Origin of the sequence: Deinococcus sp. Leaf326 (genome assembly GCF_001424185.1) — a bacterium.
Taxonomy (GTDB): Bacteria; Deinococcota; Deinococci; order Deinococcales; family Deinococcaceae; genus Deinococcus.
Window position 1 is genome coordinate 112,377 of sequence record NZ_LMOM01000001.1, and the last position, 106,801, is coordinate 219,177.

Consider the following 106,801-nt stretch of genomic DNA (forward strand, 5'->3'; position numbering starts at 1 on the left):
TCCAGCCAGCCGAGCCCGCAGGACTGGCTCGCCGCGTTCGGGGAAGCCGCCGAGCGCTCGGGCAGCCGGGACATCCTGGCCGTGACCATCAGCTCGGGCCTGAGCGGCAGCCGCAACGCCGCCGAACAGGCCGCCGCGATGGCCCCGCACCTGCGCGTGACCCTGCACGACTCGCTGACCCTCAGCGCCGCGCAGGCCTTTCAGGTGCACGCCGCCCAGACCGCGGCCGAGGCGGGCGAGAGCATGGCGACCGCCCTGGCGTGGACGAAGGCCGTCTCGGACGAAACCGAGCTGTACTTCACCATCGAGACGCTGGAATACCTGCGCCGCGGCGGGCGCATCGGCCGGGTCGCGGCGACGCTGGGCGGGCTGCTGAACCTCAAGCCGGTGGTCACGGTGGACAAGGCGAACGGGGGCACCTATACCAATGTGGGCCGCGCACGCAGCTATTCGGGCGGTATTGAGGCGCTGGTCAAGCAGATCGACCGCAAATTCGGCGAGGGCACGCCGCTGCGGGCCGGGCTGCTGTACGGCAATATCCACGACGACGCCCCCGCCGCCCTGAAGCTCCTGCAGGCCCACCATCCCATCCTCTGGTCGGGCGAGGCGGGCGTGAACCCGGTCCTCAACATCCACACCGGACCGCGCGCGCTGGGCGTGGCCGCCGCGCCGGGCCCGTGGCCCTGGGAACGCTGAGCCTCGGCCGGGGAGGGGGTGGCCGGCGCCGGGACAGCCCGCCTTCTCCGGCCCGCTATCCTGCCTGGCGATGAGTCTAGACGTGACCCAGCCCGTGCTGGCCCAGGCCTTGGCGGCCCCCACGCTGACCGTGGCGTTTCTGGCGGGGCTGGTGTCGTTTCTCAGTCCCTGCGTGCTGCCGCTGGTGCCCAGCTACCTGGGGGTGATCGGCGGGGCGCGGGCGCCACTGCTGCGCGCGCTCGGGTTCATCCTGGGCTTCGGGCTGGTGTTCATGGCGCTGGGGGCGACCGCCAGCACGCTGGGCGCGGCCCTCGCGCCGCACAAGGCGCTGCTGGCGCAACTGGCCGGCGTGCTGATCCTGTTTTTTGGTCTGGTGATGCTGGGGGCGCTGCGGCTGCCCTTCCTCATGCGCGATACCCGTCAGCTTGCCGACGCCGGGGGTTACGGGCCGGTGGCGCTGGGCGCGGCCTTCGCCTTCGGGTGGAGCCCCTGCCTGGGGCCGGCGCTGGGCAGCATCCTGGGACTGGCGGCGAGCACCGCCAGTCTGCAGACCGGGGTGGGACTGCTCGCGGCCTACACGGCGGGACTGGCCGTGCCCTTTCTGCTCGCCGCGCTGCTGTGGGACCGCCTGAAACTGCGCCGTCTGAACCGCTACGCGGGCGTGTTCGAGAAGGTCGGCGGCGCGCTGCTGGTCGCGGTCGGGGTGCTCATGCTCACGGGGCAGTTCACGCGCCTGGCGTCCTTTTTCTACAGCGTCATGCCGGCGTGGCTGATCTCCTGAGCGCGCCCGTCCACCCGGCCCCCGCCCCGCACGCCCTGCAACTGCGCGGCGTGTGGCTGCGCCTGGGCCGCGAGGTCATCCTGCGCGGTGTGGATCTCGACGTGGCGCGCGGCGAGGGGGTCACGCTGCTGGGCGAAAACGGCGCGGGCAAGACCACGCTGCTGCGGCTGCTGGCCTCGGCGCTGCGGCCCACGCGCGGAGAGGGCCGGGTCATGGACTTCGACCTGCGCGACTCGCGGGCGGTGCGCGATCAGGTGCACCTCATGCCGGTAGACGCGGGCCTGTACCCCGACCTGAGCTGCGCCGAGAACCTCGACTTCGCCCTCCAGATGCACCGCGTGGCGGGCGACGTGCCGGGGGCCCTGCGCCGCGTGAATCTGGAGGCGGCAGCGGCGCGGCGCGTGCGTTTCCTGTCGGCGGGGATGCGCAAGCGGCTGGCCCTGGCCCGCGCGCACCTGCTCGCCCGTCCCCTGACCCTGGTGGATGAACCCTTCGCCAATCTCGACGACGCGGGCCGCGCCCTGACCATCGAGCTGCTGGGTGAGTTGCGCGCGCGTGGCGTCACCCTGATCGTGGCCGCCCACGAACCCGACCTCGCCCGGCAGGTGGCCCCCCGCACGCTGCGGCTGGCCGCCGGGCAGCTTGGAGAGGTTGGCGTGCAGGAGGGGCGCGGGATCTCATCCCACCGCGCGGAGTCGCCATGAGAACGGCCCTGACCCTGGCCCTCAAGGACCTGCGGGTGGCTGGGCGCACCCGCGACACGCTGCTGGCGACGGGCTTTTTTGCGGGGCTGGTGCTGCTGGTCCTCGGTCTGGCGCTGGGTGGGCAGGTGGGGCTGCCCCCCGAGCAGGCGGCGGCGACGGCGGCGGGCGCGGTCTGGACTGCCCTGGCCCTCGCGGCGGCGGTGGGCGCGCAGCGGGCCTTCGCGCAGGAGCAGGAGGCGGGCGCGCTCGAACAGCTCCTGCTGTACCCCGGCTCGCACGGCGCGCTGTACCTGGGCAAGCTGCTGGGCGTGCTGGGGCCACTGCTCCTGGTCGCGGCCTTCACGGTGCCTGCCGGGCTGGTGCTGTTCGGGGCGGCCGGGGCGGGCAACGCGGTGCCGTGGGCGGCCCTGATCCTGACCACGGTGCTGGGCATCCTGGGGCTCTCGGCGGGCACGACCTTCTACGGCAGCATCACCGTGAATCTGCGTGCGCGCGAGGCGCTGCTGCCCGCGCTGGCCTTTCCCATCCTCGTGCCGGTGGTGATCGCTTCGGTCAAGGCGACCTCGCTGCTGCTCGCCGAGGGCTGGTCGCCCGAGGTCGCCACCTGGCTCGGGTTCCTGACGGCCTTCGACCTGGGGACCGTCATCCTGGCGACCCTACTGTTTCCCTACGCGGCCGAGGGCTGAGCCACAGTCCGGAAAATTCCGGTAAAGCCCCGTGGGCGACGACTCTGGTCAGGTTGGCCCCTACTCTGGTCCCGGACGAATCCGCCAGAAGGCCTGCCTCCGCCTCCACCCAAAGGCGGATGAACGGCGGCCTGCGCCCAGCCCAGACTGAATCTCATGAACTCCTGGGTCCTGGCCGCGTTCGCTGCTCTGAGTGTCTCGACCGCCTCGGCGGCGTGCCAGCCGGGCGCGGCCGAGTTCTCGCAGGCTGGGGGCCGGCTGGACGAGGCCCTGCAGACCCTCGCGCGCCGCACCGGCTGCCCGGTCGAGGTGGCCCCACAACTGCTGAGCGGCCGGCTGGCGGCGCCGGCCCAGGGCACCCTGACGCCGTCCGGCGCCCTGGCCGAACTGCTGCGCGGCACCGGGCTGGAGGGCCGTGAGAGCCGGGGCGGCCTGACGGTGGACCGCCGGGACCAGGAGGCGGTGCTGGCCCGCGCCGACCGCCTCCTGGAGCGGCTGGAGCAGGCGGTGGCCGAGCGCCGGCTCTCGCAGGCCCGGGCCAACCGCTGGCGCAGCGCGCTGCACACCGTGCGCCGGGGGGTCCAGCAGGACGCGCGGCGCCGGGGTTTTGTCGGCTCAGCCGAGCTGGCCGGCTACGGCCGCACCCTGGCCGGAGTCGAGCAGGAGCTCGGCGGACTGCCCCCGAACCGCTGACGATCGTCCGGAGCTCCGGGTTTATGGGCTGTCCTCCACAGTCACCGAGTTGGGCTGCCGGAATCCCAGGCCACAACCCTTGCTCAAGATGACCTTCAGGGGCTGGTCAGATTTGGCCCCTAAGCTGGCGTATGCCCTTTTCCCGTTTGGCGTTTCCTGCCCTGCTCCTGCTGGGCGCCGGTCTGCTGGCCGGTTGCTCCATGACCGGCCCCACCAATCTCCGGGTCCACGAGGTCAGCCTGACCGGCGGCGCGCAGGAGCGCCTCGCGTGGGTGTACGGCACGCTGGGCCAGGGCCAGTCGAGCGCCAGCCTGAAGATCGGCGGGCAGGCCGTGACCCTGCGCGTCCAGGTGCAGGACGACCTCTCGCTGCCCGGCACCCTCAGCGTGGACGGCAAGTCCACCTACCGCCAGCCCCTCGCCGCGACCACCCAGAAGGTCTCGGTGACGCGAGACACAGCCGGTCTGTTCACGGTCGCTCCCCAGAACGGCGCTTCGCTGGCGGCCGTCTACTACACCGACGGCACGAACTGGGTGCGCCTGAGCGGCGTTCAGGGACGTGTGAGCGCGGCACCCTCCGCTGGTCTGAGCGGTGCGGGTCAGCTGACCGACGAGGAAGGTGCGGCGCTGGGGCGGGCTCTGGCCTCCGCCGGCCGCACGCAGGGTGGGCTGGCCGTGGCCGTCCTGAACGATCCCCAGTCCCCCCTGAGCATCGAGCCGGCCGCCACCGAGACGCGCCGCACCGCCCTGTACGTCCTGCCGGGCGTGACGACCGTTCCGGCGGGCAACAACGGCGGCGTGCCCTTCCCAGGCAATGGACAGACCACCACGCCGCCCGTGGTGGCCGGAGGCAACGTGAATTTCACCGAGGTCGCCAGCGGCAGCAATGCCAACATGGCCGAGGCTGGCGTGCAGGTCGCGAGCACCGCCGCCGCCGCGCGGGCCCTGCTGAGCGTCGCCTACGGCAACCAGACCGGCACGCCCACCGTTCCGGCCCTGAGCAGCACCGACACCCTCGTCGGCGTATTCCTGGGCCAGCGGGCCACCGGGGGGTACGGGGTGCGCGTGGTCTCGGCCAACGCCCAGAGCGGCGTCCTGACCCTCACGGTCGCCGTGCAGGCACCGGGTGCGGGCACTTTCACCACCCAGGCGATCACCAGCCCCTGGACGCTTGTGCGTGTGAACGGCAAGTTCAGCCAGATCAACGTGGTGGACCAGAACGGCCAACCCCTGCGCTGAACCCGGTCGTGGAAGGCGCGGGCGAGATTGCCCGCGCCTTGTTGCAGCCAGGGAGACCCGTTCCGGCGCCCAGGCTGCCGGCCCCGGCCCTAGTCCAGCGCCGCTTCGAGGTCGCCCAGCAGGTCGCCGATGTCCTCGATTCCCACCGACAGCCGCAGCAGTTCGGGCGTGATGCCCAGGCGGCGGCGTTCGCCTTCCGGCAGGGGACGGTGCGAGGTGCCCCAGGGCCATGACAGTGTGGTCATCACGTCGGCCAGCGAGGGTGCCAGCGGAATGCGGCCGGCCAGCGCGCGTACGAAGCCGGGCGCGTCCTCAATCTCGGCGGCGAGCATTCCCCCAAAGCCCGCAGGAAAAAGGTCCATCGCGCGGTGGAACTGCGGATGGTCCGACAGGCCGGGGTGGTACACGGCCCGGACGCGCGGGTGGTTGACGAGCACGTCGGCGACCGCCTGTGCGTTGCCGCTGTGGGCGCGCATCCTCAGGCCCAGGGTCTTGAGACCCTGAAGGGTCATCCACGCGTCGAAGGCCGAGATGGTGCCGCCCAGGCGCGTGAGTCGGGTACGCGCCAGAGCGATGAGGTCCGCGCGCCCGCAGACCACGCCGCCCAGCGCCGCGCTGTGTCCGCTGAGGTACTTGCTCACCGAATGGGTTACGAGGTCGGCTCCGTGCTCGGCTGGCCGGAAGACGGCGGGGCTGGCGAAGGTGTTGTCCACGCTGAGGAGCGCGCCGCGCCCGTGCGCGAGCTCCGCCAGGGCGGGCACGTCCGGCACCGTCATGAGCGGATTGGTGAGGCTCTCGACGTGCAGGATACGGGTGTTGTCGCGTAGCGCAGCCTCTACTTCGGCCGGGTCACAGGCGTCCACGAAACTCACCTCAATGCCCAGGCGGGGTAGCTCCTCGGCCAGCAGGGCGTAGGTCACGCCGTACACACGGGCGTCGGCCACCACATGGTCGCCGGTCTTCAGGACGCCCAGCAGCGCCGCGCTGATGGCTGCCATGCCGCTTGCGGCCACCAGCGCGGCCTCGGTGCTCTCCAGCCCGGCCAATGCGCGCTCCAGCGTCGCGGCGTTGGGGGTGCCGTTGCGGTAGTAGAAGCTCGCGGGCTCCTCGCCGCTCATGGCGCGGTCCAGTGTCTCCAGGTCCGGGAAGGCGTAGACGGTGCTCTGGTAGATCGGCTCGACCAGGGGGGTGCTGCCGGCTGGGCGGGCCTCCTCGCCGGCGCGGGCGGCGCGGGTGGTCAGGTCGTAGGGGGTCATGGGGGCAGGCTAGAGCATTCGGCCAGGGAATGTTTTCCGGTCGCCGGGGCGCCGTGAGACCCTGCCCGGACGGAACACCGAAGGGCAGGGCCGGCACTCTTCCTCTCGGCCCCGCCCTTCAAGGAACATGCCCTGCCTGCGCCTCAACCCCGCAGAATCCGCGCCTCGTGGGGGCGCAGGGCCGCGCCGCGCTCCGGGCGGTCGCCCAGGCTGCTCAGCAGGGTATCGCCGCCGGCCACTTCGGCCACGTCCTGCGTCTCGCCGCCGAAGTTCAGCAGGACTACCAAACGCTCGCCGCCCCCGTGTTCGGGCGTGCGCTCGTAGGCGAACACGTCGGCAACGGGGGTTTCCAAGCTGCGGTAGGCGCCGCCCACCAGGGCAGGATGCTCGGCGCGCAGCCGGGTCAGGGCCCGGAAGTAGTTCAGGTCGCTGGCCGGGTCGCCGTCCTGGGCGGCCACGTTCACGGCGGCGTAGTCGTCGGCCAGCGGCAGCCAGGGCGTAGCTCCCCCGGGCGCGAAGCCCGCGTTGGCGGTGGCGTCCCACTGCATTGGCGTGCGCTCGGGGTCGCGGCCGGCCTCGGGGCTGTCGGGCTGTTGGAGGGCGGCCGGGTCCACAACCCTGTCGGCGGGCACGTCCACGTCGGTCATGCCGATCTCGTCGCCGTAGTACACGGTCGGCGTACCGCGCAGCGTCAGGAGTAGCGTCTGCGCCACGCGGTACTGGTCCGCGCCCAGACGGGACTTGAAACGGTGCTGGTCGTGGTTGCCCAGCACCCAGTTGGGCCAGCTGCGACCCAGGCGGCACGCGGCGTCGTAGCTGTCGGCAAAGCCCCGCACGAGTTCTGCCGTCCAGCCCTGGAGGATCAGGTGGAAGTTGAAGGGCAGATGCACCATCGGTGCCTCGGGCGTGCCGGCGTAGGGCAGCAGCTTGGCGACCGGCAGGTAGATCTCGCCCACCATCATGCGGTCGTCGAACTCGTCGAGCACGCGGCGCATCTCGCGGATGTACTCGTGCGTCTCGGGCTGGTCCTGGGTGTGGATATGGTCGAGGCTGGCGTGTTCCACATCGCCGGGCTTCCAGTCGGGGTTGGCCGGCTCGTCGCGCATGGCCTCGTCCTCGGCCAGCAGCCAGATCACGTCCACCCGGAAGCCGTCCACGCCCCGGCGCATCCAGAAGCGCAGCACGTCGAACATGGCCGCCCGCACCGCCGGGTTGCGCCAGTTCAGGTCTGGCTGGGTGGGCAGAAACTGGTGCAGGTAGTACTGCCCGCTCGCCTTGTCCAGCGTCCACGCGGGGCCGCCGAAGAAGGACTTCCAGTTGTTGGGCACCCTGCCGTCTGCCGCCGGATCGCGCCAGACGTACCAGTCGCGCTTCTCGCTACCTCTGCCCGCCAGCGCCTCCTGAAACCACGCATGGTCGGAACTCGTGTGGTTGGGCACGTAGTCGAGCATCACCTTCAGGCCCAGGCGGTGCGCCTCGGCGACCAGGGCGTCAAAATCCTCCAGGGTGCCGAACAGCGGGTCGATGCCGCAGTAGTCGGCCACGTCGTAGCCGAAGTCGCGCATGGGGCTGGTGAAGATGGGCGAGAGCCACACTGCCCCCACGCCCAGGCTCGCCACGTAGGGGAGCCGCGCCGTGACGCCGCGCAGGTCGCCCACGCCGTCCTCACCGCTGTCCTGAAAGGAACGCGGGTAGATCTGGTAGATGACGGAGCTCTGCCACCACTTGAGTTCACCGTTCAGCGGGCCGGTCTGGGTCATGGCTGCCAGCGTACCAGAAAACTGGGTTCAACTGAAACGATTCAGTTCAGGCACGATCCGGTCCTCACTGCGGCGGATGTGCTCTCTTTGCGCCATGAACGACCCAGCCCCGGCCCAGCCCACCCTCTACGACGTGTTCGCGCCGCGCGGGACCGGTGGGGGCAAGCGGGTGGCGGTGTTCGGGGACGCGGCCGGCGACCTGCAGCGCCGCGCGGCGGCGGCCGGCGCCCCCCTGAGCGTGTTCGTCGAAGACTGCAGCCTGGAGGGCGCAGCCCTGCGCGTCTTTACCCCCGAGCGCGAAAAGGGCGAGAGCGACTCGGCGAGCGTGGCGGCCCTGACCTACCTCCAGGGCCAGGGCGTGCTGAGCGATGTTCTGGACGTGCTGGGCGGCCCGCAGCCGGTGCCCGCGCAACTGTGCGGCGGCGAGTGGCTGCTCTCGCAGGGGGTGGTCGAGGTCACGGCCGCCGCGCTGCCTGCCGGGAACCCTTCGGGCCTGCCGGCCCCCGGCGCCCTGCACCTGGCCTCGGCGGGGAGGCCGAACCTGTGTGTGGAGGTCGCCTCGCTGGCCGAACTGGACGCCTGGGCGCCCGCGCCGGAGGCCGTGGAGGCCCTGGGACACGCGACCGGTACGACTGGCCTGATCGTCTACGCCCTGGAGGCCCCTGCCGAGGGTCCGCAGCGCCGCGCCGACGTGAGCTTCCGGGCCTTCGGGCCGCTGCGGGGCTTTGCCGAGGACGCCGCGAGCAGCAACATGTTCGCCTGCCTGGTGGCGGTGCTGGGCGCGGGGGGGCGCCTGCCACCGGGCGCGAGCGTGGTGCGCGGGGCGCAGCGGCGGCCGGGGCAGCCGGCCCTGCTCACGGCGCAGTTCTCGCAGGCGGGCGAGCCGGTGTGGGTGGGCGGCCCGGCAGTCGGCGTGCCCACCGAAACCGGGGGGGCGTAAACCTCCGCATAAGCTCGCCTCATCCTCTCATGAGAACTGGGGGCTAGAGTCCATTTTATGTTCGAACGCGAAGAAAACCACTTTCCTGTCAAGCGCCTGCTGGTCCTGGGTGCCCTGATCGGCGCCGCCGCGTACTACTTCAGCCGTGAGCAGAACCGCAAGGCGCTCGATGCCAAGCTCTCCGAACTGGGTCTCAAGGACGCCGCGCACGACGTGGGCGAGAGCGTCGCCAAGAGCTGGGAGAAGACCAAGGACGCCGCCCAGAACGCCGGAGCCGTCATCGCCGACAAGGCCGAGGACGTCAAGGGCGCCGTGTCGGGCGGCGGAGTGCAGGCAGGCGTGGACAAGGTCAAGGAAGTCGCGGCCGACGTGAAGGACGCCGTGAGCGGCGCGGCAGCCCAGGCTAAGGACGCGGCCGGCGACGTGGCCGACAAGGCCAAGGACAAGGCGCAGGACGTGGCCCCCAAGGTGCAGGACGCCGCCCAGGACGCCAAGACTGCGGCCCAGGATAAGGCCAACGACCTGAAGGAAGGCGCGAAGGACGCGGCCCAGGATGCCAAGAACGCGGCCAACGACCTGAGGAACCAGACCAAGGACGCGGCGAACAATGCCAAGAACGACGCCAAGGACGCCGTGCAGGACGCGAAGGACGCGGCCCGCGACGCGCAGCGCAAGTTCTGACCTGAGTCCGGCTCATGGCGCCCGCCCCTTCCCACCGGAGGGGGCGGTTTTTCCTGCCCTGCGCCGCGCCGTGTAGCCTGTAGCCCCAAGGAGTACGCATGACCCTGACCCCCCAAGAACTGCAGACCTACCTGTTGGCGCTCGTGCGCGGACACCTGAACATCGCCACCATGATCTGGGGGCCGCCCGGCGTGGGCAAGAGCAGCGTGGTCGCGCAGATCGCCCGCGCGCAGGGCCTCGACTTCGTGGACGTGCGGCTCTCGCAGCTCGCGCCCACCGACCTGCGCGGCCTGCCGGTGCCCGAGGCCGACGGCCAGGGCGGCGGCGTGAGCCGCTGGTACCCGCCTGAGTTCCTGCCGCGCGGCGGCTCGGGCATCCTCTTTCTGGACGAGGTGAACATGGCCCCGCCCACCATGCAGGGCATGGCCCAGCAGCTCATCCTCGACCGCAAGGTGGGCAGCTACGAGTTGCCGGACGGCTGGTTCGTCTGGGCGGCCGGCAACCGCAAGGAGGACCGCGCCAGCGTGTTCGACATGCCGGCGCCGCTCGCCAACCGCTTCCTGCACCTCACGGTGCGGCCCGACTTCGACTCATGGCGCTCGTACGCGCTGGGGCGGGGGCTGCACGAGCACGTCATCGCCTTCCTGACCTTCCGGCCTGAGTTGCTGCACCGCCTGGACCCCCAGCAGCCCGCGTGGCCCAGTCCGCGCGCCTGGGAGATGGCCGCGCAGCTGCACCGCGCCGGGCTGGACGTGTCGCCCGCCATCGGGGAGGCGGCGGGGGCCGAGTTCACGGCCTTCGTGCGGCTCTTCGAGCAGCTGCCCGACCTGGGCCTGGTCCTGACCGGCGGCGGCACGGGCCTGAAGCTGCCGGCCGAGCCGAGCGTGCGCTACGCGGCTGTGGTGGGTCTCGCCGCCCGCGCCCAGAACGCCGAGGGGGCCTACCACGCCTTCACCTGGCTGGCCGACGCCGCCGGGCCCGAGTGGCTGCAGCTGTACGTCGCCACGCTCGTCAGCAAGTTCCAGGCCATCGGGCAGCTCGGGGACCTCGCCGCGCTACTGGGCCGCGACGAGCGCCTGGGCGCCCTGGTGCAGGAGACCCTGGCGCTGGCGGAAGGATGAGGGGGCAGGCGGGCGGGCGCGGGTCTACCCCCTGTGCCCCGTACCGGAGGCGTGCGTGACCACCCCCGAGTTCGGGCGCCTCATCTCGGGGGCGCGCGTGCGGCTGCGGGGGCGCTCGGCCTTCTTCGCCACCCTGCTGCTGCACGCCGAATTCGTGCCGTCGCGCGAGGTCGCCAGTGCCAGCACCGACGGCGAACGGGTCTACGTCAACCCGGAAGTGGCCGCCAGCTTGCCGTCCGACGTGCTCGACAGCTTGCTCCTGCACGAGGTGCTGCACGCCGCGCTCTCGCACGTGCCCCGGCGCGGGCCGCGCGAGAAGAAACGCTGGAACCGCGCCGCCGACCTCATCGTGAACGGCATGGTGGCGGCGGCCGGGCTGCCCACACCGCCCGGCTTCACCCGCGACGAGCATCTGGAGCGCCTGAGCGCCGAGGAGGTCTATACCTCCCTTGAAGGCCAGGCCGAGCCGGACGACGGCGAGGGCGACGACCTGCTCGACGGCCCCCCCGGCGACGCGCCGCCCAAGGAGGGGCAACCGGGCCGGAGTGCGGCGCGCGAGTGGGCGCAGGCACTGGCCCAGGCCCGCAGCGTCGAGGCCATAAGCGGCGAGCACGGCCACGACCCGCTCGGCGCACACCGTGAGCTCGCGCGGCTGGCCCCAGCCCGGCTGGACTGGCGCGCGCAGCTCTGGCGCTTCCTGGCGCGCACGCCGGTGGATTTTGGGGGCTTCGACCGGCGCTTCATCGGGCGGGGCCTGTACCTGGAAGCGCTCGACGACGAGTCGCTGCGGGCGCTCATTGCCGTCGACACCTCCGGCAGCGTGGACGACGCGGCGGTGCGCGCCCTGGTGAGTGAGGTGCAGGGGGTGCTGGGCGCGTATCCGCACGTGCGCGCGACGCTGTACTACGCCGACACTGAGGCTTACGGTCCCTACGACCTGCGCCCCGGTGATGACGTGCCCGCGCCGCAGGGGGGCGGCGGGACCGACTTCCGGCCCATCTTCGCGCTGCTGGACGACCAGGAGCCCGACGTGTTGATCTATCTCACCGACGGCTACGGCGACTTTCCGGCGCACGCCCCGCGCGTGCCGACGCTGTGGGTGGTACCGCCGGGCGGCCTGGACGACGAGGGTTTTCCCTTCGGCGACGTGCTGCGGCTGGAGGAAGGGCCGGGCTGAATCTGCCTCAGCGCGCCAGCCCCACTGTCAGGTGGGCCGTGTCCCTGGCCGAGGCGCTGCCGGTGATGGCCGGCGTCTGAGTCCCCGCGCCGTCGCTGAACACGTGGTCGCGCGCCAGCTAGGTGCGGTTCAGGTTGCCCGCGCTGGCCGAGTAGCCCGCGTCCGCGTACGCCTCGCGGCAGCTCGCCCTGCCTGGGGCGACCTGCGAGGTCTGGACCTTGCTGCTCGCCGAGGTAGCGACCGCCAGCGACGGGTACGCTCCGAAGTGGATGTGCGGCCACCGCCCCGCGGAGCAGCTTCTGGAAGGTGACTGTGCTGGGGCTGTAGAGCGAGTAGTTCCCGTCGGCGGTGCAGTGCCACAGGTACACGGCGTAACCAGCGAGCGCCGCGCAACCTGCGTTGGTGTTCACCAGCTTGAGCGTCAGGGTCAGCGGCACGCCGGTCGCCGTATGACCGGTGCCCAGGCTGGTGCGCAGGTCGCGCCGCATGATGCCCGAGCGCGTCAGCACGTTAACCGACTGGCCCCCGAGGCCACCGAGCCGTCGGCGGGGTAGGGCCCGGTCGTCTCCTGCGGGTCGGCGGCCGGGCAGCCCCCGGTATCCGTGCCCGTGCCGGCCCCATGGCCCGTGTCGCTGCTCACCTTGGTCGCCCCACGCCGCAGCCCACGAGCAGTCCGGTGCGCAGCAGGCCTATCGTCAGCACGCAGCGGCGGTCCAGGCTGGGCCGGCCCAGCATCTCCAGGGTGGCGCTCAGGCCCAGGTCGCTGAACTCGTCTTGGCGGTCGTGGTCATCGGCGGGGTAGGGGATAAGGGGCTGGACAGTGGGGCGACCGGTCATACGGTGGTTTCCTCCTGAGAGTCCCGGCGCAAGTGGCGTGGGGACCTGCTCAGGAGTGTCGAGGCGCCGGATTTAGTAACCGTGCATGTTCTTTGCAGGCCGCGTGGCTCAGGGGTTAGATGTTCCCGGGCTCGGCCAGTTCACGCAGGCGCTCGATCAGGGGCCGCAGGCGTTCGCGGCGCAGCTTGAGGGCGGCCCGGTTCACGATGAAGCGGGCGCTGGAGTGGAACAGCACGTCCACCTCCTCGAGGTTGTTGGCGCGCAGGGTGCTGCCGGTCTGCACGAGGTCCACGACGGCGTCGGCCAGTCCGGTCAGGGCCGCGAGCTCGATGTTGCCGCTGAGCTTGACTGTCTCGGCCGGAATGCCGCGCGCGTCTAGGTACTCACGGGCCACCCGTGGGTATTTGGTGCCCACGCGCCGCACCGGCCCGGTGGCTCCCACCTCCCGGATGAGCGAGAGCCGGCACGCCGCAAAGCCCAGGTCCACGGGTTCGTATACCGACCGGCCCGATTCGAGCAGCACGTCCTTGCCCACGATGCCCGCGTCGGCCACGCCGAGGTCCACATACACCGGCACGTCCTGGTTGCGCAGTTCCAGCACGGTCACGCCGGGAAACTCGTGGCGCAGGGCGCGCGAGCCCTCCGGCACGCTTAGGGGAAGCCCGGCGCGCGACAGCAGCGCCGTGGCCTCCTGCATGATGCGGCCCTTGGGCAGCGCGAGGGTCAGGTGGCCGGGGGCGCGCACAGGAGCCGGAGTCACGCCGTCACCTCCCAGGCGACGCCCATCTCCGCGCCGCGCAGCGCCCACCGGATGCCGCGCGCCGCGCAGTAGGCGCGTAGTTCGGCCTCGTCGCCGGTCCAGGCGAGTTCGGCCCGCAGGCCACCGCGCCGCGCCGCGCCCGCCGCCGCGAGGTCCAGCGCCAGCACCGTCTCGGGTTCGGGGGGCACGCCCGGCGGCAGGGCGCGCACCAGCCGCTCCAGGCCCACTGCGAAGCCCGCGCCGGGCAGTCCGCCCTCCAGCGCGTAGCGCCCGCCGCCCAGCAGCGGCTGGTTGATGCCGTCCACGTAGGCCCGGAAGGTCAGGCCGGTGTAGTAGTCGTAGCGGCGGCTGACCCCCAGGTCGTAGAGCAGCGGCCCGCCGAAATGCGCCGCGACCTCGCGCAGGTGCGCGACCGCCGCGCGCGCCCGCGTGCCCTGGGCCATGCCGGCGGCGGTCTCCAGGACCTCGGGGCCGCCGTACAGGTCGGTCAGGGCATGCAGCGTGCGGGTCACGTCGCTGCCCAGGCCGCGCTGCCGGGCCAGCAGGTCCAGGTCGGCGCCGCTCTTGCGGTCGATGGCGCCGTGCAGGGCCTCGCGCGCCTCGCCGTGAACCCCCGCGTCCTCCAGAACCGCGTCCACGAAGCCGGGAAAGCCGACCTCCAGCAGGGCAGACACGCCCACGGCCTCCAGCGCGGCCTGGGCCAGTGCGAGAAGCTCGGCGTCGGCCTGCGCGGTCGCCACGCCGATCAGCTCCGCGCCGACCTGGGTGAACTCGCGCAGGCGGCCCAGTTCGCTTGTCTGGGCGCGCAGCCACAGCCGCCCACCATATTGCAGCCGCAGCGGAAACGGCCCCTGCGGGTAGTGCGCGCGGGCCAGCCGACCCAGCGCGGTCGTGAATTCGCTGCGCAGGGCCAGTACCTGTCCGCCCGAGTCGATGAGCTTGAAAGCCCGGTCGCCCAGCGGGTGCCCGTGCGCGGCGTATTCCAGCGCCGGCAGTTCGACGCCCTGGTAGCCCCAGCCCAGCAGCAGGGCCGAGAGCTGCGCGCGCAGATGCTCGCGCCGGGCCCACTCGGCCGGCAGCACATCGCGCGTGCCCTCGGGCACCGGGGCGAAGCGGCCGGGGACGGAGGCGGGAAGCGGGGAAGGAGCGGGGGCGGGCGAACTCACGCCGGGCATTGTAAGGGGTGGGCCGGAAACCCTGACGAACACCGGGCGTGAGGGGTTCAGGGTCAGCGGTTCAGGGCTGATACAGCGTGATGTGGTAGCCGTCCGGGTCCCGCACCGTGAACATCTGCCCGAAGGGTCCCGGCTGCGGCGGCGTCAGGGCCTCGCCGCCTCCCGCCAGCACCCGCGTGTGCGCAGCGCCGATGTCCTCGACGGCGAACCACAGGCTGACCCCGACCCCCAAGGCCTGCGCGGGGTCCGTCTGGGGCAGCAGGGTGCGCAGGGCGAAGGTCGCGCCGCGCGTGTCACGGAACACGGCCGCGCCGGGCGGCGAGTGCTCCACCAGCTCGAAGCCCAGGGCGCGGGTGTAGAACTCGCGCGAAACGTCCAGATTTCGAACCTGCACCGACATGAATTCCAACCGAGTCTGCATAGGAAGTTCCTCCTCGGGCAGTCTCGCGGGGGGCTGTGACAACGTCCTGTCAGCAGCGTTCTGTCTGTGGGATTCAGGCATAGCGCTGCGCCAGTCGCCGCCCCTCGTCCCGCAGGTGCTCCCGCAGCGGCGCGGGCGAGAGCACCTGCGCGTCCGCGCCCCACGACAGCAGCCAGGGCAGGACCTCCTGCACGGTCCGGGCGCGCAGGGTCACGACGAAGCCCTCCGGCGTCTCCTGCGTGCCGGTGGTGTAGAAGGGCAGTCGTTCGCGCACCTCGCGCCGCCGGTCTGCGGCGAACAGTACCCGCACGGCCAGGGGCCGGTCCCTGCGCGCCTCCTCGCGGGCCAGCCGGAAGCCGGGCTGGCGGCTGAACACGTCTCCCAGCAGCTCCAGGTCCTCCATGCGGTCCACCCGGAAGCTGCGGAGCGCCCGCCGCTCCTGGTCGAAGGCCGCCATCAGCCACACGTCGCCCAGCAGGTACAGGCCGTGCGGCTCGGCCTGGCGCGTCTGCGCGGCGCTTCCCGGCTTGTGGTAGCTGAACCGCGTGACGCGCCGCCGCGTGACCGCCTCGCGCAGCTGCCGCAGCTTGTCACGGGTCGCCTGCGCCTCCTCGCCGCCGCCCTGCCTCACCAGACGGAGGTTGTCCAGCAAAAAGGCGACTTCGTCGCGCATGGCCGGGTCCAGCACCGCCCCGATCTTGCGCGAGGCCTGCCGCGCCGCCTCGGCCGGGCCGCCCCCGAACAGCTGCGCCGTCACGTCGCTGCCCAGCAGCAGCATGACCGCCTCCTCCGCGCTGAACTGCAGGGGGGGCAGAAAATAGCCGGGCATCAGGGAATAGCCCTGGCCCGGCACACTGACCACGGGCACCCCCGCCTCGTTCAGGGCCAGAACGTCTCGGTAGATGGTGCGTTTGGAGACCCCCAGGTGCCGGGCGAGGTCCTCGGCGCGCACCCGGTCGCGGCCCTGAAGCTCCAGCACGATGGTCAGCAGGCGGTCCGTGCGGTTCATGCCCGGCCAACTTAGAGCATTGGTCCTGGAGAGAGCCTCTGCATGGCCGAGGGGACGGGTACGGCCCGCAGAGATCGAGTCAATTTAGACGCGCAGGACGGAGAATGGAGCCACCGGAAGTCTCTTGCTCAGGTGCCTCCATTCGGAGAACCGCTCTGGAGCAGCGTCCGGCAGGTGGGGGCGAACCTGCGGGCCACGCGGCGCGCCCCCGGTATACTCCTGCCCATGCGCCTTTCCCCGCGCCCTGTCTTCCGCCCCAGCGCGGCGCCTCTGCTTGTTCTGCTCGCGCTGGGCCTGGGCGGCTGCGCGCGCCCGACCGACACCTTCACGCCGCGGATCGTCATCGGCGGGCCCGGGGGCAGCGCGGTCAGTCAGAGCCGCACGCCCACTGTGCGCGGCTACGCCCTGGACGACGTGGGGGTCACGCACGTCACCGTGGACGGCAAGGCCATTCCCCTTCAGGCAGGCAGCCGCAAGATTGCCGTGTTCAGTTTTCAGCCGGCCATCCAGGGCGACCGGGGCCAGTACACCGTGCGCGCCTACGACGCGGCGGGCCACGTCGGTGAGTTGAGCGGCTCGGTTCGCGTGGACGCTCAGAAACCCCAGATTCAGGTCACGTCGCTGGAGCGCAGTGGCCGCCAGATCCGCGTCAACGGCGTCGCTGTCGACGCGGGCGGCGTCACGGCCGTCAGTGTGGACGGCCAAGCGCTGAGCATCCAGCCGGGCTCACGCGTGGCCTTCAGCGGCCAGACGAGCGGCGTCTATGCCGACATCACCGTGCGGGACGCGGCCGGCAATACGGCGACGCTGCGCGCCCGCTAGGCGGGGCAACTTTCGTCGGTCAGCAGGTTGTCGACTCTCCAGAGTCTGCCTGCCAAGCGGCGTGGGAAGCGTCGGGAACTCCCCGCTTCCCACACCCTCCTCAGTTCGACTCGGCCCAGAAGGCGTACAGGGCGGCCCGAACTTCGGGCAGCTTCTCGAACTGCGGGAGGCCGTCGGTGCCCGGAATCCGGATGACCCGCGTGTTCGCCTTCTGGGCGAAGAGCGGCAGGCGGTCGAAGGACACGAAACCGTCCTGGTCATACAACACGAGGGTGGGAATGTTCAGCTTGCTGTAGAACGCGCCGTAGGCGTCGGCGTCGAACAGGCGCCCGCTGATGAAATAGAGGGGCGCGTACTTGGCCCCCGGCTGGCGGGTGGTGTCGTAGGCGTAATCGATCACGTCCTGCGGCACCGGTCCCCGGAAGCTGCGGCTCAGGAAATACTGGATGCTCGGCCGCGTGCGCAGGGTGCTGTACAGCAGGTCTCCGACGCTGTTCAGGCGGTTGTAGAGCTTCACGCCCCCGTCGTCCTCGGAGGCCCGCTGGGTGCCGTTCCGGGGCTGCCCGAATCCGCTGGGGCTCAGGAGCGCTAGGGTCCGGACCCGGCTGTCCTGCAGCGCGGCGCGTGCGACGAACTCGCTGCCCAGGCTGAGCGACACCACGTCCACGTCCCCGCCCAGGGTGTCCACGAGGGCCCGCAGCGCCGAGGCCATCAGTTCGGGCGTATAGGTCACGTCGGGGCGCGCGGAACTGCCGAACCCCGGCCACTCCAGGGCGTAGACCGGGCGCGTGCCCGCGTAGCTGTCCCACAGGGGCTTCATCTCGTAGGCGCTGCCCCCGGCATTGATCGAGTGGGTCAGGATCAGCGGGCGCCCGGTGCCGCGCGGGTCGGCGTAGTAGTTCACCGGCCCAAATCCCGGCAGGTTCAGGGTGCGCCGCTCACCACTCAGGGCGGGGCGAAGGGTCACGGCGCCGTCCGGCCGCGCCATCTGGGCAGGGGCGCAGGCGCTCAGGGCCAGGGCGCCCGCAAGGACGGCAGCGACGAGGATCAGACGTTTATTTCGCATGGGAAGACCTCCTGGGTCGGAGCCGGAATCGTGCTCGACATCAGTATAGTCAATACTGACTAATCTAAAATGAGCGCATGCCCACAGAAGCCTTGACCTCCCCACCCCCGGACGACGAGCGCACCCTGCTGCTGCTGGGACTGCTGACCGCGCAGGACCGCCACGGCTACGAGATCAACGACTTCATCGAGCGGACGCTGCACCACGTCATCTCGCTCAAGAAGGCGACGGCCTACCAGCTCCTGGAGCGGCTGGAGAGTCACGGCCTGATCGGAAGCCGCGTCGAGCAGCACGGCCAGCGCCCGAACCGCCGGGTCTACCAGATCACGGGCGCCGGACGGGCGCGTTTCGGGGAGATGCTGCGCGATCAGCTCGCGCGGGAAGAGGCCCTGATCCTGACCGGAAACGTGCCGGTCATGTTCGCGGAGAACCTGACCCCCGGCGAGACGTTGGAGGCGCTGCGCCGCCGCCTGGAGGGAGTCGAGGCCCGGCTGCGCCTCTACGACACCTACAACCTGCCCTGTACGGTAGGGGTGGGGCTGGCGATGGAGCGCATCCGCGTCCTCACCCAGGCCGACCGCGACTGGCTGGCCCGAACCATCGCGCGGCTGGAGCGTTCGGCCGCTCAGGTGCCCGCAGGCGAAGCTGCCGGAGGCTGAGCCCCGTGGGTGGGTCCGGCTGGCCGACCTCTCCACCTTTCGGCGCACGCCCGCTCCCGGCACGGACCGTTAAGCTGGGCGCCTATGGAGCAGTTCACCCATGCCATTCTCAGCGCCTCCTACCTGGGCATCTTTCTGGTCGTCTTCGCCGAGACGGGGTTGTTGCTGGGCGCGGCCCTGCCCGGTGACAGCCTGCTCATCCTCGCGGGGATTGCGGCGGCCTCGGGTCAACTCAGCCTGGGGGGCGTGATCGGCGTGGTCATTGCTGGGGCGATTCTGGGCAGCCTCGTGGGCTACCTGCTGGGGCGGCGGTTCGGCCCCGCGATCTTCAGCCGGCAGAATTCGCGTCTCTTCAAGCCCGAGTACCGGGAACGCGCCGAAGAATTCTTTGCGCGACAGGGGCCGGCCTCGGTGATGCTGGCGCGCTTCATGCCCTTCGTGCGCGCGGTGGTGCCCACGGTGGCGGGCGTGAGCAACATGCCGTTCGGGCTCTACGCGGTCTACAGCGTGCTGGGCGCGGTGCTGTGGGGCGCGGGGCTGCCCGCCCTGGCGTACTTTTTCGGTCAGCGCATTCCGGGCCTGGACCACTACGTCCTGCTGATCGTGGCGGCCGTGCTCGTCCTGAGCGTGCTGCCGCTGCTCGTCAAGGCGGTGCAGGCGCGGCGCTGAGACAGGCCGGGGAAGGTCGGGCCTTCCCCAGCCGTGCCGGATCTATTCCGGCGCTTCTTCCGGAGCGGCCCTGGGGGCCAGCGCGGCGGCGAGGCGCTCCAGTCCCCCTGCGAGCAGCGCGCGGCTGGTGGCGAAGTTCACGCGCACGAACCCCTGATACTGCGGTTTGAGGGCCTCCGGCGCGAAGACCGGGCCGTTGTGGACGGCGAGCCCCGCCTCTTCCAGCAGGACCTTCTGGATCTCGCCCGCGCGCGGATGCGCCCGCAGGTCGATCCAGGCGAGGTAGGTCGCTTCGGGCGAGAACACATGCGCCCAGGGCAGCTGCTCACGCACGAACTCCACCAGGAAGTCGCGGTTGCCGCGCAGGTACGCGACCGTGTCCCTGAGCCAGGGCCCGCCTTCCTCCAGCGCCGCGCGCCACATGGTGATGCTCAGGGCCGAGGGATGACCCATCAGGCCCGTCGTGGGGGCCATGACGCGCGTCACGAGCTCGGGCGAGTGCCCCACGAGCACGCCGATGCCCAGACCCGCCGTGTTGAAGGCCTTGCACGGCCCGGTGACGGTCACCGTGCGGTCCCGGACCGCCGGGTCGGCCGCGAAGGATTCGAAGGGCGCGTCCGTGAAGCGCAGGTCGGCGTGCAGCTCGTCGGACACCACGAACAGGTCGTGGCGCAGCGCGAACTCGCGCAGCAGCCGCAGCTCCGCGGCGTCCCACACCCGGCCGCTGGGGTTGTGGGGATGGCACAGCATCATCAGCCGCGCGCCCTGGGTGGCCGCCAGCTCCATCGCGTTCCAGTCGATCTCGTCACGCTCCGTCCCCGCCTGAAGCGGCGCGGCGGCCACCACGCGCCCCAGGTCCGTGATCGCCAGGTGAAAGGGATGGTAGACGGGCGTCATGGTGATGACGGCCTCGCCCGGCGCGCTCAGGGCGTTCACGGCGGCGTACAGGCCCGGCACCACGCCCGGCAGGAACTTGAAGCCCTCGGCGGGCAGGTCCGTCAGCCCGTTCGCGGCGAGGCGTTCCTGAAGCCCCCGGACGAGCCGGGTGTCGCCCATGAGCTGCGGGTAGCCCAGGCCCGCATGGAGCCGCTCGTGCAGCGCGCGTAGGATGGGCGGCGCGACCGGATAGTCCATGTCGGCGACCCACATCGGCAGGGTGCCTTCGGGGAAGGCGGTCCACTTCAGGCTGTCGGGATGGCGCAGGGCCGCCGGGTCGAGATCGTCGTAGTTGACCGCGTCGGGGTTGACCGGTTTGGGGCTGGCCGCGTCGGGAGGCGTCATGCCCGGCAGGATACCCCCGCGCACGGCGTATGCTGCCGGGCAGATGTTGGCGATTATCGGCGCGATGGACGAAGAGATCGAGTTGTTGCTCGAAGAGCTGCGGGACCGCGAGGACCTGACCTTTCCCGGCGCGACGCTGCACCGGGGCGTGCTGGACGGCGTGCCGGTCCTGCTCACGCGCGGCGGTATCGGCAAGGTGAACGCTGCCATGACGACCGCGTGGCTGCTCTCGCAGGGGGCCAGCCGGGTCATCTTTACCGGTGTGGCGGGCGGCGTGCACCCGGAACTGCGGGTCGGGGACATCGTGGTGAGCACCGACCTCGTGCAGCACGACGTGGACGTGACGGCCCTGGGCTACGAGCGGGGCACCGTGCCCGGCGAACCGGCCGCCTGGGTGGCCGACCAAGGGCTGCGCGCCCTGGCGAGCGCCGCCGCCGCCGAGGTGGAGGGTGTGCGCGTCACCGAGGGCCGCGTCGCCAGCGGCGACCAGTTCATCGCCTCCGTGGGCGAGGTGGGACGGCTGTGGAAGGAGTTCGGGGCCGCCTGCGCCGAGATGGAGGGCGCGGCGGTCGCGCAGGTGTGCGCCAAGGCGGGGGTGCCCTTCGTGGTCATCCGTAGCGTGAGCGACACCGCTGATCACGACGCCAAGGTGGACTACCGCACCTTCATGCCGCTCGTGGCCCGCCACGCCAAACAGGTCGTGCGTGGGATGCTCGCCCGCCTCGCCGCGCAGGCCTAGGCCGGGGCGCCCGGCCCATGACCGGTTCCTGGTCCACCCAGGCCCTGCCGCCGGCGCTGCGGTTTGTCCTGGGGCTGGGTCTGCTACTCGCCTTCGCCGCGCTCGGGCAGGCGCTGGCGACCGGGCTGGGGCTGCCGCTGCCAGGGTCGGTGCTGGGCATGGCGCTGCTGTGGGGAGCGCTGGGGGCCGGGGCCGTGCGCCTGCACTGGGTCGCCCCCGCCGCCGACGGCCTGCTGGGAGTGCTGGGCCTGCTGTTCGTGCCCGCGACCGCCGGGGTGGTGGACTACCTCTCGGCCGGCGCGCAGTGGGGGCTGTGGCTGCTGGTGATGGCCTCGGGGCTGCTGTTGGGCGCGGGCGTGGCGGGGCTGGTCGCCGCGCGACTGGTGCGCCCAGAGCCGTCCTCCCAGGACGGGGCGCCGTGACCTGGCTGGCGCTGACGCTGCTGGCCTTTGTGGCCGGGGTGGCGGTGCAGCGGCACACGGGCGCGGTCCTCGCCAACCCGACCCTCCTCGCCACGGTGGCTGTGGGCGCGGCGCTGCTGGTCTCGCGCACGCCGTACGCCACCTACGCCGGCGAGGTCCGCCCCCTCTCGGCGTTGCTGACCCCGGCGGTCGTGGCATTGGCGGTGCCGCTGTACCGTCAGCGCGCCCTGCTCGCGCGGCAGTGGCGCCCACTCGTGCTCGGCGGCTTGGCCGGCACCCTGACCGCTGTGGCGGCCGACGCGCTGCTGCCCCGACTCCTGCGGCTGTCGCCCGAGGCCCAGACGGCCCTGGTGACCGTGCCCGCCACCAGCCCGGTCGCGGTGCAGCTCGCGGCCCTCACGCACGCGCCGCCCGCCCTGGCCGCTACGCTGGCAGTGCTCTCAGGGCTGGTCGGCGCGCTGATTCTGCCCCCCGTGCTCGACCGGCTGGGGGTGCGTCACCCGCTGGCGCGCGGCGTGGCGCTGGGCAGCGTGGCTCACGGCATCGGCACGGCCCGTGCCCGCGAGGAAAGCGAAGACGCAGGCGCGGCGAGCAGCATCGGCATGGGACTGGCCGCCTTGGCGGTGACGCTGGTGGTAGCGGTGCTGAGCGGGTAGAGGCGGCGGGGTACAGGTCGGCAGAACGCCGTCTGCGACCCGCCGACCCGGCCGTGATTGTTTCTTACGTCGGCTGGAGGTGCCCCTGTGCGCGTCGAGAGCCCCTCCGGCCGGCCAAGTTCACCAGCCCGCGCGTCCGTAGGGCAGCGGCAGTTCCGGGGCCAGCCCCAGGGCGCTCGCGGCGCGGTGCGGCCAGTGGGGATCACGCAGGAAGGCGCGTCCGAGCGCGATCAGGTCGGCGTCGCCGTTCTGGAGGATGCCCTCGGCCTGCTGGGCCGTGTCGATCAGGCCCACCGTCATGACCTGGAGGTCGGGCACCTCGCGGCGGATGTGCGCGGCCAGGGGCGTCTGGTAGCCGGGCCCGGCCGTGATCTGCTGCTGGGCCGTCAGGCCGCCGCTGCTCACGTCCAGTACGTCCACGCCCTCGAAGCGCAGCAGTTTGGCGAGGTTCGTCGTCTGCTCCAGGTCCCAGCCCCCCTCGGCCCAGTCGGTGGCGCTCACGCGCACGAACAGCGGCAGGTGCATCGGCCAGACCTTACGGACCGCGCGCACGACCTCCAGGGTCAGGCGCACGCGGTTCTCGAAGCTGCCGCCGTACTCGTCGCTACGGGCGTTGGCGAGCGGCGAGAGGAACTCGTGCAGCAGGTAGCCGTGTGCGGCGTGGATCTCGACCACGTCGCAGCCGGCCATCTGGGCGCGCTTGGCCGCGTCGGCGAAGGCCTGCACGACCTGCGCGATGTCGGTGGTCGTCATGGCCTGGGGCTGCGGGTAGGTGTCGCTGTAGGCGTTCGCGTCCGGCCCCAGCACCTGCCACCCGCCTGCGGAGACGGGCACGGCGCCGCGGCTGCTGTTCCCCGGTCCGTAGGTACTCGCCTTGCGTCCCGCGTGCGCGAGCTGCACGCCGATGTGCCCGCCGTAGCGGTGGACGAAGTCCACGATGTGCCCAAGCTGCACCATCTGCTTGTCGTCCCACAGGCCCAGATCCTCGGGGGTGATACGGCCCTCGGGAACCACGGCGGCCGCCTCGGTCAGGATCAGTCCCGCGCCGCCCAGGGCGTACTGGCCCAGGTGGGTCAGGTGAAATTCGTTGGGCATGCCGTTCTGCGACGAGTACATGCACATGGGAGAGACGACCGTCCGGTTCGGCAGGGTCAGTCCAGCGATCTTGAGGGGAGTGAAGAGCAGGGGAGCTTCGCCAGTCATGCTGCCGAATCTAGGTCAATCTGCTGAAGCTCGCCAATGTGCCGGTGCTTGGGCAGGCCTTGACCTTCAGACTGCGGCATGGACCTCCGCACGACCTCCGACGGAATCACGCCCGCGCAACTCGGCGGTTTTTTTGAGGGCTGGCCGAACCCGCCCACGCCTCAGACGCTGCACCGCCTGCTGACAGGGGCGCCATATCTCGCGCTGGCGGTCGAGGACGGCGAGGTGATCGGCTTCGTGTACGCGGTCAGCGACGGCGTGCTGTGCGCCTACATTCCGCTGCTGGAGGTGCGGGCCGAGTGGCGGGGCCGGGGGATCGCCTCAGCCCTGATGGACCTGCTGATGGAGCAGCTCGGCGGTCTGTATATGGTGGACACCGCCTGTGACGACGCCCTCGTGCCGTTCTACGAGCGCTTCGGGTTGCGGCGGGCCACGGCAATGGTCCGCCGCGACTATGCCCGGCAGTCGGGGCGCCTGGACTGAGACAGGAGAATGCCCGCTTTACCCCTCGCCTGGCCTCCTCGTCCTTCCCGGTGGGGTCTGTCCTTGTTCGGCGCACACCCACCTCCCAGCTGTCCAGGGCAGTGTTCACCCGGTCACATCCCCAGCCCTCCGGCCGCTATCTTTCGTTTCACCCATGCCCTCTGCCCCCCAACTGACGGCCCAAGGCTTCAGGCGCCTCCAGCAGACGCTCGGGCGTGAAGAGCGCCGGCTCGAAGAAGCCCGCGACTACGTGCGCGATCAGCTCGAGTCCAACGAAGCCGAGAGCCTCAACCTCGCCGAAGCCCAGCAGCAGCTGGCAGCTCTCGAGGAACGCGTCGAGGAGTTGCGGGAGTTGCTCGACGCGGCGCAGGTCATCGAGTCGCCCGCCGGAGCCCACGCCACCGTGGGTCTGGGCGACGTCGTGGTGCTGACCGACCTCGGCTCGGGCCAGACGCAGCGGGTCCAGCTCGTGAGCCCGGCGGAGGTGTCGGGCCCTCTGGGGACGGTCGTCCAGATCAGTTCGGACAGCCCGGTCGGCTCCGGACTGGCTGGCCGCCGGGTGGGGGACCGCTTCACCGTGAGCCTGAAGCGGCGCGAGGTCCACTACGAGGTCACACGGATCGGAGAAGATTTGTCCTGAGTTGGGGAGGTTGCCTCTCCGAACGTTTCCTCTCCGGGCCAGCCCCCTCCCGGCCCCCGCCTTTCTTCGCGTCCACGATCAGCGACACGAAGCCCAGGTGCCCGCCCCGGTTGCGGTGGTCGAGGCGCAGCGAGCGGTAGATCGGCCCGCTGTCCAGGTCCCAGTCCCCGGCATGAAACTGCCCCGCATCGTCGCAATATTCGAGGAGTCGCACCTCAAAGCCCGCAGAGGCGAATACGTCCGCGAGCAGGCGGTGGTCATACACGATCCGGTGGTCGGCGGCCGGATGGTCGGCCGGGCCGGGGCCGCCGACCTGCACCGTGCGCTGGTAGTCGGGGTCGGCAAAGTGGGCGTCGGGAACCGCGCAGCGCAACCAGCCACCGGGTTTCAGGTAGGCGTGGCACAGACGCGCGGCCGCGCGTCCCTCGGTCTCGGTGAGGTGCTCCCAGACGTGCTCGCACAAGAAGGCGTCGGCCCGGCGCGCCCCGAACCAGCGGGCAAAACTCGCGGGATCGCGCAGGTCGAGGTCCTCCTGCTGGGTCGGAATCCAGCCGGGCCAGCGTTGCTCGCCGGCCCCGAGGATGACCTTTAGGGGCGTGGGGTCGGTCATCGCCCCAGTGTGCCGCAGAGGCCCCGACTCATCCGCGCCGCGCCTGCCATTCGGCCCGGCGCGCGGCGGCCACCTCGCCTGCCTGCGCCCAGAAGGCGCCCTCGAGGGCGGCGAGCGGTTCCGGCGCGGCCGGGTGCGTCTTCCGGCGGTAGTCGGTGATCTCCAGTCGGGCCAGCAGCGAGGTCGTCCCCCCGGCGTGGCGGCGCGCGGCGGCCAAGACGTCCTCCTCGCGGGCAGGCGTCGCCGCCGACACCAGGGCGGCGTAGGCGCGCGACAGTCCCTGCAACGCCGCCACGTCGGGCACGTACACCCAGGGCCCGTACTCGCCCAGCAGGGCCAGCAGGCCGGTCCATTCCTGCGCCATCACGCGGCCCAGCAGGTCACGGCGCGGCGTGTCCGGGGCCAGCCAGGGCCGCGCCGCGAGCAGGTCGGGCGCCAGGTGGAGCTCGCCGCTGTACTCGCCGCCGATCCTCTCGGCGTCGGACGGGTAGAACACGTCGCGCAGGTCGGCCAGATGCGCCAGGCGGGTGCGCGCCGCCGGACTCAGGCGCACGCTGCGGGGCCGGGGCTGGCCCAGGGCGGCCCAGGCGTCGGCGTCGGGCGCGCTCAACTGCTCGCGCTCGTGTAGCTCGCCACGGCCTTTTTCCAGAACAGCCGCGTGAGTACGAACAGGGCGGCCGCCACCAGCGGCGAGGTCAGGGCCAGTCCCAGGCTCAGGCCGCCGGTCATGGCCTGCGCGGGCACGGTCGTGATGAAGGCGATGGGCACCACGAAGGTCAGGAAGGCGCGCACCGGAACCGGAAAGGCCGTGACCGGAAAACGCCCGGCCCCGAACAGCCCGCTGAACAGCTCGGAGGCGTTCTGGGTCTTGACGAACCAGAACGCGGTCGTCGAGAGCGCCAGCCAGATGCAGTACACGATGACGGTGGCCGAGAGGTACAGCACCGCCGCCCCCAGCACCCCGCCAGGTGTGACCGCCAGTCCCGAGGCCGCGTAGGTCAGCAGCCCCAGTCCGATCAATACGTCGGGCAGCCGCAGCAGGTTGAGGTTGCGGGTACTCACCCCGAACTGCGCGTCGATGGGTTTGAGGAGGGTGAAATCCATCGTGCCGGTGCGCACCGCCTCAGCGATTTTGGACATGTTCGGCTGGATCAGCACGCTGATCACGCCCTCGGTGAGCATGAAAAAGCCCGTCACCAGCAGCGCCTCGCGGAAGCTCCAGCCGCCCACGGTGCTCACCTCCGGCTGCCCGAACACGACCGCCAGCCCCAGCAGGGCCACCCCGACCTCGCCCAGGCTCGCCAGCACCGCGCCCACGAAGTTGGCCCGGTATTCGAGCTGCGCGCTCAGGGTCGCCCCCGTGAAGATCCGGATGAGCCGCCAGTAGCGCCTCACGCCCCGACCGCCCCATACCGGCGCAGGCCCAGGCGCCACACCGTCAGGCGCACGGCCCACAGCACGGCCAGCCAGCCCAGGAGCACCAGTGCGCCTTGCCCTGCCTGCGCCAGTGTGGCCTTGCCGGCCAGCAGCTGTGCGGGCAGGCCCAGCATGTACGGAAAGGGCGTCCAGACCGCCACGTCCTGCACCCACTGCGGGTAGAAGGCCAGCGGTGCGAACATGCCGCCGAGCGCGGCGTAGAACAGCCACATCAGCTCCTGAAAGGACGTGCTGCTCTCGGTCCAGAAGGCGAGCAGGCCCAAGGTGTATTCCCACAGGAACCGGCAGCAGAACCCCAGCGCGGCCAGCCCCAGCCCCGAGGCCCACACGACCGGATCGGCCGAGAAGCGCGCCCCCGCCGCCCACGCCATGAACCCCACGATGACGAGCATGGGCACGAGACGGATGACCCGTTCGGAGACGTGCCCCATAAAGTGCACCCACAGGGGGTCCAGCGGCCGCAGCAGCTTGGGCGACAGGGTGCCCATGCGGATGTCCAGGTCTAGTTCCCAGGCCACCCACACGACCATGAGCTGACTGACCAGCCATGTCGCGATGAAGTAGGATGCGAACTCGGCCGGCGCGTAGCCCTGAATCTGCCCGTTCGGTGCCGAGGCCGCCTGCGACATCCAGACGAGCATCATGACGATGAAGCGTGCGTAAGCGGTGAAAAAACACGGGTTACTTCGGGACGACGGCCAGCTTGAACCCCAGCTCGTCGAGGATCGTCGCGACGTGCGCGGTGGGGATGCTGCGGCGGCCGCTTACGAATTGCGCCACGGAGGGCTGTGCGATGCCCAGGCGCTCAGCCAAAGCGACCTGATAGCCACGCGGCTGTGCCTTCATCTGCGCCCGAATGAATTCCTCCAACTGGTCCCAGTCCATGCCGTCCACGGTATCACGCATGATAGGCACTTGACTATTTATAGTCATTCTGCTATTATCAGGCATCAGAGAAGGGCGCGACCGAACGACCAAGAACGAATGCGCCCCACCTGAAATCCCCCAATCAGAGGACCACCGTGAACGATACCAAACCCCAACCCCGCGCGATCACCCGCACCTGGGACACCGTCACCCACGACCGCATGGACGGCGCCGTTGTTCAGGTCCGGCACCACACCGTCACCCTCAGCTGCGCCGACGGCGTCCTGACGGCCGAGATCGACGGGCAGCCCGCCGATGAGCGCGACGCCCGCCACATCCTGCGCGGCGCGACCTTCCGCGCCGTGACCGCCGAGGTCCTGGAACCCGAAGTGATCGGCAAGCCCGCCGCCTGGGAGCTGCACCGCGCCCTGGGTCGCGCGGGCATCCCCAGCAAGGAACACTACGGCTATGCCTCGGCAGCCCTCGACCGCCCGGTTTACAGCCTCGCGCTGCTGACCGCCGACGAGAGCGAGTCCGTGCTGCTGTTCCTCGCGTTCACCCACGGCATCGTCGCGCGCGCGGAGGTGGCGGCGTGAGCGCGGCCGCTGTCGCCCCCGCTGGGGCCGAGAGGGAATGCCAGAAGTGCGGTCGCCTGCTGGACGAAGTCGGCCGCTGCTGGGTCTGCGCCCCGGCCGCGCCCGCCGTCCCCCTGAACCTCAGCATGACCAACGTGCAGGACGCGACGTGCGAGTGCATTCGCGCGACCGACGCGCTTGCCCACTGCGCCCAGACCGAGGCTGAGGCCCGCAGCACCCTCGACCTGGCCGAAGCCGAGGCCCTGATCCTCGGAGTGGACGGCCGCAACGAAGCCGAGCGCAAGGCCGCTTTACGCCTGCGTCTGCGCGACGAATATGCGAGCCTGGACGCGGCCACCGCTGCGGTCCGGCAGGCCCGGCGCGACCTCGACGTCGCCCGACTCTGGATCGACGGCCTGCGCTACCAGCTCCGGCTGCTCGAAGTCCACCGCGCCCCCCGCATTGGAGGTGAATGATGTTAGTCCGCACCCTGAATGCCCTGCCCCTCAGCACCGTGCCTACGCCCGTGCGGGACCAGTTCGCGACCCTCGCCCTGACCGTCGCGGGCCGGGCGCAGATGGCCCGCTTCGCCGCCCGCGTGCAAGACCTGGCCCCCTCCGATGATGCTGAGGAGCTCGCGATGCATTTCTCGGAGGCCTTCGAGGAGCACTCGGCTCAGAAAGCCTTCGACGTCGGGAAGCAGCTCCGGCGCTATCTGGGCGAGCGCATAGACGCTGGCCTGATCCCGCAGGAGATCAAGGTCCGCTACGAATTCGACCGCGACACCGAACTCCGCAACGCGCGGATCGAGGAACTCTGCCGCCGTCTGCTGGAGGCGGTGGCCTGATGCCGCGCCCCGATCTGGAGGCCGCGCGCGCCCTCGCGCTGACGGTCCTGGGCCGGGGTGCGCACAGCACCCTGGACAAACTGGAGGCCGCCGGGCTGGTCATCGTGAAGCAGACCGATCTGCCGCGCGTCGACGGCCGCATCGAAGATTTGGAGAACGTGCGCGCGACGATCCCGGCCAACTGGTCGGAGCCGTGGCCGGTCACGGTGGTTACGGCCGAGGGCGAGCGCCTGACGCTGTACGCCCTGCACGCCCGGCATGAGTACATCGGCGAGGCGCTGCACCTGCACGCCGTGATGGGGATGCGCCTGGACCTGACGGTCAACCGGGCCGAGGAGCTGGTGCTCGACGCCTCGGCGGTGCAGCAGTGACCGCCGAGGTCACGAACGGGACGGCCACCTACAACCTCGACGACAACACGATCCGCTGGGTTCCAGCGGAACGACTCGGCCCGGCCGAGTACGCGGAGACGCGGTCGGTAGGGTTCAAGTGGTGGCGCAGCTTGCAGGCCTGGGTCGCCGCGTGGACCCCGGAGCGCGAGGACCTGGTGCTGCAGCACGTCGAGGCCATCGAGCACGAAGCGGACCCCGGGGACCCGCAGGCCCGTATCGTGCGTTTCGCCAGTCGGGCGGCGGCGGCAGATGTCCGGGCCGATCAGCGCGTGCGGTCGGCCATGGAAGGCCTGCCCCCCGGTGGGGAACCAATCAAGGTGGACCACCACTCGGCCCGGCGCCATCGCCGCGCGCTGGAGCGCAGTGACACCAACATGCGCGCAGCCGTCGAGGAGGGCAAGAAAGCCCAATACTGGCGCGACCGTGCTGCCGGCAGCGCAGCCCGCGCCCGGCAGCAGTCGGACCCCGGCGTCGTGCGCCGTCGGATCGAGAAGCTGGAGGCCGAGCTGCGCCGGTTTCAGCGGTCGCTCGACGAGCTGGCCGCCGTGGAGGTCACGCCGCAGACGGAGGCTCGCCACGAGCGCAATGTCCGGCACTGGAGTCGCTGGTCGGAGCACCACGAGTTGCGCCTGGCCTTCGAGCGCGGCCGTCTTGACAACCTGACTCCGGCGCCCTTCGCTCCAGCAGTTGCGTACAAGACGGGCGACCGGGTAGAGGTCAAGAAGTGGGGCCTGTGCGAGGTTGTCGGACCTGGCCGGAAGGATGCCAAGAATATCCGAGTCAAGATCATCTCTGGAGGTGCGCGGGGTATGAGCTTCCTGGTATCGGTCGCCGATGTGCAGGCCGTAAAGGTGGAACAGTGAAACTGCTCTATACTGTGTCTGGGACGTAGAGAATCACCAGTTTTCGATGTACCCCCCGGTGCTGTAGCGCCGGGGGTTTTTTCTGTTCCAGCCGCGCCAGCTCGCGCCATAAAGAAGCGTCCCGACCCCCCCGAGGGGAGCCGGGACGGAGGTCCGGGGCGTTCAGACGGCCGCAGCCTGCCACTGCGCCTTCGCCTTGTTCCGCGCACCGACTACGCGGTCACGCGCGTCATCAGCGGCCTGGCCCTCGAGGAGCGTCAGGTCAATCTCGGCGCCGCTGAGCTTCAGGTTGCCCCCTTCGGCGTCCACGACCGCGACGCTCCAGAACTGCTCTCCGGCCTTGTCCTGGGCCAGGAAGGCGATGTGGCCCACTGCGCCGGTCCTCCGGCCTTCGGCCGCCGCCTCCTCCTTGTTCTTGAGGCGCGGAGCGGTCAGCTCGCCCAGGTGGACGATGGGGTTCCGGGCGTGCTCGCTGGTGGCCACCGCGAGGTGGGCGATCTGGCCGCCGCAGGGTGGGCCGTACAGAACGGGGGTGCGCTTGGCCTTGGCCGGGGCCGCAGCAGGTGCGGGGGTCTCAGGCTGGGCCTCGGGGGCAGGGGAGACCTCAGGGGCCGCGTCCTGGGCGTCCTGGGGCGCTTCGGCCGCCACTTCAACGTCTGGCACCTGCTCGGGTTCGGGCGCGGCTTCAGCGGCCATCTCAACCACCGGCGCGACTTCAGGCTCGGTCTGCTCAGCTTCCTGCTCGCGGATCTCGGCGGCGGCCTCCAGGGCCTCGGCGCGGGCCTGCTGCTCGGTCTGGGCCTCTGCGATCAGGGCGCGGATCTGGCCGGGCGTGACGCGCTCGCGGTTGTGGCCCTCGCCCAGGAAGAAGTCCTTCGAGGTGCGCGTGATCGTGATTCCTGCTTCGGCGGCGGCGGCGATTAGGGCGTCTTTGTCAGCGGCGTTCATAGGGGTAGTGGTCATAGTGGTTTCCTCCGTCCCAGACGGCGTTTTCCGCCTCTCTGGATGTCTTTAGTCTGAAGGTCGGAGGTCGAGAAGTAAAGTCGGAAAAACGTGGAAACAGCGTCCCAGACGGTCTTGTTCGGTCAGACCGAACACGGATTTCTAACCAGACAAAGCGTGTAGGGAGCTGGGTGTTATTCAGCTCCCTACACGCTTTGTCTCTTAATCTCTAAAGACTATTGGGGTTTGTCTATAAGTTGGGAAATTTGGTATGTCAATAGAGTTGGGCGAAACAGATTTAGCAACTCTTGTGGTGAAAAGTCTTTTAGTCCACAAGACTAAGTTATTAGTATCCCTCACCACTTCAACAGTTTTCATGTATTCTGGTAAATCCAACACATTAGTAAGAGGCATCACCGCGCAGGGCACTGGCCTGTTTCTAGCTATACCAATTTCATAAGGAACCCACCACGACCCTCTGGTATTATCGCTAATAATTGCTATGAGATGCGTACAGGCGTTAAGTCCAAAATCTATAACGTCTACCACGGCCTGTGGATTACCAGATGAAGCTAGAGTAGGATTGAACGCTTCCATATAGACGTCTACATCGGCAAAATCAACTAAGAAATGAGCGAGTTTTCGGGCGACTTCACCATCGTTTTGTCGGTGGGATATGAAAATAAGAGATTGTCTTGAATTATAGCGACGACTCTCGTAATAGGCTTTTCCTCCCTGTGCACTCTTTGTAGCTGCCCCTAGGGATGTAATTATTGAACCGGCCATATTTCCTCCGTTTATATAGCATCTCTACGAGCAGACCACATAGTATGCTCTCTTGATATAGCATTTTCTGCATCTGAGACAAATATGCCAAATTGATCTTCTTGTGTGATTCGTGTTCCTTGACCAAAAATCGAAGCTAACTCCTGAGCAGCTAGACCATAAGAGTTACTAAGCTCCTGATATTTTTTTAGCTGAACCCAAGCCACTATGCAAGAGACTAAGGTTGTGAGAACACCAATGATACTAATAGGAATATTAGACCATCTTACAACTGCGAAGCAAAGTAGCAATATGACTATCTGGGATATCAGATTGATATTAGACCACATCTTTGCTTTACTTTTGTTAAAGTCGGATTTGGTGGCATACCACCTACGCTGATCTTCAATCCTCTTATTTAAGTAGATGGTTTTTCTTTCATTAAAGGAGAGGCTTCTAACATGCTGCATCTTAGGAGTCACTTGATTACTGGAAGCAGTGTTAGCGTCAAGCTTGCTGACAAAGCTCGGCCTTTCATCCCTAATTCGTCTTAAAACCTCGTCAAATAATATTTCTGCATCATCCTGTATATAGGGGTCACTACGCATCATAAAACGCCAAGATTTGGTTTTTACGGATTCGGCTACTGCGCGACCATCATACCAATCTTTGTCAGGCTTATTTGACAATAAGATAAGATTTATAATGATGCTTATAGCTATAGCAATGCCAGATGCAAAAGCTATATTTAATTTGCTATTTTCATCTTCAAAACTGAATACACCCAGTACGGCTATTCCTATTAAAAGCACCAGACTTATTCTGGTCATCAGAATATAAGTATTTTGCGATGACTTTGAAAGTCTATCAGCAGCTACAAACAAGCCGGGCAGATCAGAATCTTCTATCTCCATTCCTAGCTCAGACGTTTGTAGAGGGTATCTACATCCCAGTCAAAAGGAACAATTCCATTTCTCGTTAGGACTGCGGGAGTAGTGGCTTTTGAAGAGTCCCAAAATCTCATCGCAAGTACCTGCTTGCCCTCAGCAATGGCAAGCTCAATTTCCCACGGAACCCATTTGCGACTTCTGTGTGTATTTTCACCTATAAGGCAGACGCAGTGGGTTGATGATTTAATTTTGGGACGGATGACACTTTTAATATAAGCTTCATCTCGACTGTCGATTGCTTTACGGAGTGATTCATCATCCATCTCGAATTCTAAATTTTTGAAACCTGCCAAGCCTCTCAAAGTCCAAACTTTGAATTCGTCTTCTCCACGAAAAGATAGAAACGTTTTAGTTGGCATATTTTCTCCTAAGTCCTAACATATGAGTAGGCTTCGAGGAAAACACAGATAAGCTCTTCAAAAAAGAGATATCTGGGTCATCAGTCCACAACTTTTCAGATTGCCTGCTCAAAGATTATACATTGAGCAGGCGACGGAAGCCCCCACAAACGAAGAAAGACCCCACCCCGCCTGGGCTTCGTGCCCAGGCGGGGTGGGGCGGTGGGGTCAGTAGCAGCGGACGCAGTCGTTCCGCTGGAGCGGGCAGTTCCCAGTCAGCATGTGATTCACGGCCTGACATCGGCGCAGGGTGGACAGGGATCGCTCCCTAAGCGGGCGCAGCCGGGGCAGGGGCCACTGTCAGCAGGGGGCGCGGGAGTCAAGATGCCTCCAGATGGGTGCGGCATACATGGCAGGGGGTCGTTCTTGGTCGTCATTTCAGGGTCTCCTCGTGAGGTGGTGTGGAGTGCTCAGCATAGGGGCTGCTGCTCGAGGGCACACAACGCAAAAAGGCCCCACCTCGCCCAAGCACGAAGCCGAAGCGGGGTGGGGCCTTGAGGGGTTCCTACATACGACATGCAATCTATTGGAAGACCGCCGCCGCTGCCGGATAGAGTTTGCGAAATAATTTGGAGCAAAACCAGCGAAAAATGCCGTCTAGCAGGATATTTCTCCTGATTACACCAAATATTATTTCTCGGTATAAATCCGCCCCCGCCGAGGCAGATGCCAGAGCGGGGGCGGCTGCTCATTCAGGGCAACGCCGTACCGAACGAGGGACGCAGCATAAACCTTGCTGGACAGTCAATTCAGATATTCGCTCTGGTACATCCGGTCTTCCCACTCCAGGTGATCCAGCATGGTATCGAGCCGCAGCAGCACCTCCGCACGCCGGCGCTCCAGAAAGGCCGGTGAGGAACCCGTGTCGTTCCAATGTCGATCCATCACATGTCGAGCTGCGGCCCGAAGCTCATCACTCGTGACGTGCGCGGCGAGAGCGGCCTTAGCGATACGCTCCAACCGTACCAGGCCTTCAACGACCGCGAAGGATCCAAAGACCTCGTAGTCCTGGAGCTCCGCTAAAGCCTCGAGGAATGGTCCATCCATATCGGGAAATGCTGCCAGATTCAGAGACGCTCACGGGCATGTTCTAAAAAAGGATTTAGATCCCTCCAGGCCTCCTGATCAAATCCGCCTTGGACCAGTGTCCAACTCCGCTGCGCCTTCAGATTCCAGCCATGCCGGCGCTGGGCGGCTGAGGGGTACGTCGTCGAACGTGCCGGTCATGCGGCTCAGGTCCGCTTCACTTGCAGGCCGCGGCTCCTGCAAGGGGACAGGGGAGACCTGGGGCGTGGTTTGCGCCGCCGCCTCACTGGCCACGCCAGGGCCTGGAGGCAGCGGCCCGGCCGGAGAGGTGAGGCCTGCCGGCACAGCGCTCGACGTTGGCCCGAGCAGCGCGCCCAGGCCGAACCACGACGCGAAGGTTTTGAGGCCGTCACGTCCGATGATGCTCACCAGCCCGGCTAGTAGCCCGAAGGGTACCGCTCCCAGCCAGCCTTGCCCGAACGTGGCTCGCCCAGTCGTCCAGTGCAGCACCAGACTCGCGGCCAGGCCCATGCCGAAGGCCAGCCCGCGCCACACGTTCGGGGCCACGACCTCCACCGGCTGTCCAGCGGCCGCCGCCGCTTCCTGCTTCTGCTCGACGCCACGCTTCAGCGAGGCGACCAGCCCGAACACGAACAAGCCCAGCAGCACCGGGTTACTGGCCACCGCTTGAAGCCAGGCCAGCGCATCTCCATTCATCAGGTCCATCACTTCAGCTCCTTCAGCCGGTATTCCGGGACTTCGATAAGCACGGGCTTCTGGCCGTCCATCACGATGCTGATGTAGCGCCCGGTCAGCACCTTGTTGGTGTCGTGGGTCGGGTACCAGCCCTTGGGCATCACCAGGCCGCCGCCCGCCGCTGGGGGCTTGGCTGGGGCCAGCAGGTCTTGGTCCTCCAGCCACAGCTCGCGCGTCGGGGCGATCACGGTGGTCGGCTCGGTGAATAGGGACAGCGGCGTCAGGTAGACGTGCGCACTGCCGCCCAGCGGTAGGGTGGCCCCCTGCTGCTTCCGCCGAGCTGGAGACCAGTCGCTGTTCTCCAGCACATGGGGTACGCCCCCGATCAGGCCCGCGTACATGGCCGTGTGCCCGAAGGCCTGCGGCACCCGCTTCTTGCCGATCAGGACTGTCGCCGTGTAGGGCCAGTAGAAGATGTCGCCCACGCGGCGCTGTGCGAAGGTCTTGGTCAGGCCCAGCGCTCGGGCACCCTTCTCGTAATCGGCGGCCCAGCGGTCCACGCCACCGCGTGCCTTGCGGAACTCGTGGGCCTTCGTGGCGACCGGCCACGAGTTTTCGTCCAGGCCGAGGCAGCCTTCCGTGGACTCACGCACGAGCTGGGCGCAGCGGCCTCCGACCGTGATCGTGTCGGGGGACCACCGCTTGAGAGCGTGGCCAGCCTTGACCTGCTCGATGCCGTAGGCCAGCCACTCGCGTGCCGTCTGTGGTGCAGCGATATTCATGGGGTGTCCTCGTCTTCCGGTTCGTCCGGATCATTGGGCCACTTGCTGGGGTCGTAGCCGAGCTTCTCAGCCTCCCAGCGGGCACGCGTGCACAGGTCCTGCCACTCCATCGCGTACTTCGCCCGCTCGCGCAGGCGCTTGTTCTCCTCCTGGAGGGCGCCGCGAATCTCCTTCTCCTGCCCGGTCACCCCCGTCAGCAGCCCCTTGAGGAACACCCCCACGGCGGCCAGAACACCCGTCCCGCCTAGCCACGTCGCGGCCGTGCTCAGGGCGTCCTTGGTCTGCTCATCCGCCATGACGGCCCACTTTCGAGACAGGCTGCTTCAAGACGTGCTCTCGGAACCAGGGCTGCGGTTCGAACCAGGCCCACAGCGCCCGCATCAACAGCAGCCCCGACAGGGCGCCCGCGCTGAAGTACAGGTTCACTGCGCTGATCGATCCCACCGCCTGCCAGAACAGCGCCGCGACGAAATACATGTATCCCGCACTGATGGTCGTGCTGAGAATGCCCCAGGGCACTCGGGGTGGCAGGAGCCAAAGCAGTAAGGCGATGCCTAGCCCGATCAGGCCCCACCAGTTGAAGGGCACCACGTCGTCGAAGGCGCTGTAGCTGGGCAGGAGCAGCGGCGTGTTCGGCCGATACAGCGCCGGCAGTGCGAACGACAGGTGCACCACGATCAGCACCATGCGCCCGAACCACGCCACGCCGTCCCAGAACTCCCCGCCTACGGGAAGCCCCGCCCGCAGGGTGTACAGGGCGGCCCGCTTGAGAGGTTGGAGGGCCGCCCTGACAGCGCGCTTAAGGCGTGGCATTGAGCACCTCGGCGGCCGTCCAGCGGCCAGGGGTTTGGGTCCGGGGATTCCAGGCCTGGGCGTCCCACCACTCCCAGCGCCAGGTGTAGACGGTCCAGAGTTCGTTCTTCGGGACGGTGGACGTCTTGCCGAAGGTCCAGGCGCCCTGGATGGGCTTGATGGGCTGATAGGGGGCACCCTCGCGGCGGACGTTCTGGGTGCTGCTCTTGCGGACCCGCAGGGCGGTACCGTCCATACAGCCGGGGCTTAGGCGCAGGACGGCCTTGTACGTGACGGCCCAGGTGTAATCCGGGATGACCTGGAGGCGGCACCCGGGGGGGCTAGTCACGACTACGACGGCGGCGGCGGGGATGAGGGCGGCGCTGAGGAGCAGCAGGGCCGGGTGTCGTTTCATGGCGGTTCCTTTCTGCCCGGCATAAGGGAACCGCCCCAGGCCGGGCGCTGGGGCGGAATAAAGGGCTGATGAGCCTGTCTCTTAGGGGAATTGCTCAGCTCTCCGCGGAGGCCTCGCTGGCCGGGGCGAGCTCGACCGTCTGGGGCGCGGCCGCCTGGGGCTGGATGGTGCTCGGATCGTCGCTCCAGCCGCAGCCCTCGGGCAGCACGCACAACCAGTAGCCGGAGGGTTGTTTTACGCAGCGGTCGCCGCAGAAGTCGCAGCGTTTAGGAAGGACTGGTCGGGGCACGGTCTCGGATCTCCTGTTGGTAGGCGAGAAGGCTGGTGGCCTCCTCCTCAATTTCCTTGGCAGTCGACACCTTGCCAAGAGCGAGGGCGCGGGCGTGCAGCGTGTACCGCTCGAAGAGCTCTGCCCCGATCTCATCCATTTCCACCCGGTCGGCCGCGTGCGCCTGGGCTGCGGGCAGGGCAGCCTCCAGCTCGGCGTCCGTCGGCTGGGGGATAGGCAGAGTCCAGGCTGTGACGTACACCACCTCCCCAACTTGGAGAAGTGCTGCGCCTGGGTAGAGCCAGCGCAGGGCCTGGGCCTGCTCGGGGGTCAGGGCGCGGCCTTCAGGAAGCGTGCTGTATACCTCGCGCACGGGCTCGGGCGTGGGGATGTAGTCGATCATTGTCCGTACCCCCGGTGAACCGTCAGCAGGCTGTCCACGCCCACCGTGTAGTTCTGATCGCACGCGAGGTCGAACCAGAGGTTTTGCCAGGCGTGGAGAGGGATCGTCCCGGTGATGGTCAACGTCTCGTCGCCGCCACGCAGGGTGCGCTTGTGGGCCAGGAGCACGCCCACGCCGAGGCGCTGCGGGAAGACCGAGAGGACCGCCCCCGCCTGTCCACCCTTCACCGCGATCTCCAGGGTGTAGTGGTACAGCCCCTGACCCAGCTCGGTGTTCCCCCGCGCGCTGTCGGCCGGCTTATAGCTGTGGTCCGGCTGACCTCGGCCGGTGTTGTCCAGAACGGCGCGGTTGATCGGGAAGCGCGCCGGGAGGCCGCCCGTGACCGGGAAGTCTCCAACCGGCCCGGCGATCATCAGCCCGGTCAGGTCGGTCGAGGTCAGGGCGTAGCCCTTGCCGATCATCAGCGGCTGGAAGGACTCGGCCGTGTCGTAATCCCAGATCAGCTCGCCCGAGCCGGTGGGCTTGGGAATGACCCACTCCGCGCCGTTGTGCGTGATGGTGTCCGTGATCTGGAAGGGTGTGTTGCCCGCGTCCTCGTTGGGGATGTACCACTGGATGGTGCCGGCGCTGTAGACCGCCGTGCGGATGTAGAGCCAGTAGTACCCGTCCACGTTCTTGTACACGCGGAAGCCCATGCTCTCGCCCCGGTTGCTCAGGCGCCGGTTGCCGTGGACCTCGAGGACCGGCACGATGTCCCCGCCGCGCACCCCGAATGAGGCGAAGATGCGGCTGGTCTGCGTGTTGGCCGTGTTTCCGAAGTCGGACTGCCCCGTGATCTGGAAGACCACGCTGGTGCCCTCACCCGGCGAGTTGGGCTCATTGGGGACGTTGTTCAACCGGAACGCCCGGTACCAGCTGAAGCCCTCCAGGCGCTTACCCTTGAGCTGCGGCGTCTCCAGGAAGCTCAGGCGGCCGTCGTGGTTATCGAGCTTGGCCTCATTGGCGACCGGCTTGCGAGTGATCGTCCCCATCTCAGACCTCCTCGACCGGGGGCGGCGGCGTGGGCTGGGCAAGGGTGCGGTACTCGATGCACAGCTGCGCGTCCACCGCGCCCTCCCGCACGACCCGGTAGGCGAGCAGCTCCCGCCCCCGGATCTCCTCGGAGTCCCCCGCCGAAAGCAGTGGCGTCTGCGCCGACGCCTCGCCGCCGATGCTGCGCCGGATCGTGCCCGAAACCACATGCACGGTTGCCTCATGGAACAGGACGTTGGTCGGNAGTGGCGTCTGCGCCGACGCCTCGCCGCCGATGCTGCGCCGGATCGTGCCCGAAACCACATGCACGGTTGCCTCATGGAACAGGACGTTGGTCGGAATATTCGCCGCGACCGCCGTGACGGTCACCAAGGACGTGTAGCACCCCACCACCTCGGGCGGCCGGACGTGCAGGCCTTCGTACCCGGCCTGGGTCGCCAGGGTGCCTACCGAGGCGCGGACCTGCCCGAGCGTGACCTCGCGCGCGCTGTCCGGGTCACTCCCACTTCCGCCCCCGCTCTCGCCTGAGCTGCCGCCCGAACTGTCCTTGACGATCTCGACCGGGAAAGGGTTAGCGCGACTGACCGGCGTGAAGCTTTCATCGTCGTCTCCGACAAAGTAGGGCAAGACGCGCGCCTTGAGCGCCGTCAAAAAGTCGGCCAGCCCCTTGATCTTCAGGATGTCTCTGAATGCCATGTGCACCTCGCCCGGCCATGAATGCGAAGGCCCCCACCGGACCGGGTCGGTGGGGGCAAGAAAAGGCGCAGGGCACAGAGGTCAGCTCGCGCTGCTTCCGCCTCCGCCTGCGCCACCGCCGACGCCCTCGTCCTCGACGAGCGTGGGCGCGGGCCAGCTGTAGAGCTTCCCCTCGCTCGTGCGGTACCGCAGCACCGGCGCCGCGTCCAGATATCCGTTGTCCACGACCTCCAGCGCCAGCGGCGCAGGCTGTGGCCCCGGCAGATACGGGGTCGGGAGGAACTGCCCCGGCCGCAGCCGGAACGGTACCTGCAGCAGCGACACGTCCACGTTCGCCGGCGAGTACACGCTGTCCACCCCGGTCGTGCTGCCGTACAGGCCAAACCCCGACATCGCCTGCATGCCGTTCCACTGGGGCAAGTCAACGCCGCCCGGAAAGCGCAGCGTCACCTCCATCGACACCGCCTGGGGCGGCGGCCGCACGGGCGGGACGATCAGGCGGCGGCCCAGGCGTAACACCTGCGCCGCCGGATATACCGCCAGCACTTCTTGCGTCCCTGGGTCGGCCACCTGAAGCTGCTGCAACTTGCTCAGCGCCAACGCCGCCACCCCAGCGCTCTCGAACTGCACCCCGACGAACACATCAGCCGCATACGTCGATGACAGGGACAGACCGTAGTACGTGTAGCTCCCGTCTGCACGCTTCGACGCCGTGTTGTAGCCCAGCACCTGCGTCGTCGCGTTCACCTGCGCTTCCAGGGCCTGGAGCAGCGCTTTCGTGGCGTAAGGGCCAGCGGCCATCTCAGCTCCCTCCCTGCGGCAGGCCTGGGGTCAGCGGCAGGTGGTAATGCTGCCCTGCGTTGCCGTAGGTCGCGCGCCGGTAGACGTGCAGATATGGCGTGCCATCTGCCGGCCACACCACCTCCACCCCCGTTTCCAGGCCCAGGCCGCTGTCCGTGTTCTGCCCTGGATTCTGCGGCGTCGGTTGCAGGAACACCGGGAACTGTCGGGGGTGCAGCACCCCGCCCACCTCATGCATTGGGTAGACCGAGCTTGGCTCTAGCTCGATTCCGAAGCCGTGGCTCAGGCGGTTCTCGCTCGTGCCCATGTTGTTGTCGCCATACGTCCGCACGCTCAGCCCAGCGGGCGAGGGGGGCATGTTCGACAGGTCGAAGACCGGCAGGCTGTAGGCGATGTTCTGCGAGTTCTTCGGCGTGTTCACCTGGATGAAGCCGCCGTACAGGATGGTGGGGCGACGGAAGCGGTAGATCAGTTGCTTCATGGCCCCGGCCTCGGCCACCTGCAGGTCCGCGATTTGCAGGAACTGCCCGTACTGAGTGCCCGCAGACCCCACCATGAAACTCAGCGGATGTGCGACATGGTCGTAGGTGCTCGGCACCCGCAGTTCGATGGTGCTCAGGCTGTACTGCTGGACGGGCAGCGTGTAGTACATGTACTCGAACATCGTCTCGATGATGGTCGGGGGGGCGCCCTCGGAGACCGGGATGCGCACGAGGGCATCGGACTCGATGCGCTGCATGGTCGGGAGGATCAGGGGTAGGCCGTCCACATTTCCAACCAGACCAGCCCCACTGCCCCCGCCATTCTCCAGATTCGTCACCCGCGTCTTGAGCTGCATGTGCATCGCTTTTGTCGGATACGGTCCTGCGTTCATCTCAACTCCTCTTCAGGGTGTGGAACCCGTCCTCGTCCTCAGTGATCCACGCGCCCTGCACCATCTGGTAACCCTCCGCGTCGGTCGTCGCCGTCGCGTCCGTGATCGTCTGGTAGCCCTCCGCGTCCGTGATGACCGAGTACTCAGACCCCGAGTCGCTTGACCAGTAGGCCGTCACGTTCGCCGAGAACGCGGTGGTCGCACCCAGCGAGACGTACCAGCGGCCCGCATCAGGCGAGGCCACGGTGATCGCCGTGTTGGCCGGCACGTTGTACATCGCCGGTCGGTTGTCATCCGGCGGCAGGTTGAAGTCCAGCGACAGCGCTGGCTCCCCGCTGGGGCTGTCCGACATGACCACCAGCGAGGTCATCCCCACCGGCACGTCGAACTGGAAGGTCTGGAGATAGGTGTTGCTCGCGGAAAGCACCGCCTCCTGGGAGATCCCGTTCTCCAGCACGGGGTAGTCAGTCTGCCCACCACCGCCGCCCGCACCGGGTCGCCAAAGCCCAGCGACCTTGTCCCACACCAGGACCTGGCCGTCCTGGAGCCCGGTCACATCCACGTCGGTGAGCGCGGCCAGCGTCAGCCCCTTCCAACCTGCCCCCTCGGGGGAGCCGTCCGCCACCAGGGCGTGGCCGTTCTGCGCGGTGGTGTGGGCCGGGACCCCGCGCCCGTTCAGGCCTCGCGGTCCCGGCCCACCCGCGCCGCCCTTGAGGTTGCCCTGGATGACCCAGCCGCCGACGCCGCGCGTCCACACGTCCCAGGTGCCGGTGTCGAGATACAGGTCGCCGGCGCCACCCAGGCCCGCCGTCGGGGCACCGCGCCCGTGCAGCCAGCCTGCGCCTCGCTCGCCCTGTGGGCCCTGGCCGGGCTGCACTTCGACCGGCGTCGGCGTGCCATTCCCGCCGCTCCACGAGGGCTGCTCGGTATCCGGCCGCGTGAAGTCCCAGTAGCCGGGCTGGTCGGTGTTCGGCAGCACCCGCCGCTCGACCGTGCGGGCCAGGGGCGGCAGGCCTGCCTGGAGCACCACATAGGTCACCCGGACCTTCGGGACCGGCTGCCCAGGCAGCTCCGGCCCCCAGACCCACGCCGGCCCGCCACCGGGCTGCCCTGCCCAGCCACTGCCCGGCGCGCGGCGGTACAGCAGCACAGGCGGCGGCAGCGCGCCGTCCGGGTCACGGTAGTCGCCCAGGTAGGTCAGGGTGGCCGTCACCTCCGCGTTCTCGGCGCCGAGAACGTCGCCCATGAACTGGTACTTCATCCGGTCACCTCCCGACCATCCGGCCCAAACCAGCGCCGGTCCTGTTGCACCACGACCACCCGCAGGGTCGCGTTCTTGCTCTTTTTCCCGCTCGGCCCCAGTTCGATGTCGTTCCCCTCCAGGAGCCGGGTCACGGCCCGGTCGGCGCGTTGCAGCCACCTCGCCAACTGGACCCAGTACTGGATCTCGGCGGCGAGGTCGTGCATGGTCGTCTCGGTCCCGAGGTGGATGTCGCCTGCGAGGGAGAGTGGGACGGCGTCCCGCTTGTAGTCATCGGTGCGGACCTGCACGTCGCTGAGCGGGAACCCGTGCACAGCCGGGTGCAGCGCCCCCAGCCAGTGCGACGGCTCCAGCGTGCCCGGCAACTGGTAGCCGTACCCGTCCTCCGTGATGACCGAGTACCGCTCGCCACAGCCCTCGCCGATCACACCCCGCTCTCCTGGAAGGGCAGGATGCCGATGGTCGCCTGCGTCTCGATGGCGCCAGCGGAGAGCGTGAACTCGACGTTCGCCACGTCGAGCAGCCCGCCTTCCGCGTCCGGCACCTGCGCCGGGGTCAGCAGCGCGCCGTCGAGCGTCGCCTGGGCGTTCGGCCCCGCCGTGGTCGGATAGTCCAGCGCGGCCGGGCGCGGCGGCGGAATGAGGGTCTTGAGCCCGAAGTCTGGCGGGTAGGCCCAGAGGGTGACGGTGGCCCGGCCGGTGGAGCCGGGGGGTTCCACCGTACCCCCACCGCCCCCACCGCTGCTGCCCCCGCCTCCGCCCCCACTTCCGCCGCCCCCGCCTCCGCCACTGGTTTGAGGATCAGTGACCGTGAAGATGAAGCTCTTGTCGTAAACGGTCGATCCAGCCGGCTGGCCTGGAGCGAGCGTGTTCCTGATCGCAAGACCTACAGGAATGTCAGGGTCCAACCCCGTGGGGACGGGGTCGAAGGGCGTTTCGAGGGTCTGAAACTCCACGTCGAGGACGGCCCCTGGCGCAAGACTGATGTCCACTGTTCCGTAGATCGCGTGGACATTCTCCGTGAAGTAATTCGTGTCCCTGAACTTGTAGACCTCCTGCCCATCCAGCACGAGGCGGATCTGCGCTGTTCCCCCTGAATCGTAAAAAGCGCCGTACATGCTCGCGGAATACGACACGAGTTTCCAGGACGTCGCACTCCCGTTTTTGATCTGCCAGCCGTATTGAACGCCCATCAGTTCGCCTGCGTCTCTTCTTGAAAGATGATTTGCCACCACGCCGCGACGTGGAAGTACCAGCGCCCAGCCCAGCCGCGTCCAGGCGACGCGCCGTAGACCCAGATCACGTGTTTCTGTCCCCCGATGGTCACCTCGAATTCCCCCTCTGCGGTCGGCGCGCCGTGCAGCAGGCCGCCGTCGAAACTCAGCCCAGGCGGCAGCGCGCCCTGAAGGCCCGCCCCGGCGCCGAAGCTCTGGCTGAAGCGCTGTCCCACCGTGACGCGGATGTCCGGCAGCGTGCCCTCCTCCTCCCGGCCCAGCTCCGCCTCCTCGCGCTTCGATGCCCAGCGCGCGTTCAGGGAAGCGGCGAGCTTCACCTTCATGCTGCTGCGGAAGTACGACTCCGGGATGGTCAGCGCACTGGGCTGCCAAGGCATGCCCTGACTGGCCTGAGACAGCTCACCCAGTGGCGCTTCGGCCACCATGAGCGTCCGCGAACTGGCGAACGGATGCACGATGCCTGCGCCCTCAATCCCCTCCAGGGGCGTCTCGCTCAGCGGCGCATCCGGGTCAGGGTTGTCCTCAGCCGCAACGGGCACGCCGACCGCCTGCTCGTCCCAGGGCACGGTGCTCAGCCACATGGTCAGGCCGGTCACCACGCCCGGCCCGAGATTCTGTCCGACGAAGCCGTAGCTCAGTTTTCCCGAGAGCGGCTCGTAGAACGACCCCACCACCTGATCTACCTGGGCGAGTCGGACCACGTCCCGCGCGTCTGCCAGGTCCTCGGCCGCCTGTACGGTGACCGGGTGGCCTTCGCCCAGCGTCGTCAGGGCGAGGTTGTACGCCCCATCTGCCAACGCCAGGGCACTCTGCGCCTGGGTGAGCTGTTCATTGTCCTGACCGGCCAGGGCCGACCCCTCGAACCACGCCTGCAGGTCGTACACGCTGACGTGGGCGTATTGGTTGGCCGAGACGCGCCGCACCGTCGGACCACTCTGGGAGAGAGGCAGGTCCCGCTCGATCAGGCGTTGGTTTGGGCCAATGTTCGTGGTCAACCGCATCGCCGCCGCCGCGGGGGCAAACGCGTCACTCAGGATCACTTCGCGCTGATTGACCACTGCGGGCCCGGTGGGTTGCACCCCCTCTTTGTAGGTCACCTCCCCCGCGTCGACCGCCTTCCTCGGTGCCCAGGCAGGTCGCTCGATGCCTTTGTACTCGCCCCGCGCCCAACCGGCTGGCCCCGCCCAGCGGGACTCGGTGCCGTAAGGCAGCACGACCTCGCCAGTGCTCTTCCAGTCGTACCAGCGAGCACGCGAGATCTGCACGGGGGAACCGTCGCCAGGCCGGGCCAGCAGCACCGCCCCGGTCCAGTCCACGCCGATGCTGGCGCTTGGGTTGGCTTTCAGGGCACGGTCGACCACGGCGCGGTTCGTGTCGGTGTAACTGTCGGCCCCCGGGTCCAGCGTGTTGTAGGTGATCAGGCGGCCGTCGTAGTAGCCGTCGAGGTCCACGACTTCGAGCGGCAGGATCTCCAGGGTCCACTCGTTCAGGGCGTCGGGTTTGGCCGGAGGCAGGATGCCCTGGCAGACCGGCACCCAGCCGTGCGTGCGGCTGAGCAGGTTGACCTGCACGAGCTGCTTGAAGGGCCGGGGGATGCTGCGCGGACGCTTGAGGGCGAGGCTGCCGCTCGCCAGACAGCCGATGCCGTCGAGCTGGATGCGGGCCGTGGAGATGGGACCGGGGGTGCTGCTGCGGTAGCTCTCGCTGCCGATCAACACCTCCCAGTCCACGAGGTCAGCGCGTGGAATCCACACGCCTTCCAGGGTCTGTCGGTTCAAGGGTTCACCTCTTTGTGGTGGGGGTATAGCCGCCGCTGCCCGAGCTACCCGAGCCGCCCCCACTGCGGACGGCGTCGGCCAGGTAGCGGACGTGCCCGCCGAAGGCCGTCACATGCCCACCGAACGCCGCGACGTGGCCGCCGAACAGCCCGGTCGAGGTCAGGTAGGCCTGCGTGTGCAGCCCGAAAGCATCCACGGCAGTCGAGAAGGTCGGCAGGGCGGCCGTGTGGGCGGCCAGCACTGGCGTGTGCCCGGCGATGGCGATCTGATACGAGGGGATGACGTTCTGGATAACCCCGGCCAGCATCCCCAGGGCGTCCAGCGAGATCCGGACCTCGGGGGTGTCAATGGTGCCAGTGACTTCCATTGACTGGGACTGCCCCGAGTCGCCCGTAATGCCCCAGGCGTCGCGCAGTGGCTTGGTCGCCCGGTAGATGCGCCCGGCCACCGTCTCGGCCTGCGCCCCGGCCTTCAGGAGACCCTGAATCGCCGCGTTGTCGTCCGAGGTGTCGTCGGTCTGGAACGCCGCCACCAGGGCGTCGATGGCCGGCTTGAGCAGCCCCTGGATCGCCGCCGACTCGATAGCCGCGCTCACCACCGCCTCGAACATCGCCTCGCGCAGATTTTTCCTGAACGAGGTGCGGAACTGCCCGAAGTTCCCCGCCTTCAGCGCACTCATCAGGCCGTCTTTCACGCTGCCCGTGATCGTCTGCATCAGGGTCTGCCCGATGTTCCGGTAGGCCTCGGACAGCGCCTCGAGCATGTCGAGTTTGGCGTCGAGCACCTGGCCGTCGTACTTGCGGTTGATGGCCAGGATCTTGCGCTGGTCGCCCTCGGCCGCCGCGAGTTCGGTGGCCCGCTCGCGGTTGAGCGACTCGACCTTCAGGCGGTACTTCTCGCCCTGGTACTCGCGCTCGCTGATGAGCCCCTGCCGGCGCCGGCGCTCCAGCTCCGACAGTTCGTTCTCGCCGTTCATGCCCTCGATTTCGCGGTCATAGGCGGCGATCTCGTCCAGAGTGGCCTGCCGGTCCTTCAGCCACTGGGCGTCAAAGCGGCGGTTGATTTCCAGCGTGAGGGCCGCGTTGCCCTCGGCCTTTTCGAGTTCGGCCGCACGCTCCCTTTCGATGCGGGCTTTGACGAGGGCGAGCTTGCCCTCCTCATAGGACTTGCGGTCGATCAGGCCCTCGCGGTACTGACCGTCCAGTTCGGCGCTGTCGTTGTCCCCCTTGCGGCCGGCAAGCTCGCGGCGGCCCTCGGCACTGTCGTTCGGGTCGCGCCGGTCGATGTTGACCAGGCCGAAGGTAATGGCCTTGATGAAGGCCGCGATGGCGTCGTAGAGGATGACGAAGAGACTGGCGACCGCCTGCAGCACCGGGGCCAGCAGCTCCAGCAGCGGCGCAAGCACCGAGCCGAGCAGGGTCCCGATGATCTTGAACGGTTCCTGGAGAGCCTTGATCGGCTCCTCGAGGACGCTGAACATCCCTTCCAGGATCATCCCAGCCGGGTTGATCTTGTCCAGGATCGCGGAGAACAGTTGCAGCGGCGAGGTGATCTGCCCGAAGCCCTGGGCGAGGTTCGAGACGCTTTTCTGAAGGTTCTCCTTCCCGGAGTTGAATCCGATCTGAAAATCAAGTTTCAGGCTGTCGACGTTCGCAATCCCCTGGCGCAAGGCCTGGATGCGTTCGTACTCGGCCCGGACTCGGCCCAGCGCCTCGGCCTGCTCAGGGTATTTCTCGATCAGGTCCTTGAGGCTCTTGAGCTCGGACTCGTAGGAGAAGGTCGAAGTGCCCAGCACCCCGGCCAGTGCGCGGCGGGCTTCGGCAAGCGCGTCCACCCCTTCGGTGCTCGTCTTGGTGCTTTCGATAACCTGCTGCTGGCCGCTCACGTAGTTCGTGGTGGCCGTGTTCAGCGCCGACTGGGCCACCGAGGTCGCTGTGATGGCCGCTGTGAGGGTCGTCTGGGCGGCAGCGCGGGCCTCTGGGGTACTGGCGCCCTTAAGAGTGGTCCGAGCCGTGCTCTCGGCCGCCTGGGCGGCCGCAAGCCCCCCTTGCAGGACCGTGACCCGGCCTTCCCAGTAGTCGCGGTACGCGCGGAGGGCCGCGTTGTACTCGGTCGTGCCGGGCAGCCCTCTGGAACGGGCGAGCTTCAGGTTCGCCTCAGCGAGCTGGAGCCCCGCGTCGGCCGCCGCGTCCTGCGCCTTCACTAGATCGACAGACAGGCCGTCCACGAAGGCCTTGCCCGCCGCTTTGCCTGCGTCGCTTGCGGCCTGTTGGGTCGCGGTGAGCTGCGAGCGGAAAATCGGCAGGTACTGCTGCGCCATTCGCAGGGCCAGGGCCTGTCGGGCGTCGAGCTGGTCCACCGGCAGCTTGCCCAGTTCGTCGAGAACGGCCTGGGCGTCCGCGATGCCCTGCTGGAGGTTGGTGATCTCTGTGGCGTAGGCCTCGCGCCCCTTGGACTCGGCGTCCGCGATGGTGTCGGCCTTACCGATCTTGCCGGTGCGGTCGGCCAGGCTGCGGGTGACGACCTCGGGGTTCTGGTAGCGGCCGTTCTCGTCTTTCGGGAACAGCTTGTCCGCCAGATCCACTGCGCGCTGCCGCGCCGAAGCATCGGCCTCGGCCACCTGATCGAGAGCCTCCTGGATCGCCCGGGCCGCTGCCTGCCCGGCCACCCCCATGGCCTGGAACGTGGTCAGCCAGCCCTGCAGGGCGGTGCGTGCCCCCTGCCGCTGGGCCAGGGTCATATCGCTCAGACCCTTGGTGATGCCCTTCGCTGCGTTCTGGGCACTCTTTTCCTGGGTACGCGCGTTCTGGTCCTCCACTTCGCGCTGAATCTGGGTGACGGCCTGCGCCTTGTCGTAGGCCCCCTGTCGGCCGATCTCGGTGAGGCGCGCCTGATGCTCGCGCTCGAGCACTTCACGGCGACTGGCCCAGGTACCGTCCGTGATTGCCTGCCGGCGCAGGTCCTCGAAGCGGCGGTTCTCGGCGTCCTGTTCGCCGAGCATCCGAGCGTTGACACTCTGGTTGGAGAGAGCGATGCGGGTCGTTTCAGCGGCCCGCAGGATGGTCAGTTTGGCGGCCTCGTTGTCGCCCACAGCGCGCAGTTGCCCCTGGAGGTCCGCGTCGAACTGGCCCTGCTTGCGGGAGGCCTCGCTCTGGGCCCGCTGGTTGAGGCCGTCGATCAGGTCTCGGTCCAGGGCCAGCAGCGCGTCGGCCAGGGCGCGCTCGGCCTTGAGGCGGCTCTGGGCGGTCTCGAAACCGATCCGCTCGATCTCTGTGCCCAGGGCTTCATTACGACTGATGATCCAGGCGTTCAGCTCCAACTGGAGCCGGCGCTGCTCGTCGTCGTTGCCAGTCGCCTTCTCGCCCAGCACGCGGTACTTCTCGGTCTGGGCGCGGATGTCGGCCTGTGCCGTGAGCGTGGCGAGGTTCTGGCGGCTGTCCCGGACCTGCACCTCCCACTGCTGCTCGGCGCGCAGCCGGGCGGAGAGATCCTCACCCGCGAGGTCGGTGGCGAGTTGCGCCCGGCCAACCACGCCTTCGCCCTGGCCGCGTGAGACGGCGTCGATTCCGTCCTGACGCTCGTTGGCGAGGCGGATGAGTTCGGCGGTGACCTCACGGGTCTGGGTAAGGAGCTGCTGGTCGGAGGCGATAGCGTTGGCGACCTGCAGGTCGTTGCGCCGGTCGCGGGCCTGCTCGATCAGGTCGTCGCGCTGGGCTTCGAGTGCGGCGGTGTCCTGACCATGTTTCTGAGCCTCGGCGATCAGGCCGCGGTACTTCTCGCGGACCTGGAGGATCTCCTGCGCGGCCGCCACCTGGGCGAGGCGCTGCCGGGCGGCCAGGACCTCGGCGCCCATCTCCTGCTCGATGCTCAGCAGTTCCTGAGTGTCGCCCCGGGCTTGGGCCTGGGTGCGCCGGGTGTCGTAGTTGCTCACCACGGCGTCGGCGTCACCCTTCTGGAGTTCGAGACGGCCCTGTTCGAGGGTGGCGTCGCGCAGCTTGCGCCGCGCCTCGATCTCGTCGGTGAGCAGCTTGATCCGGCGGCCCTGGGTATCAGTGCTCCGCTCGGTGGCGAGTCGGTTCGCCAGTTCGGCGGCCGTCATCTCCGAGAGGGCACCCTTGAGCCCCTCGACGCCCTTGCGGTATTCGGCCGCCCGCTGGGTGGGCAGGCGAGTGTCGATGGCCTTCACGAGTGCCTGGGCAGCGGCCACCCCTATGTACCGGGCGCGGGCGGCCTCCAGTTCGGCGGCCGTCATCTGGTTCACGCGGCCCCGGACCTCGGCGATCTGCTCGCCCAGCTTGACGGCGGCGTCCCCACGCTTGCCCAGCTCGGTGGCCTGGGCGACCAGCCCGGCGAAGCGGCCACGCTCCCCTTCCGGCAGTTTCCCGATTTCGGCGTTCAGCCCTTCGAGCGCCTGCTGGAAGTTTTGAAGGCCCCCGGCCGCGACCTTGCCCTGGGAGAGGTTCAGGCCGAAGTCCTCGTTCAGGTTCCCCAGGCGGCGGCCTAGGCTCTGGACTGTCTGTTCCTGGCGGATGGCAGCCCGCTCCTCGGCCTGCCGGGCGCGGAGTGCGGCACGAGCTTTACGCGCCTGGGCTGCAATTTCACGGGCACGCGCGTCAGCAGCTTTCTTGTCAGATTCCAGGGCCTGGCGGTTGGCCTGGGCCTGGATACCCGCCACCTGGGCTTCCCCAGCAGCGAGGATGCGCGCTTTCTCGGCAGGGAAGTCGCGCCAAGCCTTCGCCGATTCGAGCGCGGTCCGGCGCACCTCGGCAATGTCGAGGAGGGCCTGGGCACGGATGCGCGCCGACCCTTCGGCCATCGCGTTCACGCGGGCCTGCTGCACCTGGCGCTCGGCCTGTCCCGCAGCGTCCGCCGCCCGACTCTGGAATTCATTGCGGACCTGCCCCCGCTCCTGGCCCTGGCGCGCGGTGAGTTGACGACTCAGGTCATTGCGCTGCTTCGGGTCCAGGACGTTCTCGCGGAGCTTCTCCCGCAGGAGACGGTACTTCTCGGCCACCTGATCGAGCTGACCCTGAAACTCGGTGCCTCCAAACAGCTTGAGGGGCTTGGCGAGTTCAGCGCGCATCTCGCGGATCGTCTTGGTCTGCGCCTTGAGCTGGTCGTCAGTGAGCTTGATCGCAGTCGAAACCTTGCCGGAATTGAGCTTGGCGGCCTCGGCGCGGCGGCCGTCCTCAGCGGTGAGCTGCTGGATGTTGCCGCGCACCGTAGCGAGGTCCCCCTGAAGTTTCTTGATCCGGGCCTCGTCGGGCGGACCGTACAGCCGCTCGCCGAAGGCGCTGACCCCCTTGAACTCGCCTTCCTGGGCGTCGGAGATCTGCTGCACCAGGAGGAGGTACTTCGCCTTGGCACGCGACAGTTCGGTGCCCTCGGCGTTCAGCGCACGCACTCGCGCCATCAGGGTATCGAAGCTCTGCTGGTTGCCCTTGTCGGCCTGGTCGTAGGCCTTCGCGGTGTCGGCCATGATCTTGTTGACCGCGATGGCGAGGCCTGCGGCGGCCGTGACCGCGACGGTCAGGCCACCCAGGGCACCCCCGGCCGCGATGGTGACCCCGCGCAGGGCCGGAATCAGCCCCATGACGGCTGTCTTGATCACGCCGAAGGCTGCGGACACACCACCCGCCGTCGTCAGGCTGGTCCAGAAGGCTGTGGCGGCCACCCGAGCGGTACCGAAGGCGGCTACGGCTGCTGGCCCCAGCCCCCGGAACCCGCCGATCAGGGTGGGCAGGATGCTCCGGAGCCCGACCGCCCCACCCAGGAGAGAGACCAACCCCTGCCCAAGCGAGACGGCCTGAAGGGTGCCGATGGCGACCGCCAGGGCGATGACGTAGCCCCTGATCTCCTGCAGCACCGGGCCGCCCTCGCGAACCTCGCGGAAGAAGTCCCCGAGCCCCTTGATGGCAGGCGTGAGGTGGTTGTTCAGCAGGTCGGCCAGCGGCACGGCGAAGCTGGTCACCAGCTCGGCCCCCGCGTCACGCCAGGCGTTGTTCAGGCTCTTCATGGCGGGCGCGACGCCCTGCTGCATGATGTCGGCGGCCTGCTTCGTGAATTCGGTGCTGTCCTTGACCTGCTGGCCGTAGGCTTTCCAGCCGTTCCCTAGCGCCAGGACAGCGGCGGCGGCGCGGGTATCCATCGCACTGGACACGATGTTGAGGGCGTCCCCGTTGCCTTCGAGCTGGCCGGTCGCCCGGTTGACCTCGACACCCATGCCGCGCAGGCTGGTGCTCAGTTCCTTCACGAGGTCGCCGGCAGGCTTCATGTGCCCGAACTCGTCGCGGATCTTGATGCCCAGCGAGGCCAGGGCGCGCTCGCCTTTCGGGGTCACATCCGACAGGGCCGCGAGAGCGGCGCGCAGGCCGTTGGCGCCCACGTCGGCGGCGCTCATGCCGACATTGTCGAGCTGGACGAGCATGCCGAGCAGGTCGTACATCTCGATCTTGGCCTGCTTGCCGGTCGTGCCCACGATGCCCAGGCCGATGCTCAGGTCGTTCGTGGTGCCGGCAGCGAGGTTGCCCGCCTTCGCCAGCATGTCCGAGACCTTGCCCGCGTCCTCGACGCCCAGCCCGTACTGGCGCAGGTTCTTCAGGAGCTGCCCGGAGGCGTCGGTCAGGTTGACCTGATCCACCGACGCGAGGCGCGCGCTGGAGCCCATGAGTTTCAGCGAGTCGCTGACGCTGACGCCTGCCTTCACGATGTCCGCGCTCGCCGCCGTCAGGTCGCCCCGCGTGAACGCTCCGCCAACCGCACCCAGCTCAGTCTGGAGGTCCCGCACGCCCTGGGTCACGCCCGCGAAGTCAGTCTCACCGTTGGCCTGCAGGACGTTCATGCCCTGCTGGAGCTTGCCCAGTTCCTGAAGGCCGACCCGACCCAGGTCCGCGAAGGCGACCGCTCCGGCAAGGAGCGCCGTGACCATGACGCCGACAGCCACGCCGACCGGCCCCGCCGCCGCCGCCACACCGCTGAGATTGCTGGTCAGCACCTGGGCCTGTGCGGCTGCGGCCCCGAGGCTGCCGCCTGCCTGGGCGGCGAACTGGGGCAGGGTCTTTAGGGCATTGAGAATGTTGTTGGAAATTCCGACCTGGGTGAACGTGCCGTTGATGGCGTTGCGCTGGCTGCCGAGCTGAGCGCTGAGCTGGTTCAGGCTTCGGAGCTGTCCGGCCGTCGTGGTGCCACGCTCGCCGACAGCGCGAATCCGAGTCTCCAATCCCTTGAGGGCTGCCTCGTAGGCACGGGTGGCCTGCTGCTGGCCGACAAAGTTGAAGCGGCCTGCCGCGCCGGTCGCGCGCTCGAACTCGGCGCGCGCCCCGGCGAGGTCGCTACGCAGCTTGACGATGCTCTGCGAATTGATGCCTGCCGTGCCGGTAGCAAGCCCCTTCATCACCCGTTCGAGGGCCTGGGCTTCCTTGCTGCCAGCGGCCAGTCCACCGGCCATGCTCTGGCCGGCCGTGCGGATGCGCTCCAGCTCGCGCAGGTAGACCTTCAGGCTAGTGGCGCCCCGGTCGTACTGGCTCTGGGCGATCTGGAGGTCGCGGGCGATCTGGGTGAGGGCCGTGTTGCCGCTCGGGCCAGGACTGCCGCCACCGCTCCCCCCGCCGTTGCCCCCGCTGCCGCCTGCACCGTTGCGCAGGGAACGCAGCTTGTTTTCCAGCGCATTCAGGTCCGCAATCTGCTTGTTCAGCAGGGTAATGACGGCCTTCACGGCGCTGGTGTCGATGGTGAGCACGCTAGCCGAGGTGGAGCGCAGATCGGCCAGTTGCTGCTTGATTTCGTCGAGCTTGGCCTTCATGTCCCCCTTCAGGTCGAGGGTGACTTCGCGGTTGCTTGCGACTTTGCCAAGCGCTTTGTCCACGTCGGCCTGCGACACAGGAGAGATCCCCACACGCAGTTGTGCCTTGACGTCCTGCACGGCTTTTCTCAGTTCAGCCGCGACCCCCGCGCGGTCTACCTTGGGGGTAAGCGAGATGCCGCCGAGAATGCGCTGCGCTTCACGAGCCACGTCGCGCAGCGTCCGGGTGGCCCGCCCTGCATTGGCCTCGACGTCGAATATGGCCTTACCAACTTGCGTCATGGGTGGAACTCCTCTGTGTGTAAGCTGCGAAGAATGACCAAGTTGAAGCCGCAGACCCAGCCCAAGGGCGGCTGCCTGTCCTATGTGCTGCTCGTGTTGGGCGCGGTGGGTGTCCTGTTCGGCCTGATGTATGGGGTCACCAGACAGCCCTCTACTCCACCGGCCGTGACGACTACAACGCCTACCCCTGAGCCCACGCCTGCACCTATGCCGGAGGCCCGTAGCCTCTCCGTTTACGCCGACGAGCTAGGAGAGACTTGGCCGTTCAAGGCCGAGTACGCCACCGTGATCTGCGACTTTGCGAAGGGCCCGGCACCGGTGACCACTGTGGGCGTGGATGGGGACGTGTACGCCTATAACGCGGCCGCAGACACGCTGGCCCCGCAGCAGGGGTGGCTGAGTCGCGCTGCCCTGGACGCGAAGGCGCAAGCTGAAGGGTCAGAGGGATCAAGCACCGACCTGCTCTTCCTTGATGTCGCGGCCGAGCGTGTCTGCCGCCAGTAGCTCGCCGTAGCCCTCGGCCACCTGCGCTACGCGGCTCAGGCTGTCCTCGATCTCGACCATCTGCACGACCCACGAGGCCCCTTCTAGGTCCCCATTTTCGATGGCCTGTTGCAGCGCCCAGCAGTGCTGCGGCTCCAGCAGTGGCCGGGGGAGATCGGCCGCACCGTAGGCGGCAGGCGGCGTGAACTCCTCGGGCCGCCACAAGGACTTAGGGTCCGGCTTTTCGCCGTCGCCCTTGCCCTTGCCCCCCAGGGAGTTGCCCACGAACGCCTGCAACTGCATCAGTGGCCAGGCCCGCTTCAGGTGGATGTCCGGGATCTCCATGTACAGCCGGGCGACCACCATGCTCAGCTCGTCGAGCAAAGTCCCCCAGGTGTACTGGGGGTAGTACTTCAGCACCTCCAGCAGCACATCCTCGTACTGGAGGGTCTTCCCGCCCTGGCTCAGCCGCTGATGGGCAAGTTCGCGGGCGTGGGGTCGGCGTTTGGGCTATCCGCCTCCGCCGGCTCCCCGGTCCGCAGGTAGGCCCGGAGCTGGGTGAGCTCATCCTTGGTCAGGTGCTCGAGCAGCCACGCACCCGTGACCGGACCGGGGTAATCCTCCGCTTCCCGGCCCGGGTCACGCTCGTTCAGCAGCTCGGCCAGGGCGTCCGTACCGGCGCGCTGGATGGTCAGCAGCTGATCGGCCATCTGCTGCCCCTTCTCGCGGCTCTGCGCGGGCGACATGTCGCCCTCCTGTAGATCTTGCAGCTCGTCTACGATGTCGGCCGAGCTGGCGACAGCGTCCGAGAGCCGAGCCTCGTCCGCGTAGCTCAGCACTGGGCCGGTGAAGAAGCGGTCGGCGATCTCCAGTTCGACCTGCCGCAGATCGAAGGTGTGCCCCGGCGCAAGCACAAGGCCGGGGCCGGTGTGGCCGGTGCGCAGATAGGCCATCAGCTCGCTCTCGGTCTGCGCGTTCACGTGCTCGGCCACCCACTCCGGGTTGAGCGGCGCCTCGGTGCGGTGGCCGAGCAGCACGGCCAGCGTTTTGGTGGTCCCTTCGATCCGCTCACGCGGGAGCTGCATGAAGTTCGCGTGCATTTTCACGTTCTCGTACACAAGATCTTCTTCGGCAGTCAGGCGGCGCGAGGTGAACTTCAAACCGCCAAGCACGAACTGGATCTGCTGGGCGGTCTTGCTTGCGAAGATCATGCGGGGCTTGGTCGGAGCAGTAGGGGGGGTGGTCATTAAGCATTCTCCTGTTGGGTGGAAAGGTCGTGGGGGACACCGAAAAAGGTGCCTTCAAGGGCCTTGGGCGGCAGGGTGAAGGTGCGTTGCTCGCCGTGCTCATCGGTCAGCAGCACGCGCTCGGGCGTCTCGTCCAGCACGAAAAGGAGGGCATCCTGCACAGTGCCCTCCTCGGTGACTGGCGTCTCACTGACGACCACCACGTTCGCGGTGCCCTGCCAGTGGTCACGCCAGACCGGCATCAGGGCGTTTCGGCGACCGGCTCGTCGACCGGGTCGAAGCTGCCGTCCGCCTTGACCACACCGCGCTCGGGCTTGCCTTCCACGGTCACGCCGTTGGTCACCTTGATCACGCCCGTGCTGGGGGTGTCCAGCTTCCAGTTCATGACGCTCATGACGCCCCGGTAGACGGGCTTGCCGACGCCCTTGCCGAGCGGGTAGATCCGGTAGAAGGCCTTGCCGCCGTCCTCGGTATCGTCGAAGGCCGCGTCTTCGAGCAGCTTGATGGCCTCGTCCTTCTCAGTCCAGGTCGTCTCACCGAATTCGAGGCTGCCCTTGCTGCTGCCGTCCGGCACGTCCACCGAGCCCTCGGTGCAGAAGGTGTCGATACTGACCGTGCCCTTGTCCAGGCCGACCGAGACGCTGCTGGTCAAGCAAAAGAGCTTCCAGGCGGTCGGGGTGGTCGGCTCGGTGCCGGTGCCGTAAGGGGCCACCTCGATGCGGGCGTTCTTGCCGAAACGGAATTCTGCTTTCTTGGGAGCCATGCTTATCCCTCCTGGGATGGGTTGAGTTCGGGATCTTCGGGGTCAAAGAAGAGAGCGAAGACGTACTGTTCGGGCTCCACCGGTACGGATTTGGGCGTCTCCTCGAACGGCCAGAAGTACCCGGCAATCGCGTTGATGGCGTCCTCCAGCACGTCGGGCAGGCCGTCCCAGTTCACGAGCCGGACCGGGTACGCGGTCGGCATGCCCGGGTACTTGAACGCCTCGATGCCGAGCTTCTTGGGGGTGGGGCTGACGACCACCTCCAGGCCGCGCGCGGTGGTGCCCTCGGGCGGGTTGCCCAGATACACCGCAGGGGTCTCCTCACCATCGGGCAGCCGGTAGGTGCCGACCTCAATCTCTGCTTCGGCCAGCGCCCGTTCCACCAAGCGGCGGATGGCGAGCGCACTCACCGCAGCCCCGAGCGGCGAAGGAAGACCTCGGCAAAGTTGAAGTCCTGGGCGACGTAGCGCGGCAGGTTGCGCGCCGGCAGGGAGGCCGCGCGGTCCTTGAACACCGCGCCGAGGAACGTGGCGGCCGCGTGGTCGGCGGCCCAGGTCAGGCGAGCACTGGCTCCGGCCATCTCGACCGGTTGGCGGCTGTCCCGCAACGTGCCCGTGTCGACGATGTTGCGCGGGCTACCCACCGTCTCGCCGTTCTGACGGCGGGTGGTACCTGTCCAGCCCCAGACCGGATCGTCGAAGGCTGCGTCGCAGGCCTCGGCGAACTCCTCGGCCACGCCGCGCACCCCGCGCTCGACGAGCGGCCCCAGGTCGGCCAGCGTGACGCGCACGGCCACGATCAGACCAGGCCCTTGCGCAGGTACTCGAGCTTCTTGACGCCGAGACCAGGCACGGTGAGGAGCTGCTCGTCGGTCAGGGCGCTTAGGGCTTCGATCAGTTGCTGGGGTGAGCGCGGGGCGAGGTGCACGAGCTGCTCGATCTCGGTAGCGGCCTTCTCGATGCCTTCCTGGAATAGTTTTTGCTCGCCTTCCCACTCGCCGTAGCGGCGGGTGATACCCCGGTTGTACCGGCGCAGGCCTTCGAGCGAGGCCTGGATGCTGGCGCGGATGCGGTAGCCGTCCACGCTCTCGGGCGGCGCGTGCTCGGGGTTGAGGGTGAGGTGGGCCACGTCCATGCGGCTGGAGTAATCCACCGCGATGGTGGCGGCGGCCTCCTGCGTGGGGTCCTCGTGCATCACCACACGCTTGAGGGCCTCGGGGACAGGCTGGGTCATAGTTCACCTGCTGGCGCGTCATACCAGACCTTGACGATGCCGACGATGCTCAGCAGCAGCATTCCGCTGGGCAGCACGGTCAGCGAGTGGCTGGAGCACAGCCAACTACCGTTGGCATTAGGGACTCCATGCTGCTGGCAGTAGCTCTTGACCATATGGGTCACGTGAGTGTTGTGGGCTTCGTTGACCGCTTTGTGAAACTCGTCCACAGAGGAGAGTGACACCAGGCTCGTAGAGAGCCTTTCTTCGGGCTTGGGCGTGTTCACGGGGAACTCCACACCGCAATGAACGCGGCGCCGTGAATGAGGGTTTGTACCGGGTCGGGGTCCGGCCATGCGAGTTTGACCGTGAGGGTGCCGGGCTGGCCTTGCAGGGTGAGGGGCGCCTTGCTGCCCCAGCGCACGCCCACCGGCCGCGCCTGGGGCTGCCCAGCGGGTCCCCAGCGCCCGAACAGCACCACGCTCGCCGTGTCGGCCCCCACCGCCTCGCGGATCTGCGGGTCAGCGGTTGCCTCCAGGCGGGCCAGCGTCGGCAGAGGCACCCCAGCGCCGGGCACCATGTTGTGGGTCTTGGGGTCCTGGACCAGAGGGCCTGCCGCAGTGAACGTGAGCGGATAGCTCAGGCTCCGGGCCGGGTCCACGAAGCGGCAGACTGCGGGCGTCCGCCCAGACCATGAGGAGGTCTGGGCGTGCCGCTCGACGAACAGCACGCCGTGTTCCCAGGAGATGTGCGCGCCGGGCGGCGGCGGCTGGACCCCTGGGAGAAGCTGCAGGATTCGCACGTCGGGGCCGTCCGGGCGGGCGCGCAGGCTTCGGGCGAGCGTTCCCTCGGTGCGGTTCGGGTCCTTGACGTCGAAGCTCCGTTCCACGCCGTCGCTCCACGTCTTTTTGAAGGGACAGAGCAGCCCGGCTTTGGAGGTCAACTTGCCCGCCACCCGGTCGCGCACCTGCTCGCGCCGGGTCAAAATCTGCTCCCCACGCCCAGGCTGACAGTCCGTCCCCCACCACCACGCTGCTCTTGCTGTTGCTCCTGCGACACGGTGACGCGCAGCTCAGCGGCCCGGTCGCACCACAGGCCTGCCTGTACCACGTCGGCTGGAGTACTCGGGGCGAAATACTCCTCCTCGTAATCGCCCTCGGCCCGGAAGCGCTTGACTTGCTCGACGCCTTCGGCGGCCGCCGCCGCGCCCGTCCGGGCCTGTTCACAGACCGTTTCCAGAACGTAGGCGGCAACCAGTCGGAGGTCGCCGTACTCGGCGAGGGCCATGTCAAGTTTGAGGCTGCGCTTTTCCTCCTCCGGCTCCAGCGCCAGCCACGCGGCCCAAGCGGAATCGCGGGCCAGGAACGCGACCCGCGCGACGTGGGTGGCGTCCACGGCTAGACCCGCTCGGGCCAGTGCACCGTGCCGCTCTGGGTGCCGGTCGCATCGAAGTGCGTCCAACCCGTGAAGAAGAGCCCCTCCGGATTGAAGACCGCAACGCGCACCTCGAACCCGAACTGGTCGGACTCGCGCACATCGGTCACTTTGGCGGCCCGGTGGGTGGGCGCGTACTCGCCCTTTGGCGTGCCGTAGCTGACGTAGTGCACGTCCCGGCCCACAGTCGGGGTCACGCCGCCGGTCAGGTACGTGCCCTCGGGGCGCGGGGCGCGCTCGGGCGGCGCGAGCACCCCAGCCGCCGCCTGCACGACCGCCGTGTAGAGGTGGTCCTTGACCTGCTGTTCGGCGGGCAGCTCGGCGTAGGGCACCAGGCAGTGGTGAGTCTTGGCCTCGGGATCCTTGACGGGACCGTACACCCAGCCGTCAGCGACCTTCTGGTCCATCCAGCTCTGGTGCTGCTGCTCCGGCGTGTTGCCAGCCAGCGCCCCCTCAATCCCCTTGATGGCACTCTCACGCTGCCACTCAGGCGCATCATCCCAGCCGGGCTGACTGTCGTCGCCGATGCTGCGGCAGTAGGCCCGGTTGGTCTCGTGCGCGACGTGTGCCAGGGCCAGGACCAACGTCGCGGAGAGGACGGCCCGATTCACTGCACGCCCCCTTCGGCTGGGGTGGCAGCCGGAGCCTTCAGCGCCGCGATGATCTGGTCGGCAATAGCGCCTCCGATCTTGGGCAGGGCCACCAGGCGTGCATGGGCGTCGGCGGGCAGCACTGGCAACGCCTTGAGGCGCTCCACTTCGGCCGTCAGGGTGCCCACCTGGGCCAGCGCGCCGCCGCCCTCGCTGTCGGTCTGGGCCAGCTTGCCGCGCAGGTTGGCAGCTTCCTGCTGGGCTTCCCGCAGCAGTCGGCCGTTCTCGGCGGCGTCGGCCCGAGCGTCGGCCAGTTCGCCCGTCAGCTGGACCACGTTGCCCGCACGCAGCTTGTCCAGCTCGCCCGTGATGCGCCGGATCACGTCGATACCGCTCTCCTCGACGTCGGCCTCGCCCACGTACTTGATGAGCAAGGCCTGCGAGTCGTCGGCGAAGCCCTTGTAGTTCCCCAACTCGCGCAGGGTCCGGCCCAGGGTGTCGAGAATGCTCTCGCCTTCCTTGGCGACCGGCCCGAGCTGGCGCTGGAGATCGGCCAGGGTGCCGCCTGAGGTGCTGCCCTCCTGGAGTACCCGGCGCAGCACCACGTCGGGGGTCTCGTCGGCCAGGGCAACGCGCCGGAGCTGGCGCGTCAGCTCCTCGAGGTTCTGGCGGGCCTCGTCGCGCTCGGCGAGCGCTTCACGTACCGCTTCGGGGACACTGGCCGCCATCTCCACCTCCTCGCCAGCCAACCCGAGCGCGTTGGCGAGGTCTTCGGGGATGTCCATGGGTGTAGTACTGGGGCCATATTTCTTGCCGTCGAAGTGGACAGTACCGACGAACGACTGCACTCGAACCAGGCGCATCAGGCCACCAGCTCCGTGTCGAGGATGACCAGCTTCTCGGGGGCGTCGAGCACCGTCAGGCTGTTCACCGCGCCCTGCGCGATGGCGTGCATCGGGCGGTTCTGGGGGGTGTAGGCGTTGGTCCAGATGCCGGGGCGGCCGTTGCCTTCGACAGTCGGCCCGATGTGGGTGCGGCCAAGGCCGGGGCGGGTCAGCATCGTGCCGTCCTGGGCTTCGAGGGTGATGTCGTTGCTGCCGACCACCGCGATCTTGCCGTCCGGCAGCACCTGGCGCTGGGCGTAGCCCTTGCCCACCTTGAGCGTCACGCTGCGGCGGTAGCCGACGAGCGTGTAGCCGTCACGGGCGTCCTGGCTGAGGGTCTGCTGCGACCCGATCAGGCGGCGCACCTGCACGACTTTGACGTTGCCCCCAGCGCTGACCGTCTCGCTGACGACGGCCATGGGGTTGCCCGAGCTGTCAAGCAGGTTGTTGAGCGTGTCCATGCTCATGACGCGGCTGCGCACGCTCCCCAGGATGGCCTCAGCGCGGCGCATATCGCGCCAGAAGGTCGTGCCCGAAGCGGCGTAGGCCTCGCCACCCGTCCGCTTGGCGAACTTGTTGGCGGCCGGCACTTCGTAGTCCACGGTGCCGCCGCGCAGCACGAGCTGCCCGGTCGTCAGGGTTTCGCCACGCATCAGCTCGTGCCGGTCGGCGATGGCCTGCCGGATGACCTTGTTCAGCCAGTTCACGACGAAGTTGCGGATGCGGTCCAGGCTGTTCCCGCTGATGTTCCCAGCCCGGATGTTGGTGATGACCTGCTGCAGCTCGCGCTGCATTTCTTCGGTCATCAGCGTCTCGGCCGTCCACTTCGCAATGGGCTTTTCGAAGGCGTTCAGCTCGATGCCGCCAACGGGCGCGTAGGGGCTGTCCATGCCGGTTTCACCGGCGACGGTGGTGATGATCTTCAGGTTGCCGCTCTTGGCCTGGTAGCTCAGGCGCAGCTCGTCGGGCAGGATCGACAGCAGCACGTACTCGCTTTCCGGCACCGGCTGGTTGGCCAGCGCGAAGAAGTCGTCCGGCGTCATGGTGCTGAGGATGGCGTTGACCGTAAAGGCGTCGCCGCGCGGGCCGAGGGCCTGGGTGAGCAGGCTGGCGCACAGGGCGTAGATGGGCAGACGGGCAAGCAGAGTCTTCAAGGTGAAACCTCGTGGGGCGAGAGGCGGAAGGCCGAAAGCGGTACCGGCCCCGAAGGGCCGGTAGTCACTGGAAGTAGAAGCGGGTCGCCTTGGCCTTGATGCCGGCGGGCAGCACGGCGGGGGCGCCCGTCGAGTCAGGAAGCTGGGCCTCGTAGACGTTCCCGGAGACGACCAGCCCATACCCGCTGATGCTGTCGCCGGAGCTGCCCTCGCGGGCATCAGTCATGAGCAACAGGGTGTCGAGCGAGCCATCGGCGGGCACGATCTTGCCGCCCGACAGGCTGACGGCCGTGCCGCTGGGCACCACACGGCGGCCAGCCGTGCCGTATTTCACGTCGGTCCAGGCGGCCCAGTTGATCGGGGCGCCGGTGCCGTGCAGCGTCAGGCTGTGGTAGTCGGCCACCCAGTGGGGCATGGACATGGTGGATTTCTCGCCGCGGGGGGCAAAGGCAGCGGCCCCGCACAGAAGCGAGGCCGTCAGGGCGAACAGAGCGAGTTTCTTCATGGTGGTCCTTTCAGCGCCCCACTTGGGGCAACTGCGGCGAGGTAGGGCGAACGGTCGCGGCGCAGGTTTTAGCTCTTGGGCGCGGGCTGGAGTGGGTCCTTGTAGCCCCCTTCACCTCCTTTGGCCTGCTGCTGGTCGACTTTCTCCTGCACCCAGCTCTTGCCGGCGCCACTGCTCCGGCTGGCCGCGTCCTGGCCCCCGAAGGCCGTACCGCTGCTGGCCGTGTCGGTGGCCGTCAGCTGGAGCGCGGGCAGGTAGTCTCCCCAGTTCTTCTTGGCATAGGCGTCCAGCTCGTGCTCGACACCCTGGGGGTCCTTGGCGTAGGCCACCTTCACCTGCTTGCCCTCGCGCTCCACTTCTCGCACCACCAGGTCCGTAAGCTTGTCGTGGTTCACGCGGTCGGTCAGGACGCCGGGCTTGAACTGGGCGACACCGGCCACCGTGGCGATGTGCTCGGCTTTCTCGCGGTCGGCGTTCTTAGCATTCGCGGCTGCGCCGTCGTCGAGGCTCTTCTTCACGTCGGCCACCTTCCCGAAGGCCGCGTACTCGCCGTGTTCCTTGACCTTCGCGGCGACCTCGTCGGGCTTGCCCAGCGCCAGGAAAGCGGCGTAGTCCTTGGATTCCTGATCGTTCAGGACGCGGCTGCCCTTCGGCACTTGATTGTTCTTGAGGCTGCGGTTCTCGACCTCGGCGGCCACGACGAGCTTGACCAGTTCGGCCTGGTTGGAGGTGGCGAGCTCGGTGGCCCGCTTGTCCTTCCACTCCTGCTCGGTGTAGCGGGGCGGATCGTTCTCGCCGTCGCCGCGAAGGAACGGGCCGCCGGAGAGCAGGGCGACGGTCAGGCTGAGCAGGGCGCTGTACTTGTGCTTAGACATATGGACCTCCCGAATGGGAATGAATGGGGCGGAATGGGGACGCTCAGGCGTAGGCGTCGAGGTCGGCAGGACCGAGCATCTCGACGCGGTAGGCCTGGGCGTAATCGGAATTGAGAAAGCCGTCCCAGGTGAACTGGAGCGGCTCGTGAAGGTTGCTGTCGCTGACGTGTACGGTGCCCTCGCCGGGCGAGATCGGCAGCAGCACAGCCACTTGGTGCAGCCAACCGGGCGTGGCTCCGGCGATGTTGACGAGCAGGGGAGCGTGTAGGGCTTGGCCGCCCGGGTTGCTGAGCGTGAAGCGGTGGCGCAGGCGCTCCCAGAGCTCCGAGGGAGACACGGGGAAGCCTGGCTCGGTGCACCAGAAGGTCGACACCAGTAGGCCGCCCTCGGCGAGTCGGGCGTAGTACCGCGCCGCTTCCACATCTTCGACGTGCTGCAGCAGGCTCTCGTCGCCGAGGATGGCGTAGACGCTGTGGTACATGCAGCCCACTTGCCCCTGCTGCGGCCGGTGCTGCTCAAAGGTCATGGGTGGACCTCCGGAGGAGCGTCGGCGGTGCTGAGCAGGGTGTAAGGCGGGGCCACGTTGTTGTGGACTTCGGCGGCGATCTGCACGGCGCGGAGGAGCCGGGTCTTCGGCTCGTAATCCCACAGCGCTCGCAGTGCCCCGATGGCCGTGAGGCTGCCGCTGCCTATGGCATAGGCCCCGCGGTGCTCACTGATTCCCAGGTCGGTCCCCATGCGGAAGATGCGACCTTGCCAGACGATGAGCAGCGACGTGTCGAGCAGCTCGGACCCGTCGCGCGAGGGCGCGCAGCCGGCCCCTGCGGTCTTGATGCACGCCCGAACGGCGTCAACGAACGGTCCACAGAGGTACTCAAAGGGGTCTTGGCCATTCTTGTAGGGCGGCCAGCTCAGGCCGTAGCGCAGAGCCTGGCCCGTGCGCAGGAAGCCCATCCAGCCGATCAATATGGCGCCAGACCGCCACACTTTGCCTTCGTGCACGGAGTAGCTGACCCCGTGGGCCTCGGTGACTCGGCTGTCGGCCACCATGTAGCCCACGCCGTCGCTGTCCACCACGGCAGCGACGACAGTCACAGGCCGTTCACCAGCTCACGCCCAGGCCGCCGCAACTGCGCCAGCACCTCCTGGGATTGCCAGGGCCCGACCAAGTGCAGGCGCGAGATCTCCCGGCCGGCCACCTTCTCCAGTGAGGTGTGGATTTCGCAACGCTGTGGGTCCAGGCCATGGGCCTTGATCGCACGCTGCGCGGTCTGCCAAGAGCTGGTGTAAATGTGCACCGACTCCGCTAGGGCCGGTGCTGCTGCTTCCGTCATGACTTCCTCCCGGTGGTGCGAGCCTTCACTTTCTTGGCGGCCTTGCCTGTGGCCGCTGGCGCGGCCGCCGCCGCCACATCTGTCTTGGCGGGGTTGAGGGTCGGGCTGATCCCGGCCTCGCGCTCGCGCACGATCTGCGCGTCCTCTTGGTCGGGGTTGTCCATGCCTTGGCGCTGGCGGGCGGTCTGCATGCTGATGATCCCGACCGCCGCGTCTGCTCGGTCGGCCGCTCGGTCCTCCGAGGTGGGAGGGACGACTCGCGACTTCACGAGGCCTTCGACCTGGATGTCGGCGTAGCGCGCCGGCTCGCTGCTGAGGGCCGCGACCAGGGCCAGGAACACTTCCGCCACCTGCCCGATCACGGCCTGGCCCAGCTCGATGACCGGTTGCCGGATCGTGTCGAAGTCGGCGATGGCCACCTCGCGGCTGTAGCCGCTGGCCGTGGCCTCCGCGCCCATCAGCACGTAGACCTGTCCGACCTCCTCGTAGATGTTGATGCGGCTGTGGCTGACCGACTCCATCAAGGCCTCGGGACTGACCGGCTCGAAGCGGCCGTAGGAGGGCGTCCCCAGGGGCGTCTCGCCTATGTAGTTCTTGCGGTCGTCGTATTGGGGCTTGGTGGTCCCGCTCCAGATGGTCATGCGGGCCGCGCCGAGCTGGGGCGTGGCGTAGACCCGGATCTTCTGGCCGGGCTTGTTGGGATCGTCGATCTCCTCGAAGGGCGGCTCGATGTTGATGCCGTACCTCTCCATGAACCCGGCCAGTTCGGTGTTGCGCAGGATCATGGTCGAGGTCGTGTTGAATGCCATCTGGTTCTGGAGCATCTGCGGCGTGATCAGCGGCTCCAGCTCCAGCACGAGCAGGGTGATGCGGCCACCCAGCTTCAGGCGGGACTCCACGGGCGCGGCCTGATCGGGCTTCAGGATGCGCAGCACCGTCTCCTCGCCGTCTACAGCGCAGATCTCCGCCGCCTGATTGCCGTCCGCGTCCGTGTAGGCGTACACGCCGCTCCAGGCGAAGGTGTCAGGGTGCTGGTCTACCCGCACGGTCTCAGGGAACTCGACACATTCCAGGCGAATGTACCGGGCCACCTCCTCCCGGCTCTTGCCCTGGCGGACTCGGAGGACGCCCTGGGCGTCGGGCGCGAGCAGGCCACTGGCCACCCGGAAGCGCAGCGCGCCGCGCCCCTCCCGCCGGGCAAAGGTCATTGCCCGGCGAATGGCCTCCTCCGGGTGGTTCTTGTCCAGGCGCCACCAGACACCCAGCAGGGCGTCCGCTTCCTTTTCCCGTTCGGTGCGCTCGCCCTCTGCGCCGCGCTCACCCTGGACCTGCCGGAGCGTCCAGCTGATGCGGGCCAGGCTGCTGCCCACCTCGCGCCGGATCGTCGCCTTCACGAAGTTGGTCGAGGTGAAGCTGCGGCGCAGGGCGCGCTGAAACTCGTTCACGACGGCGGTCGCCTGCCGTTCTGCTTCCTCGTTACCTGGGGGGGCGACGACCACGGGGCCACGCCAGTAGGCCTCGTTCATGTCACCGCCCCCGATGGGTTCCCCGAGGTGGTAGCCGTTGTACATGTTGCGGGCCTGCTTGGCCTCCGGAGGGAGTTCCTGGAGAGCGGCGGCGCGAGCGTCCCCCAGGAGCGCGGTGAGCAGGTTGGTGAGGTACAGGGGTTTCAAGAGGCCTCCTTAGGCACGGGGGTAGGTCAGCGGGGCACCCAGCCCGTCCAGCCGCGCTTCTGGGGGGGAGCCACAACGTCGCGGCGTAGAGACACGAACAACCGCTCTGGCGCCAGCGCGAGCACTGCGCCGTCGCCGTCGTCTGGGGATTGCCCCTTGGCGCGCTTCTTGAAGTCGCCCTTCTTCTCCAATTTCCTTACGTCCCGGTTGCCCCGGGTGATGTATCCGTACTTGCGCTCGGTGAGGTCCCGCTTGAGCAGCAGCGGGGGCGATTCGATACGAGAGACCGACAGGACCTCGTCGGCCATGGCGTACATCTCGGTCACGAGGTCGGCGTACTGGTCCTCGTCCTCGGGTGCGTGACCGAACGGCACCTCGTACACCTCGAAGCCGTCCGGGAAGCGGGCGCGCGTCTCGGACAGCTTCAGGACACCGTCCACGATGCCCCCGCCGTAGCCCGCGTCGATGCGGACTGAGGCGCGCGTGGCGCCCTGGGCGGCGGCCTTGAGCAGGCTGCGCTCGATGGCCCGGACGTAGCGGTCGGTGCGCGTGATCTCGTCGAGTTCCTGGGCGCCCTGAATGGCCTCCTCGAAGCGTAGGGCGCTCCGGAAGTAGCGGTAGATGGTGCCGGCGTCGTCGCCGAAACGCCCGCAGTCCACGCCGATCTGCACCTGCCAGATCTTGCGCTGTACCTGGCCACCGACCGGGTGCGGTGGCTCCAGCAAGGGCCGGGGCTGGACCACCCGGTCGAGACAGGCGTCGAAGCGCCCGGCACTGATGAACGTATCGCCGCCGCCGCCCGAGGGTGGAACTCCCAGGGCGCCGTAGAGAAACCCCCGCTTGGGCGAGAAGATCGTACCCGGCGGGTGCGCGCCGCCACCTCCAGACCTGGGCACCGGCCAGGGCACCTCGAAGGTGTGTTTGGTCTCGTCATGCTCTGGGACCACCTCACACCCGAAGGTCCGCTGGTCCTCGATCATCTCGTTAACCGTGCTCCGAGTGGTACCGCCAGGCACGAGCCGCTCTCCCGTGACCACGTTGGGGAAGTCCAGCAGCGAGAGGCGGTAGACCTTCGCCAGGGGGTGGCGCTTCATTTCCTGAAAGGTCGAGGTGGAGGTCTTGGGGTTGGCGTACAGCAGCCAGATCCGCACCACGTTGCCGGTGAACTGCCGCTTCACCGCATCGAACATGAACTCCGGGATGCCCTCGGCTTCCTCGAAAACCCATAGGTGGTAATCGTTGTGCTGCCCTTGCACACGCTCGGTGCCGGTGCCGCCAGCATCGTTCGTGACAAAGCCCATCGCGAAGTGGTCCGCTGCCGTCTCCGCGCGCATGTCCTTCGGCATGAGTCCAGGCATGACGTTGCGCCGCCGCGCTTTCGCGTTGGTGACGTGCATGCGCAGGTTTTTCCAGAGCGTGTCCCTGACCTGGTCGTTCGTGTTCGCAGTGGACTGGACGACCGAGCCGCCGAACACCCGGTAGAACCACGCGATGACCGGTGCGCCGATCCCGTAAGTCTTCCCGACGCCGTGGGCTGCCTCGATCACGAAGACGTAGGGGACGTCCTGCTCGCCTGCAAGCTGGCGCCGCACGCTTTCCTGAATGTCTTCCAGGATCTCGTACTGGCCCGGCTTACCGTTCATGCCCTTCCAGGGGGTCATGCCCAAGACGCGCACGCAAAAGCCGATCAGGTCGGTGCTGTAACGCTCGGTCCACCGGGCTTGCTCGTCTCGTGGCGCCGCCTGCTCTTGTAGGTGCCCCTTGGCCTTAAGGCGCTTGCGGGCGATGGCCTGCATGACCTGCTGGCGGGTCATCCAGCCAGGCGGCCGATTAGAGCTCGTCGTCATCGGTCTCGCTCGGGGGCAACATCCCGGCGATCTGCCAGAGCTGCGCCTCGGTGAGCTTGTCGAGGTCGTCCGGCGACTTGATGCTGCCGAACTTGACGGTGAACTCCTCCATCCCCAGCGTCTTGCGCTCCAGCTGAGTGCCCGAGCTGATGAAGCGGGCCACGTCAATGGGCTCGAGCTGCTTAGGGTCGAGGTGACTCAAGCCGCGCACGCCCATGCTGATCAGGGCGCCGCTGATCTTCAGGTGGCGCTCTTTCACCTCGCGCTTCATGTCCCGGTCGGCCGCCGCCAACCCGGTCATCACCTGGTCACGCATCTCCTGCCTCAGCTCGCTCCAGTTTTCCGCTGCTGCACGGTTTTTGATGGAGCCGAGGGCCGGGTAGCCACTTTTGTGACTCAGGGCCTCCAGTGTGACCTTGTCATCCCCACGGATGTACTCGCGGCGGATGGCCGACCAGTCGTACTTGGGGGGACGTCCCTCGGCGCTCCGCGCCCCGCTGCCGCCGCCTTTCTTCTCTGACTTCTTGCTGGGTTTGGAGGCCTCCCCCATGTTCGATCACCTCCTGGGATGATTTGATAGACGCATGACCTTGACCACTGTCGAGCGGCTCATGCTGGTGCACCAGTACAAAATCCTCGCTGCCCTTGAACCTGACGACGCCCATTACTACCTCTGGTGCGCTGACGTGGTAGCCGGCGGATACGACACCCTGCTAGGGCAGACCGATTTGGGCACCATTGCCCAGAAGCCTTTCAGTCATGAGCGTGCCGAGTTCGTGTACTCGGTGCTCAGGATGTTCGACACACTCATCTATTCGGCCAAGGGTAAAGAGACCGAACTGTCGGAGATGGAAAAGCACATGCTTCGCTTTTCCGGCTTCGGCCTCAACGACGAGGCGGAAGAACTCGGCTTCGTCAAACTCATTCACAAGCGCGGACGGGGTGACTTCTCCCTAGTGATTCCAGACGGAGCCCACGACAGTCACATGCCGATGACACCGCTTTACCGCCGGATGCTGGAGGCATATGACCAGGCGGGCGGCAAGACCAAATCGCTGCTCTCGCTCAATGAGGTCAAGGTCGTGCTCAACTCCGTCATCGCTCCGGAAAACCAGTAGGTCGGCGGCTCACTGCAGCAGCTCGGCACGCTCGGCGTACTCGCGTGCAATGCGGGCGCAGCCGTCGCTGTGGCCGCGCTCGTAGGCCTTGTTCCAGACCACCTCGCGCTTGGGGTGGTGCTCCATGCCGTGCACCCGCTCCAGCGCGTCCCGCAGTTCGTCGTCGCTGGGGAGCTGAAGGTCCGGGCTATCCACGAGCCAGGAGTGCTCGTCGAGATACTCCAGCCGTTCGGCGAGGGCGTGGGAGTCGGTGTACTGGTCGAGTGCAGTCATGGGGTCTCCGGCATGGGCAGGGGCACAGGCGCAGGGGTGGCCGCGCGCCTGTGGAAAAAGGTGTGGATAGCTGTGGACGAAAAAACCCGCGCCTTGATAGCGCGGGTCAGGGAGTTTGGGGGCCTTAGTAAGTTCGAACCACCTCTAGCGTATAGGGCTTGCCCGGCTCCTTTCGAGGAAGTCCGGCGGCCAAGTGGTTAAGAAAAAGGTTGCCCACCGAGTGCACGAGCTGGTGCTCTTCGAGAACCCTAAGGTCATCCATGTCTACGCCGACAGCGACCCCCTTCGTTTCAGGAGTGGACTTGTCCTTCAGTCGAAACAAGACCTGTTCCGTCTCCAGATCCTCTAAAAGATCCCACTCGACACGATTGAGCATTTCAATGGTGTCAGAGTTCCGCTCCACGTAATCCTTCACGACAGCGAGGTGGTGACTTTCATCTGGCGATTTAGGGTTCGTCATGCCTCAATTTATCCTGATCTCTGTGGCGCCCATCCCTTACTAAAAGTTGTCTTGTACTGGGTACCGCGCTCGGTCATGCCGCCCCGGTCGTAGAGGCGCGTGACCTCCTCGCGCTCCATGCCGCAGCGGGTCATGACCTGCTCGACGCTCAGGCCCTCCTCGTCTCGCAGGCGGCGCACGATGTCGGCCATCGGCAGGACACCGTGCTCACCTCGAGCGCGGTTATGGCGAATGGTGCTGAGCATTTGGTCGCCGGTCGCAGGCGGCAGCAGGCGCACCACTGGCACCCGTCCGTCCGTCATGGCGTAGACCTCAGGGTCAGCGCTCGTGGTCCAGCGGTGGAAGCCGTCCACGATCTCGCCGTCCGGCCGGGCCACGATGGGCTGAGTCCAGCCGTCTTCGAGGATGCTCGTCTTGAGCAGCAGCATCTCGGGCTTGGCGACGTGGTTGGGGTTGTAGCCGTTGGCGTGCAACTCGTCGCGGTGCACCCACTCGATTACGTTCAGGGGCTGGGCTTGTATACCTCGCTTCATGGGGTGTCTCCGGTGAGGGCGCGCATCTCGGCCAACTCGTCGAGGTAGGGCTGGAGGTTCGCGCGGTACTTGGCGAGGGCCGCGGCGAAGGCCGCGGCCGTCTTGCTGCCCAGCTTGGGCTGACGGCGCTGTTTGAAGTTCCCGCGCATGGCCATTTTCACGAAGAAGGCCCAGTCGTAACCGGTCAGCGGGTGCTCCACGCTCGGCGCCAGGAGGTCGGCCGTCTTGCGGTAGTGCATGCGCAGGTGGGCGCGGATGCCCTTGCTGACCTGAGCGGCCTCTTTCGGCGGGAAGTTGGCCACCACGAGGTCCCGCAGCCAGTCCTCGTAGGTGATGCCGGGCGGCTTGTCAGGCACGTCTCCGAACGCATACAGCTCGGTTCTGGAGTAGCGCTTGGCGGTCTGCGCGCCCGGCACGCGCGAGAGCATCCGGTCCCACAGCGCCGGCTCGCACTGGTGGTACTGGTCCAGGCGCTGCATGGGCTCCTCGCCGAACGGCGGCGCTAGGCGCTGCTTGCCCGGCGTGAACCCGATCTGGTCGAGGAGGTCGTAGACCCGGCAGTAATCCCACCCCAGCTCCTTGGGAGCGAGCCACACGTCGCCGGTCTGCCAATCGTAGATGGGGTAGGCCTTCCACACGTTGCCCGCGTGCTGGATGTCGTTAGCCCCGCCGTACCCGCCCGAGTCCTTGATGATGTAGTTGTCCTCGACGCGCCGGGAGACGGCCGCGCGGCGGATCAAGCTCTCGTCGGCCCGGATGCCGAGCAGCTGCACACAGTTGCCCAGGCGCGGGGGGAACAGCAGGCCGGACAGCTCCGGGATGCTCAGGCGCTGGGCCGGGTCGGTGGGGTCGTAGCCCGGCAGCACCGTGATCGCCTCGGGCGGCAGGTCGCGGACCCACAGGTGCCGGTCCTCAGGGGCCCAGGGGTACCACGTCGGCGACTCTGACGAGCAGGCGTTGCGGTGCTTGACCGGCACGCACATCCACTTCAGCGCCACGTCCGGGTCGGCGGCCACCCGGCGCACGTAGTCCACGTTCTCGCTGTAAATCGCCTCTTCGTCCCAGAACACCACTTCCAGTGGCGTGCGCCCCAGCTCGCGGGCGGCCTCCAGCGCCAGGTTGAGGACGATGGTCGAGTCCTTGCCGCCGGAGAAACTCACGCTGACGTGGTCGAACAGTTCGAAGATGTGCCGGATCCGGGCACGGGCCAGCGTGAGCACGTCGCCTTCGAGCGGCGCGGGCTTCAGGCGGGCGTTTTTCGGGTTGTACGTGTAGGGCCGCAGGTCCGGGTGCGGCGCGGAGATCCCGTTGGCCTCCTGGAGGGCCAGGGTCATCACGGGGTCCATGCTGGGCCTCCCTGGTTGCTGCGCAGGCTCGCGCGACTGGGTAGCGCGACGACCGCTTCGCCGCCGGGTGTGAACTCGACGAGTGAGGCGTCCGGCAACGGCTGGGCCCCACCGAAGGGCAGGCTGCACAGGTAGGTGCCCTCGGCGGCGCGCAGGGCGTAGAGCGGGTGGCCGCGCCGGGCGGCGAGCACGCGGCCATCCGGGTGCAGGGCCAGCAGCGCCAGCGGCAGCCCTGGCGTGAGCTGCTCGATCACTTCGGCCGCGCCGATCAGGGTGGCCTCGCGGTTGAGCAGCAGCGCCAGGACCTCGCTGTCACTGTCGGTCTGGAGCGTGAGCCCGGCGCGCAGCGCGTGGAAGCGGTGGCCGGGCACGGTGCCGTTGTGCGCCACGAACAGCGGCCCGGCTTGGAGGGGCTGGGCGCAGGTCAGATCGTCGTGTCGACCGGCGGTCGCCATGCGCGCGTGCCCGATCAGGCTGCCGTCTACCGGGGTGGACAGGCGCGTGGCGTCGAGCGGACCCGCCGCGACGTGGCGCACGCCGCGCGCCGCATGGCCGTGAGCATGGGGCCCCCGGGTGCCGGCCAGTCCGGCGACGTGGCGAAGCACGTCCGCCTGCGGCGGGCCGCCGCCGCGCACGAATCCGTAGAGGCCGCACATCAGGACACCCCCCGGAGCTGCATGTAGGCCGCGGCCTGGGGCAGCACGGTCGCGGCCTCGCGCACGAGGTCCGGGTTGATCTGCCACGTTTCGTCCCAACCCCGCTCGGGCGTGGACGTGTAGAGGCGCTGCGCCCAGTTGCCGGTCCCCACCTGCCAGCCGCGCGGGTAGCCGTAGATGGGGGGCAGGCTGTAGCCCTCGCGCTTGAGCAGCGCCAGGACGGCCTCGTGCGGCCAGTCGCGGATCGGGCTGTAGCGGCTGACCCCCTCGCGGTTGGTGTAGAGCCCGTCCGGGCCGCAGTGGTTCCCCTCCGCGTGCCGGCGCCCCAGCACGAGCAGGTTTAAGCCGTGCTCCTTGAAGTACCGGCGCTGGGCGGTGTGCTGCACCACCCGGAACCAGCGGGCGTTGTCCTGGGGCGTCTGCGGGAAAATCATCCGGGGATTGCTCCGGAGCCAGGCCAGATCCTGGCCAGTGTTGATCACGGTGAGCTGCTCGGGCATATGGTCGGTCACCCAGGCCAGGAACTCCGGGTACTCCAGGTTGGTCATGCCGAACACGCAGGCCTGCACGCCGAGCTGGGCGCACAGCCACTCGATCACGAGCGAATCCTTGCCGCCGCTCCAGGCGAAGGCCACCCGGCGACCGGCAACGAGGCCACTCATCTCTTCAAGGGTGCGCGCGACCAGGGCGTCAAGCTGGGCGGCCGGGTACAGCCGCTCGGCGTGCTCCCAAGCGCTGACCCAGGCCTCCTGGCCGGAGATCTGCTTGCGGGGAATCAGGGCGACCGTCACGGCCGCTCCAGCGCGCAGCTCTCGGCGCCGGGCCGGTCTTCGGTCAGGAAGATGGTCTGGGCCATCATCCTGAAGCCGCTCATGCGCTCGCGGAAGACCTCGATGGATTCCTCGGGGTGAATCGAGTCAATGACGGCGTTCGGACCGATGGCGTTGAACTGGTGCGAGACGCCGCGCGGAATCTGCATGTCCACGAAGCTGCACTCCGGCACCACGAGGTTGTACCGGGTGCGCTGCACGCCGTTGGGCAGGTCTGGTAGATCGTCGGTGAACTGCTCGGGCTGGAAGGGCGTCACGCCGGCGACGTTGGTCACCACGAAGGGGGACAAGCTGCCCACCCGGATCACGGTGCCGGGACCGGTCATCATCCGCACGAAGCGGGTCCCGGTGTGCAGGTGCATCCGCGAGCAGATCCCGCGTTCGCTCGTGTCGTAGAAGTCCATCAGGTACCGCGAGCTGGCGTAGCCGTCGAAGGGCTTCTCCAGCATGTACACGTCACCTTCTTCGAACTCCTGGGCGCGGATGATGCCGTCTTCGTCGGGGCTGCGCGCCGCGCGCGCGCCGTGCGAGGTGCGGACGATCCGGGCGAAGGCCCACACCAGGCGCTCGGCCAGCTCGGGCGAGAGCAGCAGCACGGGGGTCACGACGTTGCGGCCGGGGTCCACGAAGTTCGCCACGTCGTGAACTTCATCTTCGTCATCGGCGTGCTGCTTCATCGGGTCGAGGTTCACGCCGCCACCGTCCCGGTGCTGTTGTACTGGCGGACGATGGCGAGCAGCGCGTCCGGCGCGGTGTCGACTCCGAACTCGGCGCGGGCCCGCTTGATGGCGTCGAGCACCATGGTGCGGTCGCTCTTCTTGACCACGTAGACCAGCTGCACGTATTCCTCGTCCGGAAACTGCGGTGCGTCCGGAGGGCTGACCGGGCCAGTGGGGGTCGCTGGGGCGGGGGCGCTTACCGCATGATCGCCGGAGGGCTCAGGGTTGACCGGCGAAGGCGCGGCCAGCGGCGCGGGGGCCTGGGGTCCGGCCGACGTCGGCGCGGCGCTCGCGGGGGCCGGGGCTGGGGCCGGGGGCGCGATGAGGCTGTTGAGGAACTCGCTGGGCGCGGTGGGCAGGGTCACCTTCGCCGCCGCCGTCTCCTGTTCCAGGGCGAAGGCATCGAGGTCGAAGCCGGTCACGGCCAGCAGGTCCTCGTCGAGTGGCTTCAGGAACTCGGCCAGCAGCGTGTCGTCCCAGCCGCCGAGCTCGCCCGTGCGGTTGTGGGCCACGAGGTAGGCGGAGGCCTCGGCCTCGTCGGTGAAGCTGCCGCCGCGCGTGACCGGGATGAGCCAGGCGCCGTCGGCGCGGACCTGCACGAACTGGGGAGCCGGGCTGCCGGCAGCGTGGGCGCGCTCGAGCACCGTGAGGCGGCCGTGTCCGGCGATGAGGCGGCCGGAGGTTTCGTCAATGCTGACCGGGTCGCGCATGCCGAAGCGCTCGATGCTCGCGGCGATGGCGCTCTCGGCGTGCTCTTTCGGGTTGCCGGGCCAGCGCAGCAGGTCGGACAGGGCCATGTACTCGATACGGAGGGTGTCGGACGGGGGGGCGGGCGTGTTCGTACTTCTGGGCATGACGCTCCAGCCGCTGTCTACCGGGGTGGACAACGGGCGACGCACAAGGATTTGCCACAGGGGCAGCGGCGTCGGCTTCGAGGTGATCGAGGGGCAGGGGATTCCTGCGGCCCGGTGGACGCGGACCTGGGCGGGAGGCTCGCCCACGGCCGCGATGTCTCCGGATTGCGGCTCCGGAGCGGCACGGTGGTCAAAGGCCTGCAGGTCCAGGTCATGCCGCAGTACCCGGAGGAGGGTGCGGCCGCACTTGGCTCAGGCCGCCCCCAGTGCGTGGGGGCAAACCGAAAAACCGCCCAGCTCGGGGCGGCGCGGCAGAGATCGGGATTCAGTTGTGAGGAGAGGACTGGCTGCGCCCTGTCTCGGGCGGCGTCATCGAAGGTGGAGGATCAGGAGTTGGGTCGCTACTTCATGGGCGGAACCTCCAGCAGTAGACCGTGCTCGGCAGCACGGCCCTGCACGCCACGAAAAACCCCCGCCGAAGCGGGGGCCTGTATTCGAGTAGACGTTGTGCAGGGTAGTAATGATTAAGGGATTTCTGCCCGCATTTGTCAAGCCCCCCCCTGCAACCGGAGGACCGGTCGGCGCGTACATGCCTTGATGAAGAGGCTTCTCGTGTGGGTCGTACTGTCAATTGTTTTCTTCGGCGGAATGATTGGGCTGTTTGTGTTTTTCCATGACGCGCTGACTGGCACCGATGCAGCGAAGGCGGCGGCAGCGCTCCAAGCTATTTTTGCCTATGGAGCCATCTTTCCTGCCGGGGCTGTTCTGCTTGTCGCCATTCAAAGCGAGACGCGCGCCTCTAAAGCCGAAGCACGCGTCATTGCATCCGAAGCGGAAACTGAAAGGGTAAGGCAAGCCGCTCTTGAGCAATCTGCCGCAACATATGAGCTTGCTCAAGCAACGCGCGAACAGGCCGCACTGATGCGGGCACAGGAAAGCCGAAATCTAGCCCCAAATCTAGCCCTGGTCCATACGGGTGGCACAGGCGCCTACGCCAAGTTTACTTTTATCAATCTCAGCACCCAAACCATGTTCATTCAGGAGGCTGTGGCAATAGACCCTCAATTGCAATCGAGGCTCATGCCTGTCCACTCCGAAACAAAGCTGAGAACCAATACAACGCGTGAAACCAAAGTTCTTCTCTCGGGCGAACAAACCCCGACCAAGCTTAACAATACGCGCCCTACTAGCACTGAGGAAGCGGAAAACTTGCTTAGGGTTGGGGTAACTCTATCGGAACTGATTACCACTGTGATCGTAAGATTTCTGCACGCTCCTTCGGGGAGTCAAGTATTGGTAAAAACTTTCCGAGTCAGTTTCCCCGGATTTGAGGACACGGCTATTCCGATAATCGAAGAGATTATTTGATTCATCAATGCTCTCCAGGTCCCGGATGCCCCTCCGGGATCTCGCTTTCGGAAATGTCCTTGAGCCGGTGCGGCAGCATGAGCGCACGCCGCACGGCTTCGAGCGCGAGCACCAGGTTGGGGTACTTGGCCAGCTCGGCGCGCAGCTTCAGCCGACCTTCGGACTCCCGGTAGATCAAGAACTCGTCATCGTCCTGGCGCCGCCCCTGCTTGCGTCCTCCAGCGCGGTCGCTCATGTCCTCAATCCACCGGCAGAGCGACCCCCAGGCCTGCGGGCCGGCGCGCGTGCCGGTCAAGCTCTCGATCTCGGCCGCGTTGGCCACGAGGACGCTGTGCCCGTCCGGGCCGTAGAGAATGATCAGGCGGGCGTAGTACTGGACCATGCCGCCGCCTTCGAGCGGTTCGCGGACGGACAGCACGTCGCCGTGGAAGTAGCGGCCAGTGCCGTGCTTGGGCCGGGCGCGCTCCAGCTCGGCGTTGACCGCGACGTAGGTCGCGCGCAGGCCCTGCACCTCGTCGGCCAGCGCCGTCGCCTGGGCCACCTTGCCGGCGGCGAGCAACTGGCAGACCTCCAGGGAGAGCGGGTAGGCGTTGACCAGGCTGTCGTGCAGCTGCCCCTGGAGTTCATTACCCTTGCGCGAGTCGCTCAGGGGCGCGTCGGTACCGCCCTCGTCGGCCAGCGCTAGGCCGATCACGCGCGAGAGGGTGCGGTGGATCTGCGCCTCCTCGCGCTCGGCGGCCGTCAGCTCCAGTACATCGGAATCACTCAGAAAATATCGGCGGTGGACGCACTTGGCGACGTTGTTCAGCATGGCTCGACTGCCGCGTTCGACGTCGGCGGGCGTGAGGTCGCGCACCGGGGCCGCGAGCACGGGGGCCTGCACAGGACCGCGCCCGTCCCGCCCGGCCAGGTTCGCCGCCGCCGCCTCAGCGGTCGCTGCGCCCAGCAGGACCTGGAACAGCGCGTCCTTCTCCGGCCGGGTCGCGCCGATCGGGGCCACCGATGCGGCGAGCTGGCGGCCTCGCTGGTCGGCGTCTTGCCGCAGCCGGGCCGCTTCCTTCTCGACGAGCTGGAGGTGAGAAACCGTAGCACCCGGTTGCGCCCGCTCGTCTTCAAGGGCGGCCTCATGGGCGCGGAGGGTGCGGAGCTGCTGCACCCAGCGGCCCCAGGTGGGGCGGCTGCGGGCTTCGACGAGCGCCGGGGGATCGGCACGAGGGGGCGGCGCGGCGGCGACGTGCAGCAGCGGTACGCTGAGCAGCTCGCCGTCGGCGAACTTCAGCCGGACGCTGGGGGACTTCACGTCGGCGCGCGGCGTGCGCACTACCTGGGCGCGCTGGCCGAAGCGGGGGTGAGTCGCGCGCGGCGGCCGGTAGAACACCTCGGCGCCCTGGGCCAGCGCCATAAGCGGCGAGCTGGGAAGCACCTTGGGGCGGGCGTTGGCTGCCTCAAGGCGGCGGTCGTCAGCGGCGAAGGCGGCGGCCAGGCTCTCCTTCCACGTTGGCGCCGGGCGGGCAACGAGTGGGTGCTTGGGTTTGATGGCCTTCGCGCTGCTCACGGCGACTTCCTGGCCAGCTCGGCACGGCGCGAGGCGGCCGCCACGTCGCCAGCGGGCGTACGCACGTAGCCGCGGCCCGAGACGACAATCCAGCCCTTGCGCTGGAGGTCGAGCAGCAACGCCGTGTGTTCCTCATGCAGCGGGGTCTGAAGGCCTTCTTCGCGTAGGCCAGTCGCCTCCAGCGCTCCGACCGCCGTAACGACCTCACGCCCGAACCCACCCAGCAGCACAAGCTGCTGCACCAGGCGCCGCCGCGCCAGCTCGCCCAGGCCCACTCTGGGCACCTGAGCTGGGCCGTAGGTGTCGCGCCATTCGACCAACTTCACTTCACCGTAGCCCGTGAGAACGTAGCCTTCATCGAGCGTGCGGCCCTTCTTGTCTTTCCAGATGACCCACCGGATGCGGCGGGTCTCCTCGTGCAGGTGCCGCAGCAGGGCGCGGTGGTGGTCGCTGATGCTGTGACGCGCGGGATCGCGCAGGTCGTCGGGATCCTGGAGCTTAGGGCGCAGGCCTGCGGCTTCGAGCGCGGGGATCGAGAGCAGAGGCTGGCCCGAGAAGACGGCAAGGAGACGGTAGAGGTCAGGTTCGGGCAGGCCGGGCAGTTCGGACACGCAGTGGACTCCTGGGAGAGAAAAGACGATGGGCGCGGGGGAATCGCGCCCAGTCTAGGGAAAAAGTATATCCAATGTCTTTTGCGGGTCTGAAAACGGCTATTGGGTCGCCTCGGCTTCCAGCACGGCGTCGAGGTGCCAGGCCACCACGACCAGGAACCCTGCGGCCCGTAAGTACTCGTGGCATTCGAGCTGCTTGGCGGTTGGCTTCTTGCCGGGCTGCTTGAGCTCGACGAACCACATGCGCCGCTGGCCGTCCGGCTTGTACATCTGGAGGTCCGGCCAGCCGGGCGTGTACCAGACTGTGCCGCCGCTGTCGCTGCCTTTGAGGGCTTCCTGCACGCGCCACCCGCGCGCCTTCAGCTGCGCGCAGGCGGCGGCTTGGAAGTCGGCCTCTTTCGCGTAGCCGTTGCTCTGGCTGGCCGCGAGATAGCCCGCGACCGGTGGAGGGGTCGCGGGCTGGTCGGGAAACAGGTGCGGGTGCCGGCGCTGGTAGCGCCGCAGGTCCGCGTCGGACATCCGGGTCATCTCGGCAAAGAAGGTAGCAGCACCACCGCCGCCGTGCTACGCCACAACCGCCACCAGGGCCGGAAGCGCGTGATCTGAACCTCGACGATCCGGTAGGCACGGCTGAGGTCCTGCCCGGCCATCGCGCGGGCATGGTGCGCCTGGAGACCTAGATAGCGGCCCTGAACCACTCTGCCGGTTTCGGCGTCGTAGGGGATAACCATGCGGTCCAAAGTCAGGTGGTCCTCGGGGGCTGTGACGCCGCCCAGGCAACTGGCGGCCGCTGCCGCTCGGGCGCGGGCGACCGGGTGACGAGGGCAGGTGAGTGCGTGCTGGGTCTGGTGGCAATGGGGACAGGGGGTCATGAGGCTCTCCGGGTGTAGGTGCCGTCCTGCAGCTCGGCTACGCCGTGACGGACCAGGACGCTGAGGGAACGCTCCGCCAGGCTGTAGGACATGCCGTAGCGGCAGGCCACCTGCTGGACGGTAAGGGGGCGGTCGGGGTGCAGCAGGGCCCAGCACTGGCGCTCGATGGTGCCCAGCTTCTGGACGGCGGCGGTGACGGGGCAGGGCAGAAGTTGGGGCGCAGGCTCGGGGAGGCCCTGGGGCTGGAGGTGCCGTTCCGGGTCGACGCGGTAGAGGCCTCGGCCGACACGCTCGAGGCGGTCGTCGGCCAGCAGCCGGGAGAGGGGGTGGTGCAGTTGCTCCCGGGTGAGACTCAGGTCGGCCGTCATCTCGGGGTACCGCCACTCCCGGCCCGGCTCACGCCAGAGCAGCGTGAGCAGCTGAACCGGGACGGAGCTCACGCGAGCCTGTAGCGGCCGTACAGGTCGCGCACGACGAGCTTGCGGGTCACCGCGACGGCGCCCACGTCGCGCACCCGAGCGAGGGACCAGTGCAGCCGCCCGGCCAGGGTCTCGGCGCCGGGCGCGTTCCCCTTGCGCCGGTCCACGGTGAGGTTGCGGACCTTCAGGACGAACTGCTCGACCTCCAGGTCGCTGACTGGGGAGGGCGGGGGAGGGGGCGCAGGCGGCGCGGCGACAGGAATGGGCGCGGGCTCAGTCTGTAGGCGGTCGCGCAGCCGCTGTACGGCGTCCTGATCTACCCGGCCGAGGGCCTGCACGGGCAGGGGACTGTGCACTGGCGGCGTGGGTGCAGGTAAGGGCGCGGCGGGGGCTTCGAGGGGAGGAGGCTCCGGCAGCGGCTCTGGCGCACTTGGCGCGGGCGCGCCGGGGAGACGGAGGCGGTACCGGCCGGTGGCCACCTTCTCGACGTCGAGGGTGAGGGCAAGCGTCCGGAGCCGGCCGCTGACGACGCTGGGCACGAGTTGGAGTCGGGCGGCAATCTCGGCGCTGGGCCAGATGCGGTCGGGATCTGTGAGCATCACGTCGAGGACGGCCTGGTGGGCGGGGGTGGTCATGTCGGTAGCTCTCCTTCCCAGGCGGCCCGGGCACCTCGGATGGCGTCCCACTGGTTCGGTCGGGTGGGGCCCTCACGGACCTCGCCGGTCGTGCGGTCGGTGGCGGTGACCTGCCAGCCGTCGGCGCGGCCCAGGACCGCCACGTCGGCGCCGCTGGAGCGCAGGCCGTCGAGCCAGTCCCAGGGTTTCTCCTGATCGGCGTTGCCCTGGAAGTCGGCGCCCTGGTAGTCGCGGCGCTCGCGGCTGCCGCGCTGCACGGCGGTCGCTAGGGCGAAGCCGCGCTTCTCGGGCGGCAGGCTGCTGTAGGGCACCTGCTCGCCGGTGACGGGGTGCTGGATATGGACGCCGTTCGCCATGGTGCGGGCGGCCTCCGCGACGGCGGCCACGTCGGCGCTGGAGGGCTTCTGCTTGCCGGTCGTGGCGCGGGTCACATCGAGTACGACCTGCCAGTCTTCAGGCACCACGCCGCCCAGCGCGCGGGTGATGCGCTCGGGCGGAAGCTGCCAGCCCCGGAGGTCGAATTCGCTGGCGTCAGCGGCATATTCGATCAGCTGATAGGCCCGCGAGCGGCTCATGCTGAAGCGTGCCAGCGTGTAGGCCTCGAAGGTGGCGTGCTCGGCCCGGTAGAGGCGGGCATCACGGATCTCGGTCAGGGCCTTCCCGGCCAGGACCGCCGCCGCTCCGCCCACCATGACCTGAGTCTCCAGTTCGACGAGCCGCGCCCGCTCCTCGGGGGTCATGATCTTCTCGACGTCGATGAAGCTCACCGGCGACCGTCCGGCGCTGGTTCCTGCAAGGTCAGGGCAGGCGCGCAATCCAGCTTCTCCGGCATACGGCGCAGATAGAGCGGCAGGTCGGCGTCCACGTCGCGCCCCAGGGCCTCCCGCAAACGCTTCTGCTGGCGACCATATTCGCGGCGACTTAGGCCGTCTCGGTTCCCAGCTACGCTCACTGCTCCTCGCCCCCTGTCTCTGCCTCCGGTGCAACGGGCGTGTCACCGGTCGCGGCCGCAGCCTGCACGAGCGCCGCCTGGGCGTGAAACCGCAGCAGGTTCCAGGCGCCGGCCAGGGCGCGCGCGACGTGTGGGCTGTTGGGGCTGGTACCCGTGAAGGCCAGGGCTAGGTCACCCGGTACGGCGACCCAGTGCATTTCGCGTTGGTCGGGCAGTTCGAAGCGCTGGGCCGTGAGAAGTACATTCTCAGTCATCAAGTGGCCGTGTTGCTTGGCGGTCAGCGCTTCAGTGAACTGCGGCTTCGCGTCTCCGATCCCCACGATCACATGCGCCAGGTCGAGGGGGATCTCCAGCGTGAGGCCTGTGCCTCCGGATACCTCAGAAGTGTCGCTGCCCGACCGCTCAGGTGTGTCGTCGAAGAGCGGCCCGAGCGCCTGCACGGAGGCGAGTGCGGCGCGGGCACGTTGGCCTTCGTCGTCTTCGAAGTCGCTGGGGTGGTCGAAGGTGTGGAGGGGCTGAGGACTCCATTCACCTGGGGAGCCGTCGGTGTAATTGCTCTTGTCGGCGTACCACGTCACGGTTTCCCGGAGCGTGGCGAAGGCTTGCGCCTGAAGCTGCGCCGTGGTCGGGTCGGCGGCGAGCGGCGTCAGGACGGCCGCGCGCACTGACGCCGCCGCCGCTCGCATCTCCCGTATCGCTTCATGGTGGGTGAAGGAGGCGCCCTCTCCTGCCTTCACCGCTTCCTCGACGGTGCGCAGGCGCTTCCACGCCTCGCCGAAGGCCTCGAAGGCGGCCTGCTCCAGCGTCAAGCCGTGCCGGGTCACTGCTGACCCGCCTGGAAGGTAGCGACCACTTCTTCCGCGCGCAGCAGGGCGACCAGGAGGGCGTGCGTTTCGCTGTTGCCTTCGCCCTCGGCCAAGTCGGCAAGCAGGGGGCCGACAGGCTGATGGATCTGCACGAAGGCACCCTCTTCGGCGGCGCACAGGGTGTAGAGCCAGCCACGCTGCCGGATGGCGTGCTGCACTCGGACCTGTAAGGCGGCCATGGCCCACGCCCGGATCTCGTAAGGCCCGTCCGGCAGGGTCTGGCTGAAGATGTCCGACCAGCGGCCATGATCCGGCCCCGTGTAGGCGTCGGAGTAGGGCATCTCGGCACTGAAGGTCCGAGCCTTGCCGTCGGTGCCCAGCGGCCAGATCTTGATGAGGTCGGGGCGCACCTGGGCCAGCCGCTCCAGCGTGGCCGGGAGGGGGAGGGTGCGCGTATCGACGGGGGTGGTCTGTTGTTCGTCGCTCATTTCAGGTCCTCGGTGGGCGTGGGGGCGTCGAGCTGGGCCAGCAGCGGCAGCACGGCGCGGCTGTAGTCGCGGCAGGCACCGGCGAGCAGCCCGGCGACTCCGGTGGCGGCGTTGCGGTTCTTGTGGCTGGAGGCCTCTATGCGGTCGCGCGTGGCCAGCGCCTCGGCCTCCAGCGCCGCGAGCCGTTCGGCCGACAGGGGCGCGGCCTGGGCGGCCAGCAGTTGGTCTACGCCCAGCGCTAGGCCCTTGATCAGCGCCGCGATTTTCTTCTCGACTACGCTGGCGCCGAGGCCGCTATAAAGCCGCTCGGCGTAAGGGTGCGCGTTGGCTGCGAGCACGCGGATCTCCTCGACCGTCAGGGGACTGTCCTCGGGGAAGTCGGGGGCGGGCTGCACATAGCCGTGCTCAATCAGCAGCTCGTCGAACCGCACTTGGACCCCCTTGGCCTGGTCCCAGAGTTGGGCAGTCGTCGGTCGCTTCTTGTCCTTGCCGGTCATAGCTGCGCCTCGACCTGCGCGAGAATCTCGGTCTTCAAGTTCCACAGCCCCAACCCTCCTGGGGTGGCGACCGGCACGGCCAGCACACGGACCTTGTCCAGCACCAGGGCGACGCTGCCGAAGTACCACTTCTCCTGGCCTTCGGGGCAAGGGTCGCCGGGGAGCAGCAGCCCCGTAACGTGTACGACGCTGGTGATGGCCTTGTCGGGAGAGTCCTTGCGGCCATAGCGCACGCCGGTCACGCGCTCGATGTAGTCGGCCCCTGCCTTGTCATAGGTCCCGCTGCTGTGTAGGGCGATGTCCTGACCGACGATCCGCCGTGCCTGGGCCATCAGGTGGGGGTGAGGGGCCCACCTGGGGCGATTCTCGACGCCTTTGCCATGGCGTTCAATGGCCGGATTCCAGGGGCGCGAGAGGGAGAGGGCCTTCACGAGCGCCACTTCACGCTCCAGGGCGGTGAGCAATTGAGGAGCGGTATTCACGTCGTTGCCCGCAGGACGATTCCAGCCTCGTTGCCGATCCAGGGCACGTCAGCAGTGGTCAGGGTGGCCGTGGCCTGGATGAGCCGCAGCGTGGCCAGGGCGTCGTCGAGGGCCGCGTGTTTGCGGAGGTCGAACGTCTCGACCTTGCGCTGGGCGCAGGCGCGCTCCAGCTTGGGCCAGCGGTACTCGGCCCAGCGGGTGTCCCAGTCGGCGGCGATAGGGGCGTAGGCGAGCATGACGCAGGCGCTGCGCTCCATGAGATCTGAGACGAGATCCAGATCATCGCTCTGCCAGGTCGGTACATGCACGTCAAGCGATTGCAGGAGGCGCTGCCAATCGAATCCTGCGTTGAAGATGGCCACCCGGCGACCGCGCAGAACCTCGCGAAGCTTGGGCCAGAAGTACGCGAGGGTCGGCAGGTCGGCAAGATCGGCGTCGCTGATGCCGTGAATCTCCTGAGCCTTTGCCGTGACTGGGCAGCTCGGGCGCATGCGTGCGTTGAACAGCGTGCGTCCCCAGGCGTCCACAATGCCCAGCTCGATCACTTCACCGGTAAGACTTGTCGTCTCGGTGTCGAGCACGGCCAGCATGGGGTCAGTCGCGAGGTCCTGGAACACGTCGAGGGCGGCCTGCTGTTTTTGGGTGGGGGTCGGAATCATCGTGAAGCTCCTTTGTCGTGGCGGGCGATCTGGATGTCCTGCAGCACGGTGTTCATCTGGTCGGCGATGGCCCACTGGGTTGAGGTGCTGGCCCCGGCCTCACTCGCCTTCACGAGGTCGCGGGCGTAGTCCTGCAACTCCGACCACTCGTCTAGGACGGGGTAACTGCTGCGGGTCGTCTTCGGGTGGATCAGGTCGGCGGCGTAGCGGACCCAGTGACGGAGGGCGGGCTTGGTCTGCCATTCGAGTTCGCTCACGTAGGCCCCAAGGGGAAGCGGGGGCGCCAGCAGCAGCCCCCGTGGAGAACTCAGTTCAAGGTCAGGCGGGCCAGCAGCGAAGCCAGCGCCTTCTCCTCGCTGACGTGTGCTGTGCCGGTCTCGCGGCCGTCGGTGTGCCGGATGTTCACCCGGCGCAGGCCGGACTCCGGGCGGCTCTCCTTGACGGTCCAGCCCAGGGCCAGCAGCCGCGCGCGGTCGTCGAGCGGCAGGGGGAGAGGCGCGGGGGCCGGGGCGTCAAGCGCAGGCTGCTGGCCGGACTCCAGCACCCAGAGCAGCTCGCGCTTCGAGCGCGTGAGGGCCACGAACTTGACACACCGCTCGCCCTCGATGTCCTGCGGAGTGCTAGCGCGCGGGTGGGGCAGCAGCTCGCCGCGCAGGATCGCCACGCGGTCCGCCTCCAGGCCCTTCGCGCGGTGGACGGTCGACAAAATGACAGCCGGGCGGCTGTCGTCGAAGATGCTGTTGAGCGCGTTCTTCAGGTCGCTGACGGTGCGGGGATTCGCCTTCGCGACGACGATCTTCAGGACCTCCAACTTGTCGTCAAGGTCGTCCACGGCGCGCGCCAGCTTGTCCTCGTCGCCCAGGTGTCGGCTCGTGAGGCTGGCCACTTGCAGAGTGCGGTAGGCCATGACCCGCTCCGGGAAGGCGGCCATGTCCGGGTTCCGGCCCATGATCTTCTCGATCAGCTTGATGAGGCCCGCCGCGATGTCGCGCCCGCGCACCGTCGCGTTGACGCCTTCTCCGATCAGCTCGTAACAGGCGGCAATCAGGGGGGCCGTGACGCGGCACAGGATCAGGTCGCCGGGCGCGACGTGCTTGTGCAGCTCCTCGCGCTTCACGTCGCGTACCACGCCCTCGGCAGCCCCAGGCGCCGGCAAGATGTCCGGGGTGACGGCCTGGGCCAGCCGCACATGCGACACGGGGCAGCGGTAAGTGACGCTCAGGGGCAGCTCGGCCGCGCCGAGGCGCGCCTTGATCACATCCATGCTGCGGTGGTCGGCCCCAGCCCAGCCATAGATGGCTTGGTTGCGGTCCCCAATTGCCATAACGCGGCCGCCGCGCTTGACGGCCGAGAGCACGACCTCCAGCTGCGCGGCGTTCAGGTCCTGCGCCTCGTCCACGATCACGAAGTCGTAAGTGCGTGGGCGTAGGCCCCACTGGACCGGCAGGTAAATCATGTCCGTGAAGTCGATGATCCCCTGCTCACGCGCCAGGCGCTCGCTGTGCGCCAGCACGTCAGGCAGCAGCTTGAGCGCCGCCGCCTCGACTTCGGGATCGAGGTCCACGCCGTAGCTGTCCACCATGTCGAGCACCGCTTCCGGGTTGGCCGGATCAGTCAGGGTGAGGCGCACGAAGTCGGCCAGCCGCATCAGGGCTTCCTGGGTGGCTTTGTACGTCTCGAGGTTCTGAATCATCAGCGGGTCGAGCACCATCGCCGAGACGGCCTTGAGCTTGTCGCTCTTGGTGTTGGGTGCCCCGTTGGGGAGCGCCCGGCGAAGCGCGCCCATGCCCAGGCTATGAATGGTGCTGGCCGTGCATCCAGCGGGCAGACGTTCCTTCAGCTGCTCGGCCGCGTGCTTATTGAACGCGAGGAACAGGACCTGACGACCGGCGAGTAGGCCAGCGCACTGGACGGCGGTGGTGGTCTTGCCCGCTCCGGCGGTCGCGGCAACGATGGCGTGCCCACTCCCGGACTTGACCCAATTGAAGATCTCCTGCTGATAGGTGCTCGGCTGCATGGCGGTCCTTTGGGGCATCTCTGGCGACGCCCCCGGCCTGGGGAAGGGGCTGCCCCGGTGGCAGCTCTGCCTAAAGTATATTCAATATACTTTAGGCATTCAAGAAGGATATTGAATATTCAGAGAGCGCCCCCTACGACCGTTGCAGTCGTAGGGGGCGCTCTTTAGAAGGTCAGTTGTAGTGGCTCTGGAGCTGCTCGGCGGGCGGCGGGGGCATGTGAGCGTAGGTGTCGATGAACACCTGGCGCAGCGTGCCCGGCTTCTCGCCTGCCTCGTCGAACGCGCCCATGCGGTTGCCGGGCACTTCCCAGATCTCGGCGGGGTGCTCTGGCAGGCACCCGCGTTCGGCCAGGAGGTCGCGTAGGGCGTCGAGGTCGCGGGCGAAGTAGATCTCGCTGGACTCGCCCACCGCGAAGAACTTGACCGTATCGGCCATCCGCTCCACGCGCTCCAGTTCGGCCAGCACTAAGGCACCGGCTCGCAGCAGGTTGCAACGGTAGTCGTGGGGCTTCAGTTCGGCGGCCGTCCAGGGCCACAGCACGCGCGTCAGCGCGGGGGCAGTGCCGTCAGAATCGTCTTCCGAGCGGCCAGCAACAGCGTAGGCAGCGGCCGCCATGGCAAAGTCGCCTTGGACGTGGGTGTCGTCATGCTCCGGGGTCCAGCCCTCACGGCTGATCTGGGCGAGGCGTTCGGTCTTGAGGTCGTTCAGCAGGGTGTCCAGGGTAGTCATAGTGGTTCCTCCGGTTCAGGGCGGGGGCCGCAGCAGCAGCCCCCAGAGAGGGCTTCAGTCGGCGGCGGTTGCGGAGTCGGGGAGCATGACGGCCTTCGCGGTTTCTTTGAGCAGCGCCCAGCCGCGCAGCTCTTCTATCGGCATGACGTTGAGCTCGGCGCGCAGCATCTGGTCAGCCGGGCGCGGGTCTTTTGGGTCAGTCGGGTCGAGCGCCAGGTCCTCGACCAACGCAGAGGTCTGCTGAACCGTGAGCTTTTCGATCAGGTCGAGGGCCTGGGCGCGGTACTGGGCGTCTTCGGCGGAGACCTGATCTCCCACCGGGAAACGGACCAGCGGAGGCACGTAGCCGCGCTCGTGCAGGGCCACCGCGTGTTCGAGGATGGCCGCGCGAATCTGCGTATTAGTGGATAGACCCGACAGCTTGCCGAGGCCCTCGCCGTCCTCAATCCCGGCATCCTTCGCCAGCTCCAGCAGGCGGTCGCGCGGGTAGGCCTTCAGGTGCTCATCGGTGAGCTTGTAACTGATGGTGGCCCCGGTGTCGGCCGCGAGGCGGGTCACGAATGCGTATGGCGCATGCACAGGGTTGTATTCGCTCCAGCCGCCTACCGCCTGGGCGATCAGCACGCTCTGAATGTCCAGCAGTTCTTCCAGCTGAAGGGTCAGCAGCTTCTGGAGGAACTCATAGACCTCTTTGCCCTCCGAGCTGTAGCTGAACTTCACGCCCATGAGGTGTTTGGGCTGGTGGTGCTCGTTGACGGCCAGCGCCCCGCCGAGCTTGGCGTCGATCTCGCGCAGCCGGTCCATGCCCGCCGGGATCGGAACCGCCTGGGTGTGGGTCAAGCTGCCCCGCAGCGTTACGGGCGCCGCCTCCAGAATCGAGAGGATCGTCAGCGCCACAGTCCGCTTGTGGTCCCCGACCAGTGCTGTCCGGAGCGCCGTAGCGCGGGCGACATGGCTGTCCGTCCAGCCAGACTTCCGGATGGCTCCGCCTGCACTGCCGGAGGCCTCCGAAGCCGCAGCGCTACGCTCCTTGGCCTGCTGCTTGGCGCGTTCGCTCTTGGCGTCGGCCACGCGTGCGGCGCGCTCCTCCTTGACCTCACCGGTCACTGTGCTGACCAGAATGATCGTCCCGAACAGCTTCTTATCCGCGTCATAGGTGGTGAACTCGTCGTAAGCGAGGCGCAGATATTCCGAATCCATCTTGCGCAGTTCGACGAAAAACTGTCCCGTCTTCCCAGTCAATTCCTTTTCGCGGGCCTTGGCCCAGTCGAGCTGGAGGGCGAGCGCCGCCTTGGGATCCGCGAAGCGCGCGGGCTGGCTGTGGTACAGATCCTCCAGAATCTCTAGCCCGGAGGCGGCCACGTCGAACCTGGCGTGCTCGACGAGGAAGCTGCTCTTCTTGATGAGGCTCGCGAGGCCCTGGACGTTCGTGCCCCGCTTCGCGCTTTCCACGACGTGCTTGCGCAGCGGCCCGGTGGTCTGGGCGATGACCTGCGCCTGCCCGAGGTTGATTTCACGCTCGCGGTACAGCTTGCGGCCGTCCTCGCCTAATCCAGCGGCCAGCACCAGGCGCTCCTGCACGAACCGCACGCTGCGGCCGTAGCGCAGGGCGAGGTCCTGCGGGGTAGCGCCCAGGGTCACCATTTGCGCGAAGGCGTCGGCTTCCTGGAGGGGGTCAATGTCCGCGCGCTCCATGTTCTCGGCGACCGCCAACTGGAGGGCTTCAAGGTCGTTCAGGACCTGCACCCGCACGGGCACCATGTAATCGGCGGGGACGCGGCCCGACTCGTGCAGCAGCTTCAGCGCGCGCAGGCGGCGGCCACCGGCGATCACTTCCACGTCCTGGCCGTTCTCGGCGATGCGACCCACGAGGTTCTGCATCAGACCTTTCATCAGCACCGACACGGCCAGCTCCTCGAGGGCAACCGGGTCGAAGTCTTTGCGCGGGTTGAGGTCGCTGGCGACGAGCTGGTCGATCCGGAACATGCTGAGGCTGCTGTCGGCCAGGATTGGAGTCAAGGCCTGGGCGGGCGCGTCGGCCACCAGCTCGGGTTCGGGCACCACGTCGGCCACTGCCGCCACGTTACCGACCGGTTGGGCCTGATCCGCCGCCGCACTCTTCAAGGCGACACGGGGCTTATGGCTAGCCTGCAATTTGGCGCGAGTTTGCCCTGCCATCCGCTGAAAATCCGCGTCTGTCATCTCCTCAACGGTAGTTGTACCCGGAGCCGCCGTTGACATCTCGGAGGCCTGCGTTTCAACACCTTCCAGAGTTGCGCCAGGAGCGATTTCATTCGCGGACTTGCGGCCCTTCTTTTCGGTTGTTGCAGTCATAAAAACCTCCGGACCCACAGGCCCAATTTCAGAAACGGACTCACTTTCACGAAGTTGCTGCGGCAGAGGGCGGCCGCTCACTGGAAGCCGCCGAACAGCGGGCCAAAGTCGGCTGCAGGGTTTAGAGGCTCGGTCTTGCTCTTGGCCTTGGGCTGATCTTGAAAACTCACCGTTGCCAGGAAGCCGCGCATAGCCTCAATCACCTGATTGGTGCGGGCCTGATCGTCGGCTTGGTCCTGAAGCTCTTCAAAGGTTGGCCAGGGCTTCGCCATGTGCCAGAAGCGGTTTCTCCATTCCCAGCGGCGCTCTAAAGACAGCGTGTTGCCGCAGACGACGTGCGCTGGAATACCCCAGAGCGTGCAGTTGATGTATGCCCCCCAGCAGCTCTGGGCGCTGATGTCTTGAACTACCCAGCGCATGTGCAAAGGGCTGATGCCGTCCTCTGCAAGCACCTGGGCCGTCGAGAGCACCATTCCGCCGGTTCCCGCTGCCGGCTCGTTGCACATCAGCACCTCGCCAGCGCGGAACATGTCGCGGCTGAAATTCATCCGGGCCATGAGGAGGCTGATGGCCTGGGGGGTGAAGAATTCACCGCCGTATTGCTTGTCGAGCTTGTGGCCGATCTCCATGTAGAGCGGACCAAGCAGGTCGGTGTAAGGTCGGTCTTCCATGTCGAGGACCAGCTGACGGAAGCTGCGGACAAGCACCTCCAGGTCGTGGCGCGTGAGCCCCTTGACGGCATCGAGGTACACCGCTTCCTGCTGCCCGAAGCTCAGCGCGGCGGCACCGGCCTGGACTAGTCGCCGGTAGGCTTCACTGACACGGATCTGCCGGACTTCTTGCAGGATGCGCGCGAAGGGAAGGCGCAGCGGGTCGCTAATGACTCCATGCCCGGCCTGATCGGCGGCGGCGCTGCGCTGGAGGGCGCGGGCCATTCGCGTGGTCATCGGGCACCGCCGAACAGCGGGCCGAGCTGGGACGCTGGGGCAGGGGCTTCGCCTGCCAGCACGAAGGCGTCAGGCCGCGCGAGGTACTCGTCCCGCGCGTTGATCATGACGACCGCGCCGGTCTTCTCGAAGTCCGGCAGGACGGCCTTCACAGTGCCCGACCCATGCTCCTTGTGCGAGATGCCGGTGCCGATCGGCGGCAGGGCGCTCACTCCTGGCCGCCCTGGGCGCGCGTCAAACCCGTGATGCGGTCCTCGACCCCATCGAACTCGGCCGCGTAGGCGTCCAGCTCATCGAGGAACACCGGGTTGGTCAGGCTCTTGCAGATGGCGGCGTATCGGTCGGCGGCCACCCCGCGCTCGTGCGGGTCGTTGGCGGGGCTGAGGGCGAAGTGCAGCTCGGCTTCCGCACAGTCGCGCAGGGCGGCCTGGCAGCAGTCGGAGGGACGGCGGCGGAACTCCCGGATGCCCGCAGGCGAGGGCAGGCGCACGTACACGACGCCGGGCGCATCGCAGTGAGGGCAGTTCATCAGGTGGTCGGTCGGTGCTGGCCGGGCGCTGTCGCGCAGCGCCTGCTGCCGCTCGATGCTGTTGCGCAGCACGCGGGCAGCGGTCGGGTGGGCGTTCAGCAGCTTGGCGAGGCCCAGCACCTGGGGATCGACCTGCTCGGGGGTGACAAGGGGGGTGGTCATTTCCGGTTACCTCTCAGGCGGGCGCGCACGTCGGCAGCGACGGCAGCGGATGAAGGCTTGTTGGTTCTGGCCTCGGGGGCGGGCGCGACGATGGCCTTATCCAGCAAGGCGATGAACGGCGTGCGCCACTTCTCGACGCCTTTCTTGCGGGCTTCAGCCTTCGCGTCTGCGCGGATCTCTCCGATGCGTTCGGTGCTCAGGTCACCCCAGGCGGCGCGGTCGGGGTCCTCGGCCAGACATTCGTCGAACAGCTTGTGCCCCATCGCAGACCGCAGGGCAACCTCGCCAGGGCGCAGGGCCGCCGCCGCGCCGCCCGGAACATTTCCGTTGCTCGTGGCGTCGTCTTGCTGGCCTGCCTGCGACTGTTCCTGATCCTGTGACTGATCGGCGTTCGCTTCCTGGGTTCCTGCCTGGCGACCAGAGGGTCTTTCACTTCTTCCACGAACGGCGGCGGCGGGTCTGCCCCTCTCTGCCGTGGTCTCTGCCGTAGTCTTTGCTTCCTTATTTATAGGGTTCGGGTTTTTGCCGGAACCGCTTTGGGGTTTTGCCGGAACCGGTCTGGGGTTTTGCCCAAACCGGTTTGGGGTTTTGCCCGAACCGGACTCCTGACTGCCCATCGCCATCAGGTCCTCTCCAAGGGCCTCCCATTCGATGCGGTAGTTGGTCCGGTTGTCCTTTCCGCCGGTCACGATCTCCAGGTAATCGCCGCACACGCGCTGGCAGCGGCGCACCTGATCCGGAGTCAAGTGGAGCTCTGTCTGCCATTCCGCCGCAGTCTTGTAGAACCACCCGTCAGGGTCGCTTGTGCGGTCGGACCAGTACAGGCACTGAGACAAGAACGCGGCGGAAGCGTAGTCGCCCAGCAGCTTCACGAACGGCACCGGAACTGCGAGGGTGTTCTTCGGGCCCATCACTTTGGCTACGAGGCGCACCCCGGCGTGCTTGCTGGTTAGGCCGGTCATGCCGCCTCGCCCGCCTTCGTGCGGGGCTTACGGGGCGCCCTGGGCTTCTTGGCGGCCTTCGCCGGGGCGGCAGCCGTGGCCGCCGTCGCCTCCGCCGGGAGGGCACGCATGATCTGGGGCCAGCGCAGTATCAGCAGCAGCATGGTCACGCTGTAGGCCAGCATGGAGCGGCCGTGCCGGGAGTGCAGATCCTCGCGCAGCTCGGGCAACTTCGCCCCCTTGATCCAGGCCACACGGGCCTGGAGGATGGCGGGCCGGCTGAACCAACCCGGATGACGTACCGCAGAGCCTAGGGCGCATAGGGTCAGCACCCGGACATACCGGGCAACGACAGGACGCTCGCGCTCGGTGCGGGCTTGCTCGATAGCGTCCTTCCGGCGCTTGACCTCGCGCTCCTTCTGGGCGCGCCGTTCCTTGTGGCTCATGTGCAGCAGCGCGGCGACCTCGCCAGCGTCGCGCCGTACCGCAGGTTGCGATACGACCGGCGCAGCCTGGGGGGCCTGCGGGGCCAGGGCCTCTGCGTTGGCCGGTACCGGGCCCAGGATCAAGAAGCGGTCGAAGGTCGGCTCTCGCCGGGTTTCGCCGTTGTAGACGTGCGCAACCGACTTCGCGCGCTTCTCCTGTCTCCAGACCGCGCCGCAGATCAGACACGTCGCCGTGTAGCCCATAAGCCGCTTGACCACGTATTCGGTCGGCGTGGCCCATTCGTGGCGGCACAGCTCGCCCTGGTAGCCTTCCTCGATCAGGAACGCATCGGCCGACTTCTGGACCTTCCAGGAGCGGTACTTGGGGGCGTAGAACCCAGCGTCCTCGCCCACGACCTGGCACTCGGTCCGGCCAGGGAGGCGGTCGCCGTCGCGCCACACGATGACCATGCGGCGCGCACCGCGCGTTCCCACCTTGACGTGCAGGCCGCTGCTCAGGCGGCGGTGGCTGCTGTCGTCGCTGCCTGCCGCCGCGAACATCTCGCTCAGCACGTCCACCAGTGCGTCAACCTGCGGCACGTTGGGCCTCCTCAAGGATGCGCACGTCGAGCGGTGGAATGACGTTCAGCTGCGCGAAGGGGCCGAATAGCGCACGGGCCGCAGCGTTGTAGGCAATGGCGGCCAGGGCTGGATGTGGGAAGGTGCCGAGGAACCGCTGCTCACCGTCGAGATGGATTGCTGCGCGGTACTGCCCCCGCCAAGGCGAAACGCCCTTAAAGCCGGTCTTGTTGTTGCTGTGCATCTTCCGGTTGCGCGAGTTCTCGGCCTGAGTGCAGGCCCGCAGATTTGCGCGCCGGTTGTCCAGGCGGTCGCCGCTAATGTGGTCCTTGTAATGACCGCCGCGCTCGTCGGTCAGGAGGCGGTGCATGTCAACGGTGCCGGACGCCATGCCAATGGCTCGGGTCCGGGGATACCCGGTCTTGCTCAGGTGCCAGCGATGCTCCGAGAGGAGGGCATAGTCTTGGTCGTCACAGAGGGCGACCTGGCCCTCCCCCCGCTTGCCGTGCAGGGGGATGGTCGCCATTACGCTTCGCTCGTTCGGGGAGTCGGGTGCAGGCTGCCCAGCGCGGCCTTCAGGTGCTTGTAGACCTCGCGCTGCAGGTCCAGATCCTCGGGCAGTTCATAGCGCAACTGCTCCATGGCCTGGACGAGGTGCGCGCCGCCGGGGCTGCGCTCCTGATCGGCGCGGGCCCACTCGGGCAGCTCCGGCGACAGCACGGGGCCGCGCTGCGTGTCATCCCAGTCGGCCCACTGGCGGGGCAGGTCGTAGAGATAACGACCGATCCCGAACTGGACCGCGCAGCGCTTCATGGCGTCACTCGCCGCGGCCTTCAGGGTGCTCAGCTCGCCCTCGGGGGCCTCGCCGATGTCCTCGCGCGTCACGCCCAGGACGGTCATGCTGCCGCGCACGGTGGGGAGGCGCGTTCCCGGCACGACCTCCACGGCGAATTCCCAGGCGTCGGGACACACGGCGTCGAGGCGGTCCTGCACGGCGCGGGCGTCGATGTGCGCGAGCATTAGCGCGCGGGTCCGCTCTTTGTTAAAGCTGCCGGGCTTCCATTGGACAAGATTGGCGGGAAACGGCGCTTGCAGGCGCTTCTGAACGTCGCTGAGTTTCATCGGTGGTCCCGCCTTTCGAAGAAGTTGAGAAGGCGCTCAATACCCTGGAGGGCACCGCCCGCACCCGTGAGATACGTGCCGGTCAGGGCCAGCGCGAACAGCGCGGTGCTCCAGCTCGGGCCACTGACATTCATGGGCATGGTCTGAGGTGCCGCGAGCGCGGCCACGATCACGCATGCCAGGAACAGCACCAGCAGGATTCGGCCGCGCATCAGCGCATCGCCTCGACGCACTTACTGGGCGTCCGGCAGGTCTTGAGGCCGCAGCCAGGGCACGGCCGGGTCGACCACTCGCGCTGCTGCTGGAGGTAGCCGTACAACGTGAGAGGGAAGGCCGCGTAAAGGCTGTGCCGGTTGCCCGGATCGGCGCGGCGGATTGCACCGGCCAGCGCGGTGAAGAACCCCCCGCAGATGTCTGGAGACTCCATGTAGTCCGCCAGCAGCACGGCGTCAGCGGCCACCAGCTCCTCGACCATCTGCTCGGCGCTCAAGGCGGGCGCGGCGGCGGCCTCGGTCAGTCGGTCGTCCGCGATGACCTGAAGGGCCTGGGCGAAGCGCTTAGAGGTGAAAACCTGAAGCGCCTCGGGGTGGATTACTGCGCTCAGCTCGCCGTCAGCGATGTAGCGGTTGATCTGGTCAGCCTGGAGGCCAGTAGTCAGCGCCACCTGCCCAGGGGTGAGCGGGTACCGGGGCAGCATCACGCCACCGCCTTCAGGTGGACCCGGTCCGACAGCTTGGCGTGGTGCCGGAGCGTCTTGGCGTGCAGGGTGTAGCCCCACCAAATACGGTTGGTCAGCGGCCAGGAGGTTGGCGTTTTGATCGGGGCCACCCACAGGTGGACGTTGTGCTGCTCCTCAAGGGTGTCAATCAGCGTGCTGAATTCACCAGCAGCACAGACCAAGTGCTGGACATGCTCTACGGCGCCGCTCGGGCGGCGGGTCAGCCAGCCTGGCATGACCTGAATCTGCATCCAGCCGGGGCAGGCGCTGTCCGGCATGGCCCAGATGCGGTGCCGGAACAGGCGGCGCTTCCCCAGGCGCGTGCTCAGGCCGAGCAGCTCGTTGTCCACCGTGGTGTACAAGGGCCTTTTGTACGGTGGGGGGATGTTCAAGAGGGTGGGGCGCGGTGTAAAGTTCATGCCTACTCCTTCCCCTCGTGTCTGCCGTCCAAGCTATGACCGAGGGGATTGGTGTTTTCAGCCTCGGTGTCCCGAGGTCTGCTCAGAACGCACCTGGGGTGCGAGGTGAGAGAGGTTCACGCTGGCCGCCACAGCCGCAAGTTCCGCACGCTGTTCGCGGGCGAGGGCAGGATTCGGAGTCCGGATGATTTCCACCGGCACTCGGCGCTCGGGGATGTGCCGAGGCTGTTTCACTTCTGGACCTGGAGCAGGTTGTCGACGTCCACTCCGAAGCGCGCGCTCAGGCGGCGCATGATGAATAGGTCAATCCGGTCCACCGGGCGGCTTTCGAGCTTGCCGATGGTCCCGCGAGCGATCTTCATCTCGCCGGCGAATTCTTCTTGCGTCAGGCCGGTGGCCTCGCGCAGCGTCCGCAGGCGCTCCGGATTGGTCGTCGTCAATTCCTGGTCTGTAGCAGTGGCGGCCATGCACAAAGTATAGTCAATATACTTTGTGCAATCAAGACGAATATCCGATCTTCGAAAATGGGGGTACTAGGTCCCGGAATCCCAGCCGTTTCATCCCCCCGCTCTTGCATGTGTGGGGCAGCCTGCCTAATGATTACGCAGTGAGCAGTGAGAGACGAGTAACCCGCCAGCGGAGGACCGAGCGTCCGGCCGTCGTCAACGACGCCGTCACGCGCGGCCAGATGGCGAGACACCTACTCGACGCAATTCCAATCCTGGCGACAGACTTCAGCGAAGTCACGGGCATTCCGCTCGCAACCCTGAAGGCTTACTTACGCGGCACGGTCGACATCGCCAACATGAAGCGGTCGAACGCGCACAAGTTCATCTCCGGCCTGGGCCTGAGCGACGCCGAGCTCCAGGAGCTGTTCGGCATCCCGGAGGAGCTGCGAGGGGAATGGCGAAGCGACCGGCCACCGCCCCTAGGCAGTGGTCCGGCCATCCTGTCGCTCGACGAGGTCGAGCAGCTCGTCCTCCCGGCCCCGATCTTCGGGGAAATGTCTTTGCCAGCAGGCATCTCTGTGGTGTACCGACCAGGCGGAACCGGGATGTATTACCTCATGCGCTTATCAAGCGGGCAGTTGTTGGCCGTCCGCGACCCTGTGGTATCTCCGGGCGTAGAGGTGCTGGGGAGTTTGTTGAGCGCGCACTTCGAGCTTCCGCCACCCAGATCAGCAGAGCTTGCCATACGGCCTCGGTACTGACGCGTACGAGCCACGCCTCACCGCTCCCACTGGGACGCAATTCAACTCCTGTCACGCCGCGCCACTGCGCGGCTTCTTCATTGGTCAGTACGGTGGGCAACGAGTACATGGAAAAACCTCCGGGCTTGCTATCAACCATAGAGGTGGCGCGCGCCGGAGGCGTGACAACTGCGTGACAATCAGCAACCCATGCAAGGGTCCATACGGGTCACGTCAGACTTGCTCGAAGCTGGGGCAGTCGCCGGGGCGATCACTGGAGTCAGCGGCAAAATGAACGTGTTAGACGGCGTTGCAGACGTTGACGACGTAGTGCTGGCTAGAGCACTGCCCCCCTCGGACGAGACGCTGGTCGCGTTCGCGTTGAGGGGGGCAGCGTTCAGGAGAAAGGCTAGGCCGAGGGCGATCCGGAGGTTTTTCACCCCCCTAGCCTAAACCGCTGGGGGGGGTCTGTATAACAGATAGGGAATCGTCGCCTGGACACAGGGGGTCAGCATGTGTGCCGCGCTGATCATCGCGTCCTCCCAGGGTTTAGGGGGCTCCATCGAGCCGGCGGCCGCATTGGCAATGTCGTTGAGATCGTGCACGATCTGGCCCCAGTTGGCGAGACGCGTTTCCGCGATCCCCGCCTCCTCAAGCTTCTCCTTCATCCGCGCAAAATCTTTGCGGTCCAGCTCGTCGTCTGGCACCCCGAGTACCTGGTTGACCAAGACGCGGCCGATCCGGCCGGGCATCGTGTACTCCGAGGCGCGGTAGACCACCTTGCGGCCGTATAGCACAGGGATATCCTCGACCCCAGGGATCTCGCCCGGCCATTTGAACGGTGCACTGCGCAACAGCAAGAAGGTGTCGGGCGAGATCCGCTTGATGAAATTCAGAAGATCGTAGACATTCCGGCAGTTCAACAGAGCGCTGGCCGTCCGCATGACGTGCCTCATCAACTGTTCCTCAAGGCGCGGGCTAGCCTGCCAGTTGATGAGGCACCACAGCGCGGCCTGATCCGCCGGATACGGCTCTTCGCGACCTAGAATCCGCTGCAAATCGGTATAGGTAGTATTCGAATCTCGGGCCGTCATAGCGCCCGCCACCAGCCGTCCGTAGAAGGCCTGCGGCTCATGCCCAACCTCCAGGAGAAGGCCGACCTCGTTACTGCCTGCGAAATACCGCTCCAGCCCAGCGGCCACCGTGCCGTAGCGCCGATCTTCAGGATCGTAGGGGCGCAGGTTGGGAAGACCGAGGAAGACATTGAGCATGGCGCGCAGACCGGCGGTCAGGGCGTCGTCGGCGTCCGGTGGGCCCAAGACGGACAGGGCAGTTTGGTAATCACCAAGGGCCATCCAGTCTTCGGCATAGGAGCGGATGCCGAGGCCCCAGCGAGGGCGCTGCATGGGATACCGCAGGAGCGCTGCCGAGGCAGCGGGATCAGGTCGCCCGGCCGCACGATTATGGCGGCCGCTCAGAATGCTGAGGTGGTGCGCACGGTCCACCATATTGAGGGCGTTCGCGTGTTCCAGCGCGACCCGTGCATCTGCATGGGCGTCACGTCGGTGGCCGAGGCTGGCGTGAGCCACACTCAAGGAGGCGTAAGCGTGGACAGCCTCCTCCTGGTCAAGTGTCGAGACACCCTGACGACGGTAGTCCATGTTCAGGAGTGCGTCGTATTGCATCATCTGCACCATCAGCAGCATGCGGATGCCCCGCGCGGGAGCGGGAAGCTCTGGAGACTTCAAGGCGTCGGCCGCCAGCGCCATCTCAACGGTGGTGCCATTGGACAGCAGGTGGGCGCGTCTGATGTTGGCGATGTCCGATGTGCCGGGGATTTTGGCGAGCAGCTCTCGCCAGGGCATTGCCGCCCTCAGCAGGTCCCATGCCGCGGGGTCGGAGCACCGGTCGAGAATTTCTTGAGCGGTGTACGTGGGCAGCGGCTCAGACGCCTTTTCGAGGCTCGACGCATAAGGGTCATTGAGGTCCGTGTTCCACGGCGGCTTGAGCATGCCTTACCATACCGGTAACCCGTGCCTAACGTCTATTCAATATACATTGTTCAGTAATGGCTATCCTTCTTCGTTCCCTGGACGTTATCTCAAGCGTATGACGGCGAATGTACCTGTCCCACACGGGAAAACGGTCGGCGGCATCCGCGTGAGCACCGCTGCCCAGGCCGACCGCTACGGTCCCGAGCGTCAGCGGTCCGACATTCTGGGCGAAGCCGACCGCGCCGGGCTGAGAATTACCGACTGGATCGAGGAATCTGTCAGCGGGGCCGACGAGGAGCGCGGCCTGGAGAACCAGTATTTCGCCCTTGCCCGGGACCATCCAGGCCTGCGCGTGATCTGGAGTCACCCCAATCGGGTGGGTCGTCACGTCGAGGTCACAGTCGGGATCGTCCGGCGGTTGCACAAGCTGGGCGCGGTCGTCCATATCGCCGGGATCGGCAACCTGCGCGACCGGCGCAACTGGCGCGAATTCATCCGGGACGCGGTCGAGGCGGAGAACGACTACAGCACCATCGTTTACAACCTGTCCGCGGGCAAGTTCGCGAAGGCCCAGCGCAACATGTGGCCGCACGGGAAGCAGCCGTTCGGGTACCGCCTGGTGCGCGACGAGCGCGGCCGCTCGACGACCCTGGAGCCGCACCCGGACGACGCGCCGGTCTACCGGACCATCGTCGAGATGTCGCTGGCCGGTCACGGCGCGCAGGCCATCGCCGATCACCTCAACCAGCTCCAGGTGCCCAACATCCGCCCGATTGGTGTCGGCCGCCAGTCCTACGGCTGGGGCGGGACGCCGGTGCGGACCATCCTGTCCAACCCCCGGTATCTCGGCCGCATGGAATACACCGGCCCGGACGGGCAGACGACCACGGTGACCTACCCGCCGCTCATCACGCCGGAGCAGTGGCAGGCGGTGCAGGAGGGGACGGCCGACCGCTTGCGCCAGCGCTCGTCGCGCTCGGACTATCCGGCCCTGTTCGCGGGCCACCTGACGTGCTCTTCCTGCGGCAGCACCATGAGCCTGGAGGTGGACCGCCCGGTCGGCGCGCAGAAACGGTACGCCCGCTACGTCTGCCACTGGCACAACAAGCGCAAGGCGCGCGCGGCGCGCGGCCAGCCCCTGTGCTTAGGCGAGACGCGCTGGCGGGTCACGACGCTCGACGAGATGGGGTGGAGGTTCCTGGTCTACAACCTGACCCAGCCCGAGATCCTGCTGCAGCTGCTCGACGTGGGGGACCTGCCGTTGCCGGACTATTCTCGCCGCCTCGAGGAGATTGACGCCGAGATGGCGAAGGTGCTGGACATGAGCGTGCGCTTGGGCCTGCCGGAGTCGGTGGCCTTGCTGCGCCTGGTCCCGCTGCAGGAAGAGCGGGCGCGGCTTCAGGCGGTCGAGGCGCCGGTGCCGCGAGTGATCACGCCGGAGGACGCGGCGACCATGGCGCAGGGCTTTGCGGAGCGGCTGGCCAGGTTCGAGACCTTCGAGGAGCGGCGGAGTGCGCTGAGGCGTTGGCGGGTGCGCCTGTCGGTGGATATGGACGGGATTGCGGGGATTCAGCTGCGCCCAGGCGAGTAAATTTCCTCACTCACACTTCAAGCGGCATTTTGACAGTTGAGTTAGACACGACTTCCTAAGAGGACGGTGGTGGTCCCCGAACATGACTTCGCTCCCCCGAGAATCTGCCGTACCCCAGAGGGTGAAAACCCAAATTGCGAGAGTCGTGTCATGGCCCTTGATGCCAACCCATACAGCTTCCTCAGACATCCAGAATCTTCCATAGCTAAAAATAGCGTGACATCTTGACTAATAGCGACAAATAGCATAAGTTTATCGCCAGGAGGGTAGGGGATGAATGTTGAGATCGGTTTAGAGACCTATAAGAGGTTAACGCTACTGTTGACTCAGGGCGAGGATTATGACGCACTGATCGGCCGACTTCTGGACGAACGTGAAGTCCGCGAAGGCCCAGGGGACAGCTCGCAGGAAGTTTCCGTTTGGGCTAGGCACGCCATGACTTTCCCCGTCGGCACAAAGCTGTATGCCTCTTCAAAGGGCAAAACGTACACGGCGACTGTGCAGGTTGACGGGCTCGTCATTCCAGAATTTCCAGGTGAGGTATTCCGTTCGCTTTCGGCGGCAGCAATCAAAGTTGCCGGGGGAAATCGAAATGGCCGCACCTTCTGGAAATATCGGGATTCTCAGGGACGGCTCGGCAGTATCGAAAGATTCTCCGATTACGTCTCGAACAGTTAGAAAGGATAATCCATGCATCGACAACGCCTTGAAGCCGTCACGGATTTCTTGCTTGACCCCCGGCACTCGTCAATCGTTGACCAACGGGAACGTAAATATAAGCTTCCTGGGGCCGAAAAAATTCGCGTTCACCTTCAGTGTTTTCTAGATGGGGAGACTGCCCAGGCCAACGTAAATATCGGGAATACACTCGACATTCTGGACTGGCGGGTGGTGGACGGCCTCAATCAAGTAGCGGCGATAGCCCCAGAAACGTTTAAGCGCGCCCTACAAGCACTCTGGAGCCAGCCTCGCACAGGGAAGAACGCCGACGCTTTCTGGGCCACACTTGATCCCGGTCTCGATGTCCTCGCGCCAGATGTGTCGAAGCACTTCAACGGTGTGGGCACCAGAGCAAGCGTAGCTTCCTACTGCCTGTTTTTGGCCGATCCCATGGCCGTTCCTTTTTACCGTCCAGGCTTTGGTGGTAAAGCGATCAACTACCTGTACGAGAAAAACGCGAGTCTGAGCAAATCGTCTCCGGGCGCACTCCTGGATGATTATCATATGCGTTGTAAGTATCTGTTGCGCCACTTCACGGATGCTGGAATCCCTTTGAAGGATCTTCTAGACCTACAAAGTGCACTCTACGCAACCGTACGAGAGCACATTGAAAAGAGTTAAGCAGCGTCTTAATCACTCAGTCCGAGATCAAACTCGGACTGAGTGATTACCAATAAGTACTGAGCTGGCTTTCACCGCTTACGCACGCATCATGACGATGCTCAGCGTGCCAGACAGCATCCAGATGATGACTTCGGCTCGGTAGGCCGCCATGTCCGCGAACTGGGTGACGAACAGCACGCGGGCCTTGTTCAGCGCGGCGCGCAGCTCAGTCACCTGGAACCCCCGCTTCCCGCCGGACGTTCGCCCGCTCCTGATGGCCGAACAGCTCGGCCATCACGGCCTCGATGGGCGGGTCCTCGACCGTGAGGTCGGCCACGTCCAGCTCGGTCAGGAGGCGGGCGGCGCGCGCGCTCACCTCGGCGCGCGGCACGGTCAGTTCGGCGCTCAGGCCGTCACTGGATACGACCGTACCGTAGCGCGCGAGTTCCTCGGCCCCGGCCGGGCGGCGCAGTTGCAGCCGGATGGTCTTGCCGCCCGAGCCGCGCTCGACCAGCCCGGCGAGGTCGCCGTCGAAGACCAGCTCGCCCGCGTCGATCACCAGCACCCGGCGGGCCAGCGCCGTCACGTCGGCCATGTAGTGGCTCGTGAGGATGACGGTCGCGTTGTACCGTTCGTTGTAGTCGCGCACGAACGCGCGCACGGCTTCCTGCATGTTCACGTCCAGGCCGATGGTCGGCTCGTCGAGAAACAGCACGCGCGGGCGGTGCAGCAGCGCGGCGGCGAGTTCGCACTTCATCCGCTCGCCCAGCGACAGCTTGCGCACCTGCTTGTTCAGGATGCCCGACAGACCCAGCACGTCGGTGAACTCGCGCATGGTCGCCCGGTACTGGTCCTCGGGAATCTCGTAGATGGCCTGGTTGACCAGAAAGGAATCCTGGGCAGGCAGGTCCCACATGAGCTGCTGCTTTTGCCCCATCACCAGCGTGATCTGGCGCAGGAACGCGGCCTCGCGGCGCCGCGGCTCGAACCCCGCCACCCGCGCCGTGCCGGATGTGGGGTGCAGCAGCCCCGAAAGCATCTTGAGGGTGGTCGTCTTGCCCGCGCCGTTGGGGCCCAGAAAGCCCACCACCTCGCCGGGCGCGAGGTCGAAGGACACGCCGCGCACCGCCCCGACCTCACGGGTGCGGCGGCGCACGAAGGACCTGAGGCTGCCCATGAATCCGGAGTCCTTCTCGTGAACGGTGTATGTCTTGTTGAGGTCGCGGACGTGGACGGCCGCGTCCGGGGTGGGGGTGGTCATGAAAGCCTCTCTCGGAGCAGTGGGGGAACGTTCGGCGCGCCGCTGCGGACCTTGCCCCGGTGAACAGGGCAGACCCGGCAGTGGGCGTGGGGACCGGAGCATGGACGAACTCCCCCAGCATAGGCACAAGCCCCGCCCCGCGAATGCGCGAAATGGCGGGGCGAATCCTGGCCTCGGTCCGCCGGTGGGCCAGGCGGCCCGTCAGGGCGCGGTCTGGCGCAGCGTCAGGGGCGCGTTCAGGCCCCCGACCCGCAGCGTCCCGGCAAAGTCGCGCCCGGTCACGCGCCCGCTCAGCAGCGCGCCGGCCTTGAGGCTCAGGCCGCTGACCCCGAACCCCAGCAGGCTGGCGTTGAGCCTGGGGGCGTCGCCCGCCGAGATCTCGGCCGTCAGGACGGCCCCGCCCGTCACCGGCAGCAGCGTGCCCGTGGCCCCGAACAGGTCGCCGCTGCTGCGGTTTTCCAGCGTGCCGCTCAGGCGCTGGGTCTGTTCGTCGACCGTGAAGGTCAGGCGGTAACGCTGCGCTCTGAGCAGCACCCGCGCCGAGCCCTCCCACACCTGCACCGGCTGGGGCCGCGCGGCGGGCGCGCAGGCCACCAGCCCCAGCAGGGCCCCGAGGGCGGCGCGTCTCAGGGCTGCTCCTCCGGGGGCTGCGGCACCGGGTAGACCTTGCTGTTCACGGCCTGCAGCCGGCTTTCGGGCTGGCCGTAGGTCGAGTTGATCAGGGCGGTGCGGTTCGCCGTGAACCACGTCTTCAGGGCGGGCCGTTTCGGAAAGATCTGGGCCGCCATGACCTTCTCGGCCTCGGCGCCGCGCCCGGCCAGGATCATGTTGGCGAAGTAGCCGCTCAGCACCGGCTTGAGGTTGTCGACCTGTGTTCCGGGCCGGAGACCCTCGGTGATGATCTTCAGCTCGCGCGCCGCCTCCTGCGCGGGCACGTAGGCGTACAGGCGGGTACGGTCGGCCAGCCGCACGCCGTCCCAGCCCAGCACCGTGCTCAGGAACGGACTCTCGGCGAAGGACCAGTCGTAGTAGGTGAGCGTATTGCTGCCCCAAACGAATTCCTTCACGCCGTCGCCGTTCAGGTCGCGCCACGCGCCGGGGTCGTCGCCTGCGTCGAAGACCGCCAGATTCTCCAGGCGGCCCGTGTCCTGCGTGAACACGTACATGGTCGTGCAGCAGTGCGCGCCGCCACTGTAGGCGCTCAGGACCAGTTCGGGCGCGCCGCCGGGCCGGATAGGTTGCAGCTCGGCGTCCACGTTCCAGTCCTTGACGGTCAGGAGGGTGCGCCCCGCCTGCCTGACGACCACGGCCGAGTCGGTGTCGCCCGACAGGGACGTGCGCGGCGTCACCTGCACGCTGTAGGCCCCCCAGGTCAGGGTGCGCGGCAGGCCGAAGGGGTGGGCGTCGTCCTGGGCGTGCGCCGTGCCCAGGGCGGCCAGCAGGGTGAGGGCGAGAGACAGTCGTTTCATCGGGAATCCTCCAGGGTGAGGGCGAGGCCCAGCAGCCGCGCGTCGTCGTTGTGGTGGCCCACGAGCTGCGCGCCGATCCAGGGCGCGGCGGTGGGCAGCGCCAGGGTCGGGGCGCCCAGCAGGCTGAAGGGCGTGGTGAGGCGCAGCACGGCGCGGCGCAGGGGCAACGGCCCGCCTTCCAGGTCCACCTCGTCCTGCCCGGCCAGCGGGGGCGGCGTGGGCACGGCGGGGGCCAGCAGCACGTCGTACCTGTCCAGCAGCGCGTCCAGCTCCGCGCGGTAGGCGGCGCGCCGCGCGAAGGCCGCCGCGACCTCGGCCTCTTCCAGCGCCGCGCCCTGCCGCAGCGACGCGAGCGTGAAGGGCAGGAAGCCGGGGTCGTCTTCCCGCAGTGCCCCGGCGTGGACCTGCGCCGCCTCGCTGAGCACGATGGGCGAGTAGGCGTCAAGCATCTCGGGCAGCGTGACAGGGGAGAGCTCCGCGCCCCGCGCCGCCAGCCCGGCCCCGAAGGCGCTCACGGCCTCCCGCACCGCCGCGTCGGTCCAGCCTTCCGGCTGCCAGACGCCGACCCGCACGCCCGCCCAGTCCTGAGGCATAACTGCCTCTCCGCTTAGGGCCGTGTGGACGCGCGCGACGGTCGCCACGTCCCGTGCCAACGGCCCGGCGTGGTCGCAGGTGGGCGAGAGGGGCAGCACGCCCTCGGTGCTCCAGGCCGGGTGGTCCTTGGTCGGCTTGTAGCCCACCACGCCGCACCACGCCGCCGGCACGCGGATGCTGCCGCCCGTGTCGGTGCCCAGCGCGAAGTCGGCCTGCCCCAGCGCCACGCTGACGGCCGCTCCGCTGCTGCTGCCGCCCGGAACGTGGCCGCTCAGGACCGGGTGTTCGGTGCCGCCGAAGCCGTTCAGGCCGGTGATGCCCAGCGCGATCTCATGCAGGTGCGTCTTGCCCAGGGCGTCTGCGCCCAGCTCCAGCAGCCGGCACACGAGAACGCTCGCGTCCACCGCCGGCACCGGGGCGCGGGTGCTCGCGCGCAGCGGCCAGCCGGGCACGCCGTACAGGTCCTTGACGCTGAAGGTCAGGCCGGTCAGCGGCCCCCCCGGGGTGCCCCGCAGCGGCCCGGCAGGCACGTAGGCCCAGGCACGCTGCGGATCGCTTGCTCGGAAGCTGGTCATGCCCCCTACTGTGCCGCATGTGCCCCCAGGCCGCCTAGACTGCGCCCATGTCCCTGCGCCTCGCCTCGCTGGCGTCCAGCAATTCCGACATCCTGGCGGCGCTCGGGCTCTCGGCCCAGGTCGTCGCGGCCGACTCGCACAGCGACGCGCTGGGGCTGGAGGGCGCGCGCCGCCTCGGCCCGGACCTGAACATCGACGTGGCCGCGCTGGTGGCCACCCGCCCCGACCTCGTCCTCGCCAGCCTCAGCGTGCCGGGCATGGAGCGCGTGGTCGCCGAGGTCCGGGCGGCGGGTCTGCCTATCCTCGTTCTCGACCCCCTCACGCTGGAGGACACCTGGGCCGACATCCAGACCATCGGGGACGCCGCCGGGCAGCCGGCGCGTGCGCAGGCACTCGTGGCGGGGTTGCGCGCCGAACTCGCCGCCCTGCGCGCGGACTTTCCCCGGCCGCCGCGCGTGCTCGTCGAGTGGTGGCCCCGGCCCATCATCGCGGCGACGCGGGAGTCGTGGGTCACGGAGCTGCTCGCGGCCCTCGGCGCGCGCAACGCCCTGGGGGAGCGCTCCGGGCGCAGTTCGCCCCTGACGCTGGCCGAGGTGCGCGCTGCGCGGCCCGACCTGATCGTGTGTTCGTGGTGCGGCGTGAAGAAACTGCGGCCGGAGGTGATCGAGGCCCGGGGGCTGGGGGTGCCGGTGGTCTGCGTGCCCGAGAGTGGGCTGGGGCGGCCCGGGCCCCAGCTGCTGGAGGGAGCGCGGGCGGTGGCGGCGGCTCTGGCTCGGCTTTGAGGCTGGAAGGTGTTTGTGTCCGAAGCTTAGTAGGGGGGAGCCGAGCGCTGCGCTCGGCAGGAGCCGCTCCAGACGATGAGGGGCTATACAGCCCTAGCGCGTGACGGCTCTGTTCGGGGCGGCCTCAGCCCATCTGGAATGGCCCGCGCGCTGCGCGCCCGCCCCCCTCTCACTCCTGCCCCAGGATCGCCCGCAGTCCGGCCAGGCAGTCCTCGCGGTAGGCGGCGAGGTCGGGGTCGGGATCGGCCAGGAAGCGCACGCTCAGGCCCTCGACAAGGGCGCGCAGGTGCACGGCGCGCCGGGCGGCCCCCGCCTCGCCCGCCAGCCGGGCCAGCTCGAGGTCCAGGCGCAGGGTGCCCGCCTGAAAGTCGCGCTGCACGGCCATGAGTTCGGGGTCGCGGGTGGCCGCCGCCAGAAAGTCGAGCGAGACGGTGGTGAACCTGCGCGTGCTCTCGACGCTGAAAAACTGGTTGTCCACGTAGGCGCGCAGCTTGGCGTCGGGGCTCCTGGCCTGGCGCAGCGCGCGCCGGGTGGCGACTGCGATGGTGCGGGTGAACCGGCGCATGACCGCGCCCAGCAGCCCCGCGCGGCTGCCGAAGTGGTAGACCAGCGTGCCCCGGCTCACCCCGGCGTGCCCGGCGATGTCGGCCAGCGTCACCCCCGCGAAGCCGCGCTCGTACAGCGCGAGGTACGCCGCCTTCTCCAGCGCCGCGCGCCGGGCCCGGTCCTGGATGGGATTGACGGTACGCGCCATTCGGGCAGGATACCGCGCGGCCCCGCTGGGGCGGCCCTCAGAAGGGCAGGATGGCCGCCTGCTTCCAGACCCCCTGGCTCAGGGTGAAGGGACCGAAGCTCGGCCGCCCCAGTACCCCGAGGTCGGCCGTGAACGTTCCGTCGAGGCGGTAGCTCACTTCCTGGCCGCGCGCCACGCGCAGGAAGGCCGAGGCCGTGTTCAGCGTGACCGGAATCCGGAGCTCGGCCGTCTGCCGCGACTCGCCGCTGGCGGGCAGCCGCACATCCGGCAGGTTCACGTCACCCACGCCCTGCCCGTCTACGACGAGGGTGCCCGCGATGTTCGCCAGCCGCACCGGCACCGGGTTGGGGTTGCCGACCCGCAGCTCCAGCGTGACGCCCGCATAGGCCGGCGCCGCGCCCGTGGGCAGCGACAGGCTGCTCAGGCGGATGCTCTCGACCTGCACGGTGGGTACCTGGACGGCGCGCTGAGCCGGGGCGCATCCGGCGGCGAGCAGCAGGGCGGGGCAGAGCAGCAGGGGGAGGGGGCGCATGGCCGGCAGCATAGTGCGGCGGGCCCCGGTGGCCGGACCCCCGGAGAAGCCGGCGGATGTTCCCCCTCCCGCACGGCCGGGGCGGCACAGGCAGGGGTGGCCGCGCTGGGCGGGAAGCCCCCGAACCACGCAGAACCGGCTACCCTGAACCGTATGTCTTCCCGCCTGCCGCTTGCCCTGCTCGCCCCCCTGGCCCTCGCGGGCGCGCCGGTCGCCCACGCGGCCACCCTGGACTTCAGCGCGTCGTATCCGCTCGGCGCCCGGGCGGGCGTCTCGGACCTGCGCCTCCTGGGCGGCGCGGTAGGAGCGGGCCTGTCG

The 106,801-nt window shown here is 67.9% G+C and carries 135 protein-coding genes (2 of these 135 only partly in view); 33 read left to right on the top strand and 102 right to left on the bottom strand.

Annotated elements, in window-relative coordinates:
• From ASF71_RS00545 to ASF71_RS00570, 6 genes are all read left to right on the top strand, one after another.
• Positions 1-696: the 3' portion of a DegV family protein gene (locus ASF71_RS00545; protein ID WP_056293286.1), read on the top strand. 180 nt of this gene lie to the left of the window's left edge; the window shows 696 of its 876 coding nt (coding positions 181-876); its start codon lies off the left edge, out of view; its stop codon occupies positions 694-696.
• Between the two features lie 70 nt (positions 697-766).
• Complete coding sequence (locus ASF71_RS00550; RefSeq protein WP_056293289.1) at positions 767-1,477, top strand: cytochrome c biogenesis CcdA family protein; 711 nt, start codon at positions 767-769, stop codon at positions 1,475-1,477.
• Positions 1,462-2,181: an ATP-binding cassette domain-containing protein gene (locus ASF71_RS00555; RefSeq protein WP_235514061.1), complete on the top strand. Its 720-nt coding sequence runs from the start codon at positions 1,462-1,464 to the stop codon at positions 2,179-2,181. Before ASF71_RS00550 ends, ASF71_RS00555 begins: the two co-directional genes overlap by 16 nt.
• Positions 2,178-2,867: a heme exporter protein CcmB gene (locus ASF71_RS00560; RefSeq protein ID WP_056293292.1), complete on the top strand. Its 690-nt coding sequence runs from the start codon at positions 2,178-2,180 to the stop codon at positions 2,865-2,867. The genes ASF71_RS00555 and ASF71_RS00560 overlap by 4 nt, the downstream gene beginning before the upstream one ends.
• A 156-nt stretch (positions 2,868-3,023) precedes the next feature.
• Positions 3,024-3,560, top strand: a complete 537-nt coding sequence (locus tag ASF71_RS00565; protein ID WP_056293296.1) for an STN domain-containing protein — start codon at positions 3,024-3,026, stop codon at positions 3,558-3,560.
• A gap of 131 nt (positions 3,561-3,691) precedes the next feature.
• Complete coding sequence (locus tag ASF71_RS00570; protein ID WP_056293298.1) at positions 3,692-4,798, top strand: protease complex subunit PrcB family protein; 1,107 nt, start codon at positions 3,692-3,694, stop codon at positions 4,796-4,798.
• 89 nt (positions 4,799-4,887) lie between these two features.
• Here ASF71_RS00570 and ASF71_RS00575 read toward each other — a convergent pair whose 3' ends face one another.
• Positions 4,888-6,054 (bottom strand): PLP-dependent aspartate aminotransferase family protein, encoded by a 1,167-nt coding sequence (locus ASF71_RS00575; protein WP_056293300.1) that lies wholly within the window; start codon positions 6,052-6,054, stop codon positions 4,888-4,890.
• Positions 6,055-6,197: 143 nt separating this feature from the next.
• Positions 6,198-7,814 carry an alpha-amylase family glycosyl hydrolase gene (locus ASF71_RS00580; protein WP_056293303.1) on the bottom strand — a complete coding sequence of 539 codons (1,617 nt, stop codon included), beginning with the start codon at positions 7,812-7,814 and terminating at the stop codon, positions 6,198-6,200.
• A gap of 94 nt (positions 7,815-7,908) precedes the next feature.
• Here ASF71_RS00580 and ASF71_RS00585 point away from each other — a divergent pair, with 94 nt between their 5' ends.
• From ASF71_RS00585 to ASF71_RS00600, 4 genes are all read left to right on the top strand, one after another.
• A complete protein-coding gene (locus ASF71_RS00585) occupies positions 7,909-8,754 on the top strand; it encodes a PhzF family phenazine biosynthesis protein (RefSeq protein ID WP_056293307.1) in 846 nt (281 codons plus the stop codon).
• Positions 8,755-8,811: 57 nt separating this feature from the next.
• Positions 8,812-9,435: a hypothetical protein gene (locus ASF71_RS00590; protein WP_056293312.1), complete on the top strand. Its 624-nt coding sequence runs from the start codon at positions 8,812-8,814 to the stop codon at positions 9,433-9,435.
• Between the two features lie 98 nt (positions 9,436-9,533).
• Positions 9,534-10,556, top strand: a complete 1,023-nt coding sequence (locus ASF71_RS00595; RefSeq protein WP_056293316.1) for an ATP-binding protein — start codon at positions 9,534-9,536, stop codon at positions 10,554-10,556.
• A gap of 55 nt (positions 10,557-10,611) precedes the next feature.
• Positions 10,612-11,733 carry a VWA-like domain-containing protein gene (locus ASF71_RS00600; RefSeq protein ID WP_056293318.1) on the top strand — a complete coding sequence of 374 codons (1,122 nt, stop codon included), beginning with the start codon at positions 10,612-10,614 and terminating at the stop codon, positions 11,731-11,733.
• Positions 11,734-12,235: 502 nt separating this feature from the next.
• Here ASF71_RS00600 and ASF71_RS24845 read toward each other — a convergent pair.
• The 6 genes from ASF71_RS24845 to ASF71_RS00625 all read right to left on the bottom strand — a co-directional run bounded on the left by ASF71_RS24845 (position 12,236) and on the right by ASF71_RS00625 (position 15,935).
• The gene (locus tag ASF71_RS24845) at positions 12,236-12,373 is read right to left on the bottom strand and encodes a hypothetical protein (protein ID WP_235514062.1); all 138 of its coding nucleotides are present in this window, start codon (positions 12,371-12,373) and stop codon (positions 12,236-12,238) included.
• Positions 12,370-12,570 carry a hypothetical protein gene (locus ASF71_RS24850; RefSeq protein WP_235514063.1) on the bottom strand — a complete coding sequence of 67 codons (201 nt, stop codon included), beginning with the start codon at positions 12,568-12,570 and terminating at the stop codon, positions 12,370-12,372. The genes ASF71_RS24845 and ASF71_RS24850 overlap by 4 nt, the downstream gene beginning before the upstream one ends.
• A gap of 115 nt (positions 12,571-12,685) precedes the next feature.
• Positions 12,686-13,330, bottom strand: coding sequence for an ATP phosphoribosyltransferase (gene hisG, locus ASF71_RS00610; protein ID WP_056293320.1), 645 nt, complete (start codon positions 13,328-13,330; stop codon positions 12,686-12,688).
• Positions 13,327-14,505 carry an ATP phosphoribosyltransferase regulatory subunit gene (locus tag ASF71_RS00615; RefSeq protein ID WP_056293323.1) on the bottom strand — a complete coding sequence of 393 codons (1,179 nt, stop codon included), beginning with the start codon at positions 14,503-14,505 and terminating at the stop codon, positions 13,327-13,329. The genes hisG and ASF71_RS00615 overlap by 4 nt, the downstream gene beginning before the upstream one ends.
• Positions 14,506-14,566: 61 nt before the next feature.
• Entirely contained in the window at positions 14,567-14,926 is a 360-nt protein-coding gene (locus ASF71_RS00620; RefSeq protein ID WP_056293326.1) for a VOC family protein, read from the bottom strand.
• Positions 14,927-14,999: 73 nt separating this feature from the next.
• A complete protein-coding gene (locus tag ASF71_RS00625; RefSeq protein ID WP_056293329.1) occupies positions 15,000-15,935 on the bottom strand; it encodes a YafY family protein in 936 nt (311 codons plus the stop codon).
• Between the two features lie 225 nt (positions 15,936-16,160).
• Here ASF71_RS00625 and ASF71_RS00630 point away from each other — a divergent pair, with 225 nt between their 5' ends.
• Positions 16,161-16,757: a hypothetical protein gene (locus ASF71_RS00630; RefSeq protein WP_056294984.1), complete on the top strand. Its 597-nt coding sequence runs from the start codon at positions 16,161-16,163 to the stop codon at positions 16,755-16,757.
• 100 nt (positions 16,758-16,857) lie between these two features.
• Here ASF71_RS00630 and ASF71_RS00635 read toward each other — a convergent pair whose 3' ends face one another.
• Positions 16,858-17,823 (bottom strand): alpha/beta fold hydrolase, encoded by a 966-nt coding sequence (locus tag ASF71_RS00635; RefSeq protein WP_056293332.1) that lies wholly within the window; start codon positions 17,821-17,823, stop codon positions 16,858-16,860.
• A gap of 77 nt (positions 17,824-17,900) precedes the next feature.
• Here ASF71_RS00635 and ASF71_RS00640 point away from each other — a divergent pair, with 77 nt between their 5' ends.
• Together ASF71_RS00640 and ASF71_RS00645 are read left to right on the top strand one after the other, a co-directional pair.
• On the top strand, positions 17,901-18,482 hold the full coding sequence (locus ASF71_RS00640) for a PadR family transcriptional regulator (protein WP_056293335.1): 582 nt from the start codon (positions 17,901-17,903) through the stop codon (positions 18,480-18,482).
• 84 nt (positions 18,483-18,566) lie between these two features.
• Positions 18,567-19,151, top strand: a complete 585-nt coding sequence (locus tag ASF71_RS00645; RefSeq protein ID WP_056293340.1) for a DedA family protein — start codon at positions 18,567-18,569, stop codon at positions 19,149-19,151.
• A 42-nt stretch (positions 19,152-19,193) separates the two neighbouring features.
• Here ASF71_RS00645 and ASF71_RS00650 read toward each other — a convergent pair whose 3' ends face one another.
• Entirely contained in the window at positions 19,194-20,432 is a 1,239-nt protein-coding gene (locus tag ASF71_RS00650) for a MalY/PatB family protein (RefSeq protein ID WP_056294987.1), read from the bottom strand.
• Between the two features lie 43 nt (positions 20,433-20,475).
• Here ASF71_RS00650 and ASF71_RS00655 point away from each other — a divergent pair, with 43 nt between their 5' ends.
• The 3 genes from ASF71_RS00655 to ASF71_RS00665 are packed head-to-tail and all read left to right on the top strand — an operon-like array spanning position 20,476 to position 22,249.
• Positions 20,476-21,171: a 5'-methylthioadenosine/adenosylhomocysteine nucleosidase gene (locus tag ASF71_RS00655; protein WP_056293343.1), complete on the top strand. Its 696-nt coding sequence runs from the start codon at positions 20,476-20,478 to the stop codon at positions 21,169-21,171.
• A 17-nt stretch (positions 21,172-21,188) separates the two neighbouring features.
• Complete coding sequence (locus tag ASF71_RS00660; RefSeq protein ID WP_056293346.1) at positions 21,189-21,593, top strand: CidA/LrgA family protein; 405 nt, start codon at positions 21,189-21,191, stop codon at positions 21,591-21,593.
• Complete coding sequence (locus ASF71_RS00665; RefSeq protein ID WP_056293349.1) at positions 21,590-22,249, top strand: LrgB family protein; 660 nt, start codon at positions 21,590-21,592, stop codon at positions 22,247-22,249. The genes ASF71_RS00660 and ASF71_RS00665 overlap by 4 nt, the downstream gene beginning before the upstream one ends.
• 120 nt (positions 22,250-22,369) lie before the next feature.
• On the opposite strand, the gene ASF71_RS00670 is transcribed toward ASF71_RS00665, so the two are convergent.
• Complete coding sequence (locus tag ASF71_RS00670) at positions 22,370-23,452, bottom strand: NADH:flavin oxidoreductase/NADH oxidase (protein ID WP_056293353.1); 1,083 nt, start codon at positions 23,450-23,452, stop codon at positions 22,370-22,372.
• Positions 23,453-23,530: 78 nt separating this feature from the next.
• Here ASF71_RS00670 and ASF71_RS00675 point away from each other — a divergent pair, with 78 nt between their 5' ends.
• A complete protein-coding gene (locus ASF71_RS00675) occupies positions 23,531-23,935 on the top strand; it encodes a GNAT family N-acetyltransferase (RefSeq protein WP_056293357.1) in 405 nt (134 codons plus the stop codon).
• A 154-nt stretch (positions 23,936-24,089) separates the two neighbouring features.
• Positions 24,090-24,575, top strand: a complete 486-nt coding sequence (locus tag ASF71_RS00680) for a GreA/GreB family elongation factor (RefSeq protein ID WP_056293360.1) — start codon at positions 24,090-24,092, stop codon at positions 24,573-24,575.
• On the opposite strand, the gene ASF71_RS00685 is transcribed toward ASF71_RS00680, so the two are convergent.
• From ASF71_RS00685 to ASF71_RS00705, 5 genes are read right to left on the bottom strand one after another with little or no spacing between them, the layout of a single operon-like run.
• Complete coding sequence (locus tag ASF71_RS00685) at positions 24,547-25,185, bottom strand: methyltransferase domain-containing protein (protein ID WP_056293362.1); 639 nt, start codon at positions 25,183-25,185, stop codon at positions 24,547-24,549. The two genes, ASF71_RS00680 and ASF71_RS00685, sit on opposite strands and share 29 nt — an antisense overlap.
• Positions 25,186-25,213: 28 nt before the next feature.
• A complete protein-coding gene (locus ASF71_RS00690; RefSeq protein ID WP_056293365.1) occupies positions 25,214-25,795 on the bottom strand; it encodes a hypothetical protein in 582 nt (193 codons plus the stop codon).
• Positions 25,792-26,580: an ABC transporter permease gene (locus ASF71_RS00695; RefSeq protein WP_056293367.1), complete on the bottom strand. Its 789-nt coding sequence runs from the start codon at positions 26,578-26,580 to the stop codon at positions 25,792-25,794. The genes ASF71_RS00690 and ASF71_RS00695 overlap by 4 nt, the downstream gene beginning before the upstream one ends.
• Complete coding sequence (locus ASF71_RS00700; protein WP_235514065.1) at positions 26,577-27,266, bottom strand: ABC-2 family transporter protein; 690 nt, start codon at positions 27,264-27,266, stop codon at positions 26,577-26,579. The genes ASF71_RS00695 and ASF71_RS00700 overlap by 4 nt, the downstream gene beginning before the upstream one ends.
• A gap of 37 nt (positions 27,267-27,303) precedes the next feature.
• Complete coding sequence (locus ASF71_RS00705) at positions 27,304-27,528, bottom strand: YdaS family helix-turn-helix protein (protein ID WP_056293371.1); 225 nt, start codon at positions 27,526-27,528, stop codon at positions 27,304-27,306.
• A gap of 116 nt (positions 27,529-27,644) precedes the next feature.
• On the opposite strand from ASF71_RS00705, the gene ASF71_RS00710 reads away from it, so the two are divergent.
• The 5 genes from ASF71_RS00710 to ASF71_RS00730 are packed head-to-tail and all read left to right on the top strand — an operon-like array spanning position 27,645 to position 30,166.
• A complete protein-coding gene (locus ASF71_RS00710; RefSeq protein WP_056293376.1) occupies positions 27,645-28,085 on the top strand; it encodes a hypothetical protein in 441 nt (146 codons plus the stop codon).
• Entirely contained in the window at positions 28,082-28,540 is a 459-nt protein-coding gene (locus ASF71_RS00715) for a hypothetical protein (protein WP_056293378.1), read from the top strand. The genes ASF71_RS00710 and ASF71_RS00715 overlap by 4 nt, the downstream gene beginning before the upstream one ends.
• Positions 28,537-28,911, top strand: coding sequence for a hypothetical protein (locus ASF71_RS00720; RefSeq protein WP_156372530.1), 375 nt, complete (start codon positions 28,537-28,539; stop codon positions 28,909-28,911). The genes ASF71_RS00715 and ASF71_RS00720 overlap by 4 nt, the downstream gene beginning before the upstream one ends.
• Entirely contained in the window at positions 28,911-29,282 is a 372-nt protein-coding gene (locus tag ASF71_RS00725; RefSeq protein WP_056293383.1) for a hypothetical protein, read from the top strand. The genes ASF71_RS00720 and ASF71_RS00725 overlap by 1 nt, the downstream gene beginning before the upstream one ends.
• The gene (locus ASF71_RS00730; protein ID WP_056293386.1) at positions 29,279-30,166 is read left to right on the top strand and encodes a DUF3560 domain-containing protein; all 888 of its coding nucleotides are present in this window, start codon (positions 29,279-29,281) and stop codon (positions 30,164-30,166) included. Before ASF71_RS00725 ends, ASF71_RS00730 begins: the two co-directional genes overlap by 4 nt.
• A 162-nt stretch (positions 30,167-30,328) precedes the next feature.
• On the opposite strand, the gene ASF71_RS23360 is transcribed toward ASF71_RS00730, so the two are convergent.
• The 21 genes from ASF71_RS23360 to ASF71_RS00815 all read right to left on the bottom strand — a co-directional run bounded on the left by ASF71_RS23360 (position 30,329) and on the right by ASF71_RS00815 (position 53,362).
• A complete protein-coding gene (locus tag ASF71_RS23360; RefSeq protein ID WP_156372531.1) occupies positions 30,329-31,129 on the bottom strand; it encodes a hypothetical protein in 801 nt (266 codons plus the stop codon).
• A 201-nt stretch (positions 31,130-31,330) separates the two neighbouring features.
• Positions 31,331-31,894, bottom strand: coding sequence for a toll/interleukin-1 receptor domain-containing protein (locus ASF71_RS22220; RefSeq protein WP_082505269.1), 564 nt, complete (start codon positions 31,892-31,894; stop codon positions 31,331-31,333).
• Positions 31,895-31,905: 11 nt separating this feature from the next.
• The gene (locus ASF71_RS22225) at positions 31,906-32,787 is read right to left on the bottom strand and encodes a DUF4231 domain-containing protein (RefSeq protein ID WP_082505271.1); all 882 of its coding nucleotides are present in this window, start codon (positions 32,785-32,787) and stop codon (positions 31,906-31,908) included.
• Positions 32,788-32,789: 2 nt separating this feature from the next.
• A complete protein-coding gene (locus ASF71_RS22230; protein ID WP_082505273.1) occupies positions 32,790-33,182 on the bottom strand; it encodes a TIR domain-containing protein in 393 nt (130 codons plus the stop codon).
• Positions 33,183-33,965: 783 nt separating this feature from the next.
• The gene (locus ASF71_RS00740; RefSeq protein WP_056293393.1) at positions 33,966-34,268 is read right to left on the bottom strand and encodes a hypothetical protein; all 303 of its coding nucleotides are present in this window, start codon (positions 34,266-34,268) and stop codon (positions 33,966-33,968) included.
• A 78-nt stretch (positions 34,269-34,346) separates the two neighbouring features.
• Positions 34,347-34,973 (bottom strand): hypothetical protein, encoded by a 627-nt coding sequence (locus ASF71_RS00745; protein WP_056293396.1) that lies wholly within the window; start codon positions 34,971-34,973, stop codon positions 34,347-34,349.
• Positions 34,973-35,725, bottom strand: coding sequence for a hypothetical protein (locus ASF71_RS00750; protein WP_056293398.1), 753 nt, complete (start codon positions 35,723-35,725; stop codon positions 34,973-34,975). The genes ASF71_RS00745 and ASF71_RS00750 overlap by 1 nt, the downstream gene beginning before the upstream one ends.
• Positions 35,722-36,021, bottom strand: coding sequence for a hypothetical protein (locus ASF71_RS00755; protein ID WP_056293400.1), 300 nt, complete (start codon positions 36,019-36,021; stop codon positions 35,722-35,724). Before ASF71_RS00755 ends, ASF71_RS00750 begins: the two co-directional genes overlap by 4 nt.
• Positions 36,011-36,538, bottom strand: a complete 528-nt coding sequence (locus ASF71_RS00760) for a hypothetical protein (RefSeq protein WP_056293403.1) — start codon at positions 36,536-36,538, stop codon at positions 36,011-36,013. The genes ASF71_RS00755 and ASF71_RS00760 overlap by 11 nt, the downstream gene beginning before the upstream one ends.
• Positions 36,525-36,932, bottom strand: a complete 408-nt coding sequence (locus ASF71_RS00765; protein WP_056293404.1) for a hypothetical protein — start codon at positions 36,930-36,932, stop codon at positions 36,525-36,527. Before ASF71_RS00765 ends, ASF71_RS00760 begins: the two co-directional genes overlap by 14 nt.
• A gap of 94 nt (positions 36,933-37,026) precedes the next feature.
• Complete coding sequence (locus tag ASF71_RS23365) at positions 37,027-37,221, bottom strand: hypothetical protein (RefSeq protein ID WP_156372532.1); 195 nt, start codon at positions 37,219-37,221, stop codon at positions 37,027-37,029.
• Positions 37,199-37,603, bottom strand: a complete 405-nt coding sequence (locus ASF71_RS00770; RefSeq protein ID WP_056293407.1) for a hypothetical protein — start codon at positions 37,601-37,603, stop codon at positions 37,199-37,201. The genes ASF71_RS23365 and ASF71_RS00770 overlap by 23 nt, the downstream gene beginning before the upstream one ends.
• A complete protein-coding gene (locus ASF71_RS00775; protein ID WP_056293408.1) occupies positions 37,600-38,634 on the bottom strand; it encodes a hypothetical protein in 1,035 nt (344 codons plus the stop codon). The genes ASF71_RS00770 and ASF71_RS00775 overlap by 4 nt, the downstream gene beginning before the upstream one ends.
• Position 38,635: 1 nt before the next feature.
• On the bottom strand, positions 38,636-38,878 hold a 243-nt coding region (locus tag ASF71_RS24855; RefSeq protein WP_235514066.1), incomplete at its 5' end, for a hypothetical protein.
• Positions 38,879-39,412: 534 nt separating this feature from the next.
• Positions 39,413-40,132: a hypothetical protein gene (locus ASF71_RS00785; protein ID WP_056293420.1), complete on the bottom strand. Its 720-nt coding sequence runs from the start codon at positions 40,130-40,132 to the stop codon at positions 39,413-39,415.
• Between the two features lies 1 nt (position 40,133).
• The gene (locus ASF71_RS00790; protein ID WP_156372533.1) at positions 40,134-41,006 is read right to left on the bottom strand and encodes a hypothetical protein; all 873 of its coding nucleotides are present in this window, start codon (positions 41,004-41,006) and stop codon (positions 40,134-40,136) included.
• 1 nt (position 41,007) lies between these two features.
• Positions 41,008-42,267, bottom strand: coding sequence for a hypothetical protein (locus ASF71_RS00795; protein ID WP_056293426.1), 1,260 nt, complete (start codon positions 42,265-42,267; stop codon positions 41,008-41,010).
• Positions 42,264-42,695: a hypothetical protein gene (locus ASF71_RS00800; RefSeq protein WP_056293430.1), complete on the bottom strand. Its 432-nt coding sequence runs from the start codon at positions 42,693-42,695 to the stop codon at positions 42,264-42,266. The genes ASF71_RS00795 and ASF71_RS00800 overlap by 4 nt, the downstream gene beginning before the upstream one ends.
• A complete protein-coding gene (locus ASF71_RS00805) occupies positions 42,692-43,459 on the bottom strand; it encodes a hypothetical protein (protein ID WP_056293434.1) in 768 nt (255 codons plus the stop codon). The genes ASF71_RS00800 and ASF71_RS00805 overlap by 4 nt, the downstream gene beginning before the upstream one ends.
• Positions 43,459-45,279: a hypothetical protein gene (locus tag ASF71_RS00810; RefSeq protein WP_056293437.1), complete on the bottom strand. Its 1,821-nt coding sequence runs from the start codon at positions 45,277-45,279 to the stop codon at positions 43,459-43,461. The genes ASF71_RS00805 and ASF71_RS00810 overlap by 1 nt, the downstream gene beginning before the upstream one ends.
• 4 nt (positions 45,280-45,283) lie before the next feature.
• Positions 45,284-53,362, bottom strand: a complete 8,079-nt coding sequence (locus ASF71_RS00815; RefSeq protein ID WP_056293439.1) for a phage tail tape measure protein — start codon at positions 53,360-53,362, stop codon at positions 45,284-45,286.
• A gap of 33 nt (positions 53,363-53,395) precedes the next feature.
• On the opposite strand from ASF71_RS00815, the gene ASF71_RS23370 reads away from it, so the two are divergent.
• Complete coding sequence (locus ASF71_RS23370) at positions 53,396-53,866, top strand: hypothetical protein (RefSeq protein ID WP_156372534.1); 471 nt, start codon at positions 53,396-53,398, stop codon at positions 53,864-53,866.
• Here ASF71_RS23370 and ASF71_RS00820 read toward each other — a convergent pair.
• The 21 genes from ASF71_RS00820 to ASF71_RS00920 form a co-directional block, all read right to left on the bottom strand.
• Positions 53,810-54,277 carry a hypothetical protein gene (locus ASF71_RS00820; protein ID WP_056293445.1) on the bottom strand — a complete coding sequence of 156 codons (468 nt, stop codon included), beginning with the start codon at positions 54,275-54,277 and terminating at the stop codon, positions 53,810-53,812. The genes ASF71_RS23370 and ASF71_RS00820 overlap by 57 nt on opposite strands.
• Before the next feature lie 32 nt (positions 54,278-54,309).
• Positions 54,310-55,092, bottom strand: coding sequence for a hypothetical protein (locus ASF71_RS00825; protein WP_056293449.1), 783 nt, complete (start codon positions 55,090-55,092; stop codon positions 54,310-54,312).
• Complete coding sequence (locus ASF71_RS00830) at positions 55,092-55,334, bottom strand: hypothetical protein (protein ID WP_056293452.1); 243 nt, start codon at positions 55,332-55,334, stop codon at positions 55,092-55,094. Before ASF71_RS00830 ends, ASF71_RS00825 begins: the two co-directional genes overlap by 1 nt.
• A complete protein-coding gene (locus ASF71_RS00835) occupies positions 55,334-55,855 on the bottom strand; it encodes a hypothetical protein (protein ID WP_056293455.1) in 522 nt (173 codons plus the stop codon). Before ASF71_RS00835 ends, ASF71_RS00830 begins: the two co-directional genes overlap by 1 nt.
• Before the next feature lie 2 nt (positions 55,856-55,857).
• Positions 55,858-56,265 carry a hypothetical protein gene (locus tag ASF71_RS00840; protein ID WP_056293458.1) on the bottom strand — a complete coding sequence of 136 codons (408 nt, stop codon included), beginning with the start codon at positions 56,263-56,265 and terminating at the stop codon, positions 55,858-55,860.
• The gene (locus ASF71_RS00845) at positions 56,262-56,645 is read right to left on the bottom strand and encodes a hypothetical protein (protein WP_156372535.1); all 384 of its coding nucleotides are present in this window, start codon (positions 56,643-56,645) and stop codon (positions 56,262-56,264) included. Before ASF71_RS00845 ends, ASF71_RS00840 begins: the two co-directional genes overlap by 4 nt.
• Positions 56,646-56,653: 8 nt before the next feature.
• The gene (locus tag ASF71_RS00850; RefSeq protein WP_056293462.1) at positions 56,654-57,088 is read right to left on the bottom strand and encodes a hypothetical protein; all 435 of its coding nucleotides are present in this window, start codon (positions 57,086-57,088) and stop codon (positions 56,654-56,656) included.
• Positions 57,085-57,354 (bottom strand): hypothetical protein, encoded by a 270-nt coding sequence (locus ASF71_RS00855; RefSeq protein ID WP_056293465.1) that lies wholly within the window; start codon positions 57,352-57,354, stop codon positions 57,085-57,087. The genes ASF71_RS00850 and ASF71_RS00855 overlap by 4 nt, the downstream gene beginning before the upstream one ends.
• Positions 57,351-58,052 (bottom strand): hypothetical protein, encoded by a 702-nt coding sequence (locus ASF71_RS00860; RefSeq protein ID WP_056293468.1) that lies wholly within the window; start codon positions 58,050-58,052, stop codon positions 57,351-57,353. Before ASF71_RS00860 ends, ASF71_RS00855 begins: the two co-directional genes overlap by 4 nt.
• On the bottom strand, positions 58,049-58,462 hold the full coding sequence (locus ASF71_RS00865; protein ID WP_056293471.1) for a hypothetical protein: 414 nt from the start codon (positions 58,460-58,462) through the stop codon (positions 58,049-58,051). Before ASF71_RS00865 ends, ASF71_RS00860 begins: the two co-directional genes overlap by 4 nt.
• Before the next feature lie 2 nt (positions 58,463-58,464).
• Positions 58,465-59,112 (bottom strand): RyR domain-containing protein, encoded by a 648-nt coding sequence (locus tag ASF71_RS24640; RefSeq protein WP_200939640.1) that lies wholly within the window; start codon positions 59,110-59,112, stop codon positions 58,465-58,467.
• Entirely contained in the window at positions 59,109-59,954 is an 846-nt protein-coding gene (locus ASF71_RS00875; protein ID WP_156372536.1) for a hypothetical protein, read from the bottom strand. The genes ASF71_RS24640 and ASF71_RS00875 overlap by 4 nt, the downstream gene beginning before the upstream one ends.
• Positions 59,954-61,129: a major capsid protein gene (locus tag ASF71_RS00880; protein ID WP_056293478.1), complete on the bottom strand. Its 1,176-nt coding sequence runs from the start codon at positions 61,127-61,129 to the stop codon at positions 59,954-59,956. The genes ASF71_RS00875 and ASF71_RS00880 overlap by 1 nt, the downstream gene beginning before the upstream one ends.
• 64 nt (positions 61,130-61,193) lie before the next feature.
• On the bottom strand, positions 61,194-61,634 hold the full coding sequence (locus ASF71_RS00885) for a hypothetical protein (protein WP_056293481.1): 441 nt from the start codon (positions 61,632-61,634) through the stop codon (positions 61,194-61,196).
• Positions 61,635-61,702: 68 nt separating this feature from the next.
• Positions 61,703-62,509 (bottom strand): hypothetical protein, encoded by an 807-nt coding sequence (locus ASF71_RS00890; protein ID WP_056293485.1) that lies wholly within the window; start codon positions 62,507-62,509, stop codon positions 61,703-61,705.
• A 43-nt stretch (positions 62,510-62,552) separates the two neighbouring features.
• Entirely contained in the window at positions 62,553-63,035 is a 483-nt protein-coding gene (locus tag ASF71_RS00895) for a hypothetical protein (protein WP_056293487.1), read from the bottom strand.
• Positions 63,032-63,604 carry a hypothetical protein gene (locus ASF71_RS00900; protein ID WP_056293490.1) on the bottom strand — a complete coding sequence of 191 codons (573 nt, stop codon included), beginning with the start codon at positions 63,602-63,604 and terminating at the stop codon, positions 63,032-63,034. Before ASF71_RS00900 ends, ASF71_RS00895 begins: the two co-directional genes overlap by 4 nt.
• Positions 63,601-63,843 carry a hypothetical protein gene (locus ASF71_RS00905; RefSeq protein WP_056293493.1) on the bottom strand — a complete coding sequence of 81 codons (243 nt, stop codon included), beginning with the start codon at positions 63,841-63,843 and terminating at the stop codon, positions 63,601-63,603. Before ASF71_RS00905 ends, ASF71_RS00900 begins: the two co-directional genes overlap by 4 nt.
• Entirely contained in the window at positions 63,840-65,516 is a 1,677-nt protein-coding gene (locus ASF71_RS00910) for a hypothetical protein (RefSeq protein ID WP_056293498.1), read from the bottom strand. The genes ASF71_RS00905 and ASF71_RS00910 overlap by 4 nt, the downstream gene beginning before the upstream one ends.
• Before the next feature lie 26 nt (positions 65,517-65,542).
• Entirely contained in the window at positions 65,543-67,330 is a 1,788-nt protein-coding gene (locus tag ASF71_RS00915) for a hypothetical protein (RefSeq protein WP_056293502.1), read from the bottom strand.
• A 16-nt stretch (positions 67,331-67,346) separates the two neighbouring features.
• Positions 67,347-67,913: a hypothetical protein gene (locus ASF71_RS00920; protein ID WP_056293505.1), complete on the bottom strand. Its 567-nt coding sequence runs from the start codon at positions 67,911-67,913 to the stop codon at positions 67,347-67,349.
• Positions 67,914-67,947: 34 nt separating this feature from the next.
• Between ASF71_RS00920 and ASF71_RS00925 the strand changes: the two genes are divergently transcribed.
• Positions 67,948-68,481, top strand: a complete 534-nt coding sequence (locus ASF71_RS00925; protein ID WP_056293509.1) for a YfbU family protein — start codon at positions 67,948-67,950, stop codon at positions 68,479-68,481.
• Positions 68,482-68,490: 9 nt separating this feature from the next.
• Here ASF71_RS00925 and ASF71_RS00930 read toward each other — a convergent pair whose 3' ends face one another.
• The 8 genes from ASF71_RS00930 to ASF71_RS00965 form a co-directional block, all read right to left on the bottom strand.
• The gene (locus ASF71_RS00930; RefSeq protein ID WP_056293512.1) at positions 68,491-68,754 is read right to left on the bottom strand and encodes a hypothetical protein; all 264 of its coding nucleotides are present in this window, start codon (positions 68,752-68,754) and stop codon (positions 68,491-68,493) included.
• Between the two features lie 124 nt (positions 68,755-68,878).
• Positions 68,879-69,214 (bottom strand): hypothetical protein, encoded by a 336-nt coding sequence (locus ASF71_RS00935; RefSeq protein ID WP_056293515.1) that lies wholly within the window; start codon positions 69,212-69,214, stop codon positions 68,879-68,881.
• 8 nt (positions 69,215-69,222) lie between these two features.
• A complete protein-coding gene (locus tag ASF71_RS00940) occupies positions 69,223-69,747 on the bottom strand; it encodes a ParB/RepB/Spo0J family partition protein (RefSeq protein WP_056293519.1) in 525 nt (174 codons plus the stop codon).
• Positions 69,744-71,093 (bottom strand): phosphoadenosine phosphosulfate reductase family protein, encoded by a 1,350-nt coding sequence (locus tag ASF71_RS00945; RefSeq protein WP_056293522.1) that lies wholly within the window; start codon positions 71,091-71,093, stop codon positions 69,744-69,746. Before ASF71_RS00945 ends, ASF71_RS00940 begins: the two co-directional genes overlap by 4 nt.
• Positions 71,081-71,749 (bottom strand): hypothetical protein, encoded by a 669-nt coding sequence (locus ASF71_RS00950; protein ID WP_056293525.1) that lies wholly within the window; start codon positions 71,747-71,749, stop codon positions 71,081-71,083. Before ASF71_RS00950 ends, ASF71_RS00945 begins: the two co-directional genes overlap by 13 nt.
• On the bottom strand, positions 71,749-72,540 hold the full coding sequence (locus tag ASF71_RS00955; RefSeq protein ID WP_056293528.1) for a phosphoadenosine phosphosulfate reductase family protein: 792 nt from the start codon (positions 72,538-72,540) through the stop codon (positions 71,749-71,751). Before ASF71_RS00955 ends, ASF71_RS00950 begins: the two co-directional genes overlap by 1 nt.
• Positions 72,537-73,271, bottom strand: coding sequence for a hypothetical protein (locus ASF71_RS00960; RefSeq protein WP_235514067.1), 735 nt, complete (start codon positions 73,269-73,271; stop codon positions 72,537-72,539). Before ASF71_RS00960 ends, ASF71_RS00955 begins: the two co-directional genes overlap by 4 nt.
• Complete coding sequence (locus ASF71_RS00965; RefSeq protein ID WP_056293531.1) at positions 73,268-74,152, bottom strand: hypothetical protein; 885 nt, start codon at positions 74,150-74,152, stop codon at positions 73,268-73,270. The genes ASF71_RS00960 and ASF71_RS00965 overlap by 4 nt, the downstream gene beginning before the upstream one ends.
• A 612-nt stretch (positions 74,153-74,764) precedes the next feature.
• Here ASF71_RS00965 and ASF71_RS23375 point away from each other — a divergent pair.
• On the top strand, positions 74,765-75,520 hold the full coding sequence (locus ASF71_RS23375; protein WP_156372537.1) for a hypothetical protein: 756 nt from the start codon (positions 74,765-74,767) through the stop codon (positions 75,518-75,520).
• A gap of 4 nt (positions 75,521-75,524) precedes the next feature.
• Here the strand turns inward: ASF71_RS23375 and ASF71_RS00970 are convergent, their stop codons facing one another.
• The 28 genes from ASF71_RS00970 to ASF71_RS01100 all read right to left on the bottom strand — a co-directional run bounded on the left by ASF71_RS00970 (position 75,525) and on the right by ASF71_RS01100 (position 94,886).
• Positions 75,525-77,075 (bottom strand): hypothetical protein, encoded by a 1,551-nt coding sequence (locus tag ASF71_RS00970; RefSeq protein ID WP_056293534.1) that lies wholly within the window; start codon positions 77,073-77,075, stop codon positions 75,525-75,527.
• Positions 77,072-77,686, bottom strand: a complete 615-nt coding sequence (locus tag ASF71_RS00975) for a hypothetical protein (RefSeq protein WP_056293538.1) — start codon at positions 77,684-77,686, stop codon at positions 77,072-77,074. Before ASF71_RS00975 ends, ASF71_RS00970 begins: the two co-directional genes overlap by 4 nt.
• Positions 77,687-77,785: 99 nt before the next feature.
• Complete coding sequence (locus ASF71_RS00980; RefSeq protein WP_235514068.1) at positions 77,786-78,214, bottom strand: VRR-NUC domain-containing protein; 429 nt, start codon at positions 78,212-78,214, stop codon at positions 77,786-77,788.
• Complete coding sequence (locus tag ASF71_RS00985) at positions 78,211-78,558, bottom strand: hypothetical protein (protein ID WP_056293545.1); 348 nt, start codon at positions 78,556-78,558, stop codon at positions 78,211-78,213. The genes ASF71_RS00980 and ASF71_RS00985 overlap by 4 nt, the downstream gene beginning before the upstream one ends.
• Positions 78,555-78,998 (bottom strand): hypothetical protein, encoded by a 444-nt coding sequence (locus ASF71_RS23380; protein WP_056293551.1) that lies wholly within the window; start codon positions 78,996-78,998, stop codon positions 78,555-78,557. Before ASF71_RS23380 ends, ASF71_RS00985 begins: the two co-directional genes overlap by 4 nt.
• The gene (locus ASF71_RS00995; protein WP_056293555.1) at positions 78,995-79,612 is read right to left on the bottom strand and encodes a hypothetical protein; all 618 of its coding nucleotides are present in this window, start codon (positions 79,610-79,612) and stop codon (positions 78,995-78,997) included. Before ASF71_RS00995 ends, ASF71_RS23380 begins: the two co-directional genes overlap by 4 nt.
• Complete coding sequence (locus tag ASF71_RS01000) at positions 79,609-80,379, bottom strand: hypothetical protein (protein ID WP_056293557.1); 771 nt, start codon at positions 80,377-80,379, stop codon at positions 79,609-79,611. Before ASF71_RS01000 ends, ASF71_RS00995 begins: the two co-directional genes overlap by 4 nt.
• Positions 80,376-80,564 (bottom strand): hypothetical protein, encoded by a 189-nt coding sequence (locus ASF71_RS23385; protein WP_156372538.1) that lies wholly within the window; start codon positions 80,562-80,564, stop codon positions 80,376-80,378. The genes ASF71_RS01000 and ASF71_RS23385 overlap by 4 nt, the downstream gene beginning before the upstream one ends.
• The gene (locus ASF71_RS01005) at positions 80,561-81,388 is read right to left on the bottom strand and encodes a hypothetical protein (protein WP_056293558.1); all 828 of its coding nucleotides are present in this window, start codon (positions 81,386-81,388) and stop codon (positions 80,561-80,563) included. Before ASF71_RS01005 ends, ASF71_RS23385 begins: the two co-directional genes overlap by 4 nt.
• Complete coding sequence (locus ASF71_RS01010) at positions 81,385-81,858, bottom strand: hypothetical protein (RefSeq protein ID WP_056293561.1); 474 nt, start codon at positions 81,856-81,858, stop codon at positions 81,385-81,387. Before ASF71_RS01010 ends, ASF71_RS01005 begins: the two co-directional genes overlap by 4 nt.
• On the bottom strand, positions 81,855-82,355 hold the full coding sequence (locus tag ASF71_RS01015) for a hypothetical protein (protein ID WP_056293563.1): 501 nt from the start codon (positions 82,353-82,355) through the stop codon (positions 81,855-81,857). Before ASF71_RS01015 ends, ASF71_RS01010 begins: the two co-directional genes overlap by 4 nt.
• Positions 82,352-82,837 carry a hypothetical protein gene (locus ASF71_RS01020; protein ID WP_235514069.1) on the bottom strand — a complete coding sequence of 162 codons (486 nt, stop codon included), beginning with the start codon at positions 82,835-82,837 and terminating at the stop codon, positions 82,352-82,354. The genes ASF71_RS01015 and ASF71_RS01020 overlap by 4 nt, the downstream gene beginning before the upstream one ends.
• The gene (locus ASF71_RS01025) at positions 82,834-83,496 is read right to left on the bottom strand and encodes a 3'-5' exonuclease (RefSeq protein WP_056293567.1); all 663 of its coding nucleotides are present in this window, start codon (positions 83,494-83,496) and stop codon (positions 82,834-82,836) included. Before ASF71_RS01025 ends, ASF71_RS01020 begins: the two co-directional genes overlap by 4 nt.
• The gene (locus ASF71_RS01030) at positions 83,493-83,753 is read right to left on the bottom strand and encodes a hypothetical protein (RefSeq protein WP_056293569.1); all 261 of its coding nucleotides are present in this window, start codon (positions 83,751-83,753) and stop codon (positions 83,493-83,495) included. The genes ASF71_RS01025 and ASF71_RS01030 overlap by 4 nt, the downstream gene beginning before the upstream one ends.
• A 50-nt stretch (positions 83,754-83,803) precedes the next feature.
• Positions 83,804-85,531 carry a UvrD-helicase domain-containing protein gene (locus ASF71_RS01035; RefSeq protein WP_082505279.1) on the bottom strand — a complete coding sequence of 576 codons (1,728 nt, stop codon included), beginning with the start codon at positions 85,529-85,531 and terminating at the stop codon, positions 83,804-83,806.
• 154 nt (positions 85,532-85,685) lie between these two features.
• Complete coding sequence (locus ASF71_RS01040) at positions 85,686-86,243, bottom strand: hypothetical protein (RefSeq protein ID WP_056293573.1); 558 nt, start codon at positions 86,241-86,243, stop codon at positions 85,686-85,688.
• A gap of 54 nt (positions 86,244-86,297) precedes the next feature.
• On the bottom strand, positions 86,298-88,367 hold the full coding sequence (locus tag ASF71_RS01045) for a ParB/RepB/Spo0J family partition protein (protein ID WP_056293575.1): 2,070 nt from the start codon (positions 88,365-88,367) through the stop codon (positions 86,298-86,300).
• A gap of 287 nt (positions 88,368-88,654) precedes the next feature.
• Positions 88,655-89,524 (bottom strand): N-6 DNA methylase, encoded by an 870-nt coding sequence (locus ASF71_RS01050; RefSeq protein ID WP_082505283.1) that lies wholly within the window; start codon positions 89,522-89,524, stop codon positions 88,655-88,657.
• Complete coding sequence (locus ASF71_RS01055) at positions 89,521-89,736, bottom strand: hypothetical protein (protein ID WP_056293579.1); 216 nt, start codon at positions 89,734-89,736, stop codon at positions 89,521-89,523. The genes ASF71_RS01050 and ASF71_RS01055 overlap by 4 nt, the downstream gene beginning before the upstream one ends.
• A complete protein-coding gene (locus tag ASF71_RS01060; RefSeq protein ID WP_056293582.1) occupies positions 89,733-90,215 on the bottom strand; it encodes a hypothetical protein in 483 nt (160 codons plus the stop codon). The genes ASF71_RS01055 and ASF71_RS01060 overlap by 4 nt, the downstream gene beginning before the upstream one ends.
• Positions 90,212-91,177, bottom strand: coding sequence for a hypothetical protein (locus ASF71_RS01065; protein ID WP_056293584.1), 966 nt, complete (start codon positions 91,175-91,177; stop codon positions 90,212-90,214). Before ASF71_RS01065 ends, ASF71_RS01060 begins: the two co-directional genes overlap by 4 nt.
• Entirely contained in the window at positions 91,174-92,181 is a 1,008-nt protein-coding gene (locus tag ASF71_RS01070; RefSeq protein WP_056293587.1) for a hypothetical protein, read from the bottom strand. Before ASF71_RS01070 ends, ASF71_RS01065 begins: the two co-directional genes overlap by 4 nt.
• Positions 92,168-92,686, bottom strand: coding sequence for an HNH endonuclease (locus ASF71_RS01075; protein ID WP_200939641.1), 519 nt, complete (start codon positions 92,684-92,686; stop codon positions 92,168-92,170). Before ASF71_RS01075 ends, ASF71_RS01070 begins: the two co-directional genes overlap by 14 nt.
• On the bottom strand, positions 92,686-93,282 hold the full coding sequence (gene ddrA / locus ASF71_RS01080) for a single-stranded DNA-binding protein DdrA (RefSeq protein WP_056293591.1): 597 nt from the start codon (positions 93,280-93,282) through the stop codon (positions 92,686-92,688). The genes ASF71_RS01075 and ddrA overlap by 1 nt, the downstream gene beginning before the upstream one ends.
• Entirely contained in the window at positions 93,279-93,494 is a 216-nt protein-coding gene (locus ASF71_RS01085; protein WP_056293592.1) for a hypothetical protein, read from the bottom strand. Before ASF71_RS01085 ends, ddrA begins: the two co-directional genes overlap by 4 nt.
• Complete coding sequence (locus ASF71_RS01090; protein WP_156372539.1) at positions 93,494-93,982, bottom strand: hypothetical protein; 489 nt, start codon at positions 93,980-93,982, stop codon at positions 93,494-93,496. The genes ASF71_RS01085 and ASF71_RS01090 overlap by 1 nt, the downstream gene beginning before the upstream one ends.
• Positions 93,979-94,419, bottom strand: a complete 441-nt coding sequence (locus tag ASF71_RS01095; RefSeq protein ID WP_156372540.1) for a hypothetical protein — start codon at positions 94,417-94,419, stop codon at positions 93,979-93,981. The genes ASF71_RS01090 and ASF71_RS01095 overlap by 4 nt, the downstream gene beginning before the upstream one ends.
• A 230-nt stretch (positions 94,420-94,649) precedes the next feature.
• Positions 94,650-94,886, bottom strand: coding sequence for a helix-turn-helix domain-containing protein (locus tag ASF71_RS01100; RefSeq protein WP_056293599.1), 237 nt, complete (start codon positions 94,884-94,886; stop codon positions 94,650-94,652).
• Between the two features lie 140 nt (positions 94,887-95,026).
• Between ASF71_RS01100 and ASF71_RS01105 the strand changes: the two genes are divergently transcribed.
• Together ASF71_RS01105 and ASF71_RS01110 are read left to right on the top strand one after the other, a co-directional pair.
• Positions 95,027-95,629 (top strand): hypothetical protein, encoded by a 603-nt coding sequence (locus ASF71_RS01105; RefSeq protein WP_156372541.1) that lies wholly within the window; start codon positions 95,027-95,029, stop codon positions 95,627-95,629.
• Positions 95,630-95,899: 270 nt separating this feature from the next.
• Positions 95,900-96,061 carry a hypothetical protein gene (locus ASF71_RS01110; RefSeq protein WP_156372542.1) on the top strand — a complete coding sequence of 54 codons (162 nt, stop codon included), beginning with the start codon at positions 95,900-95,902 and terminating at the stop codon, positions 96,059-96,061.
• Here ASF71_RS01110 and ASF71_RS01115 read toward each other — a convergent pair.
• On the bottom strand, positions 96,058-97,620 hold the full coding sequence (locus ASF71_RS01115; RefSeq protein WP_056293612.1) for a hypothetical protein: 1,563 nt from the start codon (positions 97,618-97,620) through the stop codon (positions 96,058-96,060). The two genes, ASF71_RS01110 and ASF71_RS01115, sit on opposite strands and share 4 nt — an antisense overlap.
• 148 nt (positions 97,621-97,768) lie before the next feature.
• Between ASF71_RS01115 and ASF71_RS01120 the strand changes: the two genes are divergently transcribed.
• The 3 genes from ASF71_RS01120 to ASF71_RS23390 all read left to right on the top strand — a co-directional run bounded on the left by ASF71_RS01120 (position 97,769) and on the right by ASF71_RS23390 (position 100,534).
• The gene (locus ASF71_RS01120) at positions 97,769-99,193 is read left to right on the top strand and encodes a recombinase family protein (protein WP_162243067.1); all 1,425 of its coding nucleotides are present in this window, start codon (positions 97,769-97,771) and stop codon (positions 99,191-99,193) included.
• A 273-nt stretch (positions 99,194-99,466) separates the two neighbouring features.
• Positions 99,467-99,871 carry a DUF2924 domain-containing protein gene (locus ASF71_RS22245; RefSeq protein ID WP_082505287.1) on the top strand — a complete coding sequence of 135 codons (405 nt, stop codon included), beginning with the start codon at positions 99,467-99,469 and terminating at the stop codon, positions 99,869-99,871.
• A 12-nt stretch (positions 99,872-99,883) separates the two neighbouring features.
• Positions 99,884-100,534: a hypothetical protein gene (locus tag ASF71_RS23390; protein WP_156372543.1), complete on the top strand. Its 651-nt coding sequence runs from the start codon at positions 99,884-99,886 to the stop codon at positions 100,532-100,534.
• A gap of 78 nt (positions 100,535-100,612) precedes the next feature.
• Here ASF71_RS23390 and ASF71_RS23395 read toward each other — a convergent pair whose 3' ends face one another.
• The 5 genes from ASF71_RS23395 to ASF71_RS01140 all read right to left on the bottom strand — a co-directional run bounded on the left by ASF71_RS23395 (position 100,613) and on the right by ASF71_RS01140 (position 104,415).
• Positions 100,613-100,750 (bottom strand): hypothetical protein, encoded by a 138-nt coding sequence (locus ASF71_RS23395; protein WP_235514070.1) that lies wholly within the window; start codon positions 100,748-100,750, stop codon positions 100,613-100,615.
• Entirely contained in the window at positions 100,743-101,777 is a 1,035-nt protein-coding gene (locus ASF71_RS01125; RefSeq protein ID WP_056293616.1) for an ATP-binding cassette domain-containing protein, read from the bottom strand. Before ASF71_RS01125 ends, ASF71_RS23395 begins: the two co-directional genes overlap by 8 nt.
• A 201-nt stretch (positions 101,778-101,978) precedes the next feature.
• Positions 101,979-102,371 (bottom strand): hypothetical protein, encoded by a 393-nt coding sequence (locus ASF71_RS01130; protein WP_235514071.1) that lies wholly within the window; start codon positions 102,369-102,371, stop codon positions 101,979-101,981.
• A gap of 32 nt (positions 102,372-102,403) precedes the next feature.
• The gene (locus tag ASF71_RS01135) at positions 102,404-103,246 is read right to left on the bottom strand and encodes a hypothetical protein (protein ID WP_056293618.1); all 843 of its coding nucleotides are present in this window, start codon (positions 103,244-103,246) and stop codon (positions 102,404-102,406) included.
• Positions 103,243-104,415: an amidase gene (locus tag ASF71_RS01140; RefSeq protein ID WP_056293621.1), complete on the bottom strand. Its 1,173-nt coding sequence runs from the start codon at positions 104,413-104,415 to the stop codon at positions 103,243-103,245. Before ASF71_RS01140 ends, ASF71_RS01135 begins: the two co-directional genes overlap by 4 nt.
• 47 nt (positions 104,416-104,462) lie before the next feature.
• Between ASF71_RS01140 and ASF71_RS01145 the strand changes: the two genes are divergently transcribed.
• The gene (locus ASF71_RS01145) at positions 104,463-105,197 is read left to right on the top strand and encodes a helical backbone metal receptor (RefSeq protein WP_056293624.1); all 735 of its coding nucleotides are present in this window, start codon (positions 104,463-104,465) and stop codon (positions 105,195-105,197) included.
• 169 nt (positions 105,198-105,366) lie between these two features.
• Here the strand turns inward: ASF71_RS01145 and ASF71_RS01150 are convergent, their stop codons facing one another.
• Entirely contained in the window at positions 105,367-105,951 is a 585-nt protein-coding gene (locus ASF71_RS01150) for a TetR/AcrR family transcriptional regulator (protein WP_056293626.1), read from the bottom strand.
• 37 nt (positions 105,952-105,988) lie between these two features.
• Positions 105,989-106,483 carry an LEA type 2 family protein gene (locus ASF71_RS01155; protein ID WP_056295002.1) on the bottom strand — a complete coding sequence of 165 codons (495 nt, stop codon included), beginning with the start codon at positions 106,481-106,483 and terminating at the stop codon, positions 105,989-105,991.
• 153 nt (positions 106,484-106,636) lie between these two features.
• Between ASF71_RS01155 and ASF71_RS01160 the strand changes: the two genes are divergently transcribed.
• On the top strand, positions 106,637-106,801 hold the 5' portion of the coding sequence (locus ASF71_RS01160) for a hypothetical protein (protein ID WP_056293634.1). 807 nt of this gene lie beyond the right edge of the window; the window shows 165 of its 972 coding nt (coding positions 1-165); the start codon lies at positions 106,637-106,639; the stop codon falls past the right edge of the window.

Excerpts from the sequence above, each read along its gene's own strand:
- ASF71_RS00725 (WP_056293383.1), top strand. The coding sequence starts at position 28,911 with ATGCCGCGCCCCGATCTGGAGGCCGCGCGCGCCCTCGCGCTGACGGTC.
- ASF71_RS00560 (WP_056293292.1), top strand. The coding sequence starts at position 2,178 with ATGAGAACGGCCCTGACCCTGGCCCTCAAGGACCTGCGGGTGGCTGGG.
- ASF71_RS22220 (WP_082505269.1), bottom strand. The coding sequence starts at position 31,894 with ATGGCCGGTTCAATAATTACATCCCTAGGGGCAGCTACAAAGAGTGCA.
- ASF71_RS01015 (WP_056293563.1), bottom strand. The coding sequence starts at position 82,355 with ATGACCGGCAAGGACAAGAAGCGACCGACGACTGCCCAACTCTGGGAC.
- ASF71_RS01155 (WP_056295002.1), bottom strand. The coding sequence starts at position 106,483 with ATGCGCCCCCTCCCCCTGCTGCTCTGCCCCGCCCTGCTGCTCGCCGCC.
- ASF71_RS00785 (WP_056293420.1), bottom strand. The coding sequence starts at position 40,132 with ATGGCCGCTGGCCCTTACGCCACGAAAGCGCTGCTCCAGGCCCTGGAA.
- ASF71_RS00920 (WP_056293505.1), bottom strand. The coding sequence starts at position 67,913 with ATGGGGGAGGCCTCCAAACCCAGCAAGAAGTCAGAGAAGAAAGGCGGC.
- ASF71_RS00830 (WP_056293452.1), bottom strand. The coding sequence starts at position 55,334 with ATGCCGGTCTGGCGTGACCACTGGCAGGGCACCGCGAACGTGGTGGTC.
- ddrA (WP_056293591.1), bottom strand. The coding sequence starts at position 93,282 with ATGAAACTCAGCGACGTTCAGAAGCGCCTGCAAGCGCCGTTTCCCGCC.
- ASF71_RS22225 (WP_082505271.1), bottom strand. The coding sequence starts at position 32,787 with ATGGAGATAGAAGATTCTGATCTGCCCGGCTTGTTTGTAGCTGCTGAT.
- ASF71_RS00915 (WP_056293502.1), bottom strand. The coding sequence starts at position 67,330 with ATGACCCGCCAGCAGGTCATGCAGGCCATCGCCCGCAAGCGCCTTAAG.
- ASF71_RS01085 (WP_056293592.1), bottom strand. The coding sequence starts at position 93,494 with ATGCGCGGCCGAATCCTGCTGGTGCTGTTCCTGGCATGCGTGATCGTG.
- ASF71_RS00815 (WP_056293439.1), bottom strand. The coding sequence starts at position 53,362 with ATGACGCAAGTTGGTAAGGCCATATTCGACGTCGAGGCCAATGCAGGG.
- ASF71_RS00570 (WP_056293298.1), top strand. The coding sequence starts at position 3,692 with ATGCCCTTTTCCCGTTTGGCGTTTCCTGCCCTGCTCCTGCTGGGCGCC.
- ASF71_RS00995 (WP_056293555.1), bottom strand. The coding sequence starts at position 79,612 with ATGACCACCCCCGCCCACCAGGCCGTCCTCGACGTGATGCTCACAGAT.
- ASF71_RS00615 (WP_056293323.1), bottom strand. The coding sequence starts at position 14,505 with ATGCCCGGCGTGAGTTCGCCCGCCCCCGCTCCTTCCCCGCTTCCCGCC.
- ASF71_RS00575 (WP_056293300.1), bottom strand. The coding sequence starts at position 6,054 with ATGACCCCCTACGACCTGACCACCCGCGCCGCCCGCGCCGGCGAGGAG.
- ASF71_RS00660 (WP_056293346.1), top strand. The coding sequence starts at position 21,189 with ATGACCGGTTCCTGGTCCACCCAGGCCCTGCCGCCGGCGCTGCGGTTT.
- ASF71_RS01125 (WP_056293616.1), bottom strand. The coding sequence starts at position 101,777 with ATGACCACCCCCACCCCGGACGCGGCCGTCCACGTCCGCGACCTCAAC.
- ASF71_RS01135 (WP_056293618.1), bottom strand. The coding sequence starts at position 103,246 with ATGAAACGACTGTCTCTCGCCCTCACCCTGCTGGCCGCCCTGGGCACG.
- ASF71_RS00580 (WP_056293303.1), bottom strand. The coding sequence starts at position 7,814 with ATGACCCAGACCGGCCCGCTGAACGGTGAACTCAAGTGGTGGCAGAGC.
- ASF71_RS01110 (WP_156372542.1), top strand. The coding sequence starts at position 95,900 with ATGAACGTGTTAGACGGCGTTGCAGACGTTGACGACGTAGTGCTGGCT.
- ASF71_RS00875 (WP_156372536.1), bottom strand. The coding sequence starts at position 59,954 with ATGCGCCTGGTTCGAGTGCAGTCGTTCGTCGGTACTGTCCACTTCGAC.
- ASF71_RS23370 (WP_156372534.1), top strand. The coding sequence starts at position 53,396 with ATGACCAAGTTGAAGCCGCAGACCCAGCCCAAGGGCGGCTGCCTGTCC.
- ASF71_RS01095 (WP_156372540.1), bottom strand. The coding sequence starts at position 94,419 with ATGAACTTTACACCGCGCCCCACCCTCTTGAACATCCCCCCACCGTAC.
- ASF71_RS00640 (WP_056293335.1), top strand. The coding sequence starts at position 17,901 with ATGCCCACAGAAGCCTTGACCTCCCCACCCCCGGACGACGAGCGCACC.
- ASF71_RS00680 (WP_056293360.1), top strand. The coding sequence starts at position 24,090 with ATGCCCTCTGCCCCCCAACTGACGGCCCAAGGCTTCAGGCGCCTCCAG.
- ASF71_RS00935 (WP_056293515.1), bottom strand. The coding sequence starts at position 69,214 with ATGACGAACCCTAAATCGCCAGATGAAAGTCACCACCTCGCTGTCGTG.
- ASF71_RS00740 (WP_056293393.1), bottom strand. The coding sequence starts at position 34,268 with ATGGATGGACCATTCCTCGAGGCTTTAGCGGAGCTCCAGGACTACGAG.
- ASF71_RS01040 (WP_056293573.1), bottom strand. The coding sequence starts at position 86,243 with ATGACTACCCTGGACACCCTGCTGAACGACCTCAAGACCGAACGCCTC.
- ASF71_RS00655 (WP_056293343.1), top strand. The coding sequence starts at position 20,476 with ATGTTGGCGATTATCGGCGCGATGGACGAAGAGATCGAGTTGTTGCTC.
- ASF71_RS00895 (WP_056293487.1), bottom strand. The coding sequence starts at position 63,035 with ATGACCTTTGAGCAGCACCGGCCGCAGCAGGGGCAAGTGGGCTGCATG.
- ASF71_RS23360 (WP_156372531.1), bottom strand. The coding sequence starts at position 31,129 with ATGACCACTACCCCTATGAACGCCGCTGACAAAGACGCCCTAATCGCC.
- ASF71_RS00700 (WP_235514065.1), bottom strand. The coding sequence starts at position 27,266 with ATGATGCTCGTCTGGATGTCGCAGGCGGCCTCGGCACCGAACGGGCAG.
- ASF71_RS00805 (WP_056293434.1), bottom strand. The coding sequence starts at position 43,459 with ATGGGCGTTCAATACGGCTGGCAGATCAAAAACGGGAGTGCGACGTCC.
- ASF71_RS00885 (WP_056293481.1), bottom strand. The coding sequence starts at position 61,634 with ATGAAGAAACTCGCTCTGTTCGCCCTGACGGCCTCGCTTCTGTGCGGG.
- ASF71_RS00940 (WP_056293519.1), bottom strand. The coding sequence starts at position 69,747 with ATGAAGCGAGGTATACAAGCCCAGCCCCTGAACGTAATCGAGTGGGTG.
- ASF71_RS00685 (WP_056293362.1), bottom strand. The coding sequence starts at position 25,185 with ATGACCGACCCCACGCCCCTAAAGGTCATCCTCGGGGCCGGCGAGCAA.
- ASF71_RS01050 (WP_082505283.1), bottom strand. The coding sequence starts at position 89,524 with ATGACCACGCGAATGGCCCGCGCCCTCCAGCGCAGCGCCGCCGCCGAT.
- ASF71_RS01010 (WP_056293561.1), bottom strand. The coding sequence starts at position 81,858 with ATGAGCGACGAACAACAGACCACCCCCGTCGATACGCGCACCCTCCCC.
- ASF71_RS00550 (WP_056293289.1), top strand. The coding sequence starts at position 767 with ATGAGTCTAGACGTGACCCAGCCCGTGCTGGCCCAGGCCTTGGCGGCC.
- ASF71_RS00745 (WP_056293396.1), bottom strand. The coding sequence starts at position 34,973 with ATGGACCTGATGAATGGAGATGCGCTGGCCTGGCTTCAAGCGGTGGCC.
- ASF71_RS00645 (WP_056293340.1), top strand. The coding sequence starts at position 18,567 with ATGGAGCAGTTCACCCATGCCATTCTCAGCGCCTCCTACCTGGGCATC.
- ASF71_RS00835 (WP_056293455.1), bottom strand. The coding sequence starts at position 55,855 with ATGGCTCCCAAGAAAGCAGAATTCCGTTTCGGCAAGAACGCCCGCATC.
- ASF71_RS22230 (WP_082505273.1), bottom strand. The coding sequence starts at position 33,182 with ATGCCAACTAAAACGTTTCTATCTTTTCGTGGAGAAGACGAATTCAAA.
- ASF71_RS00625 (WP_056293329.1), bottom strand. The coding sequence starts at position 15,935 with ATGAACCGCACGGACCGCCTGCTGACCATCGTGCTGGAGCTTCAGGGC.
- ASF71_RS00930 (WP_056293512.1), bottom strand. The coding sequence starts at position 68,754 with ATGACTGCACTCGACCAGTACACCGACTCCCACGCCCTCGCCGAACGG.
- ASF71_RS00765 (WP_056293404.1), bottom strand. The coding sequence starts at position 36,932 with ATGAAACGACACCCGGCCCTGCTGCTCCTCAGCGCCGCCCTCATCCCC.
- ASF71_RS00755 (WP_056293400.1), bottom strand. The coding sequence starts at position 36,021 with ATGGCGGATGAGCAGACCAAGGACGCCCTGAGCACGGCCGCGACGTGG.
- ASF71_RS00650 (WP_056294987.1), bottom strand. The coding sequence starts at position 20,432 with ATGACGCCTCCCGACGCGGCCAGCCCCAAACCGGTCAACCCCGACGCG.
- ASF71_RS00775 (WP_056293408.1), bottom strand. The coding sequence starts at position 38,634 with ATGGGGACGATCACTCGCAAGCCGGTCGCCAATGAGGCCAAGCTCGAT.
- ASF71_RS01065 (WP_056293584.1), bottom strand. The coding sequence starts at position 91,177 with ATGACCGGCCTAACCAGCAAGCACGCCGGGGTGCGCCTCGTAGCCAAA.
- ASF71_RS00790 (WP_156372533.1), bottom strand. The coding sequence starts at position 41,006 with ATGAACGCAGGACCGTATCCGACAAAAGCGATGCACATGCAGCTCAAG.
- ASF71_RS00670 (WP_056293353.1), bottom strand. The coding sequence starts at position 23,452 with ATGACTGGCGAAGCTCCCCTGCTCTTCACTCCCCTCAAGATCGCTGGA.
- ASF71_RS00965 (WP_056293531.1), bottom strand. The coding sequence starts at position 74,152 with ATGCCCAGAAGTACGAACACGCCCGCCCCCCCGTCCGACACCCTCCGT.
- ASF71_RS23390 (WP_156372543.1), top strand. The coding sequence starts at position 99,884 with ATGCATCGACAACGCCTTGAAGCCGTCACGGATTTCTTGCTTGACCCC.
- ASF71_RS00890 (WP_056293485.1), bottom strand. The coding sequence starts at position 62,509 with ATGTCTAAGCACAAGTACAGCGCCCTGCTCAGCCTGACCGTCGCCCTG.
- ASF71_RS00595 (WP_056293316.1), top strand. The coding sequence starts at position 9,534 with ATGACCCTGACCCCCCAAGAACTGCAGACCTACCTGTTGGCGCTCGTG.
- ASF71_RS00635 (WP_056293332.1), bottom strand. The coding sequence starts at position 17,823 with ATGCGAAATAAACGTCTGATCCTCGTCGCTGCCGTCCTTGCGGGCGCC.
- ASF71_RS00705 (WP_056293371.1), bottom strand. The coding sequence starts at position 27,528 with ATGCGTGATACCGTGGACGGCATGGACTGGGACCAGTTGGAGGAATTC.
- ASF71_RS00950 (WP_056293525.1), bottom strand. The coding sequence starts at position 71,749 with ATGTGCGGCCTCTACGGATTCGTGCGCGGCGGCGGCCCGCCGCAGGCG.
- ASF71_RS24850 (WP_235514063.1), bottom strand. The coding sequence starts at position 12,570 with ATGACCGGTCGCCCCACTGTCCAGCCCCTTATCCCCTACCCCGCCGAT.
- ASF71_RS01075 (WP_200939641.1), bottom strand. The coding sequence starts at position 92,686 with ATGGCGACCATCCCCCTGCACGGCAAGCGGGGGGAGGGCCAGGTCGCC.
- ASF71_RS01150 (WP_056293626.1), bottom strand. The coding sequence starts at position 105,951 with ATGGCGCGTACCGTCAATCCCATCCAGGACCGGGCCCGGCGCGCGGCG.
- ASF71_RS00760 (WP_056293403.1), bottom strand. The coding sequence starts at position 36,538 with ATGCCACGCCTTAAGCGCGCTGTCAGGGCGGCCCTCCAACCTCTCAAG.
- ASF71_RS01060 (WP_056293582.1), bottom strand. The coding sequence starts at position 90,215 with ATGACCACCCCCCTTGTCACCCCCGAGCAGGTCGATCCCCAGGTGCTG.
- ASF71_RS00905 (WP_056293493.1), bottom strand. The coding sequence starts at position 63,843 with ATGACGGAAGCAGCAGCACCGGCCCTAGCGGAGTCGGTGCACATTTAC.
- ASF71_RS00925 (WP_056293509.1), top strand. The coding sequence starts at position 67,948 with ATGACCTTGACCACTGTCGAGCGGCTCATGCTGGTGCACCAGTACAAA.
- ASF71_RS00565 (WP_056293296.1), top strand. The coding sequence starts at position 3,024 with ATGAACTCCTGGGTCCTGGCCGCGTTCGCTGCTCTGAGTGTCTCGACC.
- ASF71_RS00585 (WP_056293307.1), top strand. The coding sequence starts at position 7,909 with ATGAACGACCCAGCCCCGGCCCAGCCCACCCTCTACGACGTGTTCGCG.
- ASF71_RS01115 (WP_056293612.1), bottom strand. The coding sequence starts at position 97,620 with ATGCTCAAGCCGCCGTGGAACACGGACCTCAATGACCCTTATGCGTCG.
- ASF71_RS00590 (WP_056293312.1), top strand. The coding sequence starts at position 8,812 with ATGTTCGAACGCGAAGAAAACCACTTTCCTGTCAAGCGCCTGCTGGTC.
- ASF71_RS22245 (WP_082505287.1), top strand. The coding sequence starts at position 99,467 with ATGAATGTTGAGATCGGTTTAGAGACCTATAAGAGGTTAACGCTACTG.
- ASF71_RS01145 (WP_056293624.1), top strand. The coding sequence starts at position 104,463 with ATGTCCCTGCGCCTCGCCTCGCTGGCGTCCAGCAATTCCGACATCCTG.
- ASF71_RS00795 (WP_056293426.1), bottom strand. The coding sequence starts at position 42,267 with ATGAAGTACCAGTTCATGGGCGACGTTCTCGGCGCCGAGAACGCGGAG.
- ASF71_RS00620 (WP_056293326.1), bottom strand. The coding sequence starts at position 14,926 with ATGCAGACTCGGTTGGAATTCATGTCGGTGCAGGTTCGAAATCTGGAC.
- ASF71_RS01025 (WP_056293567.1), bottom strand. The coding sequence starts at position 83,496 with ATGATTCCGACCCCCACCCAAAAACAGCAGGCCGCCCTCGACGTGTTC.
- ASF71_RS00985 (WP_056293545.1), bottom strand. The coding sequence starts at position 78,558 with ATGACCCCCTGTCCCCATTGCCACCAGACCCAGCACGCACTCACCTGC.
- ASF71_RS00945 (WP_056293522.1), bottom strand. The coding sequence starts at position 71,093 with ATGGACCCCGTGATGACCCTGGCCCTCCAGGAGGCCAACGGGATCTCC.
- ASF71_RS00980 (WP_235514068.1), bottom strand. The coding sequence starts at position 78,214 with ATGACCCGGATGTCCGACGCGGACCTGCGGCGCTACCAGCGCCGGCAC.
- ASF71_RS00750 (WP_056293398.1), bottom strand. The coding sequence starts at position 35,725 with ATGAATATCGCTGCACCACAGACGGCACGCGAGTGGCTGGCCTACGGC.
- ASF71_RS01100 (WP_056293599.1), bottom strand. The coding sequence starts at position 94,886 with ATGGCCGCCACTGCTACAGACCAGGAATTGACGACGACCAATCCGGAG.
- ASF71_RS00825 (WP_056293449.1), bottom strand. The coding sequence starts at position 55,092 with ATGACCACCCCCCCTACTGCTCCGACCAAGCCCCGCATGATCTTCGCA.
- ASF71_RS00770 (WP_056293407.1), bottom strand. The coding sequence starts at position 37,603 with ATGATCGACTACATCCCCACGCCCGAGCCCGTGCGCGAGGTATACAGC.
- ASF71_RS00720 (WP_156372530.1), top strand. The coding sequence starts at position 28,537 with ATGATGTTAGTCCGCACCCTGAATGCCCTGCCCCTCAGCACCGTGCCT.
- ASF71_RS01140 (WP_056293621.1), bottom strand. The coding sequence starts at position 104,415 with ATGACCAGCTTCCGAGCAAGCGATCCGCAGCGTGCCTGGGCCTACGTG.
- ASF71_RS00675 (WP_056293357.1), top strand. The coding sequence starts at position 23,531 with ATGGACCTCCGCACGACCTCCGACGGAATCACGCCCGCGCAACTCGGC.
- ASF71_RS00850 (WP_056293462.1), bottom strand. The coding sequence starts at position 57,088 with ATGACCCAGCCTGTCCCCGAGGCCCTCAAGCGTGTGGTGATGCACGAG.
- ASF71_RS00630 (WP_056294984.1), top strand. The coding sequence starts at position 16,161 with ATGCGCCTTTCCCCGCGCCCTGTCTTCCGCCCCAGCGCGGCGCCTCTG.
- ASF71_RS01035 (WP_082505279.1), bottom strand. The coding sequence starts at position 85,531 with ATGCCCCAAAGGACCGCCATGCAGCCGAGCACCTATCAGCAGGAGATC.